Below are 102,993 nucleotides of genomic sequence, written 5' to 3' on the forward strand. Positions count from 1 at the left end.
TACCAATCGTGCGGTGCGCTCTTACCGCACCATTTCACCCTTACCAACAAGGTTACCCTAATCGGCGGTATATTTTCTGTGGCACTTTCCGTAGATTTTCATCTCCCAGGCGTTACCTGGCACTCTGCCCTGTGGAGCCCGGACTTTCCTCCCCTTGCGCTACAGCAAAGAGCGATTGTCTGACCAGCTTTGTAACTAATAATAGCAGAGTGTCCAGCCAAAGACCACAAGAAAATAAAGTCAATTAAAAATCGCGGGTACCGATAAATTCGTCGTCAAAATAACGCTTTAATTTAGTGCGTAACGTACCGCGGCTAACGCCTAATACGCGAGCAGCCTTAGATTGGTTATAACGAGTCATTTCCATAACCGTGCGAAATAAAGGCGCTTCAACTTCTTCAACGATCAATTGATAAAGATTCAAATTAGCATCTTTACTGCTCACGGCATTCAAATAGCCTTTTACTGCGTTAATCACTTGTTGTGACAACGCTTCATTTTGTTGCTGCATATTTTGCATTACTGCGCTCATGTCTTCTCCCAATACAAATCAATGTAATTATTAATAATTTCGAAACAATCTGGCTAGCCCGAAACAGGATGATTGCCATAATAACAAATATAACAAACTATGTAAACATTGTATCAATGATATGCATTTATTAAGGAAAGCTTAAGCGAATTCAGGAGAAATGTCCAGCAATTTTTAACCACAATGTGTGTGTTTTGGCACATTAATGCGATAATTAACAAGAATTGTAGAAAAGAACACAGAGGAATTCACGGCACGTGGGTATTTATGAACTAACACGATAGGTGTCTCGGTACCATTTTGAGGTTGAATGGAGGGAATATTTCAAGCCAAAATGACACCGATTCGACGAATTGTACCGCTTTGAAGTTAATCGACAGTAAAACTTTCTCCACAACCACATTGACCAGTCTGATTAGGATTATTAAAAATAAATTTATAATTTAATCCTTGTTTGACATAATCGATTTGCATGCCTTTAAGGTAGGGGTAACTTTTTTTATCAATACAGAGTATAAACTCCGGCCGATGAAACACGACATCCTCTTCTTTAGGTTCGTTGACATAATCAACAACATAGGACAAACCCGAGCAGCCGGTTTTTTTCACCGATAGTCGCAACCCCTTACTGTTTTGTTTTTCAAGATAGGTCACTATATGTTGCATCGCCGCTGAGGTTAATTCAACGCCTGGTTGTGCATTTTGGGTATACTGTTTTACAACGCTCATCCTATTTACCTTCATTACTATTGTTGCATATATTATACAATAAGATTCTGCTTTTCATGTAATCGAGACACTTCCCGACGGATAATCGCAATGGCTTTCTCAACTTGCTCCTTAGTCGTAAATCGTCCTAAGGATAATCTTACCGCACTATATGCCATAGCATCGGTTAAGCCCAATGCTTTTAAGACATAGGAAGGATGCGTGCTTGAAGATGAGCAAGCTGAAGTCGTTGATACAGCCAATTCATTTAAGGCAATCAATAAAACTTCACCATCTAGCCCACTAAAGCTCATATTAAGATTACCAGCAATGCGTCGCTCAAAATGACCATTTAATCGAATTCCAGGTAAGTCTTTAATCCCATTCCATAACTGATTACGAAAAGTTAGTATTCTAGCCTGCTCAAGCTCTCTTAACGTTTCAGACAATGCAAACGCTTCCCCCATCCCTACAATTTGATGTGTGGGCAATGTACCGGATCGCATACCATGTTCATGTCCTCCACCAAAACTTAGTGGTTCCAAACGAATTCTTGGTTTTTGGCGAACATATAAAGCCCCAATGCCTTTAGGGCCATAATTTTTATGCGCCGAAAAAGACATCATATCCACTGGTAGTGCGCGTAAATTTAGTGGGAGTTTACCAGCGCTTTGTGCGGCATCAACATGAAACAGGATCCCCTTATTTTTTAATAGATTGCCAATTGATTCAAGGTCTTGAATAACGCCTATTTCATTATTCACATGCATGATGGAAACGAGTATGGTATCCGCTCGTAAAGCTTGTTCTAAATGGTTTAAATTTAATAATCCATCGGATTCAGGGTTTAAATAGGTGACGTCAAAGCCTTCTCGCTCTAATTGATGAAAACTATCTAACACCGCTTTGTGCTCAGTTGCCATGGTAATCACATGTTGGCCTTTGCGTTTATAAAATCGCGAAGCACCTAAAATCGCTAAATTATCCGCTTCTGTTGCCCCGGAAGTGAACACAATTTCTTCGGGTAGCGCACCCACCACTTCGGCAATCTGACCCCTTGCCCGTTCAACCGCTTCGGCTGCATTTCGGCCATATAGATGGGTTTTAGATGAAGGGTTGCCGTATTCCCCTTCTGGCCCAAGATATCGCATCATTGCTTCAATCACCTTAGGATCAACGGGGGTTGTGGCCATATAATCGAAATACATTGGTTTTGTGCTCATTCGCTACTCCTGTTTGGCTTTGCTGGCATTTTGCCGACCTATTGTTCGTTGTATTTGCGTGAGAATACCTCTTAAGATATTAATTTCCATGGTTTCAAGTTTGGCGCGATTAAATAACCTTCGAATTCGCTGCATTAACCGCCTTGGATTGGAAGGTTTTAAAAATTCAATATCGATTAAAACCGATTTCAAATGATCATAAAAACGTTCTATATCTTGGGCAGAAGCTAAGGAATCTTTTTCTGTTTCAACTAAAGCCAGAGGAGATAGAAGCCTCATGCGAAGCTCATAAGCAACAATTTGTACAGCTTGCGATAAATTTAATGAACTATAATCCGGGTTACTCGGGATATTAATATGATAATGACAGCGCAAAAGCTCTTCATTCGTAAGACCGGAGTGTTCGCGCCCAAACAATATGGCGATGTTCGTATCATCTGGTTGCTGACTAATTAAAATCGCTTGCTCTTTTGGGGTTAACCCTGGAAGGGCTATTCCGCGCGGTCTTGCGCTGGTTGCAAGAATTAAGTGACAATTTTCCAAAGCTTCTGAAAGTGTATCCGTCACAATGGCATGATTCAAAACATCCTCTGCACCAGCTGCCATCTCAACAGCTCGCACATCAGGAAATGTTTTTGGCGATACCAGATATAACCGTTTTAAACCCATGGTTTTCATGGCTCGAGCAGCTGAGCCGATGTTTCCAGGATGACTGGTTTCGACTAAAATAATGCGGATTGAATCAAAATTCATAGTTTAAATCATATTATCCAAAAAACGTTTAAGATGGCCCCTAACTTAAGTTTATATCATATCCTATTTATAAGCTGGGCCAAAATATGATAAAATTTTGACTTTTCATTTGTAACTTGAGCTAACGCATGCATCCACTGTTAAACATTGCCATTAGTGCCGCTCGTCAGGCAGGCGATATTATCGTTCGTCATATGGATCAACTTGATCGCATTAAAATCACCACCAAAAGCCAGGAAGAGTTTTTTTCGGAAGTGGATGTTAAAGCAGAACAAACCATCATTAACACCATCCTCAAAGCTTATCCTGATCATGGGATCATTGCCGAAGAAAGCGGCATTCAACAAGAGCGCGCGGATACCGTTTGGATTATTGATCCCTTGGATGGTACCAACAACTACCTGCATGGATTTCCTTTTTTTGCCGTATCGATTGCGATACGCGTTAAAAACAGAATTGAGCACGGTATTGTTTATGATCCACTACGTCATGAATGTTTTAGTGCAAGCCGTGGAGGTGGTGCACGATTAAATGATCGCCGAATTCGAGTATCCAAACAAGCTCAATTATCCCAAGCTATGTTAGGTACAGGCTTTACCATGCGTAACGAACAAATTGCGAAACGTTATTTTCCCACTCTGGAAGCCGTTTTCGGCAAGTGCGCAGGATTTAGAAGAACTGGATCAGCAGCACTTGACTTAGCCTACGTTGCCAGTGGACGACTAGATGGGTTTTGGGAATTTGGATTAAAACCATGGGACTTAGCAGCTGGTGCTTTATTAGTGCAAGAAGCTGGCGGGTTAGTCAGTGATCCATTAGGCAGCGAACATTTTCTTAAACATGGAGATGTCATTGCGGGCAATCCTAAAATTTTTAAATCGTTACTACAAACCATTAATCCTGTGCTAAGTAATCCTTAAAATCTGATATTGGGCATGTCTTAAGACAAGCCCTAATCCGTTCTTTCTACCTATGACTTTAGCTTAACCCTATATTGCCCTGATTAACCAAGAGACTCTTTTAATGATATTTTTATTGCTTAAGGTATTTTTTTTGATTACAATGCGCTCAATTTGCACAACCATAAAGTTTTGTCATGAAAACAATGAAAACATCGCTTGATCAAATTGTCACTCAAACACTTGCAACGATCACAGACCATATTGATTCATTATCAAAAAAGCCATTCTTAGCGTCGGAACTCGATCATATCTTGCGCAGTTGTCTTATAGATGCGTTTGATAGTGTGTCCAATCAAGACCATGACAAACTCTATAAAGCTTTCAGTTTAAATTTGCATCCTGATAGATTAAGAAATAAAGCGAACAAACTAGCAAACTACTTGAATCAAAACAATGCCATCAATATACCAATGCAAGTGCTTGCGTCTATTAGTAAAGATCAAAAAAAACCTGAACAATCTACGTCCCATGTCGTTTTGACTGGCCTCTATCAAATGAGAACAACCCATCATCGATATTCTAAGCCTATTTCAACATTGGCAAACATTTTATCATGGACAATTACTGCCATATCTGCACTTGCATGGGTCTTGGCAAAAGCTTCCGAAAAAGTTGTCTCTTCATTGATTAGACTGTCTTCGTATTTTATTGAATCCATAGCCAATTTCTTTACTTTTGGCGAACTCAATCGAACCATTAAAGAATACAATGATAGTGAAGAAGCACTATCTTTAGCAAAAAAAGTATATCTCGACTTTCAACGGAACCTATCTCGCGGATTATATATTTTCAAAGGGGATAAAAACCTATTAACACTGTGCGAATTAGATGATGAGGCGTTTTACTCGTATTTGTTAGCACATGAAATAGCACGCAAAAGCGAAAATACCTCCATAGCAGCAGAAAACTTGCAACAAGAAGCTGAAAAAGATCTCAACCAAAGAATCAAATTATTTTTTTCTGTACGCGGTATAACGCATTTAAGATTAGCCGCCAAGGCATTCATTACTTCTATAACCAAACCAATGCCACAAGGTTTTTTTAATTCCGTATTTTCGGTCTTAAATCGAATCTTCCTATCTGCTATAACCCCGGTAGTATTGACTGTAATTGGAGTGACAGAATTACTTAAATCGATTAACGAAGCAATTAATTTAACAGTCACTGCCCTCATTGCTGCAGCGCTCGTAAGCATTCATGTCATCTTAAATGCTCCTTTATACATTCTGGATGGAGTGCGAGCGCTAAATCAAAAAATTCAATCTTTCTTTGAATCCTCCTTTAAAGAAGCGTCAGACAATCACTCTGAACCTAATAACTCCCACATGTTCATGCTAACCTATCTTCGTCCAAATTCGCCAGTAGTCAACGCTGAAGCAACAGAAGAGCCTGTTCACCTTTCTGGACTTGGAATGTTTCCACAGTCCGAACCCGCGCAAGTATCTCCTCATTCCGTTAATCCAGCTATTCAGCCAGGTTTATAGGGATAGGTCTCATAGCCTGTATGCCTCAGACAAATCATAGCATGCAGGCTATTGGGAACCAAGGTAAACAATAGTCAAGTAATTCACGACTAAAAAACATAATTACCACGTTTAGCAAACACTAATTTTTTGTTCATTTTTTTCACAAAGGCATGAAAAATGCACTATCTTTATTAGTAGGTAGTGGATTTTTATTGATGAATGTAATTAAGCGTATTAATAACCAAGCTGCTTTCAGTTTATTGGAAGTATTAATAAGCGTCGTGGTGCTTGCCATCGGCTTGCTTGGCATCGCCGCTATGCAGCTGAATATGATTCGATACAATCATTCTGCTCATATGCGATCGATTGCCATTGCACAAGCCAATAATATGCTTGATAGCATGCGGGCTAATTATGCTGGGGTAGAAGCGGGCCAATACAATAGCATTTCCGGCATTCCAGCCGACCCAGCTTGTACTAATTGCTCAATTTCTGAAATCGCTCAGCGAGATGCACATATTTGGAATAGCTATAACTCTGATTTACTGCCTTCAGGGCAAGGAACCGTCACAAACAATGGGGGTACATTTACCATTACGGTTCGTTGGGATAATAATCGCACGGGTGCCACAGGACTAGGGTGCAGTGGAAATCCTCTGGTGGACTTGACTTGTCTTACCATGGAGGTGCAATTATGAGCCTCTTCTATAAGGGATTTTCTATCGTTGAGTTTTTAATAAGTATGACGTTAGGAGGTCTTTTACTCGCTACAGCAGGAGCCGTTTATTTAACCAATAAAACCACGTTCAAAGTTCAAGATAGTTTGGCGCGATTACAAGAAAACGCACGCTATGCGGTTCATTTCTTGAATAAAGAAATTCGTATGGCAGGCTATCAAGGTTGTCCTAACAGCACATTAGTCAATATGACCAATGTTGTCATAAATCCCTCACCTGCGTTAGTTTTTGACAAACCGATCTATGGCTACGACGGCTTAAGCGCATCATTCAGTCCTGCGCTTCCAACTAATTTAAGCGGAAAAGCCGTTGCAAATAGTGATGTAATTGAAATTCGTCGAGCTTCTCGAACCAATGTTCAGTTGCGAGCGGATATGGTTCAGAAAAATAATCCCGTACTCGTTTACGACCGATTAGGCATTGTTGCCGGTGAAGTGGTGATGATCAGCAATTGCAATTTGGGAGATATTTTTATCGCAGGCGGTAATACCAATGCAACGGCTATCACACACACTACTAGCAATAACACCACAAATGATCTATCGACTGCCTATAAAGCAGGCGCGTATGTTATGCGATTTGTCTATTTTGCCTTTTATGTCAAAGATACGGGTCGCAAAAATACCAATAATCAACCCATTTACGCCTTAGTTCGCCAAGATTTAAGCGGCAACGAAATTGAACTGGTAGAAGGGATAGAGCGTATGAAAGTGACCTATGGAGTTGATACCAACGATGATTACGCAGCAGATACCTTCCAAACCGCAACCGAAGTAAACAACAGCAATAATTGGGATAATGTGATTTCTCTTAGAATAAATTTATTATTTGCAACCACAGAAAATGTTTCCAATCAAACGCAAGCTTACCAATTTAATGATACAACGTATTCCTCTACCGATCGCAAATTACGTCGAGAATGGCAAACCTTGATTACCTTAAGAAACAGGGGGTTGCCATCATGAACATGATCTCAAGAGTAATAACTAAGCAACAGGGGGCTACTCTTGCAGTTACCTTAATTTTGTTATTTGTGGTTTCTTTATTAGGCGTGAGTGCCATGCACGTGACCCAAATGCAGGAAAAAATGTCGTCTAATTTGCAGGATAAAGAATTATCGTTTAATGCCGCTGAGTCCGCTTTAATGGCTGGTGAAGAATGGCTTTTAGGGCTTACAACACAACCTCCTGTTGTAACAACTTGCTCTTCATTTCCTTGTGTGCAAACTGTATTTCAAAATACGGATATAACCACACAAGACAGCAGCTGGTGGGTATCGAATGCCGCTGCATATAATAATAATCTAGAAAACATTAATACTTCACCAAGATACATTATTGAATTTTTAGAATTTATTCCTGATTCGCAAGTAATCGGCGACTCATCCATCAAAAGCACCGGTGTGTTTTATTATCAAATTACTGCTCGTGGCACAGGGGCTTCGGATGATTCTGTAAGCATATTACAAACCACGTTAGGGAGGAGATTCTGATGAAGCGATATCTTCTCTCATTAGGGCTAAGCTTAGGCTTAATCTCTAGTTCAGCCCATACGGCACCGCTTGATTTATCCCAAACCCCTCTTTTTTTAACCGATAGCGTTCCTCCATTAACGATGCTCGTTGTTAGCCGTGATCATAAGCTGTACTTTGAAGCCTATAATGATGCAACGGATGTCGATGGCGATGGGGTTGTCGACATTCGATTCAAACCGAGTATTGATTACTTTGGTTATTTCGATAGCTATAAATGTTATGCCTATGATAGTGGTAATCAGTATTTTTATCCGGTATCCGTCACTGCAGATAAACGCTGCTCAGGGAACTGGAGTGGAAATTTTTTAAACTATCTAACCACGGCTCGCTTGGATGCTTTACGAAAAGTTTTGTATGGTGGTTATCGATCCGTTGATGGCACTACCGAGACCATTTTACAACGAACTTACATCCCGCAAGATGGTCACAGTTGGGGTAAGGAATATCAAAGTTTAGCTGTAGATGGATACACGATTAGTGATTATACGCCTTTATCTGCCCCCTCTTCTGGTAGTTACCATCTCTTTGCCAATACGACCTTGCGTAATGGAACGGGACTGCCATTGCTTCGGATCTCCTTGAATCAGCCTTATCGCATATGGGAATGGGTCAGTATTGAGCGCCCTGTGGCTGGAAGCCGTGCTTTAAACGGTAGTAGTGGCCCTACTCTTTCAAATATTACGGACTATGTCGTCCGGGTAAAAGTTTGTGATCCCCTTGTCGGCCTTGAGGCCAATTGCCAACCTTATGCTTCTGGCAATTATAAACCGGTGGGGTTATTACAAACTTTTGGTGAAAACGAATCTATGTTTTTTGGTTTACTCACTGGATCTTATGTCAATAATCTGCAAGGAGGCGTAATTCGTAAAAATATTTCTTCTATTACCGACGAAATTAATCTTTCAACAGGACAATTCACAAGCGTTAGCGGAATCATTGCAACACTTGACAGATTAACCGTAACGGGATTTCAGACAGATTATACCTACGATTGTGGATGGATTACGACAAGAAACATCAACAATGGTGAATGTCAAATGTGGGGAAATCCTTTAGCGGAAATGATGTATGAAGCAACCCGCTATTTTGCTGGTAAAGGCTCACCGACCAGCTCTTTTAATTACTCCAGTGGTACTGATACTTCATTAAATTTACCCAAACCATCTTGGCAAAACCCCTATAGCACCTATCCTCGTTGCTCGAAAGCGAATATGTTGGTTATCAGTGATATCTATCCCACTTATGATAGTGATCACGTGCCAGGGAGTTATTTCAATAGTTTTTCGGGCGATCTAAGCCCAAGTTTATCTGCCGCAACCTTAGGGCAACAAATCTTTTCAGGAGAAGGATTTTCAAGCCTGTTAGCGTTTATTGGTACTTCTGGCACGAACAGTGATGGTGCACCAACTCCGAAAACCGTGACAAGCTTTGGCAATATTCGAGGACTTGCTCCACATGATCCAAACTCTGAAGGAAGTTATTACGCCGCAAGCGTTGGGTATTATGGTTGGACCAATGACGTCAGCAGTGCCTCAGGAACTCAAAAAGTAAAATCGCTCATGGTTGGCTTATCCTCTCCTTCTCCTGAAATTAAGTTCAATGTAGGAGGAAAACAAATATCCATTATACCATTTGGTAAATCGGTAAAAGGCTTTAGCATTAATGCCACCCAAGGGCAATATCAGCCCACAAATAACGTCGTTGATTTCTATATTGAGTCGTTAAGCGATACTGGAGGAGTTTTCCGAGTCAACTTTGAAGACGTACAACAAGGCGCGGATTTTGATATGGATGCCATTGTAAAATATACGATTACGGTAAATTCAAACAACACGTTAACCATTCAATTAGATACTATTTATAGTGCGGGTTCAATTACTCAACATATGGGATATGTCATTTCAGGTACTACTGAGGACGGTGTTTATCTTGAAGTTCGAGACAGCGATACTTCTGCTAGCAATGATATTGATTACTTTTTAGATACTCCCCCTGGTCAATTACCAGGACAAGGATGGCAAGATGGGACTGCTTTGCCAATCTCCACTACTCGAACATTTACACCGAATAGCTCTGGAACCATAGCAACCTTATTTAACTCTCCACTTTTTTATGGAGCCAAATGGGGAGGATTCACCGATAAAAATAACAATAACATTCCTGATTTGACTTCTGAATTCGATACCACCGGTAGTGGATTACCTGATAATTACTTTTTAGTGACGAATGCTACCAACTTAAATGAGCAGCTCGCCAAAGCGTTTGAAATGATTATTGATCAAACCGGTTCGTTTTCATCTGCTGCCTTAAGTAGTGGTTTTTTATCCACCGGAACTAAAATTTATCAAGCCATCTTTCGTACTAAAGATTGGAGCGGTCAATTGCTTGCTTTTGCCATTGATCAAACAACCGGTGATATATTACTTACAGGTACCGGACCTGGCGGTTCAGAGTGGGATGCCGCAGAAAAACTTGATACTCAAAATTATGATACGGGTCGAAAAATTATTACCTATAAGCCTTCTACGGGAGTTGGTGTTCCATTTCGCTGGCCTACAAACCCTGCGTCACCTTCGAGTAGCGAAATCGATACAACGCAAACGATCTTGTTAGACACCAATCCCGTATCAGGTTTGATAGATTCATTAGGTAGCGCCAGATTAGAGTATATTCGCGGCAATAAAGCTCAGGAAGTTCAAAATGGCGGTACATTTCGCGACCGCTCTACTCTACTGGGAGATATTATTAATTCTGCACCAGTGGTGATTGGCATCCCAGGACAACAATATCCTTCCATTTGGCCAGGAACTTCGCCGGAAAACAATTCCCCTTATGACACATTTCGTCAAGCAAATCTAAACCGACAACCAGTCCTATACGTCGGCGCCAATGACGGTATGTTGCATGCGTTTAATGCAAACACAGGCTCGGAATTATTGGCTTACGTTCCTTCTAAGGTGTACACAAATTTATCTTTATTAACTTCCCAAGAGTATTCTCATCATTATTACGTCGATGGTTCGCCTACCGTCATTGATGTATTTATCAATAACCAGTGGCGAACCATCTTAGCTGCTGGCTTAAATGGCGGAGGTCAGGGAATTTATGCCTTAGACGTTACAAACCCTGCAGCATTTAGTGAAAGCATAGCCGCTAGTATTGTGAAGTGGGAATTTACAGATATAAATGACGTGGACTTAGGCTATACCTATAGTCAACCTTCTATCGTACGTTTAGCAAATGGCCAATGGGCTGCAATATTTGGCAATGGGTATAACAACACCGAAGTCGATGGAAACGTCAGTACTACGGGTAATGCGGTCATTTATATTGTTAACATTGATACGGGTGCTGTGATTAAAAAATTTGATACCGGCGTAGGAATGAGTGCCGATCCGTTGGGTTTGAGTCGGCCGAATGGCATGGCTTCTCCAGCAGTGGTTGATATGGATGGAAATAGTATCGCGGATAGGATTTATGCCGGCGATTTATTTGGAAACGTCTGGAAAATTGATATTTCCTCCACCAACGTCAGCCAATGGGATTTTAGCTTTAAATCAGGCTCCACTCCTTTGCCTTTATTTGTTGCACAGGACAGCTCCGGAAATCGACAACCCATTACCATCAAACCAACGGTTTCTAATCTAGTCAATAACCCTTCGGGTCTCCAAATTTATATTGGAACAGGCAAATATTTAGAAAATAGCGACAAAACGGATTTAAGCGTGCAAAGCATTTATGCATTGCGTGATACCAGCACAACTGTGATTTCGGGTCGAGCTGAACTTCGTCAACAAACCATTCTACAGCAGCAAGACGGGGTTCGAGTCACCAGCAATAATTTATTAGCCAATAATGATCGGGGCTGGTATATGGATTTAATTGTTGGTAATAATCCAGAAGGGGAACGAATCGTGTCGAATATGTTGTTCGCCAGCAATAAAATTATTTTTTCAACGGTCATACCAACGAGCGATCCCTGTGACTTTGGTGGAGAAGGTTGGCTGATGGAGCTGGATGCCTTTACTGGAACGCGATTGAATTACAATGTATTTGATTTAGATGGAGATGGTAAGTTTACGACTGGTGATTCTGTGACTTACAGCGATGGAGGTACAAGTGAACAAGTTTCGCCAAGTGGAATTCAATCCCAAGTAGGCTTAATTGCAACACCGTCCATTTTGAATGCCGGCGATGTCGAATACAAGTACCTATCAGGAACCAGCGGTACTATTCAAAAAGTTGGAGAAAATCCAGGCCTTGACCGCTATGGACGTCAATCGTGGCGGCAATTACAATGAGTCGGCTTAACTAAATACAATAACTCAAGAAAAGTAGATAATTAAAAACAATGCTGCGGCCATAACCGCAGCAAGATGGCAAAAAAATCGAGATGCACGAGGAAAGGAGTTGTTATCGTAACCCAGGTTTCATGCCTAAGCTTTGAGGAAGTTGATCGGCCATTGCGGTGCCAATATTTTTAGCCACACGCTCTAAAACCGATTCCTCATAAGTGTAATCCACTACCTTATCAATTTTAATCACTTCGCGAGCTAATTGGCCACTGCTTGCAAAGCCATCAATTAAGCCACGTTCTTTAGCTTGAACCCCAGTCCAGAATAAGCCTGAAAAGGTTTGATCATCAATCATTAAACGATCACCACGGCCTTCTTTAACCACGTCAATAAATTGCTGATGAATGATATCGAGCATTTTTTTAAGAAACTCTTCGGAATTAGGCTGAACAGGAGAGAATTGATCCATAAAGCCTTTATATTTTCCAGAGGTATAAAGTCTTCGCGAAATGCCTAGCTTTTGCATGGCATCCACAAATCCAAAGCCATTATACAAAACACCAATAGAGCCGACTAAACTGGATGGATTCGCATAAATTTCTTCAGTACCCACAGCTACGTAGTAAGCAGCAGAAGCACAGGCGTCCACGCACACTGCATACGTTTTTACTTCAGGGTTTTTTTCACGATAGTATCGAAGAGCATTATACATATAATCGGCTTGAACAGGGCTACCTCCTGGGCTGTCTATTCGAATAATTAAGGCTTTCATGCTTTTATTATCATAGGCTTTTTCTAAGCCTTTAACGAAGTTATCGCTATTGGCTAGCTCATTTTCAAAAATGGTTCCCTTCAAATCAATCAGCCCAACATGAGGCTCTGTTCGTTCCATAATGGATTCGCCACGAACGGAGATAGCTTGGTACAAAAACCAAATAACTAATATAAAAATCGCACCGCGCATGATCCAACGCCAAATTCTTTTTCGACGTTGTTCACGCATGTATTCAAGAACCACTTTGTTTAATAGCGCTTGCGAATCAGAAGTGTTGATAGAAGAATCATCTTTTGTCATGGCTTAGTCTTGATTTTATCCTAAATAACCCCCATTTTACGTGAGTAATAGCGGAATTACAAAAGTACTATAATTAAAAATACATTTCCCGCTTAAATAAGTTTTTATGCAATCATAAAGTAACCACAGTTCGGAGTTTTTATGCTTTATAAACAAGCAAAATCAAGGAGTACGAGGCAAAATCAAATAAAAAGCGCAGGACTAGCAGAGCTAATTCGAGCATTTTTATTTGATTTTAACGAAGTAATCGTTGATTTGGCGCGGTTTATAAAGCATAAAAACTCTGAACTGGGGTTAAAGTAAGACTTCGAATAACAATAAGGTCAACAATTATGCGCATGGATAAACTCACCTCAAAATTTCAGCTGGCTTTAGCGGATGCTCAATCATTAGCGCTCGGAAGAGATAATGGTTTTATCGAGCCAGAGCATTTAATGAAAGCCTTATTGGATCAAGAAGGCGGCAGTGTTAGACCTTTATTATCGAAAGCAGGCGTTAATCTTTCTCAATTAAGAACCTCCATTGATCAAGCGCTGGATCAATTACCTAAAGTAGAAGGAACAGCCGGTGAAATTCATATTTCTAATGGATTAAATCGGCTCTTAAATTTAACCGATAAACTCGCTCAAAAAAGAAAAGATAATTTTATATCCAGTGAATTATTCATTTTAGCCGCAATGGAAGAAGATGGGAATTTGGCTAAATATTTAAAACAAGCCGGAGCCAATAAAGTCGCGATTGACAAAGCGATTGAAGAAATCCGTGGTGGTGAAAAAGTTACTGATCCCAATGCTGAAGAGCAACGCCAAGCCTTAGAAAAATACACCATTGATTTAACCGAACGTGCCGAGCAAGGTAAGCTTGATCCTGTGATTGGTCGTGATGATGAGATTCGTCGCACCATTCAAGTTCTGCAGCGGCGTACGAAAAATAATCCTGTTCTAATTGGAGAGCCTGGTGTTGGTAAAACAGCGATTGTCGAAGGATTAGCGCAACGAATTATCAATGGTGAAGTGCCTGAAGGATTAAAGAATAAACGCCTACTTTCTTTAGACATGGGCGCATTAATCGCTGGTGCAAAATTTCGCGGCGAATTTGAAGAGCGATTAAAAGGCGTATTGAATGATTTAGCCAAACAAGAAGGCCAAATTATTTTATTTATTGACGAATTGCATACCATGGTTGGTGCTGGAAAAGCCGAGGGCGCAATGGATGCTGGCAATATGTTAAAGCCCGCATTAGCTCGCGGTGAACTTCATTGCATTGGGGCAACTACGTTGGATGAGTATCGACAATATATTGAAAAAGACGCGGCCCTTGAACGACGATTCCAAAAAATCCTTGTAGAAGAGCCATCCGTCGAAGACACCATCGCCATACTTCGAGGTTTAAAAGAACGTTATGAAGTGCATCATGGGGTTGAAATTACCGATCCGGCCATTGTCGCAGCAGCGACCTTATCGCAACGCTATATTACCGATAGACAATTGCCTGATAAGGCCATTGACTTAATTGATGAGGCGGGCAGTCAGATCCGTATGGAAATTGATTCAAAACCTGAAAGCTTAGATAAGTTAGACCGTCGTTTAATCCAATTAAAAATTGAACGAGAAGCACTCAAAAAGGAAACCGATGAAGCTTCAAAAAAACGCTTAGAGGACTTGGAAGAAAGCATCCAGGAATTAGAAAAACAATATTCTGATCAAGAAGAAATTTGGAAAGCTGAAAAAGCAGCCTTACAAGGTGCGACTCATATAAAAGAAGCATTAGAGCAAGCTAAAATTGAATTAGAAACCGCCAAACGGGCTGGCGACCTAACCCGTATGTCGGAACTACAATATGGGCGCATTCCAGAGCTTGAAAAACAATTAAAAGAAGTCAGCGAAGAAGAGCCCAAAGAAACTAAGTTGGTTCGCAATAAAGTCACTGAAGAAGAAGTAGCGGAAGTGGTTTCAAAGTGGACTGGGATCCCCGTTTCGAAAATGCTTGAGGGGGAGAGAGAAAAATTATTGCATATGGAAGAAGCATTGCATAAACGTGTCATCGGGCAGGATGAAGCCGTAGATTCCGTCTCCAATGCGATACGTCGCTCCCGTGCAGGACTTTCAGATCCCAATCGTCCGATCGGCTCCTTCCTCTTTTTAGGCCCAACAGGAGTTGGTAAAACAGAACTTTGCAAAGCTTTAGCCGCTTTTCTTTTCGATACCGTTGATGCAATGGTTCGTATTGATATGTCAGAATTTATGGAAAAGCATTCGGTTGCTCGCTTAATCGGTGCTCCTCCAGGTTACGTGGGCTATGAAGAAGGCGGTTATTTAACAGAAGCGGTTCGAAGAAGACCTTATTCCGTCATTCTCTTGGATGAAATTGAAAAAGCCCACAGCGATGTGTTTAACATTCTCTTGCAAGTGTTAGATGATGGGCGGTTAACAGATGGCCAAGGCAGAACGGTTGATTTTCGTAATACTGTGATTGTGATGACGTCTAATATTGGCTCGCATTTAATTCAAGATATGAGCAGTAAGCTTGATTACAAAGAAATTAAAGAAGCGGTCATGGAGCAGGTTCGCCAGCATTTTAGACCCGAGTTCATTAACCGGATTGATGATAGCGTGGTATTCCATGCCTTAACGAAAGAGCAAATTGCAGACATTGCTTCCATTCAGATTGAACATTTAAAACAGCGTTTAAAAGAACAAAACATGACCTTAGAAGTAAAACCAAAAGCGCTTGATTATCTAGCTGAAGCAGGGTTTGATCCCGTCTATGGCGCAAGACCGTTAAAGCGTGTCATACAACAACAGCTAGAAAATCCTCTAGCCCAATCAATTTTAACGGGTCAGTTTAAACCCGGTGAGCGGATTGTAGTGGATTATAAAGACGATACGTTACAGATTAAAGCGGACTAAGGTTATTGTATTTCCTTAGCCAACAACCTTTCTTCTGTAACAACAAAATCTAGTAGTAGCTGCGGTTATTTAAATCGATGGTCGATGCGGTCGATTATTTTTTGATGAATGCCATCGAAACCGCGGTTACTCATGATTAAAATGGCATCGCCAGGCATTGCTTCCTGACTAATCAGATCTACAATGGTAGGGGTATCTGGTGATAATTGGTATGGGAAATTCCAATCTCTCGTGAACGGTGCTAAATCAAAGTCTTTGGGATTTAGTGCATATAAGCTATCTACTCCTTGTAAAGCTGATGCCATTTCGCCAGCATGCACTCCCATCCTCATGGTATAAGAAGCAAATTCTAGAGCCACCAAAATGCGTTGATGACGACGGCTGTTTTTCAGCGCTTTAATGGTTTTGCCAATGGCTGTTGGATGATGAGCAAAATCATCATAAACAGTAATATTATGTTGACTTCCTTTAACCTCCAACCGACGTTTGGGAGGAATGTATTCGCTTAATGCTTGAGCTGCCACCTCGGGTTTAACCCCAGCATGTATGCTCGCTGCCATGGCAGCTAAGCCATTTTCCACATTAAATTGACCTATTAGCGGCCAGCTAACTTCTGCAATGGCCTTGCCAAGATGCCAAACTCGAAAGCGTTGCCCACTGTCTTCTAAAAGTTCAGCTCGCCAGGTCGCATCGCCTTGTAAAGCTAAGGCTTCTGTCTTACAAAATAATCCTTTTTCCAGAACCTCATTTAAAGCCTCATCATCACGTGGCTTCAATACTGCCCCTTTTCCAGGGATGGTTCGTAACAAGTAATGAAACTGTTGTTGAATTGCAGCAAGATCGGGATAAATATCCGCATGATCAAATTCTAAATTGTTTAAAATCGCCATTTCAGGACGATAATGCATGAATTTAGGGCGCTTATCAAAAAAAGCACTGTCATATTCATCCGCCTCTATAACAAACCACTCCCCTTTCCCAAGTCTTGCGCTGGTATCAAAATTTGGAGCGACTCCTCCAATTAAAAAACCTGGCTTACAGCCTGCATGATGTAAAATATAAGCAAGCATCGAAGTGGTGGTGGTTTTACCGTGAGTTCCTGCTACAGCAATCACTCTATATTTTGATAAGATATGCTCAGCTAACCATTGAGGCCCGGAATAATAAGGTTTCCCAGCATTTAAAACGTCTTCAATGATGGGGATCCCTCGCCGGATTGCGTTACCAACAATCACGCAATCTGCTTTAAGCGCGAGCTCACTGTCTTCATATCCCTCAACCAAATGAATCTTTTTAGCATTTAATAAATCACTGACCGGAGGATAACAATTTGTATCACTTCCAGTGACTTCGAATCCTGCTTCACGAGCGAGTATAGCCAGTGCGCTCATAAATGTGCCGCCAATGCCTAAAATATGTAAATGCATCATGTTATCCAGAATGAGTACTTAATTCGAATGAAAACCTGAGGGTATAACAGCGTTTAGTATCAGTGAAGTGACTAGCGAACAAAAGATACCAACAAGATATTCGCTGCAAACAACCCAATGGTAGCCAGTATACCCGGTAACGTGTCAATATTCAGTGCCTTTTTATAAATAAACACTGTGATCATCAACTGCCAAGCCGTAAGGATGATGGTAAACAGTAAATAAACAAAACTTAAAAGAAATACCCCTGTTGATGGGGAGTCTGCTTGCGTTAAAAACGGGGTTGCCGCCAACAAGGGATAAGCAAAAATATGAACAATGGTATGCGTTGCAAAAAGGCAGGTTAGTGTCTGAATAAAACGCTCTTTAAGTTTGAAGGCTGCTAATAAAATAAACGTATAGAACGAATAAGAAAAAAGTAAAAGAACTCCAGCTAGAATTATGTTTAAAAGGCTTAATTCAATATCGGTTTGAATTAATCCCCACTGGCTTGCAACAACCAGAAAGAAAACAAACGCCCCCAATCCCAGTAGTAATTTAGAATATGGCGTTTCTTCGGGAGAAGTTTTTAATAGGCTAACATTCCAATATTTCTTTATTAAGTTCAAAAACATATCGGATCCTTGTTTTGTGTTGTCCTTTAAATCCCAATATTTAATCGTGCATTTTTTGTTTTTCTATACTCACTTGCTGCACGACCGGATCAAACCATGGTCCTGTTACTTTATAAGTATAGCTGCTGATTTTTTGCATGCCATGATTTATTATTTTGCTGGCCACCCAGGTGGCGATCCCTGCAATCGGTCCACCTGCAATGGTTGCAACAACTGGTAAGCTCGCGGTAATGTGCGGCATAACTTGCAGATTAAGATCATACAGTTGCTTGATGATATCCAGATCACCTTTAATGCTTGCATAGGCGACTGGGCCATCAATATAGCTATCGGAGGTACTCATCACACCATTTTTTACAGAAAAATTACCCATGAATACATCAAAGCTATACCCACCTTTAGCTAAATCGCTAAAATCAAGGGTTAAACGGCGAGGAATGGTTTGTAAACTTAAAATACTGAGCAGTTTCCCTAATCCAATCTTTTCTTCGGTTTCAGAGCTTAATTTAGTGATTCGGCCATTACGTAATTGTATGGACAAATTCCCAGCAAGTTTGTTCCATGAAACATCATATGCAGGAGCATCCCACCCCCCTTTAAATAAAATTTCTCCTTGTTGCGCCTCGACCGCTGGAGATGCATTCCATTGTTTAAGTGCTTGAGCTAAATCCGATATTTTTAATCCTGCTTTGATGGTTGTTTTACTGTGATTATGGTTACGAGTCCAATCACCTTGAAGCGTCATTTGATACGCCGATGAAATTAATTTGCAATACTCTAGATTCCAATGATTTTTAGAGCTATTGGCTTTGATAATCACATTGCCTAAGTCTAAAGCTCCGAGTTGTAGATCATTAATGGTTAAATTTAGATTTGGGATCTGCTCAGGTAAAAGGGTTACTTTATTGAGCGACTCCGGTTTAGGGGGGGCATTAAATTTTGGCAAATGCAGATAATCAAAATGCCCGCTGAGTAAGTTATTTTTTTTCTGATAAAACAAATTCGCCATGAAGTGAGGCTGTTTTAATTTAATGGTCCAGTCACTAAAATTTGCTTTGCTTGCCCTAATGGTTAAATCATGGAGTGTTCTTCCCCAAGCATGAAGGGACGCTAATTCTAAATCAATGAAATTAATACAATCCATTAAACTCGGAGATGAAGCATTAGTCGGCATTTTTTGGAATGTTTCCTGCCAGGCTTTAACATCCAACTCAGGCAACGTACCCACGACTTGAACCCCGTTCAGATTCTTCGTACTCGCGCGCCCATGACCCACTCTGACTTCGCCGTGATGAAGAGAAAACCCTTGTTGCGAACGATTAAACCATAAATTAGCTCTAGCGCGTTGGTTATAATCTACATCAATATGAAGCGCTTTTTCAGGATTAAAATCCACTGCAACCTTTAACTTAGAGCGCTCTGTCGCTGATTTCCCAAGTGGTTTCGGCAAATCAACCGCGACTCCAGCTAAAGAGGAGTTCAGCTCAATATGATCCAAATCATTGGGATCATCGGTAATGGTGAACAAGGCTGCAATATCTAGCTGCCCTTTTAATAAAGAAAATAAAGGCAAATTTAATTTATTTTTAAGCAATTCTATGGTCGTATGGCCATTCAGTTGAACTTCGGTATAAGGTTTAGTGGTTCTGACTGATTTAATGCGAATATCAACTGGATCCGTCATTAAACGAGCGTTTAAGGCACTGTCGGTGATGCCATGTTCATCAAACTCAAGATGGCCTGCTATAGCATCTAATTCTATATCCGCTGCTGGATGATGAAAAACCGCTTTATTATCTAAAAAAGTCAATTCACCTCTTGCCAAAACAGGATCATTTCCTGGATATAGAGGGATTTCTAATCGTAATTCCACACCCATTGGGCCCATCAAATCCAGCATCTTAAGCTTTGAAAGACGTTTTTTAAGTGGAGAAGCGCGCACAAAAGCCATTAAGTCTTCTGCTTTTGCATCGCTTTTGCTGTGAATGAGTAACGTTTCATGATCATAACCAATATCATCCATTCGTAAATTCAAATTCTCAACTTCCACACCCGATAAATCGGCCTTGATCACATCCGCTTCAAGCGATCGTTTATCTACTTTTAAAAAGGCATCTATATGTTTTGATAGAGGCCACTGTTCATTAAAATATAAATCGACTTCACTTAAAATGGACGAAATGGTAAATGTTCCATCGTGTTTATCAAAAGGGAAATCCTTTAAAGGACCATTTACAATGATGCGCCCAGTGGCTTTCCCAACTTGTTTAATGTCTTTTTTTAGCCAATGCTCTAATTTATCTTTCAAGACCCCATGTGGAATATAGTCAAACCATTGTTGTGCATTTTGTGCTGAAAATAATCCTTCTAAATTGATCTTAGGTTCGGTTAATGCTTCATCTAACTGACCTTCGGCACTCATTACCAAATCGGGTCGGGTTAAGACAAACCTATCTAAGCTGATTCGTAATCCATGGCTCAATTCTTTCCAATCAATAGCCGTATTCAGGTTTGAAAAAAGAATGGGTGGTTTATCTTGAATATGCACAAAAATGGCGTTTGAATCCATTTCCAATCGGCCTTGATCAGGTTGCCAATTAAGCACCCCAGCTAGATGATCGATGCCAGGTAGTTTATTGCTCCCTTTGAATCCAAGATCAGAAAATCGAGTTAAGAAAAAATTAATCTTATGATTTAGAAAATGGATCTCAGTATCGTGCAGTGTACCGAATGGCCTGGCTAATGCTATAGGCTTTAAAGAAGTAGGCCAAGTAATTCCTGCGCTAAACAAAGATTCGATGTCGATGGTTTTCAGATAGAGATTAAAATCATCAACTGACGTACGATATTTGATTAAGAGTTTGTTTTCAGGCCAATGTTTACCCGCCATTTGAATTTTAATTTGATCGCCTGAAAGCTGCCATCCATCATCAATCGGCTTCCATGCTAGGTTTGCTTCAAGAGTCTGCAAAAAATGACTTTGATTGTTTAAGGTTTCAGTCCACGCTAAATGATCAAACGAAAGTTTCGACTGAATAAGCTTAACGCCTCCTTTAGCTAAATCGATCCAAAATTCAATATCTCCTTCCCCCCCATCGATGCGATACGTTTTTTGGGGAAGAAAATATTGCCATTGCGCGGGAAGTAAATCGGTCACCGATATATAAATCTCTCCTTTGGATCGGCTCAAATTAGAAACATTAATCTGCATATCCCCTAATAACCTAAGCTCAGTTGGTCTAGTTTGAGCTAATCTCGCACTTCCCTTCATGCGATAACGGCCGGAGCGATTCATGATGCTTAAGTTTAAATCCGTTATGGGAAGGAGCGAACCATCTTGAAGATGAACCAAAGCCGAAACATGGTTTAACATAATTTTTTGTTGGGCTAAAAGCCAACCAAGAATAGGTAAAAACGCATCTGAATCAAAGTGAACGCTTTCTTGCCCTATTCCTAGCCCATCAACAATCCAGTGATGATCTATCTCATGAATATTAAGATTTAAATCCTCGATGTACAAAATTCCTGGCTGAATCTGCCAGTGCCATAACGAGCTAAAGAGATTAATACCGACTAAGAGCTTGTCGAGCTTTAAAACCGGTTGATTCGCTTGGGTGATAGTGACTTTATCTAATTTCAAAACCGGTTCAAACCAATACCAGCTGGTTTCCATCGCTTGAATATGAACGGGGTGGCCAACTAACTTGGTTAAATGTTTTTCAATATCACCTTTATAATGCTCAGCCCATGGTGTCATCGCCCTGAACAAGCTAAAGAATATTGCAAGAAGGATCACCGCCACCGCCAGAATCATCCAACCAGCTTTTAGTAAGGGTAATATGTGATTATTTTTATTCTTGCTCATCTAACTTCCGCAAAAAATCCATTTTTTCACCAATTTTGCTTTCCAAACCTCGAGCAACAGGTTGATACCAATGAGGTGGATTCATCTCATTGGGAAAATAATTAACTCCTGCTGCATAACCGTGTGGCTCATCATGAGCATAACGATATTCTTTACCATGGTTCAATTGTTTCATTAAGGCAGTTGGTGCATTCCGAAGATGCAAGGGAACGGCGCGAGATTTATCCTGTTTTACAAAAGCCATGGCTTGATTAAAGGCTTTATAGCCAGCATTACTCTTGGCAGCAACGGCAAGATAAATAACAGCCTGCCCTAGGGCAAGCTCTCCTTCTGGTGATCCGAGTCGTTCATATGTCTTTGCTGCATCAAGGGCGATTTGAATGCCTCTGGGATCCGCTAGTCCAATATCTTCCCAAGCCATGCGAACAATTCGTCTTGCTAAATAGCGAGGATCCACTCCGCCATCAAGCATTCTACATAACCAATACAATGCCGCATCAGGATTTGAACCACGTACAGACTTATGAAGGGCTGAAATTTGATCGTAAAATTGATCACCACCCTTATCAAATTGGCGAGTACTATGAGTAAGTGTGGTTACGACGAATTCTTTATCAATACACGTTTTACCCTGTGCAGTAGCGGCATTATTAATTTGTTGCAATACATTTAATAATCGGCGCGCATCCCCATCGGCATAATGAATAATTGCTTTTTCGGTGCCTTCTTCAAAATGTAAATGCAAAAGATAGCGACTCAAAGCTCGTTGCATTAATTGATGGAGCGCTTCATCATCTAAAGACTTGAGAACATACACTTCTGCTCGAGAAAGCAATGCATTGTTTATTTCAAAAGAAGGATTTTCAGTGGTCGCCCCAATGAAAGTCAGTAACCCAGATTCAGTATAGGGCAACAACGCATCTTGTTGTGCCTTATTAAACCTATGAATTTCATCAATAAATAAAATGGTATGCCGACCTTTTGCTTGATAAGACCGAGCCGATTCCACCGCAGCTCGAATATCTTTGACACCGGAAAATACGGCTGAGAGCGCAATCCATTCGCAATCAAAGGCGTTTGCAGTTAGTTTTGCAAGTGTTGTTTTCCCAACACCCGGTGGGCCCCAGAATATCATGGAATATGGGTTGCCTGATTCAAAGGCGAGACGCAAGGGTTTTCCTTGGCCTAGTAAGTGATTCTGACCAAGCACATCTTCAAGTTGAGCCGGTCTCATCCGTTCGGCAAGGGGTAGTCCTTTTGAATCAGGCGATGATGTCATTGCTTAACCACATCCACACCTTTGGGAATTTTAAACTTAAATAATGAAGTCTTTAATCCGGGGTTTACCTTGATATTACTTAAACGCACAATCGTATGTTGTCCAAGTTGATCAAACATTTCCATGGTTTTTAGCTTATCCCCAGAAAAGGTGAGCTTAACGCGCTGAAAATTTTCTTTGCTGGATTTTGCTTTCAAATCAAAGAGAGATTCATTTCCTTTGGTTTTTTCGTCCACCTCAAAATCACGCGCCACTGTATTGTCATACCCACTTAAGAATAACCCAGCAGTGCCACCAATTCCTTTTTGCTGCTTTTTCACGGTCACTTGCTCTAGCTCTTTATCATAAATCCAAAGTTTAGCACCATCCGCCACAACGAGTTGGGCCATAGGTTCTTTAGTATCCCATCGGAAACGACCAGGACGTGACAATGCCATGGTTCCTGATGAACTGGAAAGCTGCCTTTTTTTAGCTTGGACAACTTGTTTAAAGGAAGCACTCATAGTGTGAATTGCGTTGAGTTTTTTTTGTAATACCGCACTGGCTTCATTGCTATATGCTTGTTGCATCACCACACATAATAGAACAAGAGCTAATTTTCGCATGATGTCAATTCCTATTCTGATTTCTATTAAGATAGACCATTTAGACGTCTCGCGTTTAATCGATTATTGATTATAGTAGACGTATAGTAATCGTTCGATTTAATCGTCAATGGAATTGACTAAAACGTCACGGAATCCGCCTTCTAAAGGACCAACAAGTCCTGTCCGTTCCATTTCTTCCACTAACCGCGCTGCACGATTATAACCAATTTTGAATCGTCTTTGAACAGCAGATATACTGGCTTTACGGGTTTCAACTACAAACTCCACCGCTTGATCGTAAAGCGGATCCGCTTCTTCCGTATCTTGACCTTCCTCTCCTGGTATACCATCAAATCCGTCGCCAGAATTTTGTGTAATTTCATCAATGTATTCTGGTACACCTCGAGCACGCCAATCGTCAGCGACACGATGCACTTCCTTATCATCAACAAAAGCGCCATGAACGCGTAAAGGCGCACCCGTACCAGGCGCTAGGAATAACATATCGCCATATCCTAATAATTGCTCCGCTCCTTGCTGATCTAATATGGTTCGCGAATCAATTTTAGAAGAAACTTGAAACGAAATTCGTGTGGGAATGTTGGATTTTATTAATCCCGTTAACACATCAACGGATGGACGCTGAGTGGCCAGAATCAAATGGATGCCAGCCGCACGAGCTTTTTGTGCAATGCGCGCGATTAATTGTTCTACTTTTTTACCAACCACCATCATCATATCGGCTAATTCATCAATCACAACGACGATGTAAGGTAGCGCCGTTAGCTCCGGCGCCGATTCTTCTGTGGCAGAATTCGTGGGCTTCCATAATGGATCGACTAACGGCTCGCCTTTGGCTTTGGCTTCAGCCACTTTTCCATTAAAACCAGCCAGGTTACGAACACCAAAAGATGCCATTAAACGATAACGTCGTTCCATCTCCCCTACACACCAGCGTAGGGCGCTCGCTGCTTCTTTCATATCCGTTACCACCGGGGCCAAGAGATGAGGGATCCCATCGTAAACGGATAGTTCTAACATTTTCGGATCAACCATAATTAATCGCACCTGCTCAGGAGTGGCTTTAAAGAGCAGACTTAAAATCATGGCATTAATACCCACGGATTTACCCGATCCTGTTGTTCCAGCAACCAACAAATGAGGCATTTTTGCTAAATCAACCACCATGGGATGACCCGCAATATCCACCCCTAAGGCCAATGTTAAAGGTGAGTGCGCCTTTTGATAGACATCAGCTGACAAAACCTCAGAAAGCGAGACGGTTGCTCTATCTTGATTTGGCAGCTCAAGTCCAACGACCGTTTTTCCTGGGATAATTTCAACAACCCGCACACTGGTAACAGATAAGGAACGAGCCAGATCTTTAGAGAGCGCTGTGAGTTTACTAACTTTTACCCCTGCTGCTAATTGCAACTCAAATCGAGTAATAACTGGCCCAGGGTGAACGGAAACCACATCCGCTTGAATACCAAAATCTAAGAGATGTTGCTCGACATCACGTGAAAGGTTTTCTAGTTCTTGATGCGTATATCCACCCATCGGTTTACCAGGCTGACCTTTACTTAATAGGGTTAAAGCCGGCATTCCAGGAATGACCTCCACCTTTTTAACCGATTTTTCTTTAACCGAAGGTGAAGGTTCTATCCGCTTTGGTTCTTGGACTAACTGCGGCTCAGTTGGAATTTTCTCTGGTTTTCGAATAATTGGTTTTGAAACACTTGGAGTGGAATGCGAACGAGTATTAAACGTCTCTTTTGCTTGATTGCCCCAAAATGAAAGCGCCTTTATGGCAGCCATAATCATTCGAATCAACCCGTGGACCAAAGTGAGGGTAAAGCGCCCGATCATCTCAGTTGTCAGCACCCAGGAGAGGCCAGTTAACCAGGTGATCCCCACTAAGAGCATTGCCATTAATAATAGTGTAGCTCCTTCTGGGTTAAAGGCAGAACGAAGTATGGTGGCCATAAGCTCACCGACAATACCGCCTGTGTAACCCATTAACGTGTTTGTCTTGGTTTTAAGCTCAAGCGCTAAAAGACCACAGCCGCCACATAATAAAAAAACAAGCCCGGCTGTTCGCACAATAAGCATGGCTTTGTTCACTTTTCTTAGAGCGCGGTGATCTTTTAAAATTATCCAGCCAACATAGGCAAAACACACGGGGATTAAAAACGCCAAAAATCCGAAGCAAAAATACAACCCATCCGAAATATAAGCCCCCACTTGACCACCGGCATTGGTAATGTGAGATGAATGAGTAGCGCTGTGGGTCCAACCTGGATCATTCTGGCGATAGGTCATAAGAGAGAGCAGCATATATATGGCTAACGTTAAAACCAGAATAAAACTGCCTTCGCTGATGCGTTTTACCAGATAATGAGGCATAGCGCCTTTAGAGTCACTTGCTCTTTTGCTTTTGTGCTTATTGGTCATAGGTATTTTAATGCATCGTGATTTATCATACTATCGTCATCTTAACATAAAACCGAATTAACTTTGTATCCAATTAGGCTTTTTCAAGGTGTACAACATGACTGAAACAAACCATCATCGTTTGATTATTTTGGGCTCAGGACCCGCGGGTTATACGGCTGCTGTTTATGCGGCGAGAGCCAATTTACATCCCGTCGTCATAACCGGCATGCAGCCTGGTGGACAACTTACCACCACAACCGACGTTGATAATTGGCCAGGCGATGTAGAAGGATTACAGGGTCCTGCATTAATGGAACGTATGCAAGCGCATGCTGAGCGCTTCAACACCAAAATTATTTTTGATGAAATAGTAAACGTAAACCTGCAACAACGGCCTTTTGAGTTACAAGGTGATACCGAGCGCTATACCTGTGATAGCTTAATCATTGCAACCGGGGCATCTGCACGATATTTAGGCCTACCTTCAGAAAAAGCTTATCAAGGGCGAGGCGTTTCTGCTTGCGCGACCTGCGATGGCTTTTTCTATCGCAACAAACGTGTTTGTGTCGTGGGCGGTGGAAATACCGCCGTTGAAGAAGCTTTATATCTTTCAAATCTAGCTTCATCCGTTACGTTAATTCATCGCCGTGATTCACTTCGCGCTGAAAAAATACTTCAAGATAAATTATTTGAAAAACAAAAAAATGGCAATGTGGATATCCTTTGGAATCATACCTTAGAGGAAGTGCTGGGTGATGATATGAAGGTGACAGGCATTCGTATTCGAAATCTTGAAACGGACCAAGCCAAAGAAATGCCTTTAGAAGGGGTATTTATTGCCATTGGTCATACTCCAAACACAGGCATTTTTGAAAATCAGCTCGCCATGAAAAATGGATATATTCAGATTCGTTCGGGGTTAGAAGGTATGGCTACGGCAACGAATATTCCTGGTGTGTTTGCTTGTGGGGATGTTGCCGATCATGTGTACCGTCAAGCCATTACTTCCGCAGGATTTGGATGTATGGCAGCGCTTGATGCTGAAAAATTTTTAGATAATGGGGAATAGGGCCTGTTTATAATTCGTTTCGTGAGCTAAAAATTGAGATGATTGTGCTCAAATTTTAGCTTTAGTGAGGCGAATAGCAAGCTCTATTTAACAAACTCAAGCTAAAATTTGAGCTAATCAGCTTGGTTTTTAGCCGTGAAACGAACTATAAAGGGGACCTAATATCCAGCCTGTTATTCTGAGTAAGCAGGATGATTCATTCCCTGATCCAAAACAGTTTGACGACCAGGGATTAATCGCGATTGGTGGGGATTTATCCCCACCACGATTGCTGAAGGCTTATTGCTCTGGAATTTTTCCCTGGTATGAACCAGGCCAGCCTATTTTATGGTGGTCACCCAATCCACGAATGATTCTACTTCCCGATTCTTTCAAGCGCTCGCGAAGTTTAAAAAAATCCTTAAAAAAACCCTTTTGCTTTACCGTAGATTCAGCATTCCCAGCTGTAATACATGCCTGTGCTACCACCTCCGATCGTACACATCGTACCTGGATCACTCCTGAAATGATAAACGCTTATATCAAACTTCATGAATTAGGATACGCGCACTCGGTTGAAGTCTGGCAAGATACAAAACTGGTGGGTGGATTATATGGTTTAAGCTTAGGAGGAGTATTTTTTGGTGAATCCATGTTTCATAAAGTACGGGATACCTCTAAACTTGCCTTTTCTTATTTAAGCCAACTATTAAAGATATGGAATTTTGACTTTATTGATTGCCAATTACCCACGCATCATTTAAGTAGCCTTGGGGCAACCATCATTTCTAGACATGATTATTTAGCTTGGTTAAATAATTCCTTGAAAAAACCGACTCGTATTGGAAGTTGGAAAAACGACGCGTTTGATGCTTTTGCTAAGTCATCCGTGTAACGGACGCAATGAGGATTGCCATTTTTTCGAAAATAAGGCACTATTTGCATCTTAAAGGACAAAAATCATACTTTGATTATCTGTAGGAGCTATTTTTACACTCATTAGAGTATGATCTTTCTTATTACACACGTATAATTATTTTTTATCTACCATTTAACGATTTTTCCTATGAAACGGATAAAATCAATAGATGTTTTTTTTATATTTTAGGAGAGCTATGGCCAAAGAAGATCATATTGAGATGCAGGGTACTGTTATTGACACGCTTCCAAATACCATGTTTCGTGTTGAATTGGAAAACGGTCACATTGTCACCGCACACATTTCAGGCCGTATGCGTAAAAATTACATTCGTATTTTAACCGGCGATAAAGTAAAAGTGGAATTAACCCCTTATGATTTAACGAAGGGTCGTATTATTTTTAGAGATAAGAATTAAACGATAGAATTAACCCGCGGAGATCCCGCGGGTTCTCATTCTAACTTAATCACCAGCAATCATCATTTCTGAAACTAAGACAGAGCCACAACGCGTAGCCACATTGGGATTGATGTCATTACCCACCTCCTCAATCGATTGAAACATTGTTTTTAAATTACCCGCGATGGTGATTTCTTCAACCGGAAACTGAATTTCGCCATGTTCTACCCAAAAACCGCTTGCCCCTCTTGAATAATCCCCGGTTAGAATATTAATGCCTTGTCCCATCAGTTCAGTCACGAGTAAGCCTCTATTCATTTTGTTGAGAATGGCTTCTAACCCTTGTGTAGTAGGATCAATGGTTAAATTAAACACCCCATCGCTGTTCGCGGTTGTTTTTAATCCTAGTTTTCTAGCGGAATAACTGCCTAATACGTATTGTTGTAAAACACCTTGGTCTACCATTACATTGTTGCGCGTTGGAACCCCTTCGCCATCAATGGGTGAACTTCCTAACCCTTTTAATAAATGAGGTTGTTCATAAATACGAATGTGTTTTTGAAAAATCTGTTGTCCTAACGCGTTTAAAAGAAATGAGTTTTTACGGTAAAGGTTTGAGCCGCTTATCGCTGCGATAAACGTTGAAAATAATCCATGAGACAGCCTAGAAGAAAACACAACAGGGGCTTTTCGAGTCTTAATTTTTCGTGCTCCTAGCCGGCTTACTGTTCTTTCAGCCGCACGATTAGCTAAACGGTTTAGATCCAGCAAATCTTCATTATCTCTTGCCGTTGTGTAATCATAATCTCGCTGCATGGAATTTTCTTTCTTAGCAATCAAAGAACAACTGACGCTATGGCGTGAGCTGCTGACTACGGCTTCACATCCATTTGTATTGGCATATCCGTGATGAAAAACATAGGTGGATAGGTTAACTCCATCGGAATTCGTGATGCGCTTATCGTGGCCCAGAGCCGTATGCTCGCAGGCTAGTACCTTTTCAATAGCATCGGATGGCGTTAAAGGCCAAGGATGATATAAATCTAAATCAGGCAAATCATTATTTACGAGCGCTTTATCTGCCAATCCGAAACAAGGGTCTTCAGCGCTGACTTTTGCGATATCATAAGCGGCTGCTACCATTGCTTCAATAGCTTGCAAAGAGGTATCGGTGCTGCTGGCCGAACCTTTTCGCCGATTAAGATAAACCGTTACGCCAACCCCTTTATCTTCACTAAATTCGACGGTTTCCACCTCACCCATTCTGACATCAACCGAATATCCGCTATCATGATTAATCGATACGGACGCATCGGTTGCACCCAAATCTTTAGCCTTTTGCAAAACTTGGTGCATGAGTTGCTTTAACTCATGAGTTGACTTGGGGAGGGTGGACTTGTTATTTTTCGTTAATATTTCCATGGTTGTTCCGTTGGATTGTAAGTTTAAAGACTAAGGATACAAGATAACTATGCTAAGGCAAACTCTTCGTGAACGATGGCTGAAAAACCTTATCTTGCCAATCCTGCTTCTATTTTGGTCCACTGTAGCATTAGCGGAAGAGTGGCGTGAAGTAGCGCCTGGCATTGAGTATTGGGATCTTGGTGAAAGTCTATTAAATCCTTGGGCCCATATTCATGTTTTTCGAATTGATCCTAAACAAAATGAACTTGATATTGTGTTAGCCAGTGAATTATCCTATCAACACGCTTCAGTCGATGAGTTTGCCGAGTTTAGTCATGCTCTCATCACCCTGAATGGGGGATTTTTTGACCGAAAATTTCACCCCTTGGGATTACGAATCGGCGGGCATAAAGAACAAAACCCATTAAAGCGCATTAGTTGGTGGGGTATTTTTTATATCAAAGATGGAAAGCCTAATATCGTAACCCATCGCCAATTCCCTTCCGTCAAATCAGCTGATTTTGCACTGCAAAGTGGGCCTCGCTTAATTATTGATGGCAAAATCCCCTCACTCAAACCCGGTGTAGCTGAACGTTCTGCCTTAGGTATTACAGCGGATGATAAGGTCATTGTCTTAGTAACCGATAACACCCCGATGACTACCACCATGTTGGCAGAGGTGATGAAGTCTGATCCATTAAATTGCATCGATGCCTTAAATTTAGACGGTGGGAGTTCAAGTCAGCTAAAAGCCAGTATGAATTCCTTTGCCGTGGATGTACATGGTTTTTCCAGAGTCAGTGATGCCATCGTTGTAAAACCACGCATTCAATCTAAAACGGCTCGTTAAACTGATTTGATTTTGCCCACCTTCCTAATCCAAAATCTAAGAAGTGAACTATGATTAAAAACAAACATCTTAATTATTCAATAAAAAAACGATGAACTACTTAAAATTTATATTCATCTTCTGGTTCATTTATATTCCTTTAAGCTTTGCCGATCAGGTCAAGGTAGGAACATTATATTTTTACCCCCCCTTTGTGATGTCTTTACAAGAAGGCTTTGATATTGATTTAATTCAAACGCTATGCCGTAGAACGCACCATGATTGTCAATTAATTCCTATGGATTTAAATAAGCTCTTTAGTGCTTTAGATGATGGATCCATTGATATCGCGATTGGAGGGCTTGTCATCACGGAAGATCGCTTAAATCGATTCATTTCCACTACTCCATACCTACTAAGTCGAGGAACCTTTATGGTTTCAAAACAAAGCACGATTGAAACCTTAAATGATTTGGACAAAAAATCCGTAGGCGTGATGAAAGGCGGACAAGATGGAGGGGTATTTTATAACTACCTTAAAGCTCATTATTTGGGTCAATTTGATGTCGTAAGTTTTAATGGGATCGGTGATATTTTAAACGCTTTATCCAATAACAAAATATCAGCAGCATTCGTTCATGAATCGACTGCTCTTTATTGGGTACAAAATGGTGGTGGTCAATTTAAAATCATTGGCACTCCGACTCTAGTTGGTGAAGGCATGGGAATTTTTGCTTTGCCTAAAAACAGCGACTTAATTAATCAGTTTAACCAACAACTTTACGAGCTGGAAAATGATGATTATTACTTGAATTTATATCAAACCTATTTTTCTGAAGAAAAGACCTAGGATTATAAAATAATTAATTTTGTTATCCACAAGAACAATTCAAAACCCGCTTCATAAAAATCCGTTTCATTCTTTAAAATCACATTTTATCCACAGAATATTCTCAGAGTTATTCTATTGAAATTCTCTTCAAAACACATTATCTTGTTACATATAGCAGCAAGAATTACTATATATTGTGTTTTCATAAAACAACCTTACCGGAATATTGCCATAAGTAGTTGACAATATTCATCTTCCTTGGAGGAAACATGTCAGAGACTATCGACCCGGTAAAAGAATTACCTCAAAAAAGTCAACTGGAATTGAATACAAACGCGCCTGGTATTTTAAAAACCATTAAACGTAATGGCAAAGTCGTTCAGTATGATGAAAATAAAATAAAAGTGGCCATTACGAAAGCCTTTATTGCCGTCGAAGGCGGTAATGCAGCGGCATCTAACCGCATTCATCAGCAAATTGATGACTTAACTAAGCAAATAACCCAAGCATTTAAACGTCGCTTGCCCAGTGGCGGCACCATGCATATTGAAGACATTCAAGATCAAGTTGAATTAGCGCTCATGCGCAGCAGTCAATATAAAGTAGCGCGCGCCTATGTGCTTTATCGTGAAGAGCGACGGAAAGCCCGAACCGAGCAACTTAAGAAAGAAGCATCGGATAATAAAGTTCCATTGATCACAATGCCCGATGGCGAGCTAGTGCCTTTGGATATGAAACGAGTGGAAACCATTGTCAGCGAAGCTTGTCGCGAACTCGCTCATGTGAAAGCCGAGCCAGTCATTAAAGATGCGTTACGCAATCTATATAACAAAGCCAGTCTAGAAGATGTTCATAAAGCCTTGATCATGGCGGCTCGTACATTAGTAGAAAAAGAGCCCAATTATACTTACGTGAGTGCTCGTTTGTTATTAGATAGTCTTCGAACCGAAGCACTTGGTAAGTTAGCCATGCAAGCTGAAGCCACGTTTGATGAAATGGCCAAGCTTTATCCAGCTTATTTCAAGCAATATATCGCGCAGGGTATTGAACAAGGTATGCTTGATCCCAAACTCAAAGAATTTGATCTCGATAAGCTTGCCAATGCAATATTGCCTGAACGAGACATGAAGTTTACGTATTTGAGTTTACAAACGTTATATGATCGTTATTTTATTCATGAGCACGGTGTACGTTATGAGCTTCCGCAAGCCTTTTTCATGCGTGTCGCAATGGGGCTAGCTATCCGTGAAGATGATAAAGAAAATAAAGCGATTGAGTTTTATACGCTTTTATCTTCATTTGATTATATGGCTTCAACACCAACCCTATTCAATTCAGGAACCGTTCGTCCACAATTATCCAGTTGTTATCTCACCACCGTTCCCGATGATCTCGATGGTATTTATGGTGCGATTAAAGACAATGCCTTACTCTCCAAATTTGCTGGCGGCCTTGGCAATGACTGGACACCCGTTCGTGCGATGGGCTCTCACATTAAAGGCACCAATGGAAAATCACAAGGAGTTGTACCGTTTTTAAACGTAGCGGATGCAACAGCGATTGCAGTTAACCAAGGTGGAAAGCGCAAAGGTGCTGTGTGTGCTTACCTCGAATGCTGGCACCGTGATGTAGAAGAATTTCTAGAATTAAGAAAAAATACCGGAGACGATCGTCGCCGTACGCATGATATGAACACAGCGTTATGGATCCCTGATTTATTCTTAAAACGAGTTCATGAGCAAAGCGATTGGACGCTGTTCTCTCCTGATGAAGTCCCAGGATTACACGATGCCTTTGGTAAATCGTTTGAAGCGCTTTATCTTGATTATGAAGAAAAAGCGAGTCTTGGCAAAATCCGCAATGTGAAAACCGTTTCCGCCACCAAGCTCTGGCGAAAAATGTTATCCATGCTTTTTGAAACCGGACACCCCTGGCTCACGTTTAAAGATGCGTGCAACTTGCGCTCACCACAACAACATGCAGGCGTAATTCATAGCTCCAACTTATGTACTGAAATTACCCTAAATACATCCATTGATGAAATTGCAGTCTGTAATTTAGGAAGCATTAATTTGCCTGCCCATATTCAACAAGGCAAACTTGATCAGAAAAAGCTGCAAAAAACCATCAAAACAGCCATACGAATGCTGGATAACGTGATTGATATTAACTATTATTCCGTTCCCCAGGCTCGCAACTCAAACTTGAAACATCGTCCAATTGGTTTGGGCTTAATGGGCTTTCAAGATGCTTTATATGAGCTAAAAATCGATTATGCGTCAAACGATGCAATAAGCTTTGCCGATACCTCAATGGAATTGATTAGCTATTATGCCATTGAAGCATCATGTGAGCTTGCAAAAGAACGTGGTTGCTACTCCAGCTATGAGGGATCCTTATGGAGTAAAGGCATTTTACCGATTGACTCCATTAACCTACTTCAACAAGCACGGGGTGAATACTTAGAGCAAGATCGTTCCCAAAGCTTAGATTGGGAGTCTTTACGCGTTAAAGTACGCACGGAAGGCATGCGCAATTCTAATGTCATGGCAATTGCCCCGACTGCAACCATCTCCAATATTTGTGGTGTTTCCCAATCCATCGAGCCGACTTACCAAAATCTTTATGTAAAATCCAATTTATCAGGAGAATTCACGGTAGTTAACCCTTATCTTGTCGCTGATCTGAAAGCACTTGGCTTGTGGGATGAAGTGATGGTTAATGACTTAAAATACTTTAATGGCAGCGTACAGCCCATTAGCCGTATCCCCAAAGAGTTAAAATCTCGCTATGCGACTGCTTTTGAAATTGATCCATCCTGGTTGGTTGAAGCAGGATCTCGCCGACAAAAATGGCTGGATCAAGCTCAATCACTCAATATATACATGGCTGAGCCATCCGGTAAAAAACTTGACTCCTTGTATCGCTTAGCCTGGGTACGGGGCTTAAAAACGACTTATTACCTCCGTAGTGTGGGCGCGAGCAACGCAGAAAAGTCAACCGTAACGGATGGTGCATTAAATGCTGTTAAACTTTCAGAACCACTTCCGCAGGTTTGTTCGATTCTCGACCCTGACTGCGAAGCGTGTCAATAAAGGAGATGCAAATGACCAGTGAACAATTACAATCACTCGATTCTGCCCCATCGGTTGGGGCTACTGGCCTAGAATCACTTGAAATGGGCGCTAGCCGCATCCATGTGGATGATAAAAAAATCATTAATTGCCGCGCTGACTTAAATCAGTTGGTCCCTTTTAAATACACCTGGGCATGGGATAAGTATTTAACTGGATGTGCAAACCATTGGATGCCCAATGAAATCAGTATGAGCGCAGATTTAGCTTTGTGGAATGATCCCAATGGTTTAACAGAAGATGAGCGTCTCATTGTTAAGCGTAACTTAGGATTTTTTTCAACAGCTGACTCGTTAGTCGCCAATAACTTGGTATTGGCTGTTTATCGCCACATTACAAATCCTGAATGTCGGCAATATTTATTACGTCAGGCCTTTGAAGAGGCGTTGCATACGCATGCCTATCAATATGTTATTGAAAGCTTAGGACTTGATGAGGCCGAGGTATTTAACATGTACCGAGAAATCCCATCGGTTGCCACCAAAGCCTCCTGGGCACTGCCCTTTACTCAAAGCCTGGGTGATCCTGAGTTTAAAACGGGCACACCAGAAAATGATCAACGTTTATTGCGTGATTTAATCGCGTTTTATGTGGTCTTTGAAGGAATTTTCTTCTACGTTGGATTTACTCAGATTCTCTCCATGGGCCGCCGCAATAAAATGGTTGGAACCTCAGAGCAATTTCAATACATTTTGCGTGATGAATCCATGCACATGAATTTCGGTATTGATGTTATTAATCAGATTAAAATTGAAAATCCACATTTATGGACACCTGAATTTAAAGCCGAAATGGTGCAAATGATCAAAGAAGGTGTTGAGCTTGAATATCAATATGCCAAAGACACGATGCCGCATGGCATTTTAGGTATGAATGCTGATATGTTTGAGGAATATTTGCATTTCATTGCTAATCGCCGTCTCGCACAAATTGGCTTACCTGAACAATATCCAGGCGCAGAAAACCCATTCCCATGGATGAGTGAAATGATGGACCTCAAAAAAGAGAAGAATTTCTTTGAAACACGGGTCATTGAATATCAAGCCGGCGGTACACTCAGCTGGGATGAGTAAATAGCATACATTATTCTGGGTAAGGCCTTGCGAGATAGGGTTACTCAGAATAATGAAAACGAAATCATTACAAAACAGTCTTCCAATAACTTACAGTCTTCCAATCCTATCCTGAAAAGAATTATGATTCATCCCGACTTATGAAGTTAAAGTCGGGATAATACCATTCTAATTTTGTCTCAAATGTGGGAATAAAATCACATCGCGAATTGATGGAGAATTAGTAAAGATCATCGCCAAACGATCAATTCCAACACCTTCTCCAGCGGTAGGTGGCATGCCGTATTCCAACGATTCAATATAGTCACTGTCATAATGCATCGCTTCCAAATCGCCCGCATCCTTTTCTTCTACTTGTTTTTGAAAACGAGCGGCTTGGTCTTCAGGATCATTTAATTCCGAAAAACCGTTTGCAATTTCGCGACCGGCAATGAAGAATTCAAACCTGTCCGTGACTTCAGGGTTTACTTCATTACGACGAGCCAAAGGAGAAACTTCCGTTGGATATTCTGTAATAAAGGTGGGTTGAACCAATTGATGTTCTACGCTTTCTTCGAAAAGAATCATTTGCAGCTTGCCTAAGCCATCGGTGTCTTTATAATCAAAACCAAATTGTTCAAGCAGGCTACGACATGCTTCGATAGATTCAAGTTGCTGCGCTCGAATTTCAGGATGATGCTTTAGAATGGCTTCACGAATACTCATGCGTGCAAACGGTTTATCAAAGTCGATGACTAAATCTTGGTAAGCTACCATACGAGTACCAACCACTTCATCACATAAAAAGCGCATAAGTTTTTCAGTAAAATCCATAAGATCATGATAAGTGGCATAGGCCTCATAAAATTCCATCATGGTAAATTCAGGGTTATGGCGAGTAGAAATTCCTTCGTTGCGGAAATTACGATTAATTTCATACACGCGCTCAAAGCCCCCAACCACCAAACGTTTCAAATACAACTCCGGTGCGATACGCAAAAACATTTGCATGTCGAGTGTGTTATGATGAGTAATGAATGGGCGAGCCAATGCACCGCCTGGAATTGGATGCATCATCGGGGTTTCTACTTCGAGAAATTGATGTTGATCCATAAACGACCGACATGCTGAGATTAAACGAGAGCGAATTAAAAAATTTTTTCGACTTTCTTCGTTAGCAATTAAATCCACATAGCGCTTACGATAACGCATTTCTTGATCAGCTAATCCATGAAACTTATCGGGTAGTGGGCGCAATGATTTGGTCAAGAGCTCAATATGCTCCGCATTCACCGTTAATTCACCGGTATTGGTTTTAAATAATTCGCCCCGAACACCTACGATATCGCCAAGATCCCAATGTTTAAACTGCTCATATAGTTCCGGCATCTCGTTCTGACGAACGTAGACTTGGATACGACCAGACATATCTTGAATATGGAAAAAACTAGCCTTACCCATTACACGACGTAGTACAATACGCCCTGCCACGACTACTTTAACGTGTTTTTCAGCCAATGTTTCTTTACTTTCATCGCCATATTGATCAACTAACTCTAGTGCCAAATGTTGACGTTGAAACTGATTTGGATAATTAAAGCCCTGATCACGTAAATCAACTAATTTTTGCTTTCGAATTTGATAGACTTCACTTTCATCTAACTGTTCTATCTGTTCTTCTATCATTCTGCCCCTACTCCTGCTTTAAGACTCGCTTCAATAAATGGATCCAGCTCGCCGTCTAAGACGGCTTGTGTATTACTGGTTTCAACACCCGTTCGTAAATCTTTAATACGAGACTGATCCAAAACATAAGAACGAATTTGCGAACCCCAGCCTATATCGGACTTACTGGCTTCCAAGGCTTGCTGTTCGCTGTTTTTTTTCTGCATTTCAAGCTCGTACAATTTTGCGCGCAATTGTTTCATGGCTTGATCTTTATTTTTATGCTGGCTACGATCCGTTTGACACTGAACCACCGTGCCGGTTGGCTCGTGAGTAATCCTAACGGCAGAATCGGTTCGGTTAACGTGCTGTCCACCAGCACCTGAGGCACGATACGTATCAATCCTCAAATCAGCAGGATTAATATCGATTTCAATGTCTTCATCTACTTCAGGTGATACAAATACCGCTGCAAACGAGGTATGACGACGATTGCCTGAATCAAATGGAGATTTACGTACCAAACGATGAACACCCGTTTCTGTTCGAAGCCAACCGTAGGCAAATTCACCTTTAAAATAAATAGTAGCACTTTTAATACCAGCCACATCCCCTGCGGAGCATTCTACTAATTCCGTTTCAAACCCATGATGCTCACCCCAACGCAAATACATTCGTAACAACATCTCAGCCCAATCCTGAGCTTCGGTTCCCCCAGAACCGGCTTGAATATCTAAAAAGGCATTTGCATTATCCATTTTGCCTGAGAACATACGACGAAATTCTAATGCAGCAACTTGACGCTCGACTTCGGCCATTTCTTCAGCCACATCATGGATAGCCGTTTCATCGTCTTCAGCACGTGCCATATCAAACAATTCTTTCAGATCAGAAATCGTATGACCTAACTGCTTTAATTGCTGCACAACAGCTTCTAATTGCGCTCGTTCACGACCCAGTGCTTGCGCTTGTTCAGGATTATCCCAAATCGTGGGAGACTCTAACTCACGCTCAACTTCTTCTAAGCGTTCACTCTTTTTTTCAAAGTCAAAGATACCCCCGAAGCGCATGCACACGCTCATCGAGATCAGCTAATGTATGAACAACTTGATTTACTTCTAACATACGGTGCTCTTAAAAAAATAGTTAGGTCAATATTTTACTAGGAATGACGTGGTGTGGCTATAGCTTGTCATCATGCGAGTTGAAACTACAAGTGAAAAAATTTTAAAGTCAATTAATTGCTTGTAAGCCTTAGACTTACAAGCAGAGCCTGCATGAAAAAAATTCTTATCAATGATTAGAAGGTCTTTTCTCTGGACTTTTCTTTGCATCGATTAAGGTGACGGAGGCTCGCAAGTTAATGGCATTACAGCGCATACTTTGGGATTTTTACATAATTCAGTGCAGTCTGTGAGTTCAGACATAGGTGAATCTACCACACAACACGATGTGACGCAGTTATTTGTTTGAGCTTGGGAACAACCATTTTCTGCCTCGTTGTTGAGGGTCACCACTTCAACAGCCATTAACGACATAGAGGCTAGCGATAATATAATCATGATTAAATATTTCATTTAAGTACTCATCCATGGGTAGTACATTAATTATAGCTAAAATTGTACAAATTAGATGTTTTTAAAACGCTAAAATCCATATACCCTCCCGAAATATTCAGTTTCAGCTTAGATTAATTGCGATTGAAAAGTGATGGCTCCGAAATGGCGCAGAGAAAGCTCTTGTCACAATTCGGGCAAACGCGATTTAATGCGATGAGTTGCCTGAGAGTGTATTTGAGAAACCCTGGATTCGCTTACTCCGAGTACTTCTCCGATTTCTTTTAAATTTAAATCTTGCTCATAGTACAAGGATAAAACTAATTTTTCATTTTTGGGTAACCCATTGATAATTTGAGCGAGTTGCGATGTCCTATCAGAGTTTAGCGCATTGATGTGCGGTTCGTTCGAAGCATCGCGATATTCATCTTTTAAACTATCATCCGTAACACCTAAATCATCAAATCCATACAGATGTCCGCCTGCTGAATCATTCAGCATGTCGTGATATTCTTTAAGGCTCACCCCTAACTCACCGGCTACTTCATGATCTTTTGCATCACGACCCAGTCGATTTTCAACTTCGCGAACCGCCGCTGAAATTAACCGTGCATTTCGATACACCGACCGCGGTACCCAGTCATTTCTGCGCACTTCATCTAACATATGTCCACGAATACGAATTCCTGCATAGGTTTCAAACGAAGCACCCTTGGTTTCATCGTAATTACGAACGGCTTCTAATAATCCTAACATGCCTGCTTGCAAGAGATCGTCCAATTGAACAGAGGGGGGCAAACGCCCTAGTAAATGATGGGCAATTCGTTTCACCATTTTGGCATGAGATTTGATTAAAGCATCATGCGCCATTCGATCCCTATTGCCATCTGAAGCCAACGCATCATCCACGACCTGCTCCTTATTATTATTTTAAGTCCGTTGATGTTAGCGAATGCTTAATCAAACGGGATTATGATAAATGACTCTCCAAAAACAGAAATACTTCCGATAGTTTTGAATGCTTTAAGGTCATTTATATTAAATATATAATGGCATAAACGCTTCCCGTCAAATGCTTCTCATTTGCTCTCGTAGCCACTCGCCATGATTTGCATCTTCAAGAAACCGTGAATTGATTTTTGCAGCAATTGAGGATATTGCTTTAGCGGACTTGGATTTAGGATAACGTGATAGAAATGGCTGTTGCATTTTAATAGCACATCGAACGGAGCTTTGAAAAGGAATTGATCCTAAAAAATTCAACCGGATCTCTAAAAATTGATCGGAGATGGATACTAATTTATTAAATACCCTTTCCCCTTCCTCCTCATCTTGGACCATGTTGGCAAGAATATGAAAATCATTAAGGTCATAACGTTCATTCATTAACTTTATGAGCGTATAGGTTGCTGCTACTGAAGTCGGTTCATTACATACCACTAAAATCATATCTTCTGCATAACGGGCTAATCCTAGTGTTTCCTCTGACAATCCAGCGGGAGTATCAATAATAAGATAATTCCACCTATTAAATAGTTTATGGATGGAGTAGACCAGGGCTGATTGTTCTCTGGTGGATAATGATGTTATGAGATGTTCTTGATAAGCAGCTGAAATAATATCTAATCCACCCGGTCCTTTCAGAATACTCTCTTCTAGAGAACATACTCCTTTAAGTACATGATTTAAGTTAAATGGACCTGATTTGCCAAGCAGCATATCAATGCTTGGCAATCTTAAATCACCATCGAATAAAAGCACTTTTTTATCGAGTTCATCTAAGGCTATCGCAAGGTTCAAAGCGATGACGCTTTTACCCACCCCCCCTTTACCTGATGAAAGGGCGATTATTTTTTGTGGACACTGGTTTAAAATCCCTTGAGGACTTAAAAAATGACTCGATATTTCTGTATCTATATCTGACATAATGCCTAACTCCTGTAAAATTAGGTTACAAGAATTAATGCACATTTCATGCCAACTTAGAACAAAATTAATCGGTTGAAAATTGAAAAGAAGCCATACACGCTTAACATTATGATGAGTAAATGACAATTATTTGACGCTTAACAATCTGCTTCGATTCGACATCAGCTTAACCGTAGCAGGCTAATACGGTTAAGTAGGGACTCTAACGAATGAAGTGAATTGTTGGAAAAATTGGCTGGATTAATCCAAAAAACTGTAAAATATAAAGAATAATTAAAATGAGAGCCAATAAATTCAGTATGGTTTTAAAGCCTGCTGCCATGGGTATAAAGGCATTAATCAGCCAAAGTACCACGCCAACAATAATGATTAATAAAAATAAATTCAGTAATTCAATCATATCGTCCCTGTTTTTTTAATTGAATATACCTAATTATAGTCAAAATCTTTCAGCTAGGATCTTTACATCAGAATTCTGGCCAATATATTAATCCCGCTAACAAGCATATGGCTTCTTGCTCTTGGCTTTGTAAGTCGCACAACATGGTCACCTTATTCAAACTTTCTATATTAATCAGGGACGTTGCCTATTATGATATTAATTAAATAGCCATTTTACGCGACTCATCCATAGCTTGTGCTTCTAGATGAAATGCTTGATGTAATGCTCGGACTCCATCATCAAGCCTCGATTCATCGATAATCACAGAGAGCTTAATCTCTGAAGATGTAATGAGTTGAATGTTAATGTCTTGATCGGCTAATACTTTAAACATCATGGGGGCTACTTCAGGGTGACTTTTTAAACCCGCTCCCACCAAAGATAGTTTTGCCAAATGTTCGAATCCCTTTACTCCTTTAGCATTCAATTTTGTCGCGAGTTTACTTAACAACTTGTAAGTCGGTTTATATTCATCCTGATGAACCGTAAAACTAAAATCAGCCAAGCTATCAATCGGGCTGTGCTGCAAAATCATATCCACACTCACGCCAATGGTACTTAATTCCGCCAGCAGGCTCGAAGCAACGCCTGGGCCATCTGGAATACCGTTTAAGCAAATTTTGGCTTCATTGCGACTAAAGGCAATACCAGTAATTGCAAACGATTCCATGCGTGCCTCTTTTTCAGAAGTAATCAACGTACCTGGCCCTTCTTTAGAAGAGGATAAAACGCGTAACGGGACCTTAAACTTACCAGCAAACTCAACCGAGCGAATTTGTAACACTTTGGCACCCAGGCTGGATAATTCAAGCATTTCTTCAAAGGTGACTTGATCAAGACGCTGGGCTTCTGGCACCACTCTAGGATCAGTTGTATACACCCCATCCACATCGGTATAGATTTGGCATTCATCTGCTTTTAACGCAGCCGCAAGAGCCACGGCTGTGGTATCCGAACCGCCACGACCTAAGGTCGTAATATTGCCGTCTTTATCAACACCTTGAAATCCAGCCACCACCACCACGTTTCCTTGCTTTAAATCTTCTAAAATAGGCTGGGTATCAATGGCCTCAATACGCGCTTTTTTATACTGCCCAGACGTTAGGATACGAGCTTGGCCTCCTGTGTACGAACGAGCTTGGATACCTCGATTAATCAAGGCCATCGCCATTAATGCAATCGAAACTTGCTCGCCAGTAGAAACGAGAACCGCATATTCACGAGGATCAGGGCTTTCACTCATTTGATGCGCTAAATTAATTAATTTATCCGTTTCTCCACTCATGGCAGAAACCACCACAACCACATCATGGCCGGCATGCTTGGCTTTAGCAACAATGTCAGCGGCGTGATTGATGTGAGCCTGGGTAGCAACCGATGTACCACCAAATTTTTGCACAAGCAATGCCATGTTAATCGCCTCATTTAATGACGTTGGGTATGATTAGGAAACTTCCCTAACCTATTATCGGCTAAATTAGAAATAGTTTAAATAGAACTCAATCCACTACTTGGCCTGACTTGTTCAGGCCTAGATGACCCGACTAAATCGGGTCACGTAAGGTCCAGCACGCAGAGTTATGAATAATTCCAAAGCATCAGGAATTGCTAATGATCTTTAAGCAAATTCGGGATTTCTGCGAGTCTTTCGTTTAAATCATCCGGTATCGGGCCTCCGCCCTGTGCCATATCGGGTCGACCACCGCCTTTGCCACATAATAATTTGACATATTCTGGTGCTGGTGAAACCTTGCCTAATAGCTCTTTACTGACGCCTGCAATCACACTCATTTTTCCATCATCCGTAGTGTATAGCACCATAACAGCTTTTTCTAAAGTGGATTTAAGGTGATCCAACGCAGCTCTTAAGGACTGATTATCCGCTTGGTCTAATTGTTTAACCAATAAATTTATTTCTCCAATCTTTTGCACTTCGCTTTCAAGTGACTTACCCGATTGAGTCGCTAATTTAGCTTGTAACCGGGCTAATTCTTTTTCTTGCTGCTTTGTCTCTTGGATAAGCTGGGTGAGTTTACCCTCAGCTGTTGTTGGCGTTGCTTTCAGTAAATCGACCATATGATTAAAAAGCGTCATTGTCTGATTCACCCATTGCAAAGCATAATTTCCAGTAACCATTTCAATACGGCGAACACCACTGGCTATGCCATATTCAGAGGTTATCTTAAATAATCCAATATCACCTGTACGGCTTGCATGTGTCCCACCACACAGTTCTTTTGAAAAATCGCCCACTGTTAAAACACGCACATCATCTGCGTATTTTTCGCCAAAAAGCGCAACCGCACCTGATTTTTTAGCCTCATCTATAGACATCAATTCTGTGACCACGGCCTCGTTTTCTCGAATTTTGTCATTGACCAAGGTTTCTATCGCTTGAATTTGCTCAGCGGTTAAAGCCTCAAAATGCGAAAAATCAAAACGTGCACGCAGAGCATCTACTAAAGAACCTTTTTGTTGCACGTGCGCTCCAACCACTTCTTTTAAAGCGGCGTGTAACAAATGGGTTGCTGTGTGGTTAAGTCGAATGGCATCACGACGCTCTGAATCTACAGCAGCTTCAACGGTTTGATTCACCTTCAAGGTTCCTTTAATCAATTGACCGTAATGAAGAATGGCCTGGCCTTTTTTTTGTGTATCACAGACTTCAAATTCCGCATCATCCGCTAATAACCAGCCTCGATCACCGACTTGACCCCCGCTTTCCGCATAAAAAGGTGTATCTTGTAAAATAATCATACCTTTATCCCCTGCAGATAATGTTTCAACCTTCTTCCCATCAACGAGAATTGCTTTCACTGAACTCTGTAATGTGTGAAGTTCATACCCTTTAAACTCAGAGGTTTCAGTTAAATTGGCAGGTGTATCGTAGTCGGCTTGAAATTGACTCGCTTGTTGTGAGAGCGATCGTTGTTGTTGCATGCATTGATTAAAGCCATCCATATCCACTTTAAGCCCATGCTCACGAGCTATATCCGCAGTTAAGTCCACTGGAAATCCATAGGTATCATAAAGTTTAAATGCTACCTCTCCTGAAATGACTTCGCCTTCTAGCAATTTAATTTGTTCCTGTAAAAGGTTTAACCCTTGCTCTAGCGTATGAGCGAATTGATTCTCTTCTTTTTTCAATACCGTTTCAATTTGAGTTTTATTGTCATTGAGCTCTGGATAAGCATCGCCCATGACTTCAATGAGTGGGCTAACCAGACGGTAAAAAAATGGGGATTCTAAACCTAGCTTATGTCCATGGCGTACAGCTCGTCGGATAATACGACGCAGCACATAACCACGACCTTCATTGCCAGGCAAGACGCCATCCACGATTAAAAAAGTGCAAGCTCGAATATGATCAGCAATGACTTTAAGAGACGGATGCGATAAATCCGATTGGTTGGCCATCTTCGCTATGGCTTTAATCAAATGTTGAAAACTATCAATATCATAGTTGCTATGAACCCCTTGGACCACCGCAGCAATTCGCTCAAGCCCCATACCGGTATCAACCGATGGCTTGGGCAAAGGATGAAGATGCCCTTCTTTATCACGGTTGTACTGCATGAACACTAAGTTCCAGATTTCAATATAGCGATCGCCGTCTTCATCAGGACTACCTGGGGGACCGCCTGGTATTTCTTCCCCGTGATCATAAAACACTTCCGTGCAAGGACCACAAGGTCCGGTATCCCCCATCGACCAGAAATTATCTTTCTCGCCACAACGTGAAAACCGCTCAGACGATACGCCGATTTCCTTTAGCCAAATATTGGCCGCTTCATCATCATCTTGATAAACCGTAACCCATAATCGATCAGCGGGGATCTTTAAAACATTAGTCAAAAAATCCCAGGCATACTGAATCGCCTCTCGTTTAAAATAATCACCAAAACTAAAATTCCCAAGCATTTCAAAAAAGGTATGATGCCTGGCTGTATAACCAACGTTCTCAAGATCGTTATGCTTTCCACCCGCACGCACGCAGCGCTGCGAACTGACTGCCCGAGTATAAGGACGCGATTCAATCCCTAAGAAGGTTTCTTTGAATTGAACCATACCCGCATTGGTAAAGAGCAAGGTGGGATCGTTTGCCGGCACTAATGAGCTTGAGGGCACCAGTTGATGATTGTGGCTTACGAAATAATCAATAAATGCTTGTCTAATTTCAGAACTCTTCATTTTCATGGTCTTATAACTTCTTTGAGCAGCACTAACGCTAACTCGAATCATTTCAAAAGGATTGTTTAAACAGCTGGTGGATTACATCACTCGGAAAACCACGATAAAGCAAAAAACGCTTTTGCTTTTGAATAGCATCCCCAGTTAAATTTTCCCCATCTTGAAACCGCTTCTCTCTCGCTGCTTTAGCATGAAAAAGCCAGGAATGCTGCTCCTGGCTTAATATCTGCTGAATGACATCACCATCGATTCGCAGCTGTTTTAATTCTTGTTCAATGCGCAATGGGCCATAACCTTGTCGAACCCTATTGCGGCAAACACTTTCAGCAAATCGCTCATCGCATTGAAAACCTAGTCGTTGGCACTCAGCCACAGCAGCATCGGCTTCAATGCTTGTGAAACCTTTTTGCGCAAGCTTTTGGAACAACTCGTGAGCACCATGCTCACGTCTAGCTAATAAGCGAACCGCGCATGCATACGCCTGGCTCACTTAATCATCCATTTGCTCAACGAACTCATCCAATTGTTCGTTCTTAGCAGAAACAGGTTTTTTAGTTAATAATTCTGCTCGTATCTGCTGCTCTAATGTTTGAGCAATTTCCGGATGCTCTTTAAGATATTGGCGGACATTTTCTTTGCCCTGGCCAATCTTTTCATTCTGATAGCTATACCAAGCACCAGATTTTTCCATAAATCCTAATTGCGTCGCCAAATTAATAATTTCGCTCTCGCGCGATATGCCTTCATTATATAGAATATCAAATTCTGCGCGTTTAAACGGTGGCGCTACTTTATTTTTAACTACTTTTACTTGTGTTTCGTTACCTAAAATTTCATCGCCTTTTTTGATTGCACCGGTTCTTCGAATATCCAAACGTACAGAAGCATAAAATTTTAACGCGTTTCCGCCTGTAGTCGTTTCGGGGTTGCCAAACATCACACCAATTTTCATCCGGATCTGGTTAATGAAAATAACGAGCGTGTTCGCGCGCTTGATATTTGCTGTTAATTTTCGAAGAGCCTGTGACATCAAACGGGCTTGTAACCCCACATGCGCATCGCCCATATCGCCTTCGATTTCAGCTTTGGGTGTTAATGCCGCAACCGAATCCACAATAACCACATCAACCGCTGCTGATCGAACCAGCATATCGGTGATTTCAAGCGCCTGCTCCCCTGTATCCGGTTGTGAGATTAACAACTCATCAACCTTAACCCCTAGCTTTTCTGCATAGCTTGGATCTAGGGCATGCTCTGCATCAATGAAAGCCGCTGTACCACCATTTTTCTGACATTCAGCAATCACCTGTAAGGTCAACGTGGTTTTACCCGAGGACTCAGGTCCATAAATTTCCACCACACGGCCTTTCGGTAAACCGCCAATTCCTAGTGCGATATCTAACCCTAAAGAACCGGTTGAAATGGCTTCAATATCACGCACTGCCGTGCCATCACCCATGCGCATCACAGAACCTTTACCAAATTGTCGCTCTATTTGAGAAAGCGCGGCGGCTAGTGCTTTATTTTTATTGTCTTCCATATGTTCACCTGTGTGGGATTTTGCAAAGGAAAAATTATCCCACAGAAGCGCGCGCTCAGCAAACATAGAAATCGGTTAACTTGAGGAAGGGATGATTTCTCTTTGTACTGGCGATAAACCATCTCTGGGTTGCTGCGATCGTCTACATGCGAAAAATCCCACAATAGATAAAGGAGATTCCAATTCGATTCTTTGATGGGCTTCAAAATGCCGTGGATTTTTTAAAAAGGTTGCCATTTCGTGATGCTGATTGGCCTTAGCCTGATTCAACGCTTGATAAATTGCAGAGCGACTCGGTTTAACTTCATACGTATATAAATATCGTATAATCGCTAAATATCCCGCTCCTGCGGCTAATATGAATGCCGTGCCAATAGCCGCTTTGGTTGGTCGAATTTTTGGAGACTCGCAAATGAATCGCACAGCTTCTTCATGTCCATTTTTCGTTGCACGATTCAATGCGCGCTCAATCGATGGGAGTGTTGGCTGATACGTTGAATTACAAAATAATTCAAGTAATTCAACTTCGCCCATTTTCGCCGCTTCTTCAAAAGCCTGCTCAATGTCATGCTGATCCGGCTCATTGCACTCAAGGTCGCATAAACATTCGATACCCGCTTTATCTTGATGCAACACTGAGTGAATTAATAGCTGGTGAACCTCATGCCTCACGCTGGGACTGGTTTTGTAAGAAGCAAAGAATTGCGCATCTAACCATGAGCCAGCCAAGAAGGCTTTTCTAAATCCCTTTGCAAATGAAACGGCGCGGGGTGGGCGAATTTCTTCGTTTAATAAATAATGCGCCACCTTCGAATGACCCGCCTCAACTGCTTTAACCAACGCAGATTGCAGTACGTTATCAGTAAACTTCCCTAATTCTATGAGCTGATGAACCATTACCAGTTGATCTTGTTCAGCGGCTAGAAATAACAATCTTTTTTCTATTTTCTTGTCTAAAATTTCTGGGCAGACTTCTAAAATGACCTCCACGCCTTGCCAATGTCCCAATTGAGCTAAGCGGAGTAATGCCGCCGTTAACTCTTTGGTTTGTAGCGTTAAACGTCTTTCGCCACTTAGTAACCATCTTAATAAGCCTGAATTTCCCTGCTCGGCTGCAGCAGATAAAAGTGTTCGGCCACCATATTTATGCCCTATCCATGTTGCGCAAGCCCCATACTTACAATTCAATTCTGAAACAATTTGCGTGCGCGTCGGCTCATGATCTAAGGCGATCAATAATTCAATTACATAACGCTCATATTCATTCACCCAATCGCGACTGAGCTCTGGCTCTAATCGTAAAGCACAAGCAAGCGCCTTATAATTCATTTTTTCAGATAGATGGGCTAATCGTCCTTGAGCTACATAGGTAAACAACTCATATTTATCATGGGGAACAGGTGAGGAGACGGTACCGATTAAACTTAATACAGATAACTGCTTTGAAATTGATTTCCAAGTATCCTCTAAGGTATAAAATTGCTCCTCCCCAAATGCATCCTGAGTTAATATTTCAGCAAAGGACTCTTCAAATTGTAAAGAAAGATGATGAACGATTTCTTGCAAGACACCATCTTTTCCTGGATAACGCCTTAACATGTTCAATAGCAATGCATCATTTAAATAGTCGGGGTTTAAAGCGATTAAATTTACCAAGGCTTGGTAAGCCTCGTTTGCTGATGATTGATGCGTTTTTTGTAGGCCTTTAATAATTGAAACCAATTGGGCGATAACATCTTCCGTACTGTACGATGTTTCTTTTAACCGTTTAAGGTAATTCGTTATATTAAAAAGGCTTACTTGTTCATACCACGAAGGTTTAAAAGGCAATAAATGAAAAATGCCGCCCACGTCTTTTTCTAATAGTCGCGCTCCTGTACTATCCTCCAACAGTTCCCCTACTCTTTTAAGCCGCAGGTAATGACCATTTCTTACCAACCTATCTAATAAATTGGATAAAACATCATGAGTGTCTTCATGGTTTAATAGTTCCTTAAGAATAATCCTCCAAGATTCTTTATTGGCGTGAGCCTCATCCAAGGCTTCTAAAAGGAACGATGTATGAAATAAATTATACAGTGCAAAGGCATTGTTACGACTAATTGAAAAGCGAATGGATGAGGTGCAAACCTCTTCTTTAAGTAAGGACTCCGCTGTTCTATCTCCTGTTAAGGAAAATTCCTCAAAGCCACGCATCCTTGCAGTGGTTCTTCTAGCTAGACCAATTAATTCTTCTGCTTCTGGGTAAGAAGCTAACAAATGGTAGAAACGTTTGAGTGGACTTTCATCTGAGTCTAAATAGGCAATATGATATGCAAAAAAATGATGCATAAGACCAGAAGACAAGATTGCCTGAGGAGCCACACCTCGTTTTAATAACCACAATATGGCTGCTGTAAATTGAATCGTATCCTCTACAAAATCAGCCAACAACGAGGTTATCCCTAACGGATGCGCTTGATGTCTCAGTTGCGTGGCTAATTTCAGTAAAAAAACGTCCACACGAACTTCATCATCAAGCTGATTATAATTCGTTTGGAAGATGCTTAAAGCACGAGTTTGATCTTCGCTAAAACAGAAATGAAATAACGCTTGAGTTTTTACGAGTCTTAAAGGTTTGTCTTCAAGGGTGCTTAAATAAGTGAGCGCCAATTGGCTCACCTCGATTAACGCCAAAGTATCTACATGATGGTTACAGGTTGATAGAAACTGTTGATACGCCACATTCGTTTCGAATGCTGATTTAGCCTTGGCTCTTTCTTGCTCAGAACTTGCAGGGGAAAAGTGCAGAGCTCTCATCGAGGATAGTAAGGATTGTTGCAAAACTATTGCTTCACTGAGCGCTTGCTGTATGTGTGCTATCGCAATAGGCTTCGCTTTCAAGACATTCACATCGCCATCGCAATGTATCCAGGAAAACAAATCAAATAGCATGCTGTGCTCCTTATCCTCCCGCGTTTTTCATTATTAATAGAATCCGTTTTAAAGATCAATAAGCTTTTAAGTCAACTGAAGAACCTATCGGTCAATCTTGACAAGGAGAACTCGGCCGCTTAGCATGCTCTCATCTTTTTTTTAGGGATGGGCTATGCCGATTCAACGCTTACGCAGGCTTGTTAGTGAAGATTTTGAAGCCGTTAATGCGCTCATTATTGAGAAAATTAAATCTGAAGTCTCTTTAATTGATGATTTATCGAATCATCTTATGCAAAGCGGTGGCAAACGACTGCGTCCTCTTTTAGTGCTGTTAGCCTGTCATGCCTGTAAATACAAAGGCGAACACCACATTAAACTTGCAGCTATGATCGAGTTTTTTCATACTGCAACTTTGTTGCATGATGATGTCATTGATGAATCTACTATGCGTCGTGGCCGGGAAACCGCAAATGAAATTTGGGGGAGTAAAGCCAGCATACTGGTAGGCGATTATCTTTTCATACAGTATATGCAATTAGCCTTGGAAGTCGGCAGTTTGAAAATCATGGATGTCTTGACTCAACATTTTTACGAGATTACTCGCGGAGAAATCAAACAGCTGAACAACCGCCATAATACCAGCTTAAGTGAAGACGAGTATTTCGAAATCATCCGTTCTAAAACCTCGCTTCTCTTTGCTGTATCAGCCGCTCTTGGACCTATGATTTGTGATGCTGACGAAACTATATATCAAGGGTTATTCAATTATGGATTGCATCTTGGTAATGCCTTTCAGTTGATTGATGATGCATTGGATTATTCCTCTAACTCAGAAACGTTAGGGAAAAACATTGGCGATGATTTAGCCGATGGTAAGGCAACGTTGCCGATTCTACACGCAATCAACCATAGTGACCCTGTTCAGAAAACACTCATTATCGAAAGCCTAAAAACAGGTAATCTTTCAGCCTTGCCCAATATTTTAAGCGCAATTAAATCCGCAAAATCCTTGGAATACACACGCCAAGTTGCCGAAGCTGAAGTGGATAAAGCCATAACATCCTTGCAAATTTTACCTGATTCGGTATATAAAGAAGCGCTTGTTGATCTTGCGCATTATGCGGTATCGCGTGATCATTAGCACTTCCATTCCTGTATCGATGTCAGAATAAGCCATAAATGCTATGGAAATTTGTAATTTCGGAGTGTAGCTCAGCCTGGTAGAGCACTGCCTTCGGGAGGCAGGGGTCGCAAGTTCGATTCTTGTCACTCCGACCAATCTTTTGGTGTAACGTATGAAGTTAATCATTAAAGTCGGTACCCAAAGCATTTTATCACAGGATGGTGATCCTTTTTTTCAGCTCATTGATCATCTGGTTGCACAATTGGCTCGTTTGCAACTTGCTGGCCATCAATTGGTACTAGTAAGCTCAGGTGCGGTAAGTTCGGGTAGAAAAATTGCACGAGAACACCTTGAACGTCAATATGGCCACTCAATTGGCGAAAAACAGACCCTAGCTTCACTTGGACAAGTTGAATTAATGCGCCTGTTTGCCGATGCATTTAAACCGTATAACCTTCTCGTTTCACAATTGCTCCTAACCAAGCAAGATTTTCACACTCGTAAACATTATTTAAATATCGCCCGCTTATTTCGCGAACTTTTGAATCAACAATACATTATTCCAATCGTCAATGAGAATGACAGCGTTGCCATTGAAGAATTGATGTTTACTGATAACGATGAGTTGGCAGGACTCATTGCAGCGCAACTTGGAGCAGATAAATTAATTATTTTAAGCAACGTTCCTGGAGTCTATACAGACGAACCAGGCTCTAAAGATGCAGAGCTCATTTCTATCATTGACCCGAACCAATCTTGGCCTGAAGTTTCCATGTCCAAAAGTATACATGGCCGCGGAGGGATGTTTAGTAAATTAGCCACAGCAAAAAAAATCTCGAGCCTTGGAATCACAACGCATATTGCCTGCATAAAAGAACCCAATGTGATTGAACGGATAGTCAATCAAGAATCGCTTGGTACAATCATTTTACCCAACAAACGAAAGTCTAACATCAAACGCTGGATTGCCTTTGCTGATAGACAAAATGCTTCAGTTTATATTAATGCCGAGCTTTATCGCTTGTTGAAAGATACCCAACAAACCAGAAGCCTATTGCCTATTGGTTTGGTCAAAATCAACGGGACGTTTAAAAAAGGCGATTTAATTAACATTTGTAGTTTAACCAATGAACGTGTAGGGGTTGGAATAGCTCGTTATGATTCTACCCGATTAAACGAATTTATTGGTCAAAAAGGAAAGCCTGTCTTTATTCATTATGATCAATTACATATCTTTTAAGGTAGGAATGACACATGAAACAGGAAGTTCTCAGACGACTCCGTACTGCGAAATTAGCGAGCCAGGAACTCATTGCTTTAGACGATGCCAAACGAAGTTCGGTGTTACTTGCTCTGGCTGAAAAGCTTCGCCAATCTTCTGACGTTATTATTGCAGAGAATCAGAAAGATTTAGCATTAATGAAAGAAGAGGATCCTAAATTTGATCGGCTTTTATTAAATAAAGCACGTATCAACACATTAGCTGACGATGTAGAACACGTGGCGCGCCTGCCATTTACCGTTGGAAAAATTCTTAGTGAAAAAACATTGGATAATGGCCTTAAGCTTCAGCAAGTTTCCGTTCCTTTAGGCGTTATTGCTGTAATTTATGAATCGCGACCCAATGTAACGATTGATGTGTTTAGTCTATGTTTTAAAACAGGAAATGCCTGTATTTTAAAAGGCGGTAAAGAAGCAATACATAGCAATCGATGTTTAGCTCACCTTATCACAGACGTTTTAGAAACCCATTTAATTGATCCAAGCATAGTCTATTTACTTCCTCCAGAGCGAGAGGCTACACACGTGCTGCTTGAAGCCAATGGCGTAGTAGATGTATGCATTCCACGAGGTAGCCAAGAACTGATTCACTTTGTACGCGATCATGCAAAAATTCCCGTTATCGAAACCGGAGCAGGCATTGTTCATACATATTTTGATGAAACGGGTGATATAGAAAAAGGTCGATTCATTATTAATAATGCAAAAACAAGAAGAGTTAGCGTCTGCAATGCGTTAGATACCTTAATTATTCATAAAAATAGACTGACCGATTTGCCTAAACTGGTGGAGTTACTAGCAGAAAAAAAAGTTAAACTCTATGCAGACGAAGCAAGTTATTCAATTTTAGAATCAACTTATCCTGCTTCGTTATTGCGCCATGCCAAACCGAATGATTTTGGCCGTGAGTTCTTATCCTATAAGCTTGCTATTAAAACGGTTGATTCAGCATCGGATGCGGTGTTACATATCAAAAAATATTCTTCAGGGCACAGCGAAGCCATTATCTCCGAGAATAAAAAAACGGTTGATTATTTTCTCCAACAAATCGATGCGGCTGCAGTTTATGTGAACGCTTCTACAGCATTCACAGATGGTGGACAATTTGGAATGGGGGCAGAAATTGGCATCAGCACTCAAAAGCTTCACGCTCGAGGCCCTATGGCACTCGATGCGTTAATGTCTTATAAATGGGTTATTTTAGGCGATGGGCAAATTCGAGATTAGAAACATCCTCTAAGTAACGTGAGTTCGCCAGAAAAGGTATTTATAACTTTTCTGGCGCTAAACGTACGTTATCCTGTACAAAATAAGTCCCTTCGATATCCGTTAAATTTGGATTTTTCTGATATCAAACTACGTTAAATAAAGGCACTGATAAAAAACAAAAATGATGTGATCAATCCCACGATAGGAAAGGCAATGGAGTAAGCCGCAGCCTTAACATCGACCTCTCGGCGTACTTTAATTTTAATTAATGCGGCATGAATCAACATAAAAACCACGAGGATGATGAGGCTTGTTATTTTTGCTAGCCCTTCTATATTAAACCCTAGAGCAAGAATTAAAATAATAGTCACGACCACAAGGGTTGCAATAACTGGAGTTTGAGTCTTCGCATAAACTTGGCCTAAATAGTGAGGAGCAGTTCCTTGTTTTGCCATACCATACATAACGCGTGATGCCATAATGACTTGTGCTAGAGCTCCATTCACGATAGCAATCAGACTAATGAACCCAATCACAAGGGAAGAGTGCCCTTTCATATTCATAAAAGTAGCAAGAGGTGCATCACTGGCCGCCAGTATCGGCAATGGCATGGTTGAGAGCATGGCCAATGCCACCAAAAAGTAAAGAACCGTTGCAATCCCAAATGCTAAAAAAATAGCCCTAGGTAAATTTCGTTCTGGATCTTTTATTTCTTCTGCAACATTGACCATATCTTCAAATCCGATATAAGAATAAAATGCAAGAAATGCACCTGCGCCAATGCCTGTTAGTACATCGACCGAAAAAGATTCCGCTTTATCGAATAGGGCGGGCAAAGAACCGATTTGATCATGGGCAAGATAAATAATAATCACTAAGCCTAAAACCTCTATCAGAGTGATCAACATCACCATAAAAGCTGACTCTTTTATCCCCCAGATGGCAATAAATCCCATAACAAGAACCAACAACAAAATACAAGCCCAATCAGGTAGGGGAATAAACAATTGAAAATACCCTGTAAAACCTCGGGTAATGGCCGCAGCCGAGACAACTCCAGTCAGTACCACCATCCACCCTACTATCCTAGATAACCAAGCCTTGGCAAAGGCATGCTGCACATAAAAGGCTTCGCCAGCGCTTTTGGGAAAACGAGAGCTAAGTTCTGCGTAAGAAACAGCAGTGAATAACGCGATACCTGCTGCAAGTAAAAACGCAAAAGGAGTATAAATTCCCGCTTTTGCTGCCACCTTACCGACTAGCACGTAAATTCCTGCACCAAGAATGGTACCAAGCCCATAAAACATTACTAGTAATTGACTCAATGAGCGTTTTAAAGGGATCGACTCATCCATTTCGAACATAAATTATCCTTATATTTTTTCTATTGACAGCTTGGGACTTTTTCGTGAATATAAAATTGAAATAATAGTGGATTTTAGGGTGTGTTTACAGTTCACTCCTACGCCTTCGCCCTAGGAGATGACGAAAGCCTGCTATGAGCATAACCCCTACCTGCTGGGCTTTAAAGCACAGCATCCATGCTAGAAGCCTCAAAACCAATGGATGCTGCGGCCAAAGCCGAAGATAGCTGCTACAATCAAGCCATAACAGGTTAAGATATAGAAAAAATATCTTTTCCGTTTAGAAGACTTGGTTTACTCACATAAGGATCTATCTTTTTTTCGAATAAAAGATAAGCACACGTTTTTAAAATGTCTTCATCAAATTGTTGTGATGCTTGCTGCAATTTATCCATAGCTGCTTTTAGACCAAAGGAAGGATGATAAGGCCTGTATGACAACATTTCATCCAAACAATCAGCAACAGCAATAATTTTTGCTTCTAAAAGGATTTGATCTCCTTTTAATCCTTGTGGATAGCCACTACCATCCAATCGCTCATGATGCATTAATACGATTTCTGCTACAGGCCATGGAAATTGAATATTTTTTAAGATGTCATACCCAGCTTTAGGATGGGTTTTTATCAATTCGTATTCTATATCGGTTAGTTGCGTGGGCTTATTTAAGATCTCCGCAGGAATTCCGATTTTTCCAATATCATGCACAAGGGCAGCAAGTTCTAGTCCTTTAAGTCGTTCCGTATCAAAGTCTAATTCTTTGGCGATCGCTTTCGATAGGTACGCTACATTGTTTTGATGTCCCACGGTATAGGGGTCACGTTGTTCAAAAGCAGTAATAATAGCCACCATGAGCTCGTGAATACTTTTTCCTGCTATGTGCGATTCTTGACGCTGATCTTGTACGGCTTGAATTTCATCGGTAATGTCTTCGGCAATGCCTGCCATTCGGTATAATTTACCCTCATCATCATAAATAGGAAATACGCGAGCATGGATGCATCGGGTTTTACCATCTGGGCGAATAATACGGTATTTTGCATTAAATTTGCCTGTTTTTTGCTTTTCTGCATACAGTTTTTCAACTCGTTTTCTATCTTCAGGATGAATGAAATTTAACCACGAATCTGGTTGATCATAGAGTTCTGACAAAGGGCGTTGCCAAATCTTTTCATACCCAGGGCTGATATAGACAAATTCGCGTGTTTTGGCATCATTTAAAAAAAAGACATCACGAATATGTTCTGTGATTTGACGAAAATTTTCTTCACTGGATTGCAGCTGTTGTAATATCTCAATATTAACCGCAACGTCGCGTACAACCGCTAGCAAAAGTTCAGGGGAAATGCGTTTGAACTTGGTCTGCGTATAAGCCAAGGCTCCTGTTTTTTTTCTCATAGCAGAATTAATCGTAATTGAATCTTCTAAAGCAAGGTTTAGGGATTTTGAAAGAATCTTGTTGGCATCGGCTTCATTAAATAATTCAGAAAGCTTAGTGCCAACAAGTTCCTGTTCCTCATATAGAAGCAAACGCGACAAGCATTCATTTGCGAGGACAATATTGCCTTCGTTATCGAAAATAAGCATCCCTTCGGGGGATTTTTCAAAAATTTCATCATAGTTCATTACGTAAAACTTTTTTTCAAACCCTACCTAAAGTATAGCTCTATATTGACAGAAGATTGATTGTAAAAAGAACATACAATAGCTTAGGAGCCTTCTGAATTATTCCAAGGCAAGTTTTTCTCATCAAATTTGATGTGCACATCTCGTTGTGGGAAGGCTATGATTATCCCTTGCTCACGACATGCTTTATCTAAAGCAAAGTTTAGATCACTGGTCACTCTATATTTTTGATTCACATCTTTAATTAAGCACCAAAGCTCAAAATTTAAAGCACTTTCCCCAAAGGAGCGAAATAAAACCATTGGTTTATTGGGGGCTTTTTTAATCACTTCAGGATGAGCTAAGGCTACGTCCATCATCACGTTACTGACCTTATCGGTATCACTACCATAAGCCACACCAAGCACGCATTTAACTCGCCAATATTTATCAGAAAACATGTAGTTAACCACTTGATGAGTAATGAGATCTGAATTAGGAATAATAATATCTTCTTGGGCAGGGGTAACAATTTGGGTAGATCGCACGCTAACCCGCTTAACAAACCCTTCAATATCATCAATTTTGATGCGATCACCTGCTTTGATGGGTTTTTCAATCAAAAGAATCAGTCCGGAGAAAAAGTTATTCACAATCGATTGCATTCCTAAACCAATTCCGACAGACAATGCACCCGCAATAATGGCTAAGCTCGTGAAACTAAAACCTGCTAAAAGCAATCCCACAATAAAAGAAATTGCAAATCCCGCGTATAAAATAATGGAGGCAATTGCCACTTGCTTTTCTTCCTCTTCTTCCTCCGTTAATTGTTGGCTTTTGCTAATTTTATTAGCAACATGGCGAGATCCTAAGGATAACAAGCAAAAAATTAGCACCCCTAGCAACCATTGCCAAGGTATGATGGTCATATTTCCAACTTGAAAGCCTTCAATGAGATATTCAAAGAAATAGTCGATAAAAAAGCTGGCTTCCCCAATCAATTGTGCTAATAAGGCCGCCATACCAACCAACACAATAATTTGGGCGATGATTTTTAATAATAACAATTCAATAAAAGGCGGTTCTTTGGAATAACCAAAGAATTTCTTTAAATAAAACAAATAATGTGGATTATAACTGAGTAAAGCATATGCATTTGAGATCCCTAAAAACAATACGGTTCCAAGAGCACTTACTAACAGCAAGGAAAACAACATATAAGCCGCATTAATGGCCAATATAGAATAACCAATAAAGTCCAGAACCAACAATAAAACCACGATAAAACCAATCAATTTATACAGTAAGGAGCCACTGAAATGATTTTTAAACCATGCGCTATGTGAATGGTATAAAATTAACGTAAAATAGATCATAGCGGATAAAGAAACCAACAACATAAATTCTTCAAATAACTGGTTTAAATTTTCTGATGCATCGAATAATTGCAATAGGTCAAGTCCAATGGCGTGAGCAAAATAAATGAGAATAATCGCGAGCCCCAAACGTCTTAAAAAGACGACATCAAATCCGTACCATTGCAAAAGAATAGGAAGCCTTCGTAAGGTGAATAAAAATTTATAGATGAAAAAGAGAAATACATACGCTAGAAACCCCACAACCATACTATGAAATAATTCGTTATCCTCTGCATTTACAAATAAGGTTGGGGTTAATATTAAAAGTCCCAATAAGAAAAATCCTAAACATAACAAAACTGTATTACTTAGGAATATGCTCATTTGCTTTTGCCATTTTCGATGCATTAGTTTTTGGATTCGCCAGCTTACAAATAAAGCCAATAGAAATAACGGTAATGCATAAGGCAAAAAATCAATCAATGAATCTACTTTAGCTGCATCCATCTTGGGCATACGAAGCTTGTCCCAATCGTTTGGAAACGCTTGTAACCGGGTAATGATGGTTTCACTGCGAGTAAAGGTAATGGCTTGCTGTAAAGATAAAAACGTCGTGCGATAGGCATCAAGCGCCTCATTCGCTCGGATTAAAAATAAGCGACATTTTGCCTGCTTTTCAGCCACTTCGGCGCGTTGATTTTCAAGATAGTTTGAATCCACACGACCCGGTGTTTTTTCATCTTCACCAAAAAATTGCTTGATTTGCGCGTCTAATTCTCTAATGCGCGCATCGGTTTTCTGCACGCATGTTTCCGCTTGTTTCGCCAATATGTTTAGCGCTTCAATGGCTTCATTGAGCGTATTTGGATCTAGGTTTTCCGTGGATAGTTTGATTGAGAGTTTGTCAAATTGCTCATTAGCACGCACGATATTAAATTCAGGATCAACAGCTTCACCGTGATTCACGGCAGCAAAAAGCGGTAAAGAAAAGAATAAGTAAATTAACCCTGCGATGAAAAAACCAATCCGTTGCCCCATAACAATACAAGTCCTTTTTTTAATGTGCCTGGACCTTAAAGACTATAACAGCTTATTGAAAAAATGTTGAGGCATTAGAAGCTATTGACCTTAAATACTAAACCGCCGAATACACCTCACTTTATGGGGTTGATCTTTTGCCTCAGCAATCAAATTGCCGCTCGTAAAGTTAATCCCCCAGGCAAAGTATGGTTGTAAGCCTGAAAACTCTGTCGAACTCCAATATATATCCTGACTAAACCCATCAACTAGCCCTTCTGCCAAAGTGCTGTTTCCCCATAATTCTCGAAGCTCTTCTTTAGATGGAAGATACCAACCCTCATAACAATTAGAGGTTGAACAAGGAGATTGCCCAAGACTGTCTGTTTGATAGTAGTAGCATAGTCCTGCTGCGAAGTCTGTATCTTCTTCAAATAGCTCAGCAACCAGTTTCGAGTTCAAGAAACCATCTCCTTCATCTAAGGAATTTAGCGCTAATCCATAACCACCCCAATAAGACATATGATGATTGTCCTCTATGGAACATAGTTTACCGCTACGTCCATCAGCATTCACCTGATAAATAACTCCACCTTCAAAACGAACGCCTGGTTTTAGTTTATCAATCACGACATCCACCATAACTGGGGTAATCTTTTCACCAATTAATTGAATAGACGTAGGTTTTACGGCCTCACCAATCGCTTTAAGCGAAAATTGACAAGTGGCTTGGGGTTTTAATATCGTACAGTTGTTTGAGATAATTTTGAGTTGATGTTCAAGGTCAGACCCTGACAGTTCTAGCGTTAAATTGTAAGCCACCTCATCTAGGGATTTATTCGTCACAATCAGTGACTGTTCTTTGCCGTCTAAGGGAATAAAGAGTGATCTTGGCTGTATATCAATCGTCAAATCTTTGTTCGGTATGTTGAGTGAATGCGCTGCATCACTTATAAAGGAAAGCGTAAGTAAATAGAAAAGACAAAGAAATCGTTGGATAATTCTTTTCATGGTTTCATCCTTGTAAAAAATCCTATGAGAATACTCTTCTCATAAAATTCCATGACATTAATTCAGTTTAATTTTTTGGCAAAGATGAATCAATAAGAACTTAATTTTTTTCTCTACCGTACGATCTAAGTAACCGTGGTTCTGAATCATTATAAAGGTGCTGAAAACCTTAAGGTTTTGAAGTCATTACCGATAGTGATGACTATAAATCGACAATAAAATCACTATGGCAATTCGAACCAACTCAACCAATCAATTGATTCTTGTAATACGTCAATACTTTATCCGCTTAGTGGGTTTATTTTTTATCCTCATTGGTGGGACAATTGCTTTTAATGTGTTGCAATCGTATCAGATACATTGTCAATGCCTTGATGAGCAAAGTAGAACATGTGTTTTATCCACACAGAAGTACTTTTTAAATGCTAGGGATACGCCTCTTGGAAATTTAAAGCGCGCCTCTGTCATCAGCAAACGATCAGAAGATAATGTGAATTATAATATTGAGCTTCATAGTGAAACGCAATCACTCCGACTAAGCAGTTCAACAACCCCTAGTTACTCAAAAGCTCAACTGGTCACGAATGCTATTAATGCCTATTTGGTTGGGTGTCCAACAAAACCACTTAATATTCCATCGATTCAACCGTTTTGGGTCAAAGTGTTTGTATTAATCTTTCCTGTGGTTGGGATATTGCTTGTCTTTATTCCGGCCAAGATTACTTTAATATTTGATAAATCAAAGAATCAATTAAATATTGTCCGTACGAATTTATTTAAGAAACACCAGGAAATCTATCCCCTAGATCAAATCAAAGCAGTTACTATCCAAGAATCTATTGGGCAAAAGGGTCGTGTCATGTATCGCGTAGCGCTTGAATTTGAAGATGATACCATCGTTCCAATTACGACAGCTTATGATTCCATGTGGTCAACTAAAGTTAAAATGGCCAATAAAATTCGCTCTTTTTTAAATTTAAAACCTAAAGATCCCCTAACGAGTAAAACCAACATCACCTATTCGATGTGGTCTTTGATTCTTTTTGTAATCGCTTGTATTGTTTTTTTAATCATCTTTCTCTAGATCCTTTCTAGAAATAGGATTAGATGTGTATAATAAAATTTAAATAAATTACGCTTACCATTTATGAAGCAACTTCTTTTAATCCTTAGCATAGCATGTTCGTTGACAGTGCATGCTAGCCCCTCCGAGCTTTACCAAGTCGATTTAATTGTATTTACTCATAATGCACGAGATGCAGTTTCAGAAGAACTTCCTACCCCGATTATGCTTGAACCACAACATGCTATTTCATTACAAGCCTTTGATGGCAGTCCAGCACCCTATCATTTATTGCCCTCCACATCCTCTGGTTTAAGAAAGGAACTTTGGGCGTTAAACCACAAAGGCACATACCAGGTATTAGGACACTACTCTTGGTTACAACCAGCCAATAATCAAAAGCCTATTGTATTACCTCGAATTGATCAAAGTGGCTGGAACGTAGAGGGTACGCTACGCATTCGCCACAGTAACTATTTTCTTGTGGACTCGGAACTTCTATTTTCGGCTCCACGCACCCGCTCGACTTCTTTTGTATTGTCGCAAAAACATAGGCTACAGGAAGATAAGGTCTATTATCTTGATCACCCGCAAGCAGGGATGTTAATTAAAATCCATAAAATAGCTTAATTGAAACATGCCCAATTTATTCAATATCCCTTATCGTAAATATATGATTTGGCAAGCTGGCGTCTTATTTATTTTGATGCAGTTTTTTTTGCAACTTTCATCTGGAATCGTGATTGGCGCGATTATGCGTGACTTGCATTTGTCTGCATTGATGGCAGGATTTCTTGCTAGCTCCATATACTTTGTTTATACCAGTTTTCAAATTCCAGTTGGTATACTGTTTGATCGCAAAAATACCCGAGTCTTATTAACCATCAATTCCCTACTATGCGGCATTGGATGCCTTGTTTTTGCCTCCAGCAGCACATTACTTGGATTATTTACTGGTCGAATTTTGATTGGTGCAGGATCTGCTTTTGCTTTTGTAGGATATTCTCATATTTTACGAGAGCATATCCCGTTAAAACATTTTGCTTTTTTATTGGGTTTTTCTGAAACGTTAGCCTTTCTTGTTACCGTCGCTGGCATGATCAGCATGGGCGAACTTTTAGCCGTTTGGGGATGGCGTAATTTTATTTATGCCGTTGGATCGGCTGGTTTTATCATCTCGTTTTTATGCTGGCATTATATCCCCGATAGCCCTAAACCTTCTGGCCCTATGCCCCATTATGGTCGTCAGCTGCTTCGCATTTTAAAAAATCCCAGAGCTTGGACGAATGGATTGTTTGTTGGTTTGAGTTTCACGATTGTGACCGTATTCGGTGCATTATGGGCCATTCCATTTCTACAAGTGAAACTGAATATCAACTTAGCTACAGCAAGTCTTTTAGGAGCGATGTTTTTTTTAGGGGCTGGCGTCAGCTGCCCTTTATTTGGTTATTTATCCGTTAAATTCGCGCGTAAACCACTCATCCTGGCATCCTGCCTGAGCACCGCAAGTTTGTTATTATTCACCTTATTTGCTCCTATTCAAAGCCATTTTACAATGGGCATATTGATGTTTGCTATTGGAAGTGCATGCGGAGCTTATATGCTTGCGTTTTCGATTGCCAATGAGCTGGCTCCGAAAAATTCTCTTTCAACGTGCACAGGATTTACGAATACTTTAGCCATGTTAACTGCCCCCATTTTCCAGACATTAATTGGATATTTTCTGGATAAGCTTAGTGAGGATAAAGTCTATTCTCTTTGGAATTATCAAATAGCTCTGTCAATTATTCCAATAGCCTTAGCGCTCGCAAGTTTTCTGGTCATTTGGCTACCTGAAAAAAAATCTTAAGAGATATAGTGTCACCCATTAAGTTTTAGACAAAGCGTGGGTGATTGAGATGAAGGAGTGTATAAACAATACATGACCAAAGCTGAAAGAACCTACAACGCAGTATAAAGCTTAGTGGGTGGCTAAGTTCTGACCTAATCTATCTTTACTCAACAGACAAAAGCCCTCTTTTGCCCCCTTGGTAATAAAGCCTGCTAAAACATCAGGTTGCTTAATTGAACCAGATAGCTCGAACTCCATATTAGGTGAGGGAATACGAATATGCCAGATGTTGCTTTCATTTTCTTTAATATCAATAAATTGCGACAGAGGTAACGCGTTTCCATCTCGATCACAAAGGCCTACAATAGCGCCTTGATGAGCGTCCTCTTCTTTTATATTAGTCGAATAAAGGCCACCCCCGTCATTGAAGTGGCATAATAAGTTAGAGAAATAATGTGGCTGTTGTTGTTTTTCGGTTAACCAAACGTGACTAAACCAAGTGTTGTGGGCGGTTACAAATTCTTCTTTTTGGTTCTTGCCGAGACTTAAATGCCCGTTGATGCGACCTGCCTGATTGATAAGCAGCTCCATCCCAGAACGCATATCTCGTGATTTAGGGGATTTTGCCTGTTGAGCCAACATATCTACTTTAAAGTTAAATCCTTTCTTCTCCTTATTCTTTAAACCAAATACCCAGCTTTCATTAATGGGATTAAACGTCAAAAAAGCTCGACCAATTTGCCACTTACAGGAGTTGGGTTGTTCCAAAGTTGCGTCACTTTCTTCAAAGATCAAAACCTCTTTGGTTTCTGCTTCTATAATAGCAGCTGTGGCATGAAACTTTGTGTTATCTCGCTGCACTTGGAAAAAATAACCAAATTGATCTCCTTCTTCGTTTTTAACCACACCACTGAAGATCCAACTGGCCTCAAGTGTTTCGGTGGGCAGGATGCTGGGTTGTTCAAGATCATCAGCAAAGAGCGAAAGACTAAAGACTACGGTCAATATAAAAATAGGAAGTCTTGATAAAAACACAGTCATGGCAGTGATCATTCCATACTAGGAGCGGCAGTTTCTTTGCAATTTCTGAGGGCAAAGGACAAAAACGCATTCCAAAACGCTTCATTCAAATGCGCCTCAACCGGCAAAAAATACATATTTTCTGCTGCAAATTCTCGGCATTTTACCGCATCTTTTTCTGTCATCAACATTGTGTTTTCAGAAAAAATGAGCTTTTCTGATTCATAGCGATAGTGGTCGGGAAACGTATAAGGCTGGTAGTTTATTTTAAGCGCATCAAGAAGCGAGAAAAAGCGGTTAGGATTTCCTATTCCTGCAAACGCAGCCACGGGTTGCTTCAACTGGGTCAATTTAAGTGTTTGACCCTGTTTAAGACTGGTAATCTCTCCAGGCATTAAATCCATACGATAAGCATTATGCCATTCACCCCCATTCACTACGATTAAATCGGCTGTTTTAAGTCTTTTAGGGCTTTCTCTTAAAGGGCCCGCTGGCAAACAAAGCCGATTCCCTAACCCTCTGTAACCGTCAATGACCACGATTTCCATCGCGCGACCCATGCGGTAGTGCTGCAATCCATCGTCGCTTATAATGAAATCGCATGAATACTTATCCAGGAGAGTGTTCACGGCTGAAACACGATTCGGGGCAATAACGACAGGACACCCTGTTCTTTGGGCAATTAAGACCGGTTCATCCCCAACTTGGCTTGGATTTGACTCGGGATATACTTCCTGAGGGAATACTTTATTTTGGGCTCCATAACCACGGCTAACGATCCCGACTTTAAATCCTTGCTGGCGTAACTTATTCGCAAGAGCAATGACTAAAGGTGTTTTTCCTACCCCACCAACCGTCAAATTACCCACCACAATAATAGGCACAGGAGATGAAATTTGTTTAAAACGGCATAAAAACCACTTTCTAAGACTGGCTACAACCTGAAATGCCAATGAAAAAGGATAAAGCAGCCACCAGGCAACATGATTGGAATACCATAATGTATTTAAAAATGATTGCATCTTAAGCCACAGCTTCTTGTTTAAATTCTGTATCTGACTGCTGCAGTTGATACAATTGAGCGTAATGACTCTTTGCCAGAAGCAATTGCTCATGCGTTCCCTGTTCAACAACGCGCCCTTTTTGCATCACAATAATTTTATTCGCACGCTGAATCGTAGACAAGCGATGCGCTATAACAAGCGTCGTTCGATTTTGCATTATGGTTTCTAACGCTGCTTGTATATATCGCTCTGACTCGTTATCCAACGCCGATGTGGCTTCATCAAGAATGAGAATGGGCGCATCTTTTAAGATGGCTCTAGCAATCGCTAGACGTTGGCGCTGCCCTCCCGAAAGCAAAATCCCATTTTCACCAATGCGCGTATCATATCCCTCTGGAAGTGTGCGTATAAATTCATCCGCATAGGCTAACTTTGCAGCACGGATCACGTCATCGCGACTGATATCAAACCGTCCATAGGCGATGTTATTAGCAATGGTATCGTTAAATAACGTCACATGCTGGCTGACCAAGGCAATCTGAGCCCGAAGACTTGGCAATGAATATTTATTTAACGGAATACCATCTAAGGTAATTAAACCGGAATCAACCGTATAAAATCTCGGTACAAGACTTGCTATGGTGGACTTTCCACTCCCTGAATGACCAACCAGTGCAACCGTTTCACCAGGTTTAATAGAAAAATTGACCTCATGCAAAACGTGTTTTCCTAAACGGTACGCAAAGCTGACCTCTTTAAATTCAATCTCGCCTTCAGCACGTTCTGTCAAGGTGTAGCCGCCTTTGCTTTCAATGGGTTTATCCAACAAATCAAAAATACTCTCCGCTCCGGCTAAACCGCGTTGGATGGTTGCATTTAAGGTAGTTAATGTTTTCATGGGTTTAATAAGCTGCAACATCGCTGCGATGATTGCAAGAAATGAGCCGGCCGTAATCACAATCACCGTAGAGAGTTTTATAGCCGCATAAATAATCGCAGCAATCCCAACCGCGATAATAAATTGCACTCCAGACACATTGATTACTTTACTAATGGCCACTTTCATATCGTTTTTTCTAGAAATTTCAGTGGCAACATTAAATTTATTCACCTCATACTCTTCACCGCCAAACACCCGGACCACTCGGTATCCATCGATAGTCTCCCCAGCAATTTCCGTCACTTCACCCATGGTTTTTTGGACTTTATGACTGATTCTTCGAACGCGTTTATTGGTGAAATTCACTAAAATTCCAATAAAGGGAATAGTCAACAGAAACATAAGTGACAATTGCCAACAAATCACCATCATCACCGTCAGTAATCCAATCACAAGACAACTATTTTGAACGAGATCGGTTAAAGCATCTGCACTGACTTGGGCCACCTGTTCAACATCGTATAAAATCTTTGAAAGGAGTTGACCCGACGTGGCTTCATCATAATAGTCCGCTGGAAGTCGAACAATGTGAGCGAACACTTTTTGCCGCAGTACCTTAACCACCGAACGAGCTACCCAAGTCATGCAGTAGCTTGCAACCGAACTCACCAAGCCTCTTGCGGTAATACCAATCAGTACGATGAGTGGGATGGTTTTTACAAAAGCCATATCAATATCAATAAACCCTTTATCCAAAAAAGGGCGCATCATATAAGTAAACCCCGCATCAATGGCTGAATAAAGGATATTGGCAAATATCCCCAATACAAGCACTGGCCAAAAGGGTTTAACATATTCTAATAATCTTCGATATAAAACTCCTGTTTTACGGTGTAGTATTTTTTTCATAAACGTGGAAAAACTGGTAGTAAAAACGTCAAATTGTACTCTGAATCTAGCGAGAGTGCCAATTGATTCTGATGTAACCCCGGCAAACTAATCTAATTTTTGAACATTGCACGATTTTTTTGCCTACTTGCTCTGCTTATGCAGGCATCACGTCGATCTGGAATTTTACCTGGCTTATCAGGAGTAAGCTCTTTCCTTTTTAGCAAATCTTAATCATTATTGATGAAGAAAAACACTTAGCGAGTGTTCGCTTTACTATACTTTGCGCGGTCACAATCTGTGGTTTTTTGACGCGGTCATTTTTATCGCAGCGCAATAGCAAGGCTATTGTCAAGATAAAAATGACAAACTGGGGCGAAAAGGGCCAGGCAAAAACCGCAGATTGTGACCGCGCGAAATATCTATGCTGTAAGGAGAAATGCGTTGGGAAAATCAAAATTACTACCACCAAATCCACATACTTTCTTTGTCCGAAAAGAATCTAGAAAACAGTTATGCCAAAAGAATTCAAAATTCAGTATCATCTCAGAAGAGGCGCCTTATTTGAGAAATTTTTTCATAGAGCATCAGGACAAAAAAAATTATCCTGCTGGAAGTTTTGGTAAAGTTAAGAAAGGATTCCTTCATGAAACAGGCGAACCCAAATACGCCATAAAAATCTATCAAACAAGCTCGCGTAAACAAAACGATATACGGTTAGCTCTTCGAGCAGCATACTGTTACAGACTACTTGGCCGAGAAGCCTTTACGTTTAGAAATCATAATAAACAGTATTTAGTAACGGAATGGTTAAATGGCGCAAGTCTTGATAATGCCGATCCCAAGCTACTGCATACCATCCCTATTGCGTGTCGCATTGTGATGGCTATTTCGTTACTCAGAGAATTAAATGTTTTTCATCAACTGGGATTAATCCATAACGACATTAAGCCCGGTAATGTCATGATTGATAAAAACCGGCTTAGTTTTGTTGATTTGGACTCCGTTCGCCCTAAAGGTAAACGCCTCGATAACACCCCAGTAATCTACAGCCATCGTTTTTTACCTAACGCAGAGTTAAGCTTTCATGCTTTTCTCAAACTGCCAGAACTTGATCGTATGTTTGATGAACAATCTGATATTTATGCTATGGGGTTAACTTTAATTTACTTATTTCCAGAAATATATCAACTCGAGAAAAAAAATGAATATATCAATATGAAGGAATTCTTTGATGTACCTTATTTATTTAAAACGTACTTACGAAAACATGGACCACAATATGATCATTGGCCTAAGCTTCAATCATTACTAAAAGAAATGGTCTCTATCAATAAATCTTCCTCTCTTACAGTTAACGAGCTGATTGAGCGTTTTAAGAACATTTTATTTGGCTGCGAAAATTATCATCAGTTTCTCAAGTATGATAGACCTATTCAATTAAGCGCAGAGCAGATTGCTATAGAAGGAAAAGCGGCTTATCAGGATATCGAACACATCATTTCTGAGTGGTTATCAAATGACCACAAAGCCGCGCCAATGGAACCCATTAATCCAGGTTCTAGATACAAGGCCTAATGTAGACGCTTGTTCTTAACGCGCAATCTCGCTATACTTGATTTACGTTACATAATTCATTTTTCATTTTTTATGAATCAACACGGTGGCGCTCGACCTGGCGCAGGCCGGCCTAAAGGGCAAGGCAAATATGGTGAAACGACTAAATCCATGCGCGTTCCAATTTCCCGAGTAGAAGACGTTTTGGCTTTTTTAGATCAAGGGAAAGAATCATTTGCCCTACCACTCTATGGTAGTTCGGTAAGAGCCGGTTTCCCTTCCCCCGCTGATGATTACATTGAACGTAAACTGGATTTAAACACCCATCTCATTAAACACCCGGCCGCGACGTTTTTTGTCAAAGCAGCAGGGGAATCCATGATTAATGCCGGGATCCAATCGGGTGATATTTTAGTGGTGGATCGCAGTCTAGAAGCCAGTCACAACAAAATTGTGATCGCAGCCGTTAATGGCGAGCTCACAGTAAAACGGCTTTACCGCGTTGCTGGAAAAGTTCAACTGGTAGCAGAAAACCCAGACTTCGAACCCATTGATATCACTGAAGAACAGGATTTAGTCATTTGGGGGGTCGTAACTCATGTCATTCATCAAGTCAAATAATATCCCAGGGCATCAGGGCAAACGCAGCTATGAAAATACAGAACAATACGTTGTCTTTGCGAACGCAGTGAAGGAATCCACTACAAAATCCTAACGAAGCATCGATCTGGATTGCTTCACTGCGTTCGCAAAGACGGCGTATTGATTTTATTTGCAGAGAGTATGCATTTACCCTGCCAGGTCATGGTATTTACTAGCCATTATTCAGTCAAAGTACGCAATTGCCGGTTAGTTTCCTTGGAGTGAGCATTTTTTTCAGGTACGAGAACGCACTGACGATTAAACTCATGGGTTAGTTGTTTTAAAACATTCGGCTCTAATTTACCGTTATACTGTTTCTGGTACACCTGCAAAAGGTTATCAAAACAAGCTTGATATTTCGGACCAAAACTATCTTCTTGGCTATTCGTTTCTTGTACAGTCAATTGAATGTGTAATAATTGTTCTTTATTAAAGTCAGGCCCAATTGAACGTTCATAAACCGCCGTTGCTACACAACAAGCGGCACAGGCTGAAAGCTCATCATAAGCCTTAACATCATGGGGGTTGTCATGCGCTAAGACAAGAAAATCATAGGGGGTTAAATTAATACTATAAACTAACCGATCACCCGATTCATTTTCAATGCGCTTGGCCTCATTAATACCTGCATTGCAGCGATCACCACTTTGAAAGGCGTTAATGCTTAATTGGTTGTTATTACGGCTTACCATGCTGAGTGAAGAAAATTCCCCTGTTCCGCCACTATTATTAAGCGTTTCTATGATGACAGACTGATTCAGCATTCCAAGTGGTTTGTAATAACTGTAACCCTGACTAGAGGCACCTTGTTCCATTTTCCAGGAATAATCATACCCAAAATACCCTTTGTCAGTTAAATGTGTATTTTTACCGGTGATGCTTCGTCCTGGCTCCGAATGCAAACCACACGTGCTTAAATCAACGTTACCATGGGTCTCGCCAGCTTCATAAAAACAAAGCGGATCAATAGGTTTTCCATTAAAAAGCAAGATTTGAGGGAAACGAACGTCAGACGCAAATGAATAGGAGGTAAGAAATAGGGTAAAAAGGGTAACACTTATTTTAATGAATAAATTCATAACTTCCTCATGTTCAAAGATTATTAATCAGCTTGGTAACAAGGCTTGGGCCTTGATAAACTAAACCTGTATAAAGTTGCAGTAAATTCGCTCCTGCCGCTAATTTCTCGTGTGCGGCGTCAAGATTATCAATGCCGCCCGAAGCGATTAAACATACCTGATTGCCAACCACGCTTTTTATTAAACGCAAGCAATGGGTTGAACGATGAGCCAGCGGTCTACCGCTTAAACCACCGCTCTCCTTTCCATAAGGGAGATGCTCCACTTTTTCACGGTTAGACGTGGTGTTCGTGGCAATTATGCCATCAATTCCTTGACTTAGAATGACATCGGCCATTCTTTTTAAATCATCATCTTCTTCATCTGGAGAAACTTTTACAACTAAAGGAACATACCGTTGATGTTTATCGGAAAGTTGTAGTTGTTCATCGCGCAGCTCACTCATTAAATCAATAAAAAAATTTCCTTGCTGCAATTTTCTTAAATCTGGTGTATTGGGAGATGAAATATTGATTGTCACATAAGAGGCGTAGGGATAGACCGCTTTAAAACAGGTTAAATAGTCATCGGATGCTTGTTGCAAAGAGGTATCTTTATTTTTTCCGATATTAATACCCAAAATGCCTTGATAATGAGCTCGTTGAATATGTTCAATGAGCTCATGAACCCCATGGTTATTAAACCCCATTCGGTTAATCAAAGCACGAGCTTCAGGCAAACGAAATAAACGTGGCTTATTATTTCCTAATTGGGGCCTTGGGGTCACCGTGCCAACTTCAAGAAAGCCAAAGCCAAGTTTGGACAGCGCATCCAAATGTTGGGCATTTTTATCCAACCCAGCAGCCAAACCGATAGGATTAGGAAATTCATATCCCATGGCCTTCACTGGCTTGGATTGAGGCGTTGTAAAACAAAACTTCGGGATAATATGCAACGCTTTAAGTGAGAGATGATGAGCTTTTTCAGCATCCATTTTAAATAATAAAGGACGAATAAGAGAATACATAACTTATTCACTCACATTACATTGTTGCGCCCATACTCGTAACATCGCATTGCCTTGGTGTTGTAAGGTATATTGAACTTTTCTCACCTCTGTTCCGTAATTTTCCTGTTGTAAGCCTAATAATACAGGGCCAAGAAAAGGTGACGGCTGGCCGTGGCGATCGATTAAAGGGAAAATACGAACCTCTTTAGCCACTCGAGCCAGTTCTTTAATAATTTTGAGATGAAATTCTACATCTTGATCATCGAGATCCGCAAAAAGATAATGGGAGCTTAAAGCAAAATCAAACGAAAAGTCCGCAAAGGGCAAGGTGAAATCTTTTACCGGCATATAGCGACCTTCGACACGCCCCTGTTCATAATCGGCAAAAAATTCCTGGATACCTTGACGACGTTTAGCAATGAGCTGTTCTAAACCGTTATACCGGCTGAAATCAAACTTGTCTTGATCTTGCTTCACGTGAAGTGTCATGTCTTCAAAAATTAATGAAACTTTCGTAGAAAGCGTCGATTTGTCTAAGTTAAATAACGGATCGCAACTCACCACATGATCCGTTGATTCATTTAATTCCGTATTAATTGCGCTTGGCCCACAACCGTATTCTAAAATCCGCTTATCAAAATCAGACCAGGATAAATCAAACATTTCCTTGTATTCTTCAACATGGTGACCCCAAAGTACCAATTCACGCATTCGACTTTACTCCTCAATAGCATCTACAGCAGCTTTATAACGCTCGCAATAAATCTTCACAACTTGAATTATGAGAGGTATAGTCTATCGTATTTGAATTAGCAACAGGAAGTCTCTTTATGCACCACGGTCTAAAACATCCACTCGGCGAGACCTATGATCTTTTGCGAGATAGCGTTTATCAATTTGCATCACGCGAAATCGCACCCATTGCGGCAGAGATCGATAGAGAAAATGCGTTTCCGAACCCTTTGTGGCGAAAGTTGGGTGACTTAGGCGTATTAGGCATCACCGTAAGCGAAGAATATGGTGGAGCCAATATGGGGTATCTGGCCCATGCCATTGCGATGGAAGAAATTTCAAGGGCCTCTGCTTCCGTTGGCTTAAGTTACGGGGCGCATTCGAATTTATGTGTAAACCAAATTTATCTAAATGGGACAACCCGTCAAAAGGAAAAGTATTTACCCAAATTAGTCAGCGGTGAGTATATTGGTGCGTTAGCCATGAGCGAATCCAATGCCGGATCTGATGTGGTCAGCATGCAATTAAGCGCCCAGAAAAAAGGCGATTATTATCAATTAAATGGAACCAAAATGTGGATCACCAATGGGCCTGATGCCGATGTGCTCGTGGTGTATGCAAAAACCAATAAAGAAGCAAAAAGTCGCGGTATCACCGCCTTTATTATTGAAAAAGGATTCAAAGGATTTCGGACTGCTCAAAAACTCGACAAACTCGGCATGCGCGGTTCTAATACCTGTGAGCTTGTTTTTGAAAATTGTGAAGTTCCTGAAGAAAATATTTTAGGTGAGATCAATGAAGGGGTAAGGGTCCTGATGAGTGGTCTTGACTACGAACGCACCATCTTAGCAGCAGGTCCCGTAGGAATCATGCAGGCTTGCCTCGATGTGGTTTTGCCATACATCCATGAGCGACAACAATTTGACCAACCAATTGGCGCGTTTCAATTCATTCAGGGTAAAATTGCTGATATGTACACCGAATTAAATGCATCGCGCGCTTACCTTTATGCCGTTGCAACCGCGTGTGACCAGGGTCTTGTGAGCCGAAAAGACGCAGCCAGTGTGATTCTTTACACAGCGGAAAAAGCCACTCAGATGGCGCTTGAAGCCATTCAAATTCTAGGAGGAAACGGGTACATTAATGAATATCCCACGGGTCGATTGCTTCGAGACGCAAAACTTTATGAAATCGGCGCAGGAACTTCTGAAATTCGTCGAATGCTAATTGGCAGAGAACTGTTTAACGAAACCCATGGTTAGAACCTAGATGATTAAGATGCATCCTAATGACCATACAGCACTAGCTAGCTTCTTAACCGCCCTTTTATCCATAAATTAAGGAATGAAAATGAAACAGGACGATGTTGTAATTGTGGCAGCAAAACGAACCCCTACTGGCAACATGCTAGGGAATTTATCCTCGTTATCCGCTCCAGAATTAGGAGCGGTTGCGCATAAAGCAGCAATCCAGCAAGCCGGAATTTCTCCCTCCGATATCGATGAAGTCATTAGTGGTTGTGTTTTGCAAGCAGGCATTGGACAAGCCCCGGCTCGACAAGCGGCAAAATATGCAGGCCTACCCGATACAACCGTAGCCAGTACCCTTAATAAGATGTGTGGCTCTGGAATGAAAGCCGTCATGCTCGGTCACGATTTAATTAAAGCAGGCTCTCAGAATATTGTTCTTGCAAGCGGCATGGAAAGCATGAGTAATGCGCCTTATTTATTATTAAAAGCACGAAATGGATACCGTTTAGGTCATGGCGATTTAAAAGACCATATGTTTTTAGATGGCCTTGAGGATGCTTATGATCGCGGTAAATTAATGGGCGTTTTTGCTGAAAAAACCGCTGAGCGCTATAACTTTAGCCGTGAAGAGCAAGATGAATTTGCTAAACGTTCTATGACCCGAGCCATTAAAGCGGAGCAAACCGGGCAATTTAAACAAGAAATTGCGCCGGTAACCATTAAAACCAAGTCTGAGGAGATTACCATAAATCGCGACGAAGGGCCCGATGAGAAAAAATTAGCAAAAATTTCTCAGTTACGCCCTGCGTTTAAACCCGACGGCACAGTCACCGCGGCTAATTCCAGTTCTATTTCAGATGGAGCAGCCAGTTTAATTTTAATGACTGCAGAAGAAGCCGAAAAGCGAGGGATTAAGCCTTTAGCTAGAATCGTGGCGCACGCAGGTCATGCCCAAGAGCCTGAGTGGTTTACGACCGCTCCCGTTACTGCAATTAAAAACGTATTAGATAAAGCGGGCTGGAAACCAGATGATGTGGATTTATATGAAATTAACGAAGCGTTTGCCGTAGTGACGATGGCCGCTATAAAAGACCTTGAATTAGATATTGAAAAAGTAAATATCCATGGCGGCGCGTGTTCTTTAGGTCATCCTATTGGGGCATCCGGTGCACGAATCCTAGTAACGTTGCTTTATGCATTAAAAGAACAACAAAAACACCGTGGCGTTGCTGCTTTATGCATTGGTGGAGGAGAGGCAACAGCTATAGCAGTTGAACTTTTATAACAGTCAATCGGCGGATTATCAAGATGATACGAAATTCAATGTTAAAACAAGGTTTGATCTATTTATTGCTTAGCATCGTGATCGTGGTTTTCGCTGAGTATGCTCAGATGATCATCGTTTATCTTGATATGCTTTATACGTTTGTTAACTTAAAGCTCGCTCCTGTTTTTAGTCAGAGCGAGCTTGGGGTTATGATTAGGCGCGTTTTTTCTTTAGTCGTTCTTCCCATTCTTATTGCCGCCATACCCGCTTTAATTTATCGATTAATTAAAGGCAAAAATATGCCTTATTTTATTCAAGTTACTTGGCTTTTATGGTTAGTGATCGTCTTGAGTAAAATACTTATCGGATAAGATTCAATGACCAAAATTATCAGCAAATTAAATCCTGCGAGTTCAGAATTTAAAGAAAATGAAGCATCCATGCTCGCTTTAGTCGAGACATTGCAAAAAACCGTCTCAAAAATCGCTCTGGGTGGAGGAGAAAAAGCACGTGAGCGCCACTTACAACATGGCAAATTATTACCCCGAGAACGATTGCAGCAATTAATTGATCCAGGCAGTCCTTTTCTTGAATGTTCGCAATTAGCCGCATTTGATGTATATGAAGATAAAGTGCCTGCTGCTGGAATTATTACAGGAATTGGCCAGATTCATAGCCAAGAATGCGTCATTGTGGTGAATGACGCGACCGTTAAGGGTGGAACTTACTACCCACTGACCGTAAAAAAACACTTACGAGCACAAGAGATTGCCGAGCAAAATCATCTGCCTTGTGTTTATCTGGTGGATTCGGGTGGAGCCTACTTGCCTTTGCAAGATGAAGTTTTTCCTGATCGCAATCATTTTGGTCGTATTTTTTACAATCAAGCCAATCTTTCTGCGAAAAATATTCCTCAAATTGCAGTCGTGATGGGTTCTTGTACGGCTGGCGGTGCGTATGTTCCGGCTATGGCGGATGAATCCATTATGGTTCGAAATCAAGCGACAATCTTTCTCGGGGGGCCGCCCTTAGTAAAAGCCGCAACAGGGGAAGTCATCAGCGCTGAAGAATTAGGTGGTGCAGAAGTTCATTGCCGAGAATCAGGGGTTGCCGATTATTATGCTGAGAATGATGAACATGCCTTGCATCTCGCGCGTCTTTGTATCAAGAATCTTAACCGCATAAAACCTCTATCGACTGTAAGAATTGAGTCGAAAGATCCGCTCTATGAGGTGTCTGAACTCAACGGCATTATTCCCAAAGACCCGAGAAAGCCTTTTGATATTCGTGAAATTATAGCGCGCATCGTAGATGGTTCTGAATTTGATGAATTTAAAGCTTTATATGGCACAACCCTTGTCTGTGGGTTTGCTCATCTTTATGGTTATCCGGTAGGTATCGTTGCCAACAATGGCATTTTGTTTGGTGAGAGCGCATTGAAAGGCACGCATTTTATTGAGTTATGCTGTCAGCGCAACATTCCTTTAATCTTTTTACAAAACATTACAGGCTTTATGGTCGGCAGCAAATATGAAGCCAGTGGAATAGCCAAACATGGCGCTAAAATGGTGATGGCCGTCGCAAATGCCAACGTTCCGAAATTCACGGTCATTGTTGGAGGTAGTTTTGGGGCAGGCAATTATGCTATGTGCGGGAGAGCCTATTCCCCGAGGTTTTTATGGTCCTGGCCAAATGCGCGCATTTCCGTCATGGGTGGCGAGCAAGCAGCCAATGTTCTTGCTCAAATTAATCGCGATAAGCATAAGAAACAAGGTACAGAATGGCTTCAATCGGATGAAGAAGCCTTTAAAGCCAACTTACGAGCACAATATGAAGACCAGGGAAACCCCTATTACGCTAGTGCCCGACTTTGGGATGATGGCGTCATTGCCCCAAAAGATACACGTCGTGTGTTGGGGTTAAGCTTATCGGCAGCCATGAATGCACCCATGACCGATACATCTTTTGGTGTATTTAGAATGTAACTTAACGTGGAACTTCCGTTGATTATGAATGATGTGCTCTATGACTTACAAGGGGGAGTTTTTAAAATCACCCTGAACCGAATTGATAAACACAACGCCTTTGATGATAAGCTTCTCGCTGAATTATTGCGCTTATTGGAACAGGCTGAAACCAACGCTAGCGTTCGCTGTGTGGTATTAAATGCCAACGGCAAACACTTCTCTGCCGGAGCTGATCTATCTTGGATGAAGCGTATGGCTGAGTTTAATGAGGAAGAAAATATAAGGGATGCTACTGTATTGGCAAACCTGATGCATGCACTTTATCGCAACCCTAAGCCAACGATTGCAGTGGTTCAAGGAGCAGCGTTTGGCGGTGGAGCTGGTTTGGTAGCTGCCTGTGATATTGCGATTGCGGCTGAAAATGCTACGTTTTGCTTTTCTGAGGTGAAATTAGGATTAATACCCGCTGTGATTAGTCCTTATGTGGTTAATGCAGTAGGAGCTCGTGTTGCTACGTGGCTTTTTACCAGTGCAGAAGTCGTGAACGCAACAAGAGCGTACGAACTTGGTCTTGTACATTACTGTTTACCCATTCAGTCGCTTGATTCGTTTTCTATGAGTTTTGCTGAAACACTTACTAAGAATGCGCCCAAAGCCGTAGAAGATGCAAAAAAATTGGTTCATTTCGTCCAAGACAAGCCCATCACTCAAGCATTAATTAAAGAAACAGCATTACTTATTGCTAAAAAACGTATCTCTGAAGAAGGGCAATGTGGTTTAAACGCCTTTTTAAACAAAAAAACCCCAATTTGGGATTAGCGAGCGTGTCATGTTTACAAAAATTTTAATTGCCAATCGCGGCGAAATTGCTTGTCGCATTATACGAACTGCCAAGCGTTTAGGTATAGAAACGGTAGCGGTTTATTCTTCTGCTGATGCAGATAGCCTCCACGTCAAAGCCGCAGATGAAGCATTCTACATTGGCAATGCTCCAAGCTCGGAAAGTTATTTAAACATTGATGCCATTATTAAAGTAGCCGTCTTATCTGGGGCCGAAGCCATTCATCCTGGCTATGGTTTTTTATCTGAAAATCCAAAATTGGCCGAAGCCTGCCTGGCTTCAGGCCTAGTCTTCATTGGCCCTTCCATTTCCGCTATGAAAGCCATGGCTTCCAAACAAATTGCAAAACAACTTTTGGAAAATACCGATGTTCCTTTAACGCCAGGCTATCATGGTGAAGATCAATCCGATGAGCAACTGCTTCGCGAGGCGAAACGCATCGGTTTCCCCGTGTTACTGAAAGCTGCCGCTGGCGGCGGCGGTAAAGGCATGCGCACGGTGAATTCTCAAAAAGAATTTCTAGAGTCGCTCGCCAGCGCAAGAAGAGAAGCAAAATCTAGTTTTGGTGATGACACCATGTTGATTGAAAAACTTCTTCTGAATCCCCGGCATGTTGAGCTTCAAATTATGGCAGATAACCAGGGGAATGTTGTTCATTTGTTTGACAGGGACTGCTCGATTCAACGCCGCCATCAAAAAATTATTGAAGAAGCTCCAGCCCCTAACTTATCTCAATCGTTGCGTGACAAAATGGCAAAAGCCGCCATTACCGTTGCTCAAAAAATTGATTATCGCGGTGCGGGAACCATTGAGTTTCTGGTGAGTCAAGATGAAGAATTTTATTTTATGGAGATGAATACCAGGCTTCAAGTTGAGCATCCCGTAACAGAATGCATTACAGGAATTGATTTGGTTGAATGGCAGCTATGCATTGCCGCCAATGAACCTTTACCGTTAAGCCAAGATGAAATAACTCAACAAGGGCATGCCATAGAATGTCGAATTTGCGCGGAAGATCCAAGCCATGATTTTATGCCCTCCATTGGTCAACTTTCCTTTCTTAAAGAACCTACTGGCGAAGGTATTCGAATTGATTCCGGCGTGACACGCAATTCAAACATTACGATGCATTATGATCCGATGATTTCAAAACTGATTACATTTGGAGAAACGCGAACATTAGCATTGAATCGCATGCATCAAGCGTTGGCCGATTACCACATCAGTGGCGTGAAAACCAATCTTTCCTTTTTACAAGCTATTCTTAATCACCCTAAATTTGCTAAGGCCGAGCTTAGCACCGATTTTTTAACAAGTGAAAAAATTCGCTTGCCGGTTCCTAATTTGGAATTGGCCGTTTGTCTTGCAGCAAGTCTTGACTATTGTTTTTTACAGTCGAAATTTAACTCGGAACTTCAGAAAGAAACGTTTGCTTGGCAAATGCATTTATCCAGCCAATGGCGAAGACGTTATTTAATTGAACATGAATCCTATGAGGTATTAGTCCACCCTATTTCTCTGAACCAAGTGAAACTTAAGCTCAGAAATAACACTTTATCGTTACGCCTACAGATTGAAAATGACCTATTGCGTTATGATGATGGTCTAAAAAAACGCGATGTATGGTTTCAAAATGACGCCGAAAAAATCGTTATTTTTTTTGATCACGGACCTGTGACTGTTGCTCGTTTTAATTGGGAAAAAACAACTCCAAGTGAAACGATTGACGCGCAATTAATCGCCCCAATGCCTTCAACGGTGGTTGCCGTCCTTAAGAAAAAAGGAGATAAAGTCAAAACTGGCGACACCTTGATGGTACTTGAAGCCATGAAAATGGAACATGCTATTATTGCTCCGCAAAACGGACTTATTACGGATGTGTACTATGAAGTTGGGAATCAGGTCAATGAAGGGGTACAACTGGTGGAATTAAAAAGTGCCGATATTGAAGAACCCCAGACATCTTAGATATATGGACCTAGGAGGTTCTTAATGGCCAACCACCAATGAAGAAGCTAGAATTACCAGAGGTTGAGTTATTAAATCACACTAGTTAACGATGCCCCATCTTTCTTTTTCATAACATTCACACCATAATAGAGTTTACTGTTATGCGCCCGTTGGAAACGACTGCAATGGATCTTCCTTCTCAAGTGACGATTACTGAAGTAGGCCCTCGTGATGGGTTACAAAATGAACCGTCATTTGTTACGACACAAATCAAAATAGACTTTATCAATTTATTGAGTGAAACCGGCCTCAAACACATTGAAGTCACAAGTTTTGTTTCGCCTAAAGCCATTCCCCAACTAGCGGATAATGCCGAAGTCTATCAAGGGATCCGAAAAGTCCAGGGAGTCTCTTATTCTGCTCTCATCCCCAATGAGCAGGGAATGCAAAAAGCCATGGAGCTAGGCGTACAAGAAATTGCCATTTTTACCGCAGCAAGTGAGTCCTTTAACCAACGAAATATTAACTGCACCATTCAAGAAAGCATTGAGCGATTTAGGCCTGTTATGGAGCTTGCAAAAAAACATGCCATTCCAGTCCGTGCATATATTTCTTGTGTGCTAGGTTGCCCTTATGAGGGAGAAATAGGTCCTGCTCAGGTGATGCAAGTGGTCGAACAATTATTACACCTTGAGGTAAATGAAATCAGTTTTGGCGATACCATAGGGGTTGGTACGCCTAAGCAAACGCGCCTCTTGCTGGATGCCATTAAAACCACCATGAAATCCAATCAGATTGCCATGCATTTTCATGATACCTATGGCCAAGCAGTAGCCAATATCTATGCATCATTAGAATGTGGGATTCATCGTTTTGACAGCTCAGTGGCCGGTTTAGGGGGCTGCCCTTATGCACAAGGCGCAACCGGGAATGTGGCCACAGAAGATGTGCTTTATCTCATGCATGGCTTGGGAATTGAAACAGGTGTCGATATTTATAAGGTGGTCGCTGCCGGCGACAGGATATGTAAAGTCCTTCAGCGCAAAAATCAATCCAAGGTTGCCAATGCTTTAATGGCTAATCCCTGCTGAAATAACGGATGGATAACATGACGCCTAAACAAGCTGGTTTTCGAATGCCTGCCGAATGGTCTCCTCATGAGGCTTGTTGGATGGCATGGCCAAGTCGTAAAGAAACCTGGGAAAAAATTGGTTTAGAACGAGCACAACATGCTTACGCAGAAATCGCCAATGCCATTGCCGAGTTTGAGCCAGTTAATTTACTCGTCAATCCTTCCGAATTAACCCGTGCAATGGCGCTTTGTGATTCTAAAATACGCTTGATTCCTTTGCCATTAAACGATTCATGGACCAGAGACACAGGCCCGACTTTTTTATTAAACCAGCAAAAAGAACTGGGTGGCGTGGATTGGATTCATAATGCTTGGGGTAAAAATTACAACGATTATGCGCTCGATAATCAAATGGCCAAGGAAGTGATTGAGTTAACTTCTGCCCAATATTTTCATGCTCCCTTGGTTATGGAAGGTGGCTCGTTTCATGTCGACGGTGAAGGAACCATCTTAACCACACGCGAATGCTTGTTAAACCCAAATCGAAATCCCTATTTATCTCAAAAAGATATTGAATATTATCTACTAGAATTTCTAGGTGGTGAAAAAATTATATGGCTCAATAAAGGCTTGCTTGGAGATGAAACCGATGGTCATATTGATGAGCTTGCTTGCTTTATCGCGCCTGGGAAAGTATTGGCTTTAACAACTGAAGATAAACACGATCCCAATTATTACCGGTTAAAAGAAAACCTTAAACTCTTAGAAGCCGCAACCGATGCACGTGGTCGACCGCTTGAAGTGGTGACCGTAGAGCAGCCACCAGCGACTTATTTAGAGGGTGAACGCTTAACACTATCGTATATAAATTTTTATTTTGCCAATAAGGCAATTGTGATGCCATCATTTGGTTTTGAAAAGCACGATGAAGCTGCTTTAACTCTATTTACAAAGTTATTTCCTGATCGTGTTATCAAGCAGGTCAATGCACTGGATGTGTTTGCGGGAGGTGGCGGGATTCATTGCATTACCCAGCAACAACCAAAATCAACGCTTATGTCGAGGACGTGATGAAGAACAAGGCCATTTGGTACCCAACCAATCCTAAAAAAACACGCATGTGGCAATTTATGCAGTCTGTTTCAAAAACCGAATCGCAATCTTTGAACACTTATCACGCACTTCACGACTGGTCCATAGAAAATCCCGCCCTCTTTTGGCAAAAACTCTGTGAGTTTTTCGATATTAAATTCGACACCCCACCCGATCAAATCTTGAATGACTATGATCACATGATTCAAGCTAAATGGTTTCAAGGAGCGACGTTTAATTTTGCCGAAAAACTTTTAAATGGCCCTCCTGACCAACCCGCTATTATCGCGCTTGATGAACAAAATAAAAGGACTGTCCTAACTTATAGAGAATTAAGAAATGCCGTCGCTCGTTGTGCTGCTGGTTTAAAAAAAGCTGGGATTCAATCGGGTGATCGAGTTGCGGCATTCATGCCCAATGTTGCAGAAACCGTGATTGCTTTTTTAGCCTCAGCGTCCATCGGCGCCATTTGGTCATCGTGCTCGCCAGATTTTGGCGTTCAAGCGGCCGTTGACCGGTTAGGTCAATTAGAACCTAAATTACTTTTTCTAAGCAATCAACATCAATACAATGGCAAATTGCATCAAGATTTAGAAAAATTAAACGACTTTATTGATTTGATGCCGAGTTTAGACCAGGTTGTAGTCTGCCCGATGCATAACCAATCTTTGGATATCTCTTCATATCCGAAAGCAAAGGTATGGCAAGAATTTCTAAACCGGGATGCAAACCTCACGTTTACTTCGCTTCCCTTTTCTCATCCACTCTATATTTTGTTTTCATCAGGAACCACTGGAAAACCAAAATGCATTCTTCATAGTGCAGGTGGCGCTCTTTTGCAGCACATTAAAGAATTAGGGCTTCATACAGACATTAGCTCAGAAGACCGATTATTTTTTTACACAACCTGTGGTTGGATGATGTGGAACTGGATGGTTTCGGTTTTAGCACTGGGAGCCACCTTAGTTTTATATGAAGGCTCACCTAATTTTCCGAACGCTTACCGTCTCTTTGAATTAATTGATTCTGAGAAGATAACAGTCTTTGGGACCAGTGCTAAATTTCTCTCGATGGTCGAAAAATCCGAAGCCTTTCCTGCCCAATATTACGAAATGAGTGATTTGCGCTGTCTTTTATCCACAGGCTCCCCACTCTTGCCTAAAAACTATGATTTTGTTTATGAGCACATTAAATCCAATCTTCAACTTGCTTCAATCTCAGGCGGAACTGATATCGTTTCATGCTTTGCATTAGGCAATCCAATGTTGCCCATTTATCGTGGCGAACTTCAATGTCTTGGTTTAGGTATGAGTGTAAAGATATTTAATGAGCACGGCGAGCCTATAAAAGGCGAGCGAGGAGAGCTCGTGTGCACCCAACCTTTTCCTTCCATGCCCCTTGGTTTTTGGCAGGATGATGACAAAACAAACTATAAGAAAGCCTACTTTGACCGGTTTCCTGGCGTCTGGGCGCATGGTGATTTTGCTGAGTTAACAGAGCATGGAGGTTTAATTATTTATGGTCGATCGGATGCGGTATTAAACCCAGGCGGCGTTCGTATCGGAACCGCTGAAATTTATCGTCAAGTTGAAAAAATTCCGGAAATACTGGATAGCGTGGTCATCGGCCAAGACTGGCAAGATGACATTCGTATTGTTTTATTCGTAAAATTAAAGAGAGGCGTTATACTCAATGAGGAGCTTAAGAACACGATCCGACAAACAATTCGAACCAACGCATCACCTCGGCATGTTCCTGCTAAAATAATTGAAGTTCCTGACATTCCTAGAACGATTAACAACAAAATCGTGGAATTAGCGGTTCGAAATATTGTACATGGCAAGCCAGTTAATAATATTCAATCGCTAGCAAACCCAGAAGCCCTTGAGTATTTTAAGTCGCTTGATGATTTGTATAATTAATTAAACGATGTATAATCACTAGGCGCTGATTTGAACTCACAGCTTGCGGGCGCTCAATGAATTGATTGATGATTCATCAACTCTTGAAAATACGGCTAAAGCGGGCAATCCCTCCCCCCTTGTTCCGAAATCCCGCAGTTGTAAAACTTTGGTATCACCATGATAAAACTGTCCGGATTAACAAAATCTTTTGGCGAACATATTGCTTTAAACAACATCCATTTATCCATCCAGGCCGGTGAGATTTTTGGCATTATTGGAAAAAGTGGCGCCGGAAAATCAACCTTGTTACGTTGCCTTAATTTATTAGAAAGGCCAGATGAAGGACAAGTAATCATGGATGGAGAAGCGTTAACCGAACTAAACGCCAGTCAATTACGCCAAGCCCGATATAAAATGTCGATGATTTTTCAGCATTTTAATTTACTTCATTCTAAAACCGTCTACGAGAACATTGCGTTGCCAATGCGCATTCAGGGTGAGACGGAAGAGGCTATTCAAACCAAAGTTCATGAACTCTTGCCATTAGTTGGGCTTGAAGAGAAAGCCGAAGCCTATCCACATCAATTAAGCGGTGGTCAAAAGCAACGTGTGGCAATTGCTCGTGCATTAAGTACTTCCCCTAAACTGTTATTGTGTGATGAAGCAACCTCAGCATTAGATCCTGAAACCACGGATGCAATTTTAGCGCTTTTAAAAAAAATTAATCAGCTCTATGGCATCACGATTGTGTTAATTACTCATGAAATGGAGGTGGTTAAACGAATATGCAATCGGATATCGCTTATGGAAAACGGCCGAATCCTTGAAACCATCGAATTAGCCAACGTGTTTCAAAATAAGTCTAGTTTGGCTCGGAACATGCTCTATGCTCAGCTAAGTCCTGAATTGCCTTCGTGTCTTAAAAGTCATATTAGCCAAGTTGTGAATGATAAGCCATTGGTTCGAATCTTATTTGAAGGCCAAGGTGCGACCGTTCCTTTTATTAGCCAAACCAGTCGTGAGCTTAATTTAGACATTAACATTTTACTGGCCAATATCGATCGCTTTAATCATTTAACCTGTGGTGTGCTGGTGGCTGAATTATCCGCAGACCAAAGCCAATTGCACCAGTTTATTCAACGCTGTAATCAAACCAGCCTTAGTGTGGAGATTTTAGGTTATGTCACCGACGATGCTTTATGATTTACTCATTGCAACAGGTGAAACGCTTTACATGGTTCTAGCCAGTACGTTTTTTGCGGTTCTATTAGGGCTACCCCTAGGAACATTATTATTCAGCAGCGCTCGCATTAAACCACATCCTCTGTTGCATCGTTTCATTGCGGGCATCATCAACATGAGTCGCTCGATTCCCTTTATCATATTGCTCGTAGCCTTAATTCCTTTCACCCGATTGATTGTGGGCACCTCCATTGGCATTCATGCCGCCATGGTGCCTTTAACGCTTGGGGCCGCGCCATTTTTCGCTCGCCTAGTAGACAATGCCTACCAAAGTTTACCTGGGGGGCTCATTGAAGCTGGTTTTTCTATGGGTGCTACTTCCTGGCAAATGATTCGACTTTTGTTATTGCCAGAAGCCACCCCTCAACTCATCCATGCGGTTACGGTCACAGCTATTACTTTGGTTAATTACTCTGCCATGGCAGGAACGGTTGGAGGTGGTGGTCTCGGGGACTTAGCGATTCGTTATGGTTATCAGCGATTTAATGTTTCAGTCATGTTGGCGACCGTAGTCATATTGATTATTATTGTACAAGCTTTACAAATGTTTGGTGATTTTTTAGTGCGAAGATACGCTTATACCCACTAAAATTAACCAGTCGTTTTTATATCGGAGAACGTTCATGCGCTTTATCACCCTTTTCATTTGTTCACTTGCTTTAATCGCCTGCGGCAAACCTTCACCTAACACCATTGTGGTTGGAACCATCGCGGGCCCTGAAACCGAATTAGTCGAAGTGGCTCAGAAAGTAGCCAAAGAACACTATGATTTGAATGTAAAAATCATTGAGTTTAGCGATTACAACTTACCCAATGAAGCACTACAAGATGGCAGCTTAGATGCTAATGTTTATCAACATCAACCTTATCTTGAAGCGGCAAAAAAAGCCCGTGGATACGATTTAGAAATCATAGGGAAAACCTTTGTTTACCCCACGGCCATTTATTCTAAAAAATACAAAAGCTTAGATAACATTCCCGCTAAAGCAACGGTTGCCATTCCAAACGATCCGAGCAATGAGTCCAGAGCGTTACTGTTGCTCCAAAAAGCAGGATTAATTAAGCTATCAACCACTCAAACTCCAGATGTGAAAGACGTCGTTGCAAATCCTAAAGCACTTAAATTCAAAGAACTGGACGCAGCCCAACTTCCGCGAATATTAGATGATGTGGATCTTGCAGTCATCAACACGAACTTTGCCATTCCCGCTGGCCTAAGTCCAAGCCGTGATGGATTATTTCAAGAGAGCAAAGATTCTCCTTACGCCAATGTCATTGTCATTCGACAAAACAGCGAGAAAAAGCCACAATTAGAGCAGTTTGTTAAAGCGCTCCAATCGCCTGAAGTGAAGCAAAAAGCCAAATCCCTTTTTGGTGATGGGGCAATTCCTGCTTGGGAATGAATTTGATGATTTGCTGGGCTTTTCAGCCCAGCCTACGCTTGCTTAAGGCACGGCATTCTTTATTAGCGCTTCAAATCCCTGTAAAAATTTTCATGAACTCCTAAGGCTAGCAATACTCTTTCTTCTGGATCCCACTCATAGGCTAAAAGATACTCTTGGTTTTTATTTTTAAATTTATATACATAAATGCCAGATAGATCACCTTTTTTGGCTGTACCTAGTTCTGGATTGTCCATAATTTTTTTTATTGCTTTTTTAACTTCTTCCTTTTGATTTTTATGGAGTTTTTTGAATACCCGTTTAAAAGCCGGCATTTGGCTTACAGATATTTTCTCCATATTATTCTTCATCAAAGTTAAAAGGTTCAGCAAGAGATCTATCAGATTTTTTAGATATCAACAAATCTTTAACAAACTCAATAGGCAAATCTGGATTGTCTAAGGCACACTTACCGACTTTCGCCCAGAATTCAATTTGCCCAGGAATTGATCGGCACTCAGCTTTAGCTATTTTTTTAGCATCTTCATAAATGTCATCATCGATCCTAATAGGAATGCCCATAATATTCACCGTGTCATATTGCTACAATTGTAGTATGGCACAACATTTGTTGTTTATCTAGGGTAACTTGGCTTTGAAGGAATAAATAGGAGATATTGGGGCATAGTTCAAATGATCTTTTTATTCCAGCTAGCCAATGTAGGTGGGTAGTAGACCAAAGGCCTTATCCCAGGATTTCGTTCCCCAATCATTCATTCTCCAAACTCCCGTTGAATAGCCGCGCACCACCAATTTTCTTCTAATATTCCATTAACCCCAGTTCGGAGTTTTTATGCTTTATAAACAAGCAAAATCAAGGAGTACGAAGCAAAATCAAATAAAAAGCGCAGGACTAGCAGAGCTAATTCGAGCATTTTTATTTGATTTTAACGAAGTAATCGTTGATTTGGCGCGGTTTATAATGCATAAAAACTCCGAACTGGGGTTCCATTACGCACATATCGAGGAAAACTGGAATGAGGCCATTCTTTGGAGACAAAGAAATGACCTTACTGGCTTATTTTGAATGGATCCAGTTCGTTTAGCGCCACAAAAGTCATAAATGACTCTTCTGTCGAATTCACGTTAAGTTTAAGCTAAGATTTTAGTGGTATACTTATTTATAACCTTAAACAAAAATTTTTTGGGTGAATTATGTTATTCCCTCTATTTCTTGTAGGAGCCACGGTTAAGGCGGTGTACCGCCCGGGTAAACATTCTACTTTGAAAACACCTCAGGAAAAACAAGCGGCTGTTTTAGAGTTTTTGACTAGTATTGGATTTGAAAAAGGATTAGATACAGCGGAATTATATACTCACTATAACGACAATCGTAAAAAAAGCTTAACGGATTTTGGCGATCTAAAGCTTGGAGATAAGTCTCTTCATGAACATTTGAAGGACGTAGATGAAAATAACCCGGATTTAGTCGCTCTTCAGCAAGCAATCAGTGAAGCGTTAGTGTTAGATGAAAACTTTAAGAAAGCACAAGAGGAATATGAAAAACAAATCGAAGCACTGAATCGCCACATCGCCGATCCCAAAAGTCCTTTTAACGCCTATGAATTAGAGCACGCGGTTCAACGGTTAAAAAATGAGACAAAAAAATCTTTAAACCAACAACAACAAGCTGAGCTGAAAAGTTTTGGGAAAATATTTGAAAAAGAAGAAAATAAGCAACGGCTTGCCACAGTATTAGGTATTCAAGACGATGATCCAAAGCGAGGTGAAAAGTTGGATCAGGCGATAGAAGCGCTCAAAAAAGAACTAAAAGACTCTCAAGCAGATAATAAACAAAGAGTCACAGAGCCCCTAGAAAAAAGTCATGCCGAAATGCTTAAGCAACTCGAGTATGAAAATGAACGAGTTTTTGCTCTAGCTGGACTTTATAACAAAAGCAAAGCCGTTAAACAGTATATTGATAATCTTCATGCCCAGAATCGCAACTCAGTAGCTCCCGATGCAAATGCTTATTTAACTATTACTGAAAAAGCTGTGTTATTTAAGGGAATAAAGATTGAAGATTTACCCGTACTAGAAACCCAAACCGGCCGAACCATCCAAAAACAGGGTAATGGCGAATTTTCAATGAAATTACCAAGGCCTATCTTTAGCCCAGCTTATCATCGCGGCTGGAATAAGAAAATGAAAGAAGATCTTCAAAGTCTAGCCTTGATGGTTAAAGCAAGCGGTTATGATAAAATTACAATGGATATCAGTCACACCGATCCAGAACGATGCGCTAAGCTTGCGATGGAAGCCTATGAGGCTTGCCGCAAAACTGGCTTTGACAGCAAAAACATTACCATTAAAGTAAATGGGGTTGAGAAAAAAGTGGATGAGCTATTTAAAGGAAGAGCTGATCGCTACAAAGCCATTGAAGCACGTGCACAAAATACCGTTCAAGTTAAAGAAAGAATTAAGCCTTTTGTCACTTCCGAACATTCGCTACATATTAAAAATGAGCTATTGGGAATAAAACAATCTGCAACAGGGCCAGAACAGCAACCCACACCCTCACCTACCTCTCCGAGTCCTAGTACAACTTAAACACTCACGAAGCCTATAGGGTGGTCAAATTGATATTTGGCGCCGCCCATCGTTGTCTTGATCTTTCTTGCTAACAAACCAAGGTTTTATTTTTTTCTGTTCCTTAAAAGAAAAATCTGGTATTTTTTCTCTTGAAGGGCAGTACATATAGCGTCACCCACTAGGTTTTAGACAACGCTATATAAAGTTTAGTGGGTGGCGCTATATAATTTTCCCAAGCCCTGGCCATGGACTTAAAGGCAGTAAAGGAGATTAGCAATGAGCGCTAAAAAGTTTGAGGATTTTGAAGTAGGGATTGATGATTTATTCGATGTCTCAGATGCAGCTTGCCTTACCACGAAACTGGACCGACGAAGACGTATTGAAGAGTTGGAAGAAGAAAAAAGACTTCGTGAAGAATTGAGTGAGTTTGCATAAGGTTTTTTAAATTTCACAAACCATTCGGGCCTGTTGACCATTCGTCTCATGCCATACGCCACGAGGCTTGTCCGCAGGGTCTATGGACTCCGCTGTCAAGCCGCGGAAGGTAGGCGGGTCGTGAATTTCATCTTTGCGCAGGCAAAGATCTATTCTCAATTCGGGTTTATAATCTTTTTTGGTTATATACCTATTCTACCTGAAGATACTGGTTTTTTTGCGACTTGATTTTTGTGTCTCTGAAACATTAAAAAATGAGTAATAGCAAGCTCTATTGCGTGTTTTTTTAACGTTTCAGAGGTGCAAAAAGTAATAGCGAAAATCCAGTATCTTCAGGTAGAATGGGTATATACATCAAAGCGAACCGTTTTACCTGTATAGCTGATATGAGGCTGCTTTAATGGTTCACTTCGTTGTGGCCATTTTAAGACCACTCTCCCCTTTGTCTTTTTAAGAGAAATCTCTAACAGCTCCAAAGCATCTTCATCTGCTCCTAGAAGTTGCTGTAAAATTTGCATTTCTTTTTTGACTAGGGCTGATTTTTGTCGGGTTGGATGCATGGGATCCATATAGATGAGATCTGGATAATCACATTTTGATAATGCTTTTAAATACGTTTTTGCATCCCCATTGTGCAAAGACAATAATGAACGTAATGTGGATGCTTCATCGAGCCTTCTTAAACCATCTTCCAGCAATGCCGCCATGATTGGATTTCTTTCAATCATAAGAACGTTCGCACCAAATCCCGCTAGAATAGCGGCATCTTTTCCCCAGCCTGCCGTTACATCGAGGATGGTTAATCCCGCATGAGGTTTACAAGCTTGAATTAATCCTTGCTTTTTACCTTCGTGTCGTCGTTTCTTGCAAAACGCTCCGAAATCGACGTATAACGGTGAAAATTCTTTCGTTTCAAGTTGTAACCGTTGGGGGGTTAGCGTAAGTCGTGGAAATTGAGAGTTATTGATTTCCAAGTGAAGCTTCAAAGCGAGCGCTTCTGCACGTTCTCGCAAATGAGTTTCTGTATAACCAATAAAGATAGGCTTAAGCATCATGCGTTAATAAATACGTCTCAACACATTCTAAAAGACTGTTGAACACGGGAACATGTGGGTAGGCATTAAGCCCAATGCGATCCGTCATATTCGATAACACCAACAATGGCTTTGCCCCCACTGTCTCTGCTGCTTGTATATCGGATATGCGATCGCCAACGAATGGCACACCCAATAGTTTCTCATTAAAGTGCTTAGCAATAGCAATTAACATACCTGGACTTGGTTTACGACAAGTGCAGCCATAATCCGGCATATGCGGACAGTATTCAATTATATCAATTGAACCGCCAGCCTCACGAACATGAGTAATCATCTTTTCGTGAATCGCTTCTAACTGAGCCTTATCATAATACCCACGGGCAATTCCAGACTGATTGGTGGCCACCCCAATTCGGTAACCCGCTTTACTCAACATCGCAATCGCCCGCACGCTACCCGGTAAGAGCTTAAATTCGTTGACTGATTTAATGTATTGCATGGAGTCCTGATTAATCACTCCATCGCGATCTAATATAATCAATTTAGTCATTTTTAATCGTTAACAAAGAGATATCAGCAACCCCTTGTAATAACACCTGTAATCGAGCCAAAAGACTTAAGCGATTGATTTTAAGCGCCTCATCCAGAGCCATAACCAGTACTTTATCAAAAAACGCATCCACCGGATCGCGAAGGATTGCCAAGTGACTTAAAATCTCTTCGTAGTTTCCTATTAGATATAAAGGTTTTACAAATTGCTCCATTTCCTGGATTTGTTCGAATAAAGCTTTTTCTTCCGCCTCTTGCAAAAGCTCCGATTTAACTTCTAAATTGTTTGCCAAATCGGCTTTTTGTAAAATGTTATTAACCCGCTTACAAGCAGCAGAAAGACTAATTGCCTCTGGCAGATGGACAAAATCCATCAGGGCTTTAATACGCATATCGGTATCATAAAGCCAATCTTCCTGGCGTGCTCGAACGGCTTGCACAATATCTTGCGACACACCTTGACTAAAATAATAAGACTGCATTCGTTCTAGAATAAATGGGATTAATTCTTCGAGAGCCTTTTTATCCAATTTAAGCGATTTATCATAACCATGCCATGCTTGTTGTACTAAAGTGGATAAATTCATAGTCGCGGGGGTTGTAATCAATATTCTTACAACAGCCAGGGCGTGACGACGCAACTTGAAAGGATCCTTCACCCCCGTTGGCTTTTGCCCAATGGCAAAAATTCCCACAAGTGTATCTAGCCTATCCGCTAAAGATAATGCTGAGCCAAGGTCAGTTGAAGGCAAATTGTCTCCTGAAAATCGAGGCCAATATTGTTCTTTTAACGCGATAGCCACGGATTCAGGTTCATTATCATTCTTAGCATAATAATAGCCCATAACCCCCTGCAATTCGGGAAACTCCCCCACCATACCCGTCATTAGATCGCATTTACAAAGTTCTGCAGCGCGTAGAGCATGTGATTTTTCCAAACCCAAGGGTTGAATTAAGGCTTCCATCAACGTCTGTATTCGTTTGGCTTTATCGGCCAATGTACCAAGGCGAGCCTGGAAAACGACCGTTTCAGTCGCTGGAATATAATCGGATAAAGGTTTCTTTTTATCTTGTTTATAAAAAAATGAAGCATCACTTAAGCGCGCCCGCATCACTTTCTCATTACCGGCCACAACGTGTTCCGGTGCTTCACTTTTGATATTGGATACAGTAATAAAATAGGGTTGTAGGTGCCCTTTTGCATCTTGTAAAGCAAAGCATTTTTGATGCGCCTGCATGGAGGCAATTAGCGATTCAGCAGGTACTTCTAAAAATTCCGGTTCAAATCGTGCCAAAAGAGGTTCTGGCCATTCAACAATGGAAGTGACCTCATCCACCAACGCTTCTGGCATAATTGCATTAAATTGATGCTCCGTCGCTAATTGAGTCACTTTTTCAAGGATGAGCTGCTTTCGTTGAAAAAAATCTGGCAAAACGAACGCTTCTCGAAGTGCATCCTCATAGTCAGTAGGCGAAGCGATATGAACCCGTTTGGGATGATGAAAACGATGCCCCATGCTCTCTTGACCGGTGGTAACGCCTAAAAGACTCGTCTCTATAACCTCATTGCCCAGTAGCAAAACAGCCCAGTGAACTGGTCGCGCAAATTCATCCTCTGTACTACCCCAGCGCATGGGTTTAGGTATAGATAATCCTGCCACGGCTTGAGCAATCAAATCGGGCAGTAATGTTTTTGTATCAGCGCCTGGTTTTATGGTTTCATACACCCACCATGCGCCTTTATCCGTATGAGTTTGACTTAATTCATCCACTGAAACGCCGCAAGACCGAGCAAATCCTTGCAGAGCAGGAGAAGGCTCATTAACAGTGCCAGGACTAGAGGTCACGACAGGACCTTTCCGAATAATGGTTTGATCCGGTTGAGTCTCTTGGACATCTTTAATCAGCACCGCGATTCTTCTTGGAGTAGCATAAGGCTTCACAAGACCAAAAGTTAACTCCGCATCTTTTAATCCGGCCATCAAATTATTGGCCAAGCTTTCCGCTAAAGGCCAAACAGAACCTGAGGGTAATTCTTCTGTACCCAATTCAAATAATAAATCACTCGCCATCACACACCTTTAGCATTGGAAAACCAAGCGCTTCACGCGCTTGATAATAAGCAAGCGCAACTGCCCTAGATAATTGGCGCACGCGTAATATGTATCGTTGCCGCTCGGTAACCGACACAGCATGACGAGCATCCAACAAATTAAATACATGTGACGCTTTCATCACCATTTCATAAGCGGGCAATGGTAATTGCAGTTTTACAAGCTTTTCTGCCTCTTTTTCATAGTAATCAAACTGATGAAATAATGCCTCAACATTCGCATGTTCGAAGTTGTAGGCAGACATTTCAACCTCATTTTGATGAAACACATCGCCATAGGTGACGGTACCGTGTTCGGTATGACTCCATGGCATATCAAATAAGCTATCATACCCTAAAATATACATCGCCAAGCGCTCAAGTCCATATGTTAGCTCGCCCATAACCGGTTTACAGGCTAATCCACCGACTTGCTGAAAATACGTGAATTGGGACACTTCCATGCCATTTTGCCACACTTCCCAACCAAGGCCCCAAGCGCCCAGGGTTGGAGACTCCCAGTTATCTTCGACAAAACGAATATCATCTTTTAGTGGATCAATACCCAGCGCGCGTAGAGAATCAAGATACTTTTCTTGAATGTCTAAGGGCGAGGGTTTTAGCACAACTTGAAATTGATAGTAATGTTGTACCCGATTAGGATTCTCACCATATCGCCCATCCGTGGGTCGCCGAGAAGGCTGTACATACGCAGCCGACCAAGGCTCAGGACCAATCGCGCGCAGAAAGGTAGCGGGATGAAACGTTCCGGCACCCACTTCCATATCCAATGGCTGTAGAATGACGCATCCTTGTGACGCCCAATAGTGTTGAAGCGTTAAAATAATCTCCTGGAAAGTACTAGGCTTTGTCATGTAAATCTCAAAAAGAAGGGAAAAAACAAAATTACATCATGCTGGGTTGGTTGCATCATTAGCCTTAAATGTTCGATGGCCATGAGCCAGAGCCCAACATTAAAAATGCCTCTTAGTTATTCATACGTTACTATATACCCATTCGTCTGCAATTCACGACCTGCCAACGTTCCGCGGCTTGACCGCGGAATCCAGGAATACTGCGCTAAAACCCTGGACCCCGCGGTCAAGCCGCGGGGCGTAGGCAGCGATGTAATCAAGAGACAAGACTTGACCCTGCATCTTCTGCACATCTTTAAAAGCCCAGTCCAACATGACTCTTCTATACTCCGTGGCTTGTCCACAGAATTCAAGAGTCCTGCGCTAAATACTAGACCCCGCGGTCAAGCCGCGGGGCGTAGGCAGCGATGTGGTCAAGCCAGGGGCGTGAGCCACGGTGCGATCAAGCCTTGGGGCTTGAGCCGCGGTGCGGTCAAGCCGCAGGGCTATGGGCATGAACTGAATGCCGATAAATCGAAGCACCCTGTTATTTTAGCAAAAATGTCAACTTAGTGTTTATTTTCCTGTTTGCTCAATCAAGTTTTGCAGCACTTCCTCGCTCGCAGCACCTGGGATAAATGCTGGATCGCTGTTTTTCTTAAACTCTCCTTTAGGCGTTGCAGCAACGATGAAGGCTGGTGTTCCCATAAGGTTCATTCTTTCAGCCAGCTCTCGATTCGCTTCCAGCGCTTCTTTTACTTTTTTGCTGTCCATGTCTTTCTTAAGCTTATCAACATCAAGTCCAGCTGATTTGGCTGCATCCATAATCACCGCTTCGTCAAGACGCTTGTTTTCTGCCAACAACGCATCATGCATGGCTTTATATTTACCTTGCATCGCTGCAGCCAGTGCAGCTTTCGAGGCTAATTCTGAGTTTTTACCAAAAATAGGAAATTCTTTGTAAATTACCCGTAAATTTTCATTCTTTTTAATCAGATCGCTAATCACCGATTTCATTTTTTTGCAGTGAATGCATTGATAATCAAAAAACTCAACTAAAGTTACACTTCCATTTGGATTTCCAGCAACGGCTAAATCTTCGGTAAATAATTGTTTCGCATTTTCAGAAATAGCACCTTTTGCCTTTTCTTGCATGCTTTGTTGTTGTTTTTGCTGTAATGCTTGCGAGACTTCTACTAATACTTCAGGGTTTTTAACCAGATAGTCATGAATAATCTGCTCGACTTCCTTTTTCTGGGCTGCAGTTAAGGCCTCTGCAGCAATGACTGGTCCTGTAGCAAGGCTTGCAAGTAAGCCAACGGTCATCAAAGATTTAAGTTTCACGCCACTCCCCTTTATATTTTTATTATTTGACTTTTAGTCTATTGGTAAAGGAACGTTAGCACCAGCTTGCTATAAATTCAAGCGAATTTGGGCAACGAGAGCTAAACCGTTAAATTCGCATAAGCCACCACAAGCCATTTGCTGCCGTGTTGATCAAACTTCACTTGAACCCGAGTATGGGCCCCACTTCCTTCCACTGCCAATACAACGCCATGTCCAAATTTCGCATGATGTACGGATTGCCCCAGTTGGAAGCCTGACTCATTCATAGCTGAAGGAAGCATGGAAGATTTGGGAGCAGGTTTATAGTGTGCTTTCGGACGCAATTCCTCTAAGTATTCTTCCGGCAATTCTCTCAAAAATCTTGAAGGCCGATGATATTCCTCGCGACCATATTGTCTTCGAATTTCAGCATAGGTGATAACCAGTTTTTCCATTGCTCTTGTCATGCCCACATAGCAAAGCCTGCGCTCTTCTTCCAAGCGCCCGGGTTCTTCGATGGATTGTTTTCCTGGAAAAAGCCCCTCCTCCATTCCCACCATAAACACCATAGGAAATTCTAATCCTTTGGCTGCATGCAAGGTCATTAAATGAACACATCGTTCATGATCCCCTCCTTGCATTTCGCCTGCCTCAAGGGATGCATATGCTAAAAATGCCGTTAAAATAGGTACGTTTTCTTCATCATCGTATTCATAGCGAAATTGTTTGGCCGCGTTGACCAATTCTTGCATATTGTCTAAACGGGACTCCGCTTTTTCTCCTTTTTCCTTACGGTAATGATCATATAAGCCGCTGTTTTGAATAACCAAACGAATTTGTTCATCCAGAGGTTGATCTTGACCAAGTTGATGAAGTGATTCAATGAGTTCAATAAACTTTGTGAGTGCGGTGGCAGCCCGTTGAGCTAAGAGATTTTCAGTCAACAACGTCTTTGCCGCACTCCAAAGAGATGAAGAGGTATCCTTAGCTAATGCTCGAATTTCATCCAATGATTTCTCACCTATTCCTCGAGTTGGGAAATTAATAACGCGTTCAAACGAAGAATCATCATGGGGGTTTGCAATTAAGCGCAAGTACGCCAAGCTGTCTTTAATCTCGGCCCGTTCAAAAAATCGCACGCCTCCATAAATTCGGTATGCAATGCCCGCGCGTAGAAGAGACTCCTCAATCACACGTGACTGGGCATTTGAGCGATATAATATTGCAATCTCATCTTGCAAACGACTTCGACTCATTTCTAAACCAATCCGTTCAGCAACAAAACGTGCTTCTTCTAGCTCATTGAACGCACTGAACACGAGGATTTTTTCACCGGCTTGTCCTGCTGTCCATAATTCTTTACCCATTCTCGAATGATTATGATTAATCAACGCATTGGCTGCGTTTAAAATCGTTGCGGTTGAACGATAATTTTGTTCCAATCGAATCAGTTGCGTATCTGAAAAATCCTTGGAGAACCGCTGGATATTCTCCACTTTGGCTCCTCGCCAACCATAAATCGATTGATCATCGTCCCCAACCGCCATCACAGCCGCCTGCTCGCCAGCTAAAAGCTTTATCCAAGCATACTGAACGGTATTCGTGTCTTGAAACTCATCCACCAAAATGGCATTAAACCGCTGCTGATAATGCGACAAAAGATCGGGATTATCGCGCAAAAGCTCATGACAACGCAGTAAAAGTTCAGCAAAATCAATTACGCCAGCTGTTTGACAGGCTTGCTCATACGCTTGATAAATACGTACAAGCGTACGTGTCGGGCCATAATCCGGCGCGTGAATATGCGTAGGGCGTATGCCTTCATCTTTTTTACCATTGATAAACGCTTGTGCCTGCTTAAAAGGCCACTGATCTAGATCCAGATTTAAAGAGGTAATCGTACGTTTTAAGAGCCTGGCTTGATCTTCACTATCCAAAATATGAAACTGCTCGGGTAGATTGGCTTGTTCATAATGTCTTCGAAGCAGGCGATGGCATAAACCATGAAAAGTCCCTACCCACAAGCCTTGTACAGGGCATGAAAGAAGCTGAGCTAATCGGGCCTTCATTTCTCCCGCGGCTTTATTCGTAAAGGTCACCGCTAAAATCGAATGAGGAGAAAGACCTTCCCGTTCAATCAACCAAGCGATTCGATTGACCAATACGCGAGTTTTACCACTTCCGGCCCCTGCCAAAACCAGTATATTGCCCATAGGAGCTGTTACAGCAAGCTGTTGTTGTTTATTTAATCCTTGCACAAAGGAAGACATACCAATTCCCGATAAAAAAATAATGGGGCATTATTATAAATTTAGCCGGCAATTGCCAGAAACCTATCAGGGTTTTGTATCCTTAAGGACTTACGCAAAACCCCCATCTCGATGTTAGCTCTTTATTAAGATCGAATCCCGCGGCTTGATTGCGGCGGCCATACTTTCTATTTTAATCTCAGAGAGGATTCTTGTTCTCTTTCTTCTTCCTGAACGTCATCGCTGGGTTGAGGCTGGGTTAACCCGTTAGAGGATCTCAACTGTGACATTTTAGCTTTTAAATCTGAGCTCTTCTCAAGGGCTGAACTTTGCCGTTCTATTTCTTTAATGTTTTTATCCATTAATTGATGCATTTTTTTTGCTTTTTTCGGATCTTGGATGTTTTCAATTTCTGCTCTTCTTTGGTTAACTAAGGCATCAATTTTGCGCTCACTAAAGCCCGCTTTTTTGCATGACGCTTCAAACTCACCGAGCTTTTTTTTACATTCGTTTATTTCTAATCGAAGCGCAGATTGTTTTAACTTGCTGCTAAGCAGCTTGATTGTAAATAGAACATCAACAACCATATTGTATTTTTCTTGCTCTTCTTTTCTCTTAGAAGGGGGTAGATGACCAAATTTGTCATCAGTTGCTTGTTTTTCCTTAATACAATCTTGGATCACTCTAACAGTGTGAAGATCGGTACTGGCGTTGATAACATCGTCTTGTAATGATCCTTGTACTACGTCGGCTTTTAGAAGAGAGACCCAAAGATCGTCTTCATTATATTTCTTCTTATCCGCCATCTTTTCCTGATAACTGGTAATAGGTTCTGTACTTTTCAGTTCATGCAACATTTCAATACAACGTTTTTTTTCTTGTTCCAAAACCTCTTGATACAATTGCTCTTGGAATACGATTAATTTTTGTTGCTGCTGAGTTTTATATAATCTCTCTAATTCCCATTGTCGGGCTTCAATAGTGCGTTGTAACTTAACGTTATCATCCTTCGTCGCTGCATTTTTTAATTCTTTGAGTGTTGCATTGCATTCAACATAGGCATTTGAACGTATTCTTTTGCTGTCCGCATCGATTAGCTTATCGAGAATTGAGTCGTCGGGCATCGCCATGCTCCATCCACCACCTGTGTTTTATTATAGTATATATTGTCTTACAATTTACCGAGGCAATTGATTAAAAATATACGCCATACCCTACCGCTGCTTTCGGTGGTGGGCTTTTCTTGCTGATAAATTAGGATTTTTGAACATGCTCATTGTCATTCAACGAGTCAAACATGCCTCGGTAACCGTTGCTGAAACCATCGTAGGCGAAATTACACAAGGGTTATTGATTTTATGCGGTTTTGAGAAAGAAGATTCAACTGAGACCTTAAGCCGCATGCTAGATCGCTGCCTTAACTATCGAATTATGAGCGATCAGCATGGAAAAATGAATTTAAGCTTGAACGCAGTAGAAGGAGGGTTGCTGTTAGTCCCGCAATTTACATTGTTGGCGGATACCAGCAGAGGATTAAGACCTAGCTTTACTAAAGGTGCTTCCTCTGAACAAGGAAGACAATTATTCGATGATTTAGTTCGATTAGCAAAGCAGAAATACAAACACGTTGAAACCGGTCGATTTGGCGCTGAAATGCAAGTCAATTTACGCAACGACGGCCCAGTTACGTTTGTAATGTCATTTTAATTTGCAAGAAAATTATTCTGGTGTACCATTAATACAAAGCTGCGGGGGAAAAGTATAGCTCCATTAGCCTGCAACAACTGATTTCAAGGAATAGAATACTCATGCGTTTTATCGTTAATGTCGCGGTTTTAACAGGCTCTATTATCTTATCAGCCTGTGTGACAAAAGGCTCAAATCCTAAGGATCCCTACGAGCCAATTAACCGAGAAATCCATAAATTTAATATGGCGTTTGACGCCACCATGCTTCGCCCACCAGCACGTTTCTATAAAGCAGCGATACCACCTCCTATTCGCTCAGGCATTAATAATACCTATAATAACGTGAATATGCTGCCAACCATCGCAAACGATCTGTTGCAAGCAGAATGGAATTACGTCATAAAAGATACCTGGCGCTTTTTGATTAACTCAACGTTAGGCATTGGTGGATTATTTGATGTGGCTGCTGGCCCGTTCGATTTGCCGCCACACAGCAATGACTTAGGTTTAACTTTTGCAAAATGGGGCGATAAGCAATCTCCTTATGTGGTCATTCCTTTCCTTGGCCCAAGCACCATTCGCGATGGATTTGGCATGATGTTTGATTTTACCTTCTTTACACCTTATCCTTACATTCCATCGGATGCAGTGGTTTACTCCTTAATCGGGTTGAGATATATCGATTTGCGATCGCAAATGTTAGAAACAGACCCACTTATTGCGGAGTCCATTGATTCTTACACCTTTATTCGAGACGCTTACTTACAACGACGTAACTTCCTCATTACCGGTGAATCAGAACAATCACTAGGCTCTTTATACGTAGACGAGGAAGGCAAAGCGGACTCATTAACCACCGAAACGCCAGCAGACGGGACGCCTTCTGAGTTTCCAATCACGACAGCAGAGCATGCTACACATCGCGCTTCATCAGCCTGAAATTCCACCAAACACGGGCAATATTATTCGTCTGTGCGCCAATAGCGGCGCACAGTTGCATCTTATTCATCCTTTAGGATTTACTCTAGAAGATAAGCGGTTACGCCGCGCTGGATTAGATTATCATGAGTGGGCTAAAGTCATTCATTATGAAAACGAGGCTGCTTTTATTGAGCAACATCAAAATCGTCGCATCTTTGCCTGCACCACTAAAGCAACCACAGTATACAGCGATATAGCCTATCAAGATGAAGACCTATTGCTTTTTGGCGCAGAAACACGGGGATTACCCCCCGAACTTCGCAGTCAATTCGAAGGGATCCGCATTCCTATGCAAAAAGACAGTCGAAGTCTTAATTTATCAAACGCGGTGGCCATCATTCTTTTTGAAGCGTGGCGTCAATTAGACTTTTTTAGCTAAACAGCGCATTAAGTCGCCTGCGATATCCAATCCAGTTTCATTGGCGATTTCTTGAATACAGGTTGGGCTTGTGATGTTTATTTCAGTAAGATAATCACCAATTACATCAATGCCTACAAAATACAAACCTTTTTCTTTTAATGTTGGGCTAAGATTTTCGCAAATCCATCGATCGCGTTCTGTGATTTCAACCACTTTTCCGGTTGCTCCAACGGCTAAATTTCCTCGCAATTCTCCTTTTGCTGGCATTCTAGCAAGTGCAAAAGGAACGGGTTCTCCATCTATCAATAAGATACGCTTATCACCATGGGTTTTAATTTCTGGAATGTATTTTTGCGCCATAGTACTCACAGTTTCTCCATGCGTTAACATTTCCAATATCACCCCAAGGTTATGACCGTCTTCGCCTACATGAAACACCGCTCGCCCCCCCATTCCTTCCAAAGGTTTAAAAATCACATTACGATGGGTTTCCCAAAAAGCTTTTAAGGGAGCCATATTGCGACTAACCAGCGTTTCCGGGCAACATTGAGCAAAATTTAAGGTATAAAATTTTTCGTTTGCATCACGAAGACTTTGAGGTTTATTGGCAATGAGTACGCCTTCTTTTTCAGCAAGCTCTAATGCGTATGTTGCGAAGATATATTCCATATCGAATGGGGGATCTTTACGCATTAAAATAATATCAAACTCGCTTAATGCCTTTTCACCCATTCGTTTTGTATTAGCCCAATTAGGTTGGTGAAGGTCTTTGATGACGATGGAGGATACGTCAGCAAAGGCTCGTCCATCTCGACAAACGAGGTCAGATTGAGTAAAAAATTCACAAGTCCAACCTTGCTCTTGTGCACTTTTTATCATAGCGACCGTAGAATCTTTGTACGCTTTGATTTTTTCAATAGGATCCATCAATACTGCAAGCTTCATTGCTTCCTCTCAGAAACGTTGCCACTTATAAAATTATAGGCTCTCTCTCGCTGCTGCAAGCGCTGCTAGCCTCGCAATCACCCCATAAGCATAAAAACGATTCGAGCTTTCCACCACATTGAGCTCAGTACAAGGAGTATTACAAGCTTTTGCAAAAGCCAAGGGCTCAAAATGCATACCCGGGGCATTTAGATTTTCAGACTGACCTCGCCCTTGATGCACACGATAAAAACCGCCTACTACAAATTGACCAATCATATATACTACGGGTTCAGCCACGGCCCCATTCGGCATCGTTTCAAACGTATAGACGCCTTCTTGAATGATCACTCGATTCACTTTACGGCCCCCTTTACTGGCAGCCATTTTAGTGCGTTGTTTACGATTCAATTGCAACACCTCTTCCCCATCGTGTACCATCATCACGCTCATACCATATGTGCCATTATCGGCTTTAATCGCCACAAAAGGATTTTGTACCACACCATAGGATTCGTATTTTTCTTTAACTCGTGCTAATAACGTATCGGTTGCGTTAGCGATTGCTTCTAATCCCTCTTTAGCCATGAAATCTACTCCCTCAACGGAGGTGAATAAAGGAGAAATAAGCCAAGGATCTAAATGGATGTGTTGACCAAATTCTTCTGCTACTTGGGAAAAAAAGTGAAAATGATCAGATTTTAATCGCGTAGACCAACCCATTTTGAGATTAGGATAAATCGGTTGCTCAAGATCTTGTAAACGTTCAGGCACCGCACTTGATAAATCATTATTTAAAAGAATCAAACAGGGATTAAATTCCCCAACATAAAGGCGGTTTTTTACTCGTTCGATGGGTTCAATTAAAACAGGCTCATCATCGACCGTTTTAAACTCCGTCGCTTCAGTAAGCTCCGGATTTAAGCTCCCGATCCTTACTACAAATCCTGCTTTTAAAAACACATCACGCAAAATCGCTAAACTTTTAATATAAAATTTATTTCGAGTATGATTTTCAGGAATAATTAAAATTTTAGTACAACCTGGCATCTTATCCATTAACACCGATTGTGCTGCTTGTATGCATAGCGGCAAAAACTCTAGATTTAAATTATTAAACCCCGCGGGGAATAAGTTCGTATCCACCGGTGCTAATTTAAAGCCACCATGCCGTAAATCAACCGATGAAGTCACTGGAGGCGGTGTTATTTGCCATTGTTTTCGAAACCACGCTTCGATTGCAGCAACCTGTTGTAATATCACTTCTTCTACATGATGCAGCGGGCCTGAGGAAATGGTGGTTAGATTTGGTACGGGAACATCCATCACAAGTGTTCTCTCTGAATATATTAGAGCGGTAGGTTGATTGCGAATGTTAGCTCAGATTTAATCTTGATTCTAGGCTTCAGAATGTTACTTCCAACCTATGACTCCTGACTCCTACATCTCCACGTCCTGCGGCTTTGACCGCAGCATCCATTGGTTTTGAGGTTTCTAGCATGGATCCTGTGCTTAAAGCACAGCAAGTAGGGCTTATGTTTACGACCCTATCGCCAAGGCTTAACCGGAACTCCCTTCGCCATCTCCCACGTGCTGCGGCTTTGACCGCAGCATCCATTGGTTTTGAGGCTTTTAGCATGGATGCTGTGCTTAAAGCACAGCAAGTAGACGTATGTTTACAACCTATCACCAAGGCTTAACCGAAACTCCCTTCGCCATCTCCTACGTGCTGCGGCTTTGACCGCAGCATCCATTGGTTTTGAGGCTTCTAGCATGGATCCTGTGCTTAAAGCACAACAAGTAGGGCTTATGTTTACGACCCTATCGCCAAGGCTTAACCGGAACTTCCTTCGCCATCTGCTACGTGCTGCGGCTTGACCGCAGCATCCATTGGTTTTGAGGCTTCTAGCATGGATGCTGTGCTTAAAGCCATAGATATCTACACAAAAAGAATAATTAGTATTTAATATGGGATTTTAGTAAAAGTGGATAATAATAAATGGATTTAGAGTTACGCCATAAAAA

At 41.2% G+C, this 102,993-nt stretch carries 85 protein-coding genes, 1 tRNA gene and 1 other RNA gene (1 of these 87 only partly in view); 43 read left to right on the forward strand and 44 right to left on the reverse strand.

Annotation, left to right across the window (positions count from 1 at the left end):
* The 5 genes from rnpB to trmJ all read right to left on the reverse strand — a co-directional run.
* Positions 1-191: RNase P RNA component class A (rnpB, locus tag E1O41_RS03585), an RNA gene on the reverse strand; it reaches 176 nt to the left of the window's first position.
* 53 nt (positions 192-244) lie between these two features.
* The gene (locus E1O41_RS03590; RefSeq protein WP_131775944.1) at positions 245-532 is read right to left on the reverse strand and encodes a helix-turn-helix domain-containing protein; all 288 of its coding nucleotides are present in this window, start codon (positions 530-532) and stop codon (positions 245-247) included.
* Between the two features lie 369 nt (positions 533-901).
* A complete protein-coding gene (locus E1O41_RS03595; protein WP_131775945.1) occupies positions 902-1,261 on the reverse strand; it encodes a HesB/IscA family protein in 360 nt (119 codons plus the stop codon).
* A 32-nt stretch (positions 1,262-1,293) separates the two neighbouring features.
* A complete protein-coding gene (locus E1O41_RS03600; RefSeq protein ID WP_131775946.1) occupies positions 1,294-2,463 on the reverse strand; it encodes an IscS subfamily cysteine desulfurase in 1,170 nt (389 codons plus the stop codon).
* Between the two features lie 3 nt (positions 2,464-2,466).
* Positions 2,467-3,216 (reverse strand): tRNA (cytosine(32)/uridine(32)-2'-O)-methyltransferase TrmJ, encoded by a 750-nt coding sequence (gene trmJ / locus E1O41_RS03605; RefSeq protein ID WP_131775947.1) that lies wholly within the window; start codon positions 3,214-3,216, stop codon positions 2,467-2,469.
* A 128-nt stretch (positions 3,217-3,344) separates the two neighbouring features.
* Here trmJ and E1O41_RS03610 point away from each other — a divergent pair, with 128 nt between their 5' ends.
* From E1O41_RS03610 to E1O41_RS03635, 6 genes are all read left to right on the forward strand, one after another.
* Positions 3,345-4,136, forward strand: coding sequence for an inositol monophosphatase family protein (locus tag E1O41_RS03610; RefSeq protein WP_131775948.1), 792 nt, complete (start codon positions 3,345-3,347; stop codon positions 4,134-4,136).
* Positions 4,137-4,312: 176 nt separating this feature from the next.
* Positions 4,313-5,662, forward strand: coding sequence for a hypothetical protein (locus tag E1O41_RS03615; protein ID WP_131775949.1), 1,350 nt, complete (start codon positions 4,313-4,315; stop codon positions 5,660-5,662).
* Positions 5,663-5,859: 197 nt separating this feature from the next.
* Complete coding sequence (gene pilV / locus E1O41_RS03620; RefSeq protein ID WP_165481092.1) at positions 5,860-6,342, forward strand: type IV pilus modification protein PilV; 483 nt, start codon at positions 5,860-5,862, stop codon at positions 6,340-6,342.
* Positions 6,339-7,346, forward strand: a complete 1,008-nt coding sequence (locus tag E1O41_RS03625) for a PilW family protein (protein WP_131775951.1) — start codon at positions 6,339-6,341, stop codon at positions 7,344-7,346. Before pilV ends, E1O41_RS03625 begins: the two co-directional genes overlap by 4 nt.
* Entirely contained in the window at positions 7,343-7,873 is a 531-nt protein-coding gene (locus E1O41_RS03630) for a pilus assembly PilX family protein (protein ID WP_165481093.1), read from the forward strand. The genes E1O41_RS03625 and E1O41_RS03630 overlap by 4 nt, the downstream gene beginning before the upstream one ends.
* The gene (locus tag E1O41_RS03635) at positions 7,873-12,216 is read left to right on the forward strand and encodes a pilus assembly protein (protein ID WP_131775953.1); all 4,344 of its coding nucleotides are present in this window, start codon (positions 7,873-7,875) and stop codon (positions 12,214-12,216) included. The genes E1O41_RS03630 and E1O41_RS03635 overlap by 1 nt, the downstream gene beginning before the upstream one ends.
* Before the next feature lie 112 nt (positions 12,217-12,328).
* On the opposite strand, the gene E1O41_RS03640 is transcribed toward E1O41_RS03635, so the two are convergent.
* Positions 12,329-13,285, reverse strand: a complete 957-nt coding sequence (locus E1O41_RS03640; RefSeq protein WP_131775954.1) for a S49 family peptidase — start codon at positions 13,283-13,285, stop codon at positions 12,329-12,331.
* Positions 13,286-13,426: 141 nt separating this feature from the next.
* Between E1O41_RS03640 and E1O41_RS11715 the strand changes: the two genes are divergently transcribed.
* Together E1O41_RS11715 and clpB are read left to right on the forward strand one after the other, a co-directional pair.
* Positions 13,427-13,588 (forward strand): hypothetical protein, encoded by a 162-nt coding sequence (locus E1O41_RS11715; protein WP_165481094.1) that lies wholly within the window; start codon positions 13,427-13,429, stop codon positions 13,586-13,588.
* A 29-nt stretch (positions 13,589-13,617) separates the two neighbouring features.
* Complete coding sequence (clpB, locus tag E1O41_RS03645) at positions 13,618-16,194, forward strand: ATP-dependent chaperone ClpB (RefSeq protein WP_131775955.1); 2,577 nt, start codon at positions 13,618-13,620, stop codon at positions 16,192-16,194.
* Between the two features lie 65 nt (positions 16,195-16,259).
* On the opposite strand, the gene mpl is transcribed toward clpB, so the two are convergent.
* The 6 genes from mpl to E1O41_RS03675 form a co-directional block, all read right to left on the reverse strand.
* Positions 16,260-17,621 carry a UDP-N-acetylmuramate:L-alanyl-gamma-D-glutamyl-meso-diaminopimelate ligase gene (gene mpl / locus E1O41_RS03650; protein ID WP_131776030.1) on the reverse strand — a complete coding sequence of 454 codons (1,362 nt, stop codon included), beginning with the start codon at positions 17,619-17,621 and terminating at the stop codon, positions 16,260-16,262.
* Positions 17,622-17,695: 74 nt separating this feature from the next.
* Entirely contained in the window at positions 17,696-18,238 is a 543-nt protein-coding gene (locus E1O41_RS03655; RefSeq protein ID WP_131775956.1) for a hypothetical protein, read from the reverse strand.
* Between the two features lie 40 nt (positions 18,239-18,278).
* Positions 18,279-22,103, reverse strand: coding sequence for a YhdP family protein (locus E1O41_RS03660; protein ID WP_131775957.1), 3,825 nt, complete (start codon positions 22,101-22,103; stop codon positions 18,279-18,281).
* Positions 22,090-23,382, reverse strand: a complete 1,293-nt coding sequence (locus E1O41_RS03665; RefSeq protein ID WP_131775958.1) for a replication-associated recombination protein A — start codon at positions 23,380-23,382, stop codon at positions 22,090-22,092. The genes E1O41_RS03660 and E1O41_RS03665 overlap by 14 nt, the downstream gene beginning before the upstream one ends.
* Entirely contained in the window at positions 23,379-23,987 is a 609-nt protein-coding gene (gene lolA, locus E1O41_RS03670; protein ID WP_131775959.1) for an outer membrane lipoprotein periplasmic chaperone LolA, read from the reverse strand. The genes E1O41_RS03665 and lolA overlap by 4 nt, the downstream gene beginning before the upstream one ends.
* Positions 23,988-24,086: 99 nt before the next feature.
* Positions 24,087-26,423 (reverse strand): DNA translocase FtsK, encoded by a 2,337-nt coding sequence (locus tag E1O41_RS03675; RefSeq protein ID WP_131775960.1) that lies wholly within the window; start codon positions 26,421-26,423, stop codon positions 24,087-24,089.
* A gap of 97 nt (positions 26,424-26,520) precedes the next feature.
* Here E1O41_RS03675 and trxB point away from each other — a divergent pair, with 97 nt between their 5' ends.
* The 3 genes from trxB (at position 26,521) to infA (ending at position 28,790) form a co-directional block, all read left to right on the forward strand.
* Positions 26,521-27,474 carry a thioredoxin-disulfide reductase gene (gene trxB / locus E1O41_RS03680; protein WP_131775961.1) on the forward strand — a complete coding sequence of 318 codons (954 nt, stop codon included), beginning with the start codon at positions 26,521-26,523 and terminating at the stop codon, positions 27,472-27,474.
* Positions 27,475-27,649: 175 nt separating this feature from the next.
* Complete coding sequence (aat, locus tag E1O41_RS03685; protein WP_373288386.1) at positions 27,650-28,348, forward strand: leucyl/phenylalanyl-tRNA--protein transferase; 699 nt, start codon at positions 27,650-27,652, stop codon at positions 28,346-28,348.
* Between the two features lie 220 nt (positions 28,349-28,568).
* Entirely contained in the window at positions 28,569-28,790 is a 222-nt protein-coding gene (gene infA / locus E1O41_RS03690) for a translation initiation factor IF-1 (RefSeq protein ID WP_025386155.1), read from the forward strand.
* Between the two features lie 45 nt (positions 28,791-28,835).
* On the opposite strand, the gene pmbA is transcribed toward infA, so the two are convergent.
* Positions 28,836-30,194 carry a metalloprotease PmbA gene (gene pmbA, locus E1O41_RS03695; protein ID WP_131775963.1) on the reverse strand — a complete coding sequence of 453 codons (1,359 nt, stop codon included), beginning with the start codon at positions 30,192-30,194 and terminating at the stop codon, positions 28,836-28,838.
* 49 nt (positions 30,195-30,243) lie between these two features.
* Here pmbA and E1O41_RS03700 point away from each other — a divergent pair, with 49 nt between their 5' ends.
* From E1O41_RS03700 to E1O41_RS03715, 4 genes are all read left to right on the forward strand, one after another.
* Positions 30,244-31,026, forward strand: coding sequence for a phosphodiester glycosidase family protein (locus tag E1O41_RS03700; protein ID WP_131775964.1), 783 nt, complete (start codon positions 30,244-30,246; stop codon positions 31,024-31,026).
* A 91-nt stretch (positions 31,027-31,117) separates the two neighbouring features.
* Positions 31,118-31,855 carry a transporter substrate-binding domain-containing protein gene (locus E1O41_RS03705; protein ID WP_131775965.1) on the forward strand — a complete coding sequence of 246 codons (738 nt, stop codon included), beginning with the start codon at positions 31,118-31,120 and terminating at the stop codon, positions 31,853-31,855.
* 251 nt (positions 31,856-32,106) lie between these two features.
* Positions 32,107-34,932: a ribonucleoside-diphosphate reductase subunit alpha gene (locus E1O41_RS03710; RefSeq protein ID WP_131775966.1), complete on the forward strand. Its 2,826-nt coding sequence runs from the start codon at positions 32,107-32,109 to the stop codon at positions 34,930-34,932.
* Between the two features lie 11 nt (positions 34,933-34,943).
* Complete coding sequence (locus tag E1O41_RS03715; RefSeq protein ID WP_131775967.1) at positions 34,944-36,044, forward strand: ribonucleotide-diphosphate reductase subunit beta; 1,101 nt, start codon at positions 34,944-34,946, stop codon at positions 36,042-36,044.
* Positions 36,045-36,212: 168 nt separating this feature from the next.
* Here the strand turns inward: E1O41_RS03715 and lysS are convergent, their stop codons facing one another.
* The 10 genes from lysS to E1O41_RS03770 all read right to left on the reverse strand — a co-directional run bounded on the left by lysS (position 36,213) and on the right by E1O41_RS03770 (position 50,280).
* Entirely contained in the window at positions 36,213-37,709 is a 1,497-nt protein-coding gene (gene lysS, locus E1O41_RS03720) for a lysine--tRNA ligase (protein WP_131775968.1), read from the reverse strand.
* Positions 37,706-38,813, reverse strand: a protein-coding gene (gene prfB, locus E1O41_RS03725) for a peptide chain release factor 2 (RefSeq protein WP_131775969.1) whose coding sequence is annotated in 2 segments (ribosomal slippage) — positions 37,706-38,737 and positions 38,739-38,813 — 1,107 coding nt in all. Because the reading frame shifts where the segments join, the coding sequence is not laid out codon by codon here. Before prfB ends, lysS begins: the two co-directional genes overlap by 4 nt.
* A gap of 617 nt (positions 38,814-39,430) precedes the next feature.
* Positions 39,431-40,114: an RNA polymerase sigma factor FliA gene (locus tag E1O41_RS03735; protein WP_131776031.1), complete on the reverse strand. Its 684-nt coding sequence runs from the start codon at positions 40,112-40,114 to the stop codon at positions 39,431-39,433.
* 198 nt (positions 40,115-40,312) lie between these two features.
* Complete coding sequence (locus E1O41_RS03740; RefSeq protein ID WP_165481095.1) at positions 40,313-41,170, reverse strand: P-loop NTPase; 858 nt, start codon at positions 41,168-41,170, stop codon at positions 40,313-40,315.
* A 205-nt stretch (positions 41,171-41,375) separates the two neighbouring features.
* Positions 41,376-41,573, reverse strand: a complete 198-nt coding sequence (locus E1O41_RS03745) for a Thivi_2564 family membrane protein (RefSeq protein ID WP_131775972.1) — start codon at positions 41,571-41,573, stop codon at positions 41,376-41,378.
* A gap of 202 nt (positions 41,574-41,775) precedes the next feature.
* Positions 41,776-43,026 carry an aspartate kinase gene (locus tag E1O41_RS03750; RefSeq protein ID WP_131775973.1) on the reverse strand — a complete coding sequence of 417 codons (1,251 nt, stop codon included), beginning with the start codon at positions 43,024-43,026 and terminating at the stop codon, positions 41,776-41,778.
* A 197-nt stretch (positions 43,027-43,223) separates the two neighbouring features.
* Complete coding sequence (gene alaS, locus E1O41_RS03755) at positions 43,224-45,806, reverse strand: alanine--tRNA ligase (protein WP_131776032.1); 2,583 nt, start codon at positions 45,804-45,806, stop codon at positions 43,224-43,226.
* Positions 45,807-45,858: 52 nt separating this feature from the next.
* Entirely contained in the window at positions 45,859-46,296 is a 438-nt protein-coding gene (recX, locus tag E1O41_RS03760; RefSeq protein WP_131775974.1) for a recombination regulator RecX, read from the reverse strand.
* Positions 46,297-47,346, reverse strand: coding sequence for a recombinase RecA (gene recA / locus E1O41_RS03765; protein WP_131775975.1), 1,050 nt, complete (start codon positions 47,344-47,346; stop codon positions 46,297-46,299). It lies immediately after the preceding gene.
* 75 nt (positions 47,347-47,421) lie between these two features.
* Positions 47,422-50,280, reverse strand: a complete 2,859-nt coding sequence (locus E1O41_RS03770; protein ID WP_131775976.1) for an ankyrin repeat domain-containing protein — start codon at positions 50,278-50,280, stop codon at positions 47,422-47,424.
* Positions 50,281-50,434: 154 nt separating this feature from the next.
* On the opposite strand from E1O41_RS03770, the gene E1O41_RS03775 reads away from it, so the two are divergent.
* The 4 genes from E1O41_RS03775 (at position 50,435) to E1O41_RS03790 (ending at position 53,893) form a co-directional block, all read left to right on the forward strand.
* Entirely contained in the window at positions 50,435-51,403 is a 969-nt protein-coding gene (locus E1O41_RS03775; protein WP_131775977.1) for a polyprenyl synthetase family protein, read from the forward strand.
* Positions 51,404-51,463: 60 nt separating this feature from the next.
* Positions 51,464-51,540: transfer RNA gene (locus E1O41_RS03780), tRNA-Pro, on the forward strand.
* A 17-nt stretch (positions 51,541-51,557) separates the two neighbouring features.
* On the forward strand, positions 51,558-52,625 hold the full coding sequence (proB, locus tag E1O41_RS03785; protein ID WP_131775978.1) for a glutamate 5-kinase: 1,068 nt from the start codon (positions 51,558-51,560) through the stop codon (positions 52,623-52,625).
* Between the two features lie 14 nt (positions 52,626-52,639).
* A complete protein-coding gene (locus E1O41_RS03790; protein WP_131775979.1) occupies positions 52,640-53,893 on the forward strand; it encodes a glutamate-5-semialdehyde dehydrogenase in 1,254 nt (417 codons plus the stop codon).
* Between the two features lie 134 nt (positions 53,894-54,027).
* On the opposite strand, the gene E1O41_RS03795 is transcribed toward E1O41_RS03790, so the two are convergent.
* The 4 genes from E1O41_RS03795 to E1O41_RS11835 form a co-directional block, all read right to left on the reverse strand.
* On the reverse strand, positions 54,028-55,239 hold the full coding sequence (locus E1O41_RS03795) for an APC family permease (protein WP_229669310.1): 1,212 nt from the start codon (positions 55,237-55,239) through the stop codon (positions 54,028-54,030).
* Positions 55,240-55,490: 251 nt separating this feature from the next.
* A complete protein-coding gene (locus E1O41_RS03800) occupies positions 55,491-56,864 on the reverse strand; it encodes an HD domain-containing phosphohydrolase (RefSeq protein WP_131775980.1) in 1,374 nt (457 codons plus the stop codon).
* 83 nt (positions 56,865-56,947) lie between these two features.
* Positions 56,948-59,239, reverse strand: a complete 2,292-nt coding sequence (locus tag E1O41_RS03805; RefSeq protein WP_131775981.1) for a mechanosensitive ion channel family protein — start codon at positions 59,237-59,239, stop codon at positions 56,948-56,950.
* Between the two features lie 90 nt (positions 59,240-59,329).
* A complete protein-coding gene (locus E1O41_RS11835; RefSeq protein WP_207384502.1) occupies positions 59,330-60,229 on the reverse strand; it encodes an Lcl domain-containing protein in 900 nt (299 codons plus the stop codon).
* A 226-nt stretch (positions 60,230-60,455) separates the two neighbouring features.
* On the opposite strand from E1O41_RS11835, the gene E1O41_RS03815 reads away from it, so the two are divergent.
* From E1O41_RS03815 to E1O41_RS03825, 3 genes are all read left to right on the forward strand, one after another.
* Positions 60,456-61,313, forward strand: coding sequence for a hypothetical protein (locus E1O41_RS03815; protein ID WP_131775982.1), 858 nt, complete (start codon positions 60,456-60,458; stop codon positions 61,311-61,313).
* Between the two features lie 63 nt (positions 61,314-61,376).
* On the forward strand, positions 61,377-61,922 hold the full coding sequence (locus E1O41_RS03820) for a CsiV family protein (protein ID WP_131775983.1): 546 nt from the start codon (positions 61,377-61,379) through the stop codon (positions 61,920-61,922).
* A gap of 7 nt (positions 61,923-61,929) precedes the next feature.
* Positions 61,930-63,141: an MFS transporter gene (locus E1O41_RS03825; protein WP_131775984.1), complete on the forward strand. Its 1,212-nt coding sequence runs from the start codon at positions 61,930-61,932 to the stop codon at positions 63,139-63,141.
* A 111-nt stretch (positions 63,142-63,252) separates the two neighbouring features.
* Here E1O41_RS03825 and E1O41_RS03830 read toward each other — a convergent pair whose 3' ends face one another.
* Genes E1O41_RS03830 through msbA form a run of 3 tightly spaced genes read right to left on the reverse strand, consistent with a single transcriptional unit; the run spans position 63,253 to position 66,936 of the window.
* A complete protein-coding gene (locus E1O41_RS03830; protein WP_131775985.1) occupies positions 63,253-64,164 on the reverse strand; it encodes a hypothetical protein in 912 nt (303 codons plus the stop codon).
* An 8-nt stretch (positions 64,165-64,172) separates the two neighbouring features.
* Positions 64,173-65,165, reverse strand: coding sequence for a tetraacyldisaccharide 4'-kinase (gene lpxK, locus E1O41_RS03835; protein WP_131775986.1), 993 nt, complete (start codon positions 65,163-65,165; stop codon positions 64,173-64,175).
* Between the two features lies 1 nt (position 65,166).
* Positions 65,167-66,936: a lipid A export permease/ATP-binding protein MsbA gene (gene msbA / locus E1O41_RS03840; protein WP_131775987.1), complete on the reverse strand. Its 1,770-nt coding sequence runs from the start codon at positions 66,934-66,936 to the stop codon at positions 65,167-65,169.
* A gap of 423 nt (positions 66,937-67,359) precedes the next feature.
* On the opposite strand from msbA, the gene E1O41_RS03845 reads away from it, so the two are divergent.
* Positions 67,360-68,493, forward strand: coding sequence for a protein kinase domain-containing protein (locus E1O41_RS03845; RefSeq protein ID WP_165481096.1), 1,134 nt, complete (start codon positions 67,360-67,362; stop codon positions 68,491-68,493).
* A gap of 72 nt (positions 68,494-68,565) precedes the next feature.
* Positions 68,566-69,093 (forward strand): LexA family protein, encoded by a 528-nt coding sequence (locus E1O41_RS03850; RefSeq protein ID WP_131775989.1) that lies wholly within the window; start codon positions 68,566-68,568, stop codon positions 69,091-69,093.
* Positions 69,094-69,293: 200 nt separating this feature from the next.
* Here the strand turns inward: E1O41_RS03850 and E1O41_RS03855 are convergent, their stop codons facing one another.
* Genes E1O41_RS03855 through E1O41_RS03865 form a run of 3 tightly spaced genes read right to left on the reverse strand, consistent with a single transcriptional unit; the run spans position 69,294 to position 71,892 of the window.
* On the reverse strand, positions 69,294-70,193 hold the full coding sequence (locus E1O41_RS03855) for a hypothetical protein (RefSeq protein ID WP_131775990.1): 900 nt from the start codon (positions 70,191-70,193) through the stop codon (positions 69,294-69,296).
* 13 nt (positions 70,194-70,206) lie between these two features.
* Positions 70,207-71,199 carry a quinone-dependent dihydroorotate dehydrogenase gene (locus tag E1O41_RS03860; RefSeq protein WP_131775991.1) on the reverse strand — a complete coding sequence of 331 codons (993 nt, stop codon included), beginning with the start codon at positions 71,197-71,199 and terminating at the stop codon, positions 70,207-70,209.
* A 3-nt stretch (positions 71,200-71,202) separates the two neighbouring features.
* Positions 71,203-71,892, reverse strand: a complete 690-nt coding sequence (locus E1O41_RS03865; protein WP_131775992.1) for a class I SAM-dependent methyltransferase — start codon at positions 71,890-71,892, stop codon at positions 71,203-71,205.
* A gap of 119 nt (positions 71,893-72,011) precedes the next feature.
* On the opposite strand from E1O41_RS03865, the gene E1O41_RS03870 reads away from it, so the two are divergent.
* The 12 genes from E1O41_RS03870 to E1O41_RS03925 all read left to right on the forward strand — a co-directional run bounded on the left by E1O41_RS03870 (position 72,012) and on the right by E1O41_RS03925 (position 85,901).
* Positions 72,012-73,175, forward strand: coding sequence for an isovaleryl-CoA dehydrogenase (locus E1O41_RS03870; protein WP_131775993.1), 1,164 nt, complete (start codon positions 72,012-72,014; stop codon positions 73,173-73,175).
* Positions 73,176-73,263: 88 nt separating this feature from the next.
* Positions 73,264-74,448 carry a thiolase family protein gene (locus E1O41_RS03875; RefSeq protein ID WP_131775994.1) on the forward strand — a complete coding sequence of 395 codons (1,185 nt, stop codon included), beginning with the start codon at positions 73,264-73,266 and terminating at the stop codon, positions 74,446-74,448.
* A gap of 38 nt (positions 74,449-74,486) precedes the next feature.
* Positions 74,487-74,801, forward strand: a complete 315-nt coding sequence (locus tag E1O41_RS03880; RefSeq protein ID WP_131776035.1) for a hypothetical protein — start codon at positions 74,487-74,489, stop codon at positions 74,799-74,801.
* Positions 74,802-74,807: 6 nt separating this feature from the next.
* The gene (locus E1O41_RS03885; protein ID WP_131775995.1) at positions 74,808-76,415 is read left to right on the forward strand and encodes a carboxyl transferase domain-containing protein; all 1,608 of its coding nucleotides are present in this window, start codon (positions 74,808-74,810) and stop codon (positions 76,413-76,415) included.
* 24 nt (positions 76,416-76,439) lie between these two features.
* Positions 76,440-77,216: an enoyl-CoA hydratase-related protein gene (locus E1O41_RS03890; protein WP_131775996.1), complete on the forward strand. Its 777-nt coding sequence runs from the start codon at positions 76,440-76,442 to the stop codon at positions 77,214-77,216.
* Between the two features lie 10 nt (positions 77,217-77,226).
* Positions 77,227-79,206, forward strand: coding sequence for an acetyl/propionyl/methylcrotonyl-CoA carboxylase subunit alpha (locus E1O41_RS03895; RefSeq protein WP_131775997.1), 1,980 nt, complete (start codon positions 77,227-77,229; stop codon positions 79,204-79,206).
* Between the two features lie 167 nt (positions 79,207-79,373).
* Positions 79,374-80,279 (forward strand): hydroxymethylglutaryl-CoA lyase, encoded by a 906-nt coding sequence (locus E1O41_RS03900; protein WP_131776036.1) that lies wholly within the window; start codon positions 79,374-79,376, stop codon positions 80,277-80,279.
* A gap of 17 nt (positions 80,280-80,296) precedes the next feature.
* Positions 80,297-81,331, forward strand: coding sequence for an agmatine deiminase (aguA, locus tag E1O41_RS03905; protein WP_131776037.1), 1,035 nt, complete (start codon positions 80,297-80,299; stop codon positions 81,329-81,331).
* Complete coding sequence (locus E1O41_RS03910) at positions 81,331-83,274, forward strand: acetoacetate--CoA ligase (RefSeq protein ID WP_131775998.1); 1,944 nt, start codon at positions 81,331-81,333, stop codon at positions 83,272-83,274. The genes aguA and E1O41_RS03910 overlap by 1 nt, the downstream gene beginning before the upstream one ends.
* Before the next feature lie 159 nt (positions 83,275-83,433).
* Positions 83,434-84,459 carry a methionine ABC transporter ATP-binding protein gene (locus E1O41_RS03915; RefSeq protein ID WP_131775999.1) on the forward strand — a complete coding sequence of 342 codons (1,026 nt, stop codon included), beginning with the start codon at positions 83,434-83,436 and terminating at the stop codon, positions 84,457-84,459.
* The gene (locus E1O41_RS03920; protein ID WP_131776000.1) at positions 84,437-85,087 is read left to right on the forward strand and encodes a methionine ABC transporter permease; all 651 of its coding nucleotides are present in this window, start codon (positions 84,437-84,439) and stop codon (positions 85,085-85,087) included. Before E1O41_RS03915 ends, E1O41_RS03920 begins: the two co-directional genes overlap by 23 nt.
* Positions 85,088-85,121: 34 nt before the next feature.
* Complete coding sequence (locus E1O41_RS03925) at positions 85,122-85,901, forward strand: MetQ/NlpA family ABC transporter substrate-binding protein (RefSeq protein WP_131776001.1); 780 nt, start codon at positions 85,122-85,124, stop codon at positions 85,899-85,901.
* Between the two features lie 62 nt (positions 85,902-85,963).
* On the opposite strand, the gene E1O41_RS03930 is transcribed toward E1O41_RS03925, so the two are convergent.
* On the reverse strand, positions 85,964-86,239 hold the full coding sequence (locus E1O41_RS03930; RefSeq protein ID WP_131776002.1) for a type II toxin-antitoxin system RelE/ParE family toxin: 276 nt from the start codon (positions 86,237-86,239) through the stop codon (positions 85,964-85,966).
* A gap of 1 nt (position 86,240) precedes the next feature.
* Positions 86,241-86,462, reverse strand: coding sequence for a ParD-like family protein (locus E1O41_RS03935; protein ID WP_131776003.1), 222 nt, complete (start codon positions 86,460-86,462; stop codon positions 86,241-86,243).
* A gap of 271 nt (positions 86,463-86,733) precedes the next feature.
* On the opposite strand from E1O41_RS03935, the gene E1O41_RS11720 reads away from it, so the two are divergent.
* The 3 genes from E1O41_RS11720 to E1O41_RS11725 all read left to right on the forward strand — a co-directional run bounded on the left by E1O41_RS11720 (position 86,734) and on the right by E1O41_RS11725 (position 88,907).
* Complete coding sequence (locus E1O41_RS11720; protein ID WP_165481097.1) at positions 86,734-86,967, forward strand: hypothetical protein; 234 nt, start codon at positions 86,734-86,736, stop codon at positions 86,965-86,967.
* Between the two features lie 128 nt (positions 86,968-87,095).
* The gene (locus tag E1O41_RS03940) at positions 87,096-88,490 is read left to right on the forward strand and encodes a hypothetical protein (protein WP_131776004.1); all 1,395 of its coding nucleotides are present in this window, start codon (positions 87,096-87,098) and stop codon (positions 88,488-88,490) included.
* A 258-nt stretch (positions 88,491-88,748) separates the two neighbouring features.
* Positions 88,749-88,907, forward strand: coding sequence for a PA3496 family putative envelope integrity protein (locus E1O41_RS11725; protein WP_165481098.1), 159 nt, complete (start codon positions 88,749-88,751; stop codon positions 88,905-88,907).
* Between the two features lie 332 nt (positions 88,908-89,239).
* On the opposite strand, the gene E1O41_RS03945 is transcribed toward E1O41_RS11725, so the two are convergent.
* From E1O41_RS03945 to E1O41_RS03975, 7 genes are all read right to left on the reverse strand, one after another.
* The gene (locus E1O41_RS03945) at positions 89,240-89,959 is read right to left on the reverse strand and encodes a class I SAM-dependent methyltransferase (protein WP_131776038.1); all 720 of its coding nucleotides are present in this window, start codon (positions 89,957-89,959) and stop codon (positions 89,240-89,242) included.
* Complete coding sequence (gene gmhB / locus E1O41_RS03950; RefSeq protein WP_131776005.1) at positions 89,952-90,494, reverse strand: D-glycero-beta-D-manno-heptose 1,7-bisphosphate 7-phosphatase; 543 nt, start codon at positions 90,492-90,494, stop codon at positions 89,952-89,954. The genes E1O41_RS03945 and gmhB overlap by 8 nt, the downstream gene beginning before the upstream one ends.
* Complete coding sequence (glyS, locus tag E1O41_RS03955; protein ID WP_131776006.1) at positions 90,487-92,565, reverse strand: glycine--tRNA ligase subunit beta; 2,079 nt, start codon at positions 92,563-92,565, stop codon at positions 90,487-90,489. The genes gmhB and glyS overlap by 8 nt, the downstream gene beginning before the upstream one ends.
* Positions 92,555-93,460: a glycine--tRNA ligase subunit alpha gene (gene glyQ / locus E1O41_RS03960; protein ID WP_131776007.1), complete on the reverse strand. Its 906-nt coding sequence runs from the start codon at positions 93,458-93,460 to the stop codon at positions 92,555-92,557. The genes glyS and glyQ overlap by 11 nt, the downstream gene beginning before the upstream one ends.
* Before the next feature lie 555 nt (positions 93,461-94,015).
* Positions 94,016-94,783 carry a DsbA family protein gene (locus tag E1O41_RS03965; protein WP_131776008.1) on the reverse strand — a complete coding sequence of 256 codons (768 nt, stop codon included), beginning with the start codon at positions 94,781-94,783 and terminating at the stop codon, positions 94,016-94,018.
* A 101-nt stretch (positions 94,784-94,884) separates the two neighbouring features.
* On the reverse strand, positions 94,885-97,041 hold the full coding sequence (uvrD, locus tag E1O41_RS03970) for a DNA helicase II (protein ID WP_131776009.1): 2,157 nt from the start codon (positions 97,039-97,041) through the stop codon (positions 94,885-94,887).
* Between the two features lie 161 nt (positions 97,042-97,202).
* Positions 97,203-98,144, reverse strand: a complete 942-nt coding sequence (locus E1O41_RS03975; protein WP_131776010.1) for a hypothetical protein — start codon at positions 98,142-98,144, stop codon at positions 97,203-97,205.
* Between the two features lie 139 nt (positions 98,145-98,283).
* Between E1O41_RS03975 and dtd the strand changes: the two genes are divergently transcribed.
* The 3 genes from dtd to trmL all read left to right on the forward strand — a co-directional run bounded on the left by dtd (position 98,284) and on the right by trmL (position 100,062).
* The gene (gene dtd, locus E1O41_RS03980; protein ID WP_131776011.1) at positions 98,284-98,721 is read left to right on the forward strand and encodes a D-aminoacyl-tRNA deacylase; all 438 of its coding nucleotides are present in this window, start codon (positions 98,284-98,286) and stop codon (positions 98,719-98,721) included.
* A 101-nt stretch (positions 98,722-98,822) separates the two neighbouring features.
* The gene (locus E1O41_RS03985; RefSeq protein WP_131776012.1) at positions 98,823-99,641 is read left to right on the forward strand and encodes an MlaA family lipoprotein; all 819 of its coding nucleotides are present in this window, start codon (positions 98,823-98,825) and stop codon (positions 99,639-99,641) included.
* Positions 99,613-100,062 carry a tRNA (uridine(34)/cytosine(34)/5-carboxymethylaminomethyluridine(34)-2'-O)-methyltransferase TrmL gene (gene trmL / locus E1O41_RS03990; RefSeq protein WP_131776013.1) on the forward strand — a complete coding sequence of 150 codons (450 nt, stop codon included), beginning with the start codon at positions 99,613-99,615 and terminating at the stop codon, positions 100,060-100,062. The genes E1O41_RS03985 and trmL overlap by 29 nt, the downstream gene beginning before the upstream one ends.
* Here the strand turns inward: trmL and gshB are convergent.
* Together gshB and gshA are read right to left on the reverse strand one after the other, a co-directional pair.
* Positions 100,045-100,989 carry a glutathione synthase gene (gene gshB / locus E1O41_RS03995; RefSeq protein WP_131776014.1) on the reverse strand — a complete coding sequence of 315 codons (945 nt, stop codon included), beginning with the start codon at positions 100,987-100,989 and terminating at the stop codon, positions 100,045-100,047. The genes trmL and gshB overlap by 18 nt on opposite strands.
* Positions 100,990-101,022: 33 nt before the next feature.
* Positions 101,023-102,294, reverse strand: coding sequence for a glutamate--cysteine ligase (gshA, locus tag E1O41_RS04000; RefSeq protein WP_131776015.1), 1,272 nt, complete (start codon positions 102,292-102,294; stop codon positions 101,023-101,025).
* A 173-nt stretch (positions 102,295-102,467) separates the two neighbouring features.
* Here gshA and E1O41_RS04005 point away from each other — a divergent pair, with 173 nt between their 5' ends.
* On the forward strand, positions 102,468-102,668 hold the full coding sequence (locus E1O41_RS04005) for a hypothetical protein (RefSeq protein ID WP_131776016.1): 201 nt from the start codon (positions 102,468-102,470) through the stop codon (positions 102,666-102,668).
* The last annotated feature ends 325 nt before the right edge of the window (positions 102,669-102,993 follow it).

The organism is Legionella impletisoli (assembly GCF_900639875.1).
In the GTDB taxonomy this organism is placed as follows: domain Bacteria; phylum Pseudomonadota; class Gammaproteobacteria; order Legionellales; family Legionellaceae; genus Legionella_A; species Legionella_A impletisoli.

Excerpts from the sequence above, each read along its gene's own strand:
- E1O41_RS03915 (WP_131775999.1), top strand. The coding sequence starts at position 83,434 with ATGATAAAACTGTCCGGATTAACAAAATCTTTTGGCGAACATATTGCT.
- gshA (WP_131776015.1), bottom strand. The coding sequence starts at position 102,294 with ATGGATGTTCCCGTACCAAATCTAACCACCATTTCCTCAGGCCCGCTG.
- recA (WP_131775975.1), bottom strand. The coding sequence starts at position 47,346 with ATGGAAGACAATAAAAATAAAGCACTAGCCGCCGCGCTTTCTCAAATA.
- E1O41_RS11725 (WP_165481098.1), top strand. The coding sequence starts at position 88,749 with ATGAGCGCTAAAAAGTTTGAGGATTTTGAAGTAGGGATTGATGATTTA.
- trmJ (WP_131775947.1), bottom strand. The coding sequence starts at position 3,216 with ATGAATTTTGATTCAATCCGCATTATTTTAGTCGAAACCAGTCATCCT.
- E1O41_RS04005 (WP_131776016.1), top strand. The coding sequence starts at position 102,468 with ATGGATCCTGTGCTTAAAGCACAGCAAGTAGGGCTTATGTTTACGACC.
- E1O41_RS03700 (WP_131775964.1), top strand. The coding sequence starts at position 30,244 with ATGCTAAGGCAAACTCTTCGTGAACGATGGCTGAAAAACCTTATCTTG.
- alaS (WP_131776032.1), bottom strand. The coding sequence starts at position 45,806 with ATGAAGAGTTCTGAAATTAGACAAGCATTTATTGATTATTTCGTAAGC.
- E1O41_RS03640 (WP_131775954.1), bottom strand. The coding sequence starts at position 13,285 with ATGACAAAAGATGATTCTTCTATCAACACTTCTGATTCGCAAGCGCTA.
- glyS (WP_131776006.1), bottom strand. The coding sequence starts at position 92,565 with ATGGCGAGTGATTTATTATTTGAATTGGGTACAGAAGAATTACCCTCA.
- gshB (WP_131776014.1), bottom strand. The coding sequence starts at position 100,989 with ATGAAGCTTGCAGTATTGATGGATCCTATTGAAAAAATCAAAGCGTAC.
- E1O41_RS03860 (WP_131775991.1), bottom strand. The coding sequence starts at position 71,199 with ATGTATTCTCTTATTCGTCCTTTATTATTTAAAATGGATGCTGAAAAA.
- pmbA (WP_131775963.1), bottom strand. The coding sequence starts at position 30,194 with ATGGAAATATTAACGAAAAATAACAAGTCCACCCTCCCCAAGTCAACT.
- E1O41_RS03855 (WP_131775990.1), bottom strand. The coding sequence starts at position 70,193 with ATGAATTTATTCATTAAAATAAGTGTTACCCTTTTTACCCTATTTCTT.
- E1O41_RS03820 (WP_131775983.1), top strand. The coding sequence starts at position 61,377 with ATGAAGCAACTTCTTTTAATCCTTAGCATAGCATGTTCGTTGACAGTG.
- E1O41_RS03665 (WP_131775958.1), bottom strand. The coding sequence starts at position 23,382 with ATGACATCATCGCCTGATTCAAAAGGACTACCCCTTGCCGAACGGATG.
- E1O41_RS03830 (WP_131775985.1), bottom strand. The coding sequence starts at position 64,164 with ATGACTGTGTTTTTATCAAGACTTCCTATTTTTATATTGACCGTAGTC.
- E1O41_RS03745 (WP_131775972.1), bottom strand. The coding sequence starts at position 41,573 with ATGATTGAATTACTGAATTTATTTTTATTAATCATTATTGTTGGCGTG.
- E1O41_RS03710 (WP_131775966.1), top strand. The coding sequence starts at position 32,107 with ATGTCAGAGACTATCGACCCGGTAAAAGAATTACCTCAAAAAAGTCAA.
- E1O41_RS03775 (WP_131775977.1), top strand. The coding sequence starts at position 50,435 with ATGCCGATTCAACGCTTACGCAGGCTTGTTAGTGAAGATTTTGAAGCC.
- E1O41_RS03945 (WP_131776038.1), bottom strand. The coding sequence starts at position 89,959 with ATGCTTAAGCCTATCTTTATTGGTTATACAGAAACTCATTTGCGAGAA.
- E1O41_RS03875 (WP_131775994.1), top strand. The coding sequence starts at position 73,264 with ATGAAACAGGACGATGTTGTAATTGTGGCAGCAAAACGAACCCCTACT.
- E1O41_RS03790 (WP_131775979.1), top strand. The coding sequence starts at position 52,640 with ATGAAACAGGAAGTTCTCAGACGACTCCGTACTGCGAAATTAGCGAGC.
- E1O41_RS03850 (WP_131775989.1), top strand. The coding sequence starts at position 68,566 with ATGAATCAACACGGTGGCGCTCGACCTGGCGCAGGCCGGCCTAAAGGG.
- lysS (WP_131775968.1), bottom strand. The coding sequence starts at position 37,709 with ATGATAGAAGAACAGATAGAACAGTTAGATGAAAGTGAAGTCTATCAA.
- E1O41_RS03920 (WP_131776000.1), top strand. The coding sequence starts at position 84,437 with ATGTCACCGACGATGCTTTATGATTTACTCATTGCAACAGGTGAAACG.
- lpxK (WP_131775986.1), bottom strand. The coding sequence starts at position 65,165 with ATGCAATCATTTTTAAATACATTATGGTATTCCAATCATGTTGCCTGG.
- E1O41_RS03770 (WP_131775976.1), bottom strand. The coding sequence starts at position 50,280 with ATGCTATTTGATTTGTTTTCCTGGATACATTGCGATGGCGATGTGAAT.
- E1O41_RS03705 (WP_131775965.1), top strand. The coding sequence starts at position 31,118 with ATGAACTACTTAAAATTTATATTCATCTTCTGGTTCATTTATATTCCT.
- E1O41_RS11720 (WP_165481097.1), top strand. The coding sequence starts at position 86,734 with ATGCTTTATAAACAAGCAAAATCAAGGAGTACGAAGCAAAATCAAATA.
- E1O41_RS03825 (WP_131775984.1), top strand. The coding sequence starts at position 61,930 with ATGCCCAATTTATTCAATATCCCTTATCGTAAATATATGATTTGGCAA.
- E1O41_RS03895 (WP_131775997.1), top strand. The coding sequence starts at position 77,227 with ATGTTTACAAAAATTTTAATTGCCAATCGCGGCGAAATTGCTTGTCGC.
- E1O41_RS03795 (WP_229669310.1), bottom strand. The coding sequence starts at position 55,239 with ATGTTCGAAATGGATGAGTCGATCCCTTTAAAACGCTCATTGAGTCAA.
- infA (WP_025386155.1), top strand. The coding sequence starts at position 28,569 with ATGGCCAAAGAAGATCATATTGAGATGCAGGGTACTGTTATTGACACG.
- E1O41_RS03870 (WP_131775993.1), top strand. The coding sequence starts at position 72,012 with ATGCACCACGGTCTAAAACATCCACTCGGCGAGACCTATGATCTTTTG.
- E1O41_RS03880 (WP_131776035.1), top strand. The coding sequence starts at position 74,487 with ATGTTAAAACAAGGTTTGATCTATTTATTGCTTAGCATCGTGATCGTG.
- E1O41_RS03910 (WP_131775998.1), top strand. The coding sequence starts at position 81,331 with ATGAAGAACAAGGCCATTTGGTACCCAACCAATCCTAAAAAAACACGC.
- E1O41_RS03590 (WP_131775944.1), bottom strand. The coding sequence starts at position 532 with ATGAGCGCAGTAATGCAAAATATGCAGCAACAAAATGAAGCGTTGTCA.
- E1O41_RS03655 (WP_131775956.1), bottom strand. The coding sequence starts at position 18,238 with ATGTTTTTGAACTTAATAAAGAAATATTGGAATGTTAGCCTATTAAAA.
- E1O41_RS03930 (WP_131776002.1), bottom strand. The coding sequence starts at position 86,239 with ATGGAGAAAATATCTGTAAGCCAAATGCCGGCTTTTAAACGGGTATTC.
- E1O41_RS03985 (WP_131776012.1), top strand. The coding sequence starts at position 98,823 with ATGCGTTTTATCGTTAATGTCGCGGTTTTAACAGGCTCTATTATCTTA.
- aguA (WP_131776037.1), top strand. The coding sequence starts at position 80,297 with ATGACGCCTAAACAAGCTGGTTTTCGAATGCCTGCCGAATGGTCTCCT.
- E1O41_RS03925 (WP_131776001.1), top strand. The coding sequence starts at position 85,122 with ATGCGCTTTATCACCCTTTTCATTTGTTCACTTGCTTTAATCGCCTGC.
- E1O41_RS03885 (WP_131775995.1), top strand. The coding sequence starts at position 74,808 with ATGACCAAAATTATCAGCAAATTAAATCCTGCGAGTTCAGAATTTAAA.
- E1O41_RS03615 (WP_131775949.1), top strand. The coding sequence starts at position 4,313 with ATGAAAACAATGAAAACATCGCTTGATCAAATTGTCACTCAAACACTT.
- E1O41_RS03715 (WP_131775967.1), top strand. The coding sequence starts at position 34,944 with ATGACCAGTGAACAATTACAATCACTCGATTCTGCCCCATCGGTTGGG.
- E1O41_RS03935 (WP_131776003.1), bottom strand. The coding sequence starts at position 86,462 with ATGGGCATTCCTATTAGGATCGATGATGACATTTATGAAGATGCTAAA.
- E1O41_RS03675 (WP_131775960.1), bottom strand. The coding sequence starts at position 26,423 with ATGACCAATAAGCACAAAAGCAAAAGAGCAAGTGACTCTAAAGGCGCT.
- E1O41_RS03735 (WP_131776031.1), bottom strand. The coding sequence starts at position 40,114 with ATGGCGCATGATGCTTTAATCAAATCTCATGCCAAAATGGTGAAACGA.
- E1O41_RS03610 (WP_131775948.1), top strand. The coding sequence starts at position 3,345 with ATGCATCCACTGTTAAACATTGCCATTAGTGCCGCTCGTCAGGCAGGC.
- mpl (WP_131776030.1), bottom strand. The coding sequence starts at position 17,621 with ATGCATTTACATATTTTAGGCATTGGCGGCACATTTATGAGCGCACTG.
- gmhB (WP_131776005.1), bottom strand. The coding sequence starts at position 90,494 with ATGACTAAATTGATTATATTAGATCGCGATGGAGTGATTAATCAGGAC.
- glyQ (WP_131776007.1), bottom strand. The coding sequence starts at position 93,460 with ATGACAAAGCCTAGTACTTTCCAGGAGATTATTTTAACGCTTCAACAC.
- trmL (WP_131776013.1), top strand. The coding sequence starts at position 99,613 with ATGCTACACATCGCGCTTCATCAGCCTGAAATTCCACCAAACACGGGC.
- E1O41_RS03975 (WP_131776010.1), bottom strand. The coding sequence starts at position 98,144 with ATGGCGATGCCCGACGACTCAATTCTCGATAAGCTAATCGATGCGGAC.
- E1O41_RS03660 (WP_131775957.1), bottom strand. The coding sequence starts at position 22,103 with ATGAGCAAGAATAAAAATAATCACATATTACCCTTACTAAAAGCTGGT.
- E1O41_RS03800 (WP_131775980.1), bottom strand. The coding sequence starts at position 56,864 with ATGAACTATGATGAAATTTTTGAAAAATCCCCCGAAGGGATGCTTATT.
- E1O41_RS03805 (WP_131775981.1), bottom strand. The coding sequence starts at position 59,239 with ATGGGGCAACGGATTGGTTTTTTCATCGCAGGGTTAATTTACTTATTC.
- E1O41_RS03900 (WP_131776036.1), top strand. The coding sequence starts at position 79,374 with ATGGATCTTCCTTCTCAAGTGACGATTACTGAAGTAGGCCCTCGTGAT.
- trxB (WP_131775961.1), top strand. The coding sequence starts at position 26,521 with ATGACTGAAACAAACCATCATCGTTTGATTATTTTGGGCTCAGGACCC.
- pilV (WP_165481092.1), top strand. The coding sequence starts at position 5,860 with ATGAATGTAATTAAGCGTATTAATAACCAAGCTGCTTTCAGTTTATTG.
- E1O41_RS03750 (WP_131775973.1), bottom strand. The coding sequence starts at position 43,026 with ATGGCATTGCTTGTGCAAAAATTTGGTGGTACATCGGTTGCTACCCAG.
- E1O41_RS03940 (WP_131776004.1), top strand. The coding sequence starts at position 87,096 with ATGTTATTCCCTCTATTTCTTGTAGGAGCCACGGTTAAGGCGGTGTAC.
- E1O41_RS03600 (WP_131775946.1), bottom strand. The coding sequence starts at position 2,463 with ATGAGCACAAAACCAATGTATTTCGATTATATGGCCACAACCCCCGTT.
- E1O41_RS03865 (WP_131775992.1), bottom strand. The coding sequence starts at position 71,892 with ATGCGTGAATTGGTACTTTGGGGTCACCATGTTGAAGAATACAAGGAA.
- E1O41_RS03595 (WP_131775945.1), bottom strand. The coding sequence starts at position 1,261 with ATGAGCGTTGTAAAACAGTATACCCAAAATGCACAACCAGGCGTTGAA.
- E1O41_RS03890 (WP_131775996.1), top strand. The coding sequence starts at position 76,440 with ATGAATGATGTGCTCTATGACTTACAAGGGGGAGTTTTTAAAATCACC.
- E1O41_RS03625 (WP_131775951.1), top strand. The coding sequence starts at position 6,339 with ATGAGCCTCTTCTATAAGGGATTTTCTATCGTTGAGTTTTTAATAAGT.
- lolA (WP_131775959.1), bottom strand. The coding sequence starts at position 23,987 with ATGCGAAAATTAGCTCTTGTTCTATTATGTGTGGTGATGCAACAAGCA.
- proB (WP_131775978.1), top strand. The coding sequence starts at position 51,558 with ATGAAGTTAATCATTAAAGTCGGTACCCAAAGCATTTTATCACAGGAT.
- msbA (WP_131775987.1), bottom strand. The coding sequence starts at position 66,936 with ATGAAAAAAATACTACACCGTAAAACAGGAGTTTTATATCGAAGATTA.
- E1O41_RS03740 (WP_165481095.1), bottom strand. The coding sequence starts at position 41,170 with ATGTCAGATATAGATACAGAAATATCGAGTCATTTTTTAAGTCCTCAA.
- E1O41_RS11835 (WP_207384502.1), bottom strand. The coding sequence starts at position 60,229 with ATGAAAAGAATTATCCAACGATTTCTTTGTCTTTTCTATTTACTTACG.
- E1O41_RS11715 (WP_165481094.1), top strand. The coding sequence starts at position 13,427 with ATGCTTTATAAACAAGCAAAATCAAGGAGTACGAGGCAAAATCAAATA.
- E1O41_RS03630 (WP_165481093.1), top strand. The coding sequence starts at position 7,343 with ATGAACATGATCTCAAGAGTAATAACTAAGCAACAGGGGGCTACTCTT.
- E1O41_RS03815 (WP_131775982.1), top strand. The coding sequence starts at position 60,456 with ATGGCAATTCGAACCAACTCAACCAATCAATTGATTCTTGTAATACGT.
- E1O41_RS03635 (WP_131775953.1), top strand. The coding sequence starts at position 7,873 with ATGAAGCGATATCTTCTCTCATTAGGGCTAAGCTTAGGCTTAATCTCT.
- clpB (WP_131775955.1), top strand. The coding sequence starts at position 13,618 with ATGCGCATGGATAAACTCACCTCAAAATTTCAGCTGGCTTTAGCGGAT.
- dtd (WP_131776011.1), top strand. The coding sequence starts at position 98,284 with ATGCTCATTGTCATTCAACGAGTCAAACATGCCTCGGTAACCGTTGCT.